Origin of the sequence: Streptomyces sp. NPDC005483 (genome assembly GCF_040606035.1) — a bacterium.
In the GTDB taxonomy this organism is placed as follows: domain Bacteria; phylum Actinomycetota; class Actinomycetes; order Streptomycetales; family Streptomycetaceae; genus Streptomyces.
This window is the reverse complement of sequence record NZ_JBEXEA010000002.1, coordinates 115344-230686: the sequence shown is the minus strand read 5'-3', so window position 1 is coordinate 230686 and position 115343 is coordinate 115344. Positions and strand designations below refer to the sequence as shown.

The 115343-nt window shown below is 70.3% G+C and carries 97 protein-coding genes, 6 pseudogenes and 1 riboswitch (2 of these 104 cut by a window edge); of the genes and pseudogenes, 27 read left to right on the top strand and 76 right to left on the bottom strand.

Annotation, left to right across the window (positions count from 1 at the left end; genetic code table 11):
- From ABZT06_RS04370 to ABZT06_RS04355, 4 genes are all read right to left on the bottom strand, one after another.
- Positions 1–337: the 5' portion of a hypothetical protein gene (locus ABZT06_RS04370; protein ID WP_355734586.1), read on the bottom strand. Its footprint begins 305 nt before the window's first position; the window shows 337 of its 642 coding nt (coding positions 1–337); the start codon lies at positions 335–337; its stop codon lies beyond the left edge, outside the window.
- A 65-nt stretch (positions 338–402) separates the two neighbouring features.
- Positions 403–1116, bottom strand: a complete 714-nt coding sequence (locus ABZT06_RS04365; protein WP_355734583.1) for a YcnI family protein — start codon at positions 1114–1116, stop codon at positions 403–405.
- Between the two features lie 39 nt (positions 1117–1155).
- Positions 1156–1731, bottom strand: a complete 576-nt coding sequence (locus tag ABZT06_RS04360; RefSeq protein ID WP_355734581.1) for a hypothetical protein — start codon at positions 1729–1731, stop codon at positions 1156–1158.
- A gap of 48 nt (positions 1732–1779) precedes the next feature.
- A complete protein-coding gene (locus tag ABZT06_RS04355; protein ID WP_355735523.1) occupies positions 1780–5961 on the bottom strand; it encodes a bifunctional nitrate reductase/sulfite reductase flavoprotein subunit alpha in 4182 nt (1393 codons plus the stop codon).
- 226 nt (positions 5962–6187) lie between these two features.
- Between ABZT06_RS04355 and ABZT06_RS04350 the strand changes: the two genes are divergently transcribed.
- Entirely contained in the window at positions 6188–6634 is a 447-nt protein-coding gene (locus tag ABZT06_RS04350; RefSeq protein ID WP_355734578.1) for a Fur family transcriptional regulator, read from the top strand.
- Between the two features lie 24 nt (positions 6635–6658).
- Positions 6659–8875, top strand: coding sequence for a catalase/peroxidase HPI (gene katG / locus ABZT06_RS04345; RefSeq protein ID WP_355734576.1), 2217 nt, complete (start codon positions 6659–6661; stop codon positions 8873–8875).
- Positions 8876–8927: 52 nt separating this feature from the next.
- Here katG and ABZT06_RS04340 read toward each other — a convergent pair whose 3' ends face one another.
- Positions 8928–10103, bottom strand: coding sequence for a pyridoxal phosphate-dependent aminotransferase (locus ABZT06_RS04340; RefSeq protein ID WP_355734573.1), 1176 nt, complete (start codon positions 10101–10103; stop codon positions 8928–8930).
- 196 nt (positions 10104–10299) lie between these two features.
- Here ABZT06_RS04340 and ABZT06_RS04335 point away from each other — a divergent pair, with 196 nt between their 5' ends.
- Entirely contained in the window at positions 10300–11508 is a 1209-nt protein-coding gene (locus ABZT06_RS04335) for a phospholipase D-like domain-containing protein (protein ID WP_355734570.1), read from the top strand.
- A 26-nt stretch (positions 11509–11534) separates the two neighbouring features.
- Positions 11535–12395, top strand: coding sequence for a YihY/virulence factor BrkB family protein (locus ABZT06_RS04330; RefSeq protein ID WP_355734567.1), 861 nt, complete (start codon positions 11535–11537; stop codon positions 12393–12395).
- Positions 12396–12421: 26 nt separating this feature from the next.
- On the opposite strand, the gene ABZT06_RS04325 is transcribed toward ABZT06_RS04330, so the two are convergent.
- From ABZT06_RS04325 to ABZT06_RS04295, 7 genes are all read right to left on the bottom strand, one after another.
- Positions 12422–13264, bottom strand: a complete 843-nt coding sequence (locus ABZT06_RS04325) for an RNA polymerase sigma factor SigF (protein ID WP_355734564.1) — start codon at positions 13262–13264, stop codon at positions 12422–12424.
- Positions 13265–13368: 104 nt separating this feature from the next.
- The gene (locus ABZT06_RS04320; RefSeq protein WP_355734562.1) at positions 13369–15132 is read right to left on the bottom strand and encodes a thiamine pyrophosphate-dependent enzyme; all 1764 of its coding nucleotides are present in this window, start codon (positions 15130–15132) and stop codon (positions 13369–13371) included.
- Positions 15133–15168: 36 nt separating this feature from the next.
- Entirely contained in the window at positions 15169–16752 is a 1584-nt protein-coding gene (locus ABZT06_RS04315) for an FMN-binding glutamate synthase family protein (RefSeq protein WP_355734560.1), read from the bottom strand.
- A 426-nt stretch (positions 16753–17178) separates the two neighbouring features.
- Positions 17179–18984: a polyprenyl diphosphate synthase gene (gene uppS / locus ABZT06_RS04310; RefSeq protein ID WP_355734559.1), complete on the bottom strand. Its 1806-nt coding sequence runs from the start codon at positions 18982–18984 to the stop codon at positions 17179–17181.
- 16 nt (positions 18985–19000) lie between these two features.
- Entirely contained in the window at positions 19001–19867 is an 867-nt protein-coding gene (locus ABZT06_RS04305) for an ABC transporter permease (RefSeq protein WP_355734558.1), read from the bottom strand.
- Positions 19864–20472 carry an ABC transporter ATP-binding protein gene (locus ABZT06_RS04300; protein WP_355734555.1) on the bottom strand — a complete coding sequence of 203 codons (609 nt, stop codon included), beginning with the start codon at positions 20470–20472 and terminating at the stop codon, positions 19864–19866. Before ABZT06_RS04300 ends, ABZT06_RS04305 begins: the two co-directional genes overlap by 4 nt.
- Positions 20473–20938: 466 nt before the next feature.
- Positions 20939–21592, bottom strand: a complete 654-nt coding sequence (locus ABZT06_RS04295) for a hemolysin III family protein (RefSeq protein WP_355734552.1) — start codon at positions 21590–21592, stop codon at positions 20939–20941.
- A gap of 459 nt (positions 21593–22051) precedes the next feature.
- On the opposite strand from ABZT06_RS04295, the gene ABZT06_RS04290 reads away from it, so the two are divergent.
- Positions 22052–22552 (top strand): hypothetical protein, encoded by a 501-nt coding sequence (locus tag ABZT06_RS04290; protein WP_355734549.1) that lies wholly within the window; start codon positions 22052–22054, stop codon positions 22550–22552.
- 1892 nt (positions 22553–24444) lie between these two features.
- On the opposite strand, the gene ABZT06_RS04285 is transcribed toward ABZT06_RS04290, so the two are convergent.
- The 6 genes from ABZT06_RS04285 to ABZT06_RS04260 form a co-directional block, all read right to left on the bottom strand.
- On the bottom strand, positions 24445–25785 hold the full coding sequence (locus ABZT06_RS04285) for an NtaA/DmoA family FMN-dependent monooxygenase (protein ID WP_355734546.1): 1341 nt from the start codon (positions 25783–25785) through the stop codon (positions 24445–24447).
- Between the two features lie 97 nt (positions 25786–25882).
- Complete coding sequence (locus ABZT06_RS04280; RefSeq protein ID WP_355734543.1) at positions 25883–26668, bottom strand: nitroreductase; 786 nt, start codon at positions 26666–26668, stop codon at positions 25883–25885.
- Between the two features lie 270 nt (positions 26669–26938).
- The gene (locus ABZT06_RS04275; protein WP_355734540.1) at positions 26939–27676 is read right to left on the bottom strand and encodes an NAD(P)-binding domain-containing protein; all 738 of its coding nucleotides are present in this window, start codon (positions 27674–27676) and stop codon (positions 26939–26941) included.
- Between the two features lie 106 nt (positions 27677–27782).
- A complete protein-coding gene (locus ABZT06_RS04270; protein ID WP_355734537.1) occupies positions 27783–28376 on the bottom strand; it encodes a TetR/AcrR family transcriptional regulator in 594 nt (197 codons plus the stop codon).
- 247 nt (positions 28377–28623) lie between these two features.
- Positions 28624–29460 (bottom strand): helix-turn-helix transcriptional regulator, encoded by an 837-nt coding sequence (locus ABZT06_RS04265; protein ID WP_355734534.1) that lies wholly within the window; start codon positions 29458–29460, stop codon positions 28624–28626.
- Positions 29461–29934: 474 nt separating this feature from the next.
- Positions 29935–30684 (bottom strand): SDR family NAD(P)-dependent oxidoreductase, encoded by a 750-nt coding sequence (locus ABZT06_RS04260; protein WP_355734531.1) that lies wholly within the window; start codon positions 30682–30684, stop codon positions 29935–29937.
- Positions 30685–30830: 146 nt separating this feature from the next.
- Here ABZT06_RS04260 and ABZT06_RS04255 point away from each other — a divergent pair.
- From ABZT06_RS04255 to ABZT06_RS04240, 4 genes and pseudogenes are all read left to right on the top strand, one after another.
- A pseudogene (locus ABZT06_RS04255) lies at positions 30831–30962 on the top strand (DUF6233 domain-containing protein); the annotation flags it as partial.
- A gap of 24 nt (positions 30963–30986) precedes the next feature.
- Positions 30987–31121 (top strand): annotated as a pseudogene (locus ABZT06_RS04250) (IS5/IS1182 family transposase); the annotation flags it as partial.
- A gap of 41 nt (positions 31122–31162) precedes the next feature.
- The gene (locus ABZT06_RS04245) at positions 31163–31303 is read left to right on the top strand and encodes a hypothetical protein (protein WP_355734528.1); all 141 of its coding nucleotides are present in this window, start codon (positions 31163–31165) and stop codon (positions 31301–31303) included.
- A 30-nt stretch (positions 31304–31333) separates the two neighbouring features.
- Complete coding sequence (locus ABZT06_RS04240) at positions 31334–31726, top strand: nuclear transport factor 2 family protein (RefSeq protein ID WP_355734525.1); 393 nt, start codon at positions 31334–31336, stop codon at positions 31724–31726.
- Between the two features lie 168 nt (positions 31727–31894).
- Here the strand turns inward: ABZT06_RS04240 and ABZT06_RS04235 are convergent.
- From ABZT06_RS04235 to ABZT06_RS04175, 13 genes and pseudogenes are all read right to left on the bottom strand, one after another.
- A pseudogene (locus ABZT06_RS04235) lies at positions 31895–31963 on the bottom strand (NAD(P)-binding domain-containing protein); the annotation flags it as partial.
- Positions 31964–32178: 215 nt separating this feature from the next.
- The gene (locus ABZT06_RS04230) at positions 32179–32415 is read right to left on the bottom strand and encodes a hypothetical protein (protein WP_355734522.1); all 237 of its coding nucleotides are present in this window, start codon (positions 32413–32415) and stop codon (positions 32179–32181) included.
- Positions 32416–32909: 494 nt separating this feature from the next.
- Positions 32910–33749: a helix-turn-helix transcriptional regulator gene (locus tag ABZT06_RS04225; protein WP_355734518.1), complete on the bottom strand. Its 840-nt coding sequence runs from the start codon at positions 33747–33749 to the stop codon at positions 32910–32912.
- Between the two features lie 516 nt (positions 33750–34265).
- On the bottom strand, positions 34266–35015 hold the full coding sequence (locus ABZT06_RS04220) for an SDR family NAD(P)-dependent oxidoreductase (protein WP_355734515.1): 750 nt from the start codon (positions 35013–35015) through the stop codon (positions 34266–34268).
- 726 nt (positions 35016–35741) lie between these two features.
- Positions 35742–36728 carry an Lrp/AsnC family transcriptional regulator gene (locus tag ABZT06_RS04215; protein ID WP_355734512.1) on the bottom strand — a complete coding sequence of 329 codons (987 nt, stop codon included), beginning with the start codon at positions 36726–36728 and terminating at the stop codon, positions 35742–35744.
- Between the two features lie 202 nt (positions 36729–36930).
- Positions 36931–38568, bottom strand: a complete 1638-nt coding sequence (locus ABZT06_RS04210) for an MFS transporter (RefSeq protein WP_355734509.1) — start codon at positions 38566–38568, stop codon at positions 36931–36933.
- Positions 38569–39046: 478 nt separating this feature from the next.
- A complete protein-coding gene (locus ABZT06_RS04205) occupies positions 39047–40207 on the bottom strand; it encodes an XdhC/CoxI family protein (RefSeq protein ID WP_355734506.1) in 1161 nt (386 codons plus the stop codon).
- A gap of 137 nt (positions 40208–40344) precedes the next feature.
- Complete coding sequence (locus ABZT06_RS04200) at positions 40345–41358, bottom strand: amidohydrolase family protein (RefSeq protein WP_355734503.1); 1014 nt, start codon at positions 41356–41358, stop codon at positions 40345–40347.
- Between the two features lie 227 nt (positions 41359–41585).
- Positions 41586–43760: a xanthine dehydrogenase family protein molybdopterin-binding subunit gene (locus tag ABZT06_RS04195; protein WP_355734501.1), complete on the bottom strand. Its 2175-nt coding sequence runs from the start codon at positions 43758–43760 to the stop codon at positions 41586–41588.
- Positions 43757–44758 carry a xanthine dehydrogenase family protein subunit M gene (locus tag ABZT06_RS04190; RefSeq protein WP_355734498.1) on the bottom strand — a complete coding sequence of 334 codons (1002 nt, stop codon included), beginning with the start codon at positions 44756–44758 and terminating at the stop codon, positions 43757–43759. The genes ABZT06_RS04195 and ABZT06_RS04190 overlap by 4 nt, the downstream gene beginning before the upstream one ends.
- Positions 44759–44761: 3 nt before the next feature.
- Positions 44762–45280 carry a (2Fe-2S)-binding protein gene (locus tag ABZT06_RS04185; protein WP_355734495.1) on the bottom strand — a complete coding sequence of 173 codons (519 nt, stop codon included), beginning with the start codon at positions 45278–45280 and terminating at the stop codon, positions 44762–44764.
- Positions 45281–46291: 1011 nt separating this feature from the next.
- The gene (locus tag ABZT06_RS04180; RefSeq protein WP_355734492.1) at positions 46292–47632 is read right to left on the bottom strand and encodes a cation:dicarboxylase symporter family transporter; all 1341 of its coding nucleotides are present in this window, start codon (positions 47630–47632) and stop codon (positions 46292–46294) included.
- Between the two features lie 180 nt (positions 47633–47812).
- A complete protein-coding gene (locus tag ABZT06_RS04175; protein WP_355734490.1) occupies positions 47813–48979 on the bottom strand; it encodes a mandelate racemase/muconate lactonizing enzyme family protein in 1167 nt (388 codons plus the stop codon).
- A 109-nt stretch (positions 48980–49088) separates the two neighbouring features.
- Between ABZT06_RS04175 and ABZT06_RS04170 the strand changes: the two genes are divergently transcribed.
- Positions 49089–49772, top strand: a complete 684-nt coding sequence (locus ABZT06_RS04170; RefSeq protein ID WP_355734488.1) for a GntR family transcriptional regulator — start codon at positions 49089–49091, stop codon at positions 49770–49772.
- A gap of 33 nt (positions 49773–49805) precedes the next feature.
- Here the strand turns inward: ABZT06_RS04170 and ABZT06_RS04165 are convergent.
- From ABZT06_RS04165 to ABZT06_RS04100, 14 genes and pseudogenes are all read right to left on the bottom strand, one after another.
- Positions 49806–49945 (bottom strand): annotated as a pseudogene (locus ABZT06_RS04165) (IS5/IS1182 family transposase); the annotation flags it as partial.
- An 84-nt stretch (positions 49946–50029) separates the two neighbouring features.
- Positions 50030–50140, bottom strand: coding sequence for a hypothetical protein (locus ABZT06_RS04160; RefSeq protein WP_355735520.1), 111 nt, complete (start codon positions 50138–50140; stop codon positions 50030–50032).
- Between the two features lie 708 nt (positions 50141–50848).
- A pseudogene (locus tag ABZT06_RS04155) lies at positions 50849–51031 on the bottom strand (TIGR02677 family protein); the annotation flags it as partial.
- Between the two features lie 394 nt (positions 51032–51425).
- A complete protein-coding gene (locus ABZT06_RS04150; RefSeq protein ID WP_355735518.1) occupies positions 51426–52586 on the bottom strand; it encodes an MFS transporter in 1161 nt (386 codons plus the stop codon).
- A gap of 283 nt (positions 52587–52869) precedes the next feature.
- Entirely contained in the window at positions 52870–53019 is a 150-nt protein-coding gene (locus ABZT06_RS04145) for a hypothetical protein (protein WP_355734485.1), read from the bottom strand.
- Positions 53020–53423: 404 nt separating this feature from the next.
- Complete coding sequence (locus tag ABZT06_RS04140; RefSeq protein WP_355735515.1) at positions 53424–54059, bottom strand: CoA transferase subunit B; 636 nt, start codon at positions 54057–54059, stop codon at positions 53424–53426.
- A gap of 20 nt (positions 54060–54079) precedes the next feature.
- The gene (locus ABZT06_RS04135) at positions 54080–54862 is read right to left on the bottom strand and encodes a CoA transferase subunit A (RefSeq protein ID WP_355734482.1); all 783 of its coding nucleotides are present in this window, start codon (positions 54860–54862) and stop codon (positions 54080–54082) included.
- 46 nt (positions 54863–54908) lie between these two features.
- Positions 54909–55658: an SDR family oxidoreductase gene (locus tag ABZT06_RS04130; RefSeq protein ID WP_355734479.1), complete on the bottom strand. Its 750-nt coding sequence runs from the start codon at positions 55656–55658 to the stop codon at positions 54909–54911.
- Positions 55655–56626, bottom strand: a complete 972-nt coding sequence (locus ABZT06_RS04125) for a fumarylacetoacetate hydrolase family protein (RefSeq protein WP_355734477.1) — start codon at positions 56624–56626, stop codon at positions 55655–55657. The genes ABZT06_RS04130 and ABZT06_RS04125 overlap by 4 nt, the downstream gene beginning before the upstream one ends.
- 114 nt (positions 56627–56740) lie before the next feature.
- A complete protein-coding gene (locus tag ABZT06_RS04120; protein ID WP_355734474.1) occupies positions 56741–57679 on the bottom strand; it encodes a VOC family protein in 939 nt (312 codons plus the stop codon).
- Between the two features lie 11 nt (positions 57680–57690).
- Positions 57691–58701 (bottom strand): amidohydrolase family protein, encoded by a 1011-nt coding sequence (locus tag ABZT06_RS04115; RefSeq protein WP_355734472.1) that lies wholly within the window; start codon positions 58699–58701, stop codon positions 57691–57693.
- Entirely contained in the window at positions 58698–59873 is a 1176-nt protein-coding gene (locus ABZT06_RS04110; protein ID WP_355734469.1) for an FAD-dependent oxidoreductase, read from the bottom strand. The genes ABZT06_RS04115 and ABZT06_RS04110 overlap by 4 nt, the downstream gene beginning before the upstream one ends.
- 175 nt (positions 59874–60048) lie before the next feature.
- Positions 60049–61047 (bottom strand): cyclase family protein, encoded by a 999-nt coding sequence (locus ABZT06_RS04105; RefSeq protein ID WP_355734466.1) that lies wholly within the window; start codon positions 61045–61047, stop codon positions 60049–60051.
- A complete protein-coding gene (locus ABZT06_RS04100) occupies positions 61044–62027 on the bottom strand; it encodes a fumarylacetoacetate hydrolase family protein (protein ID WP_355734464.1) in 984 nt (327 codons plus the stop codon). The genes ABZT06_RS04105 and ABZT06_RS04100 overlap by 4 nt, the downstream gene beginning before the upstream one ends.
- Positions 62028–62147: 120 nt before the next feature.
- Between ABZT06_RS04100 and ABZT06_RS04095 the strand changes: the two genes are divergently transcribed.
- Entirely contained in the window at positions 62148–63131 is a 984-nt protein-coding gene (locus ABZT06_RS04095) for a LysR family transcriptional regulator (protein ID WP_355734461.1), read from the top strand.
- Positions 63132–63184: 53 nt separating this feature from the next.
- On the opposite strand, the gene ABZT06_RS04090 is transcribed toward ABZT06_RS04095, so the two are convergent.
- Both ABZT06_RS04090 and ABZT06_RS04085 read right to left on the bottom strand, forming a co-directional pair.
- On the bottom strand, positions 63185–64453 hold the full coding sequence (locus tag ABZT06_RS04090; protein WP_355734458.1) for an MFS transporter: 1269 nt from the start codon (positions 64451–64453) through the stop codon (positions 63185–63187).
- 322 nt (positions 64454–64775) lie between these two features.
- Entirely contained in the window at positions 64776–65225 is a 450-nt protein-coding gene (locus ABZT06_RS04085) for a DUF6069 family protein (RefSeq protein ID WP_355734455.1), read from the bottom strand.
- 130 nt (positions 65226–65355) lie between these two features.
- On the opposite strand from ABZT06_RS04085, the gene ABZT06_RS04080 reads away from it, so the two are divergent.
- Together ABZT06_RS04080 and ABZT06_RS04075 are read left to right on the top strand one after the other, a co-directional pair.
- On the top strand, positions 65356–65859 hold the full coding sequence (locus ABZT06_RS04080) for a MarR family transcriptional regulator (protein ID WP_355734452.1): 504 nt from the start codon (positions 65356–65358) through the stop codon (positions 65857–65859).
- A pseudogene (locus ABZT06_RS04075) lies at positions 65849–66259 on the top strand (transposase family protein); the annotation flags it as partial. The gene ABZT06_RS04080 and the pseudogene ABZT06_RS04075, both read left to right, overlap by 11 nt.
- A 318-nt stretch (positions 66260–66577) precedes the next feature.
- Here ABZT06_RS04075 and ABZT06_RS04070 read toward each other — a convergent pair.
- Positions 66578–67906, bottom strand: a complete 1329-nt coding sequence (locus ABZT06_RS04070) for a class I SAM-dependent RNA methyltransferase (protein WP_355734449.1) — start codon at positions 67904–67906, stop codon at positions 66578–66580.
- Positions 67907–67975: 69 nt separating this feature from the next.
- The gene (locus ABZT06_RS04065; RefSeq protein WP_355734446.1) at positions 67976–70024 is read right to left on the bottom strand and encodes an APC family permease; all 2049 of its coding nucleotides are present in this window, start codon (positions 70022–70024) and stop codon (positions 67976–67978) included.
- A gap of 382 nt (positions 70025–70406) precedes the next feature.
- Between ABZT06_RS04065 and ABZT06_RS04060 the strand changes: the two genes are divergently transcribed.
- Positions 70407–71078, top strand: coding sequence for a TrkA family potassium uptake protein (locus ABZT06_RS04060; protein ID WP_007385233.1), 672 nt, complete (start codon positions 70407–70409; stop codon positions 71076–71078).
- Positions 71078–71752: a TrkA family potassium uptake protein gene (locus tag ABZT06_RS04055; protein ID WP_355734442.1), complete on the top strand. Its 675-nt coding sequence runs from the start codon at positions 71078–71080 to the stop codon at positions 71750–71752. The genes ABZT06_RS04060 and ABZT06_RS04055 overlap by 1 nt, the downstream gene beginning before the upstream one ends.
- A 150-nt stretch (positions 71753–71902) precedes the next feature.
- On the opposite strand, the gene ABZT06_RS04050 is transcribed toward ABZT06_RS04055, so the two are convergent.
- The 9 genes from ABZT06_RS04050 to ABZT06_RS04010 form a co-directional block, all read right to left on the bottom strand.
- Positions 71903–72652 carry a DUF3159 domain-containing protein gene (locus tag ABZT06_RS04050; RefSeq protein ID WP_355734439.1) on the bottom strand — a complete coding sequence of 250 codons (750 nt, stop codon included), beginning with the start codon at positions 72650–72652 and terminating at the stop codon, positions 71903–71905.
- A 3-nt stretch (positions 72653–72655) separates the two neighbouring features.
- Positions 72656–73054: an OB-fold nucleic acid binding domain-containing protein gene (locus tag ABZT06_RS04045; RefSeq protein WP_355734436.1), complete on the bottom strand. Its 399-nt coding sequence runs from the start codon at positions 73052–73054 to the stop codon at positions 72656–72658.
- 46 nt (positions 73055–73100) lie between these two features.
- Positions 73101–73784, bottom strand: coding sequence for a response regulator (locus tag ABZT06_RS04040; RefSeq protein ID WP_355734434.1), 684 nt, complete (start codon positions 73782–73784; stop codon positions 73101–73103).
- Positions 73781–76336 carry a sensor histidine kinase KdpD gene (locus ABZT06_RS04035; RefSeq protein WP_355734431.1) on the bottom strand — a complete coding sequence of 852 codons (2556 nt, stop codon included), beginning with the start codon at positions 76334–76336 and terminating at the stop codon, positions 73781–73783. Before ABZT06_RS04035 ends, ABZT06_RS04040 begins: the two co-directional genes overlap by 4 nt.
- Positions 76337–77074: 738 nt before the next feature.
- Entirely contained in the window at positions 77075–77767 is a 693-nt protein-coding gene (locus ABZT06_RS04030) for an ABC transporter ATP-binding protein (RefSeq protein ID WP_355734428.1), read from the bottom strand.
- An 84-nt stretch (positions 77768–77851) separates the two neighbouring features.
- Positions 77852–79018: an alginate lyase family protein gene (locus ABZT06_RS04025; RefSeq protein ID WP_355734425.1), complete on the bottom strand. Its 1167-nt coding sequence runs from the start codon at positions 79016–79018 to the stop codon at positions 77852–77854.
- Between the two features lie 154 nt (positions 79019–79172).
- The gene (locus ABZT06_RS04020) at positions 79173–79931 is read right to left on the bottom strand and encodes a DUF3710 domain-containing protein (RefSeq protein WP_355734422.1); all 759 of its coding nucleotides are present in this window, start codon (positions 79929–79931) and stop codon (positions 79173–79175) included.
- Between the two features lies 1 nt (position 79932).
- Positions 79933–80484, bottom strand: a complete 552-nt coding sequence (dut, locus tag ABZT06_RS04015; RefSeq protein WP_355734419.1) for a dUTP diphosphatase — start codon at positions 80482–80484, stop codon at positions 79933–79935.
- Positions 80481–81065, bottom strand: a complete 585-nt coding sequence (locus tag ABZT06_RS04010) for a PaaI family thioesterase (RefSeq protein WP_355734416.1) — start codon at positions 81063–81065, stop codon at positions 80481–80483. The genes dut and ABZT06_RS04010 overlap by 4 nt, the downstream gene beginning before the upstream one ends.
- Positions 81066–81123: 58 nt before the next feature.
- Here ABZT06_RS04010 and ABZT06_RS04005 point away from each other — a divergent pair, with 58 nt between their 5' ends.
- Positions 81124–81588, top strand: a complete 465-nt coding sequence (locus ABZT06_RS04005) for a DUF3093 domain-containing protein (RefSeq protein WP_355734414.1) — start codon at positions 81124–81126, stop codon at positions 81586–81588.
- 49 nt (positions 81589–81637) lie between these two features.
- Here ABZT06_RS04005 and ABZT06_RS04000 read toward each other — a convergent pair whose 3' ends face one another.
- The 4 genes from ABZT06_RS04000 to ABZT06_RS03985 all read right to left on the bottom strand — a co-directional run bounded on the left by ABZT06_RS04000 (position 81638) and on the right by ABZT06_RS03985 (position 85178).
- On the bottom strand, positions 81638–82570 hold the full coding sequence (locus ABZT06_RS04000) for a hypothetical protein (RefSeq protein WP_355734412.1): 933 nt from the start codon (positions 82568–82570) through the stop codon (positions 81638–81640).
- Positions 82571–82583: 13 nt separating this feature from the next.
- Positions 82584–82880, bottom strand: a complete 297-nt coding sequence (locus ABZT06_RS03995) for a DUF4193 domain-containing protein (RefSeq protein WP_005481602.1) — start codon at positions 82878–82880, stop codon at positions 82584–82586.
- 405 nt (positions 82881–83285) lie between these two features.
- Positions 83286–84521 carry a HAMP domain-containing sensor histidine kinase gene (locus ABZT06_RS03990; RefSeq protein WP_355734408.1) on the bottom strand — a complete coding sequence of 412 codons (1236 nt, stop codon included), beginning with the start codon at positions 84519–84521 and terminating at the stop codon, positions 83286–83288.
- A gap of 3 nt (positions 84522–84524) precedes the next feature.
- Entirely contained in the window at positions 84525–85178 is a 654-nt protein-coding gene (locus ABZT06_RS03985) for a response regulator transcription factor (RefSeq protein WP_009191109.1), read from the bottom strand.
- A gap of 414 nt (positions 85179–85592) precedes the next feature.
- Between ABZT06_RS03985 and ABZT06_RS03980 the strand changes: the two genes are divergently transcribed.
- Positions 85593–85763 (top strand): hypothetical protein, encoded by a 171-nt coding sequence (locus tag ABZT06_RS03980; RefSeq protein ID WP_355734403.1) that lies wholly within the window; start codon positions 85593–85595, stop codon positions 85761–85763.
- A gap of 104 nt (positions 85764–85867) precedes the next feature.
- Here the strand turns inward: ABZT06_RS03980 and ABZT06_RS03975 are convergent, their stop codons facing one another.
- Both ABZT06_RS03975 and ABZT06_RS03970 read right to left on the bottom strand, forming a co-directional pair.
- Positions 85868–86683: an inositol monophosphatase family protein gene (locus ABZT06_RS03975; RefSeq protein WP_355734401.1), complete on the bottom strand. Its 816-nt coding sequence runs from the start codon at positions 86681–86683 to the stop codon at positions 85868–85870.
- An 8-nt stretch (positions 86684–86691) separates the two neighbouring features.
- On the bottom strand, positions 86692–87819 hold the full coding sequence (locus tag ABZT06_RS03970; protein ID WP_355734398.1) for a ferrochelatase: 1128 nt from the start codon (positions 87817–87819) through the stop codon (positions 86692–86694).
- A 170-nt stretch (positions 87820–87989) separates the two neighbouring features.
- Between ABZT06_RS03970 and ABZT06_RS03965 the strand changes: the two genes are divergently transcribed.
- From ABZT06_RS03965 to sepH, 3 genes are all read left to right on the top strand, one after another.
- Positions 87990–89228 (top strand): MFS transporter, encoded by a 1239-nt coding sequence (locus ABZT06_RS03965; protein WP_355734395.1) that lies wholly within the window; start codon positions 87990–87992, stop codon positions 89226–89228.
- On the top strand, positions 89188–90507 hold the full coding sequence (locus ABZT06_RS03960) for a D-arabinono-1,4-lactone oxidase (RefSeq protein WP_355734392.1): 1320 nt from the start codon (positions 89188–89190) through the stop codon (positions 90505–90507). Before ABZT06_RS03965 ends, ABZT06_RS03960 begins: the two co-directional genes overlap by 41 nt.
- Positions 90508–90938: 431 nt before the next feature.
- On the top strand, positions 90939–91976 hold the full coding sequence (gene sepH / locus ABZT06_RS03955) for a septation protein SepH (RefSeq protein WP_355734389.1): 1038 nt from the start codon (positions 90939–90941) through the stop codon (positions 91974–91976).
- Positions 91977–92034: 58 nt separating this feature from the next.
- On the opposite strand, the gene ABZT06_RS03950 is transcribed toward sepH, so the two are convergent.
- Entirely contained in the window at positions 92035–92892 is an 858-nt protein-coding gene (locus ABZT06_RS03950) for a sulfurtransferase (protein ID WP_355734386.1), read from the bottom strand.
- A 297-nt stretch (positions 92893–93189) separates the two neighbouring features.
- Here ABZT06_RS03950 and ABZT06_RS03945 point away from each other — a divergent pair, with 297 nt between their 5' ends.
- Positions 93190–93981: a VOC family protein gene (locus tag ABZT06_RS03945; protein WP_355734383.1), complete on the top strand. Its 792-nt coding sequence runs from the start codon at positions 93190–93192 to the stop codon at positions 93979–93981.
- Between the two features lie 57 nt (positions 93982–94038).
- On the opposite strand, the gene ABZT06_RS03940 is transcribed toward ABZT06_RS03945, so the two are convergent.
- Genes ABZT06_RS03940 through ABZT06_RS03925 form a run of 4 tightly spaced genes read right to left on the bottom strand, consistent with a single transcriptional unit; the run spans position 94039 to position 99424 of the window.
- On the bottom strand, positions 94039–94698 hold the full coding sequence (locus ABZT06_RS03940; protein ID WP_355734381.1) for a thymidine kinase: 660 nt from the start codon (positions 94696–94698) through the stop codon (positions 94039–94041).
- 50 nt (positions 94699–94748) lie between these two features.
- The gene (locus tag ABZT06_RS03935) at positions 94749–95948 is read right to left on the bottom strand and encodes a nucleotide pyrophosphatase/phosphodiesterase family protein (protein ID WP_355734378.1); all 1200 of its coding nucleotides are present in this window, start codon (positions 95946–95948) and stop codon (positions 94749–94751) included.
- A complete protein-coding gene (locus tag ABZT06_RS03930; protein ID WP_355734375.1) occupies positions 95948–96544 on the bottom strand; it encodes a DUF5998 family protein in 597 nt (198 codons plus the stop codon). The genes ABZT06_RS03935 and ABZT06_RS03930 overlap by 1 nt, the downstream gene beginning before the upstream one ends.
- Positions 96545–96586: 42 nt before the next feature.
- Positions 96587–99424 (bottom strand): GNAT family N-acetyltransferase, encoded by a 2838-nt coding sequence (locus tag ABZT06_RS03925; protein WP_355734372.1) that lies wholly within the window; start codon positions 99422–99424, stop codon positions 96587–96589.
- Positions 99425–99621: 197 nt separating this feature from the next.
- On the opposite strand from ABZT06_RS03925, the gene ABZT06_RS03920 reads away from it, so the two are divergent.
- Positions 99622–99903 carry an HPr family phosphocarrier protein gene (locus ABZT06_RS03920; protein WP_019072943.1) on the top strand — a complete coding sequence of 94 codons (282 nt, stop codon included), beginning with the start codon at positions 99622–99624 and terminating at the stop codon, positions 99901–99903.
- 127 nt (positions 99904–100030) lie between these two features.
- Here ABZT06_RS03920 and ABZT06_RS03915 read toward each other — a convergent pair whose 3' ends face one another.
- The 4 genes from ABZT06_RS03915 to ABZT06_RS03900 form a co-directional block, all read right to left on the bottom strand.
- The gene (locus ABZT06_RS03915) at positions 100031–100726 is read right to left on the bottom strand and encodes a GntR family transcriptional regulator (RefSeq protein WP_355734368.1); all 696 of its coding nucleotides are present in this window, start codon (positions 100724–100726) and stop codon (positions 100031–100033) included.
- Positions 100727–100915: 189 nt separating this feature from the next.
- Positions 100916–101668 carry a M23 family metallopeptidase gene (locus ABZT06_RS03910; protein WP_355734365.1) on the bottom strand — a complete coding sequence of 251 codons (753 nt, stop codon included), beginning with the start codon at positions 101666–101668 and terminating at the stop codon, positions 100916–100918.
- A 13-nt stretch (positions 101669–101681) separates the two neighbouring features.
- Positions 101682–101842, bottom strand: a riboswitch (cyclic di-AMP (ydaO/yuaA leader).
- A gap of 211 nt (positions 101843–102053) precedes the next feature.
- Positions 102054–103442, bottom strand: a complete 1389-nt coding sequence (locus tag ABZT06_RS03905; RefSeq protein ID WP_355734363.1) for a pitrilysin family protein — start codon at positions 103440–103442, stop codon at positions 102054–102056.
- Positions 103439–104833 carry a pitrilysin family protein gene (locus ABZT06_RS03900; protein ID WP_355735512.1) on the bottom strand — a complete coding sequence of 465 codons (1395 nt, stop codon included), beginning with the start codon at positions 104831–104833 and terminating at the stop codon, positions 103439–103441. Before ABZT06_RS03900 ends, ABZT06_RS03905 begins: the two co-directional genes overlap by 4 nt.
- 351 nt (positions 104834–105184) lie before the next feature.
- Between ABZT06_RS03900 and ABZT06_RS03895 the strand changes: the two genes are divergently transcribed.
- Positions 105185–107638 (top strand): DNA topoisomerase IV subunit A, encoded by a 2454-nt coding sequence (locus ABZT06_RS03895; RefSeq protein WP_355734360.1) that lies wholly within the window; start codon positions 105185–105187, stop codon positions 107636–107638.
- Here the strand turns inward: ABZT06_RS03895 and ABZT06_RS03890 are convergent.
- Positions 107635–108768 carry a GTP-binding protein gene (locus ABZT06_RS03890; RefSeq protein ID WP_355734357.1) on the bottom strand — a complete coding sequence of 378 codons (1134 nt, stop codon included), beginning with the start codon at positions 108766–108768 and terminating at the stop codon, positions 107635–107637. The two genes, ABZT06_RS03895 and ABZT06_RS03890, sit on opposite strands and share 4 nt — an antisense overlap.
- A gap of 351 nt (positions 108769–109119) precedes the next feature.
- On the opposite strand from ABZT06_RS03890, the gene ABZT06_RS03885 reads away from it, so the two are divergent.
- Positions 109120–109644 carry a DUF6082 family protein gene (locus tag ABZT06_RS03885; protein ID WP_355734355.1) on the top strand — a complete coding sequence of 175 codons (525 nt, stop codon included), beginning with the start codon at positions 109120–109122 and terminating at the stop codon, positions 109642–109644.
- A 93-nt stretch (positions 109645–109737) separates the two neighbouring features.
- Here ABZT06_RS03885 and ABZT06_RS03880 read toward each other — a convergent pair whose 3' ends face one another.
- Positions 109738–109977, bottom strand: coding sequence for a hypothetical protein (locus tag ABZT06_RS03880; protein WP_355734352.1), 240 nt, complete (start codon positions 109975–109977; stop codon positions 109738–109740).
- 274 nt (positions 109978–110251) lie between these two features.
- On the bottom strand, positions 110252–111415 hold the full coding sequence (locus ABZT06_RS03875) for a citrate synthase/methylcitrate synthase (protein WP_355734349.1): 1164 nt from the start codon (positions 111413–111415) through the stop codon (positions 110252–110254).
- Positions 111416–111528: 113 nt separating this feature from the next.
- Here ABZT06_RS03875 and ABZT06_RS03870 point away from each other — a divergent pair, with 113 nt between their 5' ends.
- From ABZT06_RS03870 to ABZT06_RS03860, 3 genes are all read left to right on the top strand, one after another.
- Positions 111529–112785, top strand: coding sequence for a citrate synthase (locus tag ABZT06_RS03870; protein ID WP_355734347.1), 1257 nt, complete (start codon positions 111529–111531; stop codon positions 112783–112785).
- A gap of 58 nt (positions 112786–112843) precedes the next feature.
- Positions 112844–113788, top strand: coding sequence for a sucrase ferredoxin (locus ABZT06_RS03865; protein WP_355734344.1), 945 nt, complete (start codon positions 112844–112846; stop codon positions 113786–113788).
- 90 nt (positions 113789–113878) lie between these two features.
- A protein-coding gene (locus ABZT06_RS03860) for a sensor histidine kinase (RefSeq protein ID WP_355734341.1) crosses the window boundary here: on the top strand, positions 113879–115343 show its 5' portion. Its footprint extends 203 nt past the window's final position; only the first 1465 of its 1668 coding nucleotides appear in the window; its start codon is at positions 113879–113881; its stop codon lies beyond the right edge, outside the window.

The following is a 115343-nucleotide window of genomic DNA, read 5'->3' as shown; positions in this document are numbered from 1 at the left end:
CCATGGGGGCCGCATCGAGGGAGTCCATGCCGCTCATGTGCATGGACTCCATGTGCATCGCGCCCACCTCCTGCGCCGCCGCTGTGGGCTGCGTGAGGGTGAACGCCGTGTGCAGGGCCGTCTGGGCGAGGACCACGACGGCCACGATCAACGGCAGCCCGCGTTCACGGCCGGCCAGACACCAGCCCGCGCACCCGGTCACCGCCAGGCTCGCGGCCAGTGTCCGGCCCGGCACCTGAGCGCCGGACATGAGGACGTGGCCCAGGGCGGCGAGCAGCACACAGACGGCCGCGAACACCGCGGCCCGTACTGTGCGCGAACCCCACCCTGCTGTCATGGCGCTTCATCCTCCCATCCGGGCCCCGTCGTCACCCGTGGGTACGGAAACCCACAGGTTCCAGCTCACCGCGCCCGGCGGCTCCGTACGACGGCGAAGGCGCCGGCCGCCAGCCCCAGGACGCCCACCACCAGCCCGGCGACGCCGAGTCCACGGGCGGTGGAGTCGCTCGCGGAGGTCTTCGACCCCGCGCCCGCGTCGGCGGAGGTCTTCGACGTGGAAGCCGACGTGGCCGTGGCCGCAGTCAGCTTGAGGACCGGCGCCGGGTTCTCCGGCTCGTCGTCGCCCTGGGCGGCCTCCTCGATCCAGCGGACGACCTTTCCGTCGGAGTAGGTCTGGAGGGTCTTGAAGGTCAGCTGGGCGGTGTCGTCGGGCAGTTGGCCGAAGGCGACGTCGAAGTCCTCGTACTGGCCTGGCGCGATCTTCCCGCCGGTCCAGGTGATCTCGGAGACCGCGTCGGTGATCGTGCCGTCGTCCGTCTTGACCGGCGTCTTGAGCTTGGTGTCGGTGACCTTGGCGGTCCAGCCGTCGTGCGGGGAGACCAGCACGCCGAGCAGGGGGTGGTCGGTGGGCAGGAACAGCTGGACCTTGGTGGTGCTCGCGGTGTCGCTCTCGTCGGGCACGCGGAAGGTCAGGGCGCCGTCGGTGGCGCCCTTGGCGTAGCTGTCGGGGTGGACGGTGACATGCGCGGAGGCGACGCCCGCGGCGGTGAGGACGACGGAGGCGGCGAGGGCGGTGCCGAGGCCGGCGCGGCGCAGGGCGGTGCGTGCTGAGGACATGGGTGAGGGATCTCCGTACTGGCGGGAAAGGGTGAGGGGTCAGATCGCGTACGGGATCGTCGTGGGCGGTCCGCGCCGGTGGACCGTGTGGCGGAGCAGGAGGGGGCGGGGGGCATGCGGGCCGTCGGCGGCCGGCCGGCCGGGGTCCGGGGCCGCCGGTTCGCCGTACCCCCGCCACCAGGCCGCGAGGCCGGGGACGAGGGCGACGGCCCGGCGCAGGAGCGACCACAGGGCCGCCTCGCCGCGCCGTAGCCACCACGTCAGCAGGAGGGCGGCCGACACGTGGGCCGCGGCGGCATGCGGGGTGAGGGCGTGGGCGTGCGTGTGGGTCATGCGCATGCCGTGCATGACCATCACGGTGTGCGGGCGCGCCGCCCCGAAAGCCAGGTGCAGTCCGCCCTGGGCGGTGAGGGTCGCCCCGCCGATGGCCCCGAGTGACCGTTCCCGGCCGCCGAGCAGCCAGCCGGCCACGAACACCGGCACGAACCCGGCCGCCTGTGTCCACACCGGCGGCGCCATGCCGGTCGCCAGTGTGTGTCCCCCGGCGGCCAGCAGCACGCAGAGCGCGGCGAACACCGCCGCGCGCAGGCTCCGGACCGCAGGGGACGCCCTCATGGCGACCGATACTCCCACGTGTGGCCGTAGCCCCACCCACGGGTTCGGTCAGTAGATGTCACGCACATAGCGCTTCTCGGTGGCGAGTTGCTTCACATAGGCCGCCGCGCCCGCCTGGTCCAGGCCGCCGTGGAGGACCGCGATGTCCCGGAGCGCCTGGTCGACGTCCTTCGCCATGCGGGAGGCGTCGCCGCACACGTAGAAGTGGGCGCCGTCCTGGAGCCAGGACCACAGCAGCGGGCCGTGTTCGCGCATCCGGTCCTGGACGTAGACCTTGGCGCGCTGGTCGCGGGAGAAGGCGGTGTCCAGCCGGTCGAGGGTGCCGTCCGCCAGGAAGCCGGTCAGCTCGTCCTCGTAGTAGAAGTCGGTCGCCCGGTGCTGTTCGCCGAAGAACAGCCAGTTCGGGCCCCGGTGGCCGAGAGCCCGGCGCTGCTCCAGGAAGCCGACGAAGGGCGCGACACCGGTACCGGGGCCGACCATGACCATGGGCGTGGCGGAGTCGGCCGGCGGGCGGAAGTGCGGGGAGCGCTGGACGTGGACCGGCACCGGGGTGTCCGCGGGGGCGTCGGCGAGGAAGGGTGAGCAGACGCCTTGGCGCACCCTGCCGTGCAGGTTCTCGTAGCGCACGACGGAGACGGTCAGCGAGACCAGGTGCGGGTCGGTCAGCGGGCTGGACGATATGGAGTACAGCCGCGGCTGGAGGCGTCCGAGGACCTGTGCCCACTCCTGCGGGCCGGCCTTCACGGCGTACTCCGTGATCACGTCCACGGCTTGCCTGCCCCAGCCCCACTTGGCGAGCTCGTCCTTGTTGTCCGGGCGCAGGAGCTTCTTCAACTCCCTCGGGTCGCGGGTGTGTTCGGCGACGAACCGGAGCAGGGCGGGGGTGATCCTGGTGATGTCGAGGTGGCGCAGGAACGCCTCACCGACCGCGACCTCGCCCACGCCGTTCACGTCCATCGCGGCCCCGGCGTCCAGGCCGGTGACGGCGAGCCACTCCTCGACCAGGCCGGCCGAGTTGAGCGGCCGGATGCCGAGGGCGTCCCCGGCCTCGTACAGCAGCGGGCTCTCGCTGTCCCGGGTGTCGAAGGTGAACCTGCGGACCTCCTTGCCGGCGCCGGGCAGGCTCAGGAGGCGGTTGCCGGTGAGGCGGGCGAGGACGGGGGCGGGCTTCTTCGAACGGGGCGCGGCGACCGGGACGGCGGGCTGGGCCACGGCGGGAACCGACCGCACCGCAGTCGACGGGACCGGACTCCGCAAGGCCGAGGGCGGCCGGTCCACGCCGGGTGCCGACTCCCCCGTGTCCGACGCCGGCGTGCCGGACAGGGCGGTCAGAACCTGGTCCAGCCACCCGTGCGCCGCGTCCTCGAAGTCCGGCTCGCAGTCCGCGCGGGGGGCCAGTCGCAGCGCGCCCAGTTCGTCGAGGCGCTGGTCGAGTCGTCGGCCGTGTCCGCAGAAGTCGTCGTACGACGAGTCGCCGAAGGCCAGCACCGCGTACCGCCGGCCCTCCAGGCGGGGGGTACCGGGGTCGACCAGGGTCTCCCAGAAGCCGCTGCCGTTGTCGGGGGCGTCGCCGTCGCCGAAGGTACTGGTGATCAGCAACAGGTCGGCGCCGGGCGGCAGTTCACCGAGGTCGGCCTGGTCCATGCCGACCAGGGACGTGCTGTGGCCCACGGTGGTCAGTCGCTCGGCGGTGGCGGCGGCGAACTCCTCGGCGTTGCCGGTCTGCGAGGCCCACAGGATGACGACCTCCCGGCGCAGGAGGCTCACCGAGGACGGTGCGGCCGAGGGTTGTGTGGTCAAGGACTGTGTGCTCGTCGTCCGCGAGTACATCCCGGCGAGTGTGCCGTTCACCCACAGAGCGTGCTCGGGGCTGAACGGCGCGTCGGGCGGCAGCACCGGCACCCCGGGCGCACCGGCGGGGATCCCCGCGAGGAACCCGACCAGGTACTGGCGTTCCTGAGCGGTGAGGACGGGCGGCGGGGCCGGGTCCAGGCCGAAGACGGACGCGGCCGTGGAGGCGGCGGGAGCAAGCTCGGCGGCCTCCTGGGCAGCCGCCGGAACCGGATCCGGAACCGCCGCAGTCCCCGGAGTCCGCAGGGTCACCGGCACGGCCACCTTCGTCAGCGACACCGCGCACACCTTGAACTCCGGCTGGAACGACAGCGGATCGACCGCGTCGTTCGTCACCGCGTTGACGCTCAGATACTCCCCGAACAGGTCGTTCCAGTGGAAGGGCGCGAAGCAGCACCCCGGCCGCACCCGGTCCGTCACCACGGCCGGCAGCACGGCCCGGCCGCGCCGCGAGGCCACCTCGACGGAGTCACCGTCGACCACACCCAGGGCCGACGCGTCCTCAGGGTGCAGCTCCACGAACGGCCCGGGGTTCAGCTTGTGCAGCTTCGCCACCTTCGCCGTCTTGGTCAGCGTGTGCCACTGGTGCTGGAGCCGCCCGGTGTTCAGGACGAAGGGGTAGTCGTCGTCCGGCATCTCGGCCGGCGGGATGTGCGGCCTGGCGTAGAAGATGCCCCGCCCGCTCGCCGTGGGGAACTTCAGCGAACCGTCCTCCCCCACGTACCGGATCGGATTCCGGTCCGGCCCGTCCTCGCTCGCCGCGGGCCACTGCACCGGCGTCGACCGCAGCCGCTCGTACGAGACCCCGCGCAGGTCCCAGCCGGTCTTCGGGTTCCAGGCCCGCTTGATCTCCTCGAAGACGTCCTCGGCGCTGTCGTACGAGAACCCCTTCTCGTACCCCATCTCGCAGGCGACGGCGGCGATGATCCGCCAGTCGGCCATCGCCTCGCCGGGCGGGTCGGCCACCGCCGGTGTCAGCGTGAGGTTGCGCTCGCTGTTGACGAAGACCCCCTCGCCCTCCGTCCACAGCGCGCCCGGGAGCACCACGTCGGCGTAGGCGTTGGTCTCGGTGTCGGCGAAGACGTCCTGGGTGACGACGAACTCGGCGGCCTCCAGGCCCTCGATGACCGTGCGGCGGTTGGCGACGGAGGCGACCGGGTTGGTGCAGACGATCCAGCAGGCCTTGATCTCGCCGTCGGCCATCTTCTGGAACATCTCGACCGTGCCCTTGCCGACGCCGTCGGCGCGCAGGGTGTCCGGGGGCAGCTCCCAGAGGTCCTCGATGAAGGCGCGCTCGTCGTCCACGAGCACGGACCGCTGGCCGGGCAGACCCGGGCCCATGTAGCCCATCTCGCGGCCACCCATGGCGTTGGGCTGCCCGGTGAGGGAGAAGGGGCCGCTTCCGGGGCGGCAGATGGCGCCCGTGGCGAGGTGGAGGTTGACCAGGGCGTTGGTGTTCCAGGTGCCGTGGGTGGACTGGTTGAGGCCCATGGTCCACAGGCTCATCCACTCACCGGCCTCGCCGATCAGCCGCGCCGCCTCCCGGATGTCCTCCTCGGCGAGCCCCGTCATCCCGGCCACCGCGGCGGGCGTGTAGTCGGCGAGGAACTCCGGCATCGCCTCCCAGCCCTCGGTGTGGGCGGCGATGAAGTCGGCGTCGAGGTGGCCCTCTGCGTGCAGCAGGTGCAGCAGGCCGTTGAGGAGCGCGAGGTCGGTGCCCGGCTTGATCTGGAGGAACAGGTCCGCCTTCGCGGCCGTGGCGGTGCGCCGCGGGTCCACGACGATCACCTTGGCGCCCGCCGACTTCACCCGCTCCATCATGCGCAGGAAGAGAATCGGGTGGCAGTCGGCCATGTTGGAGCCGATGACGAAGAACAGGTCGGCGTGCTCGAAGTCCTGGTACGAGCCGGGCGGGCCGTCCGCGCCGAGCGACAGTTTGTAGCCGGTGCCGGCACTGGCCATGCACAGCCGGGAGTTCGACTCGATCTGGTTGGTGCGGACGAACCCCTTGGCGAGTTTGTTCGCCAGGTACTGGGCCTCCAGGCTCATCTGCCCGGACACATAGAGCGAGACGGCGTCAGGGCCGTGCTCGTCGATGATCTCCCGCAGCCGCCGGGCCGTCTCGGTGATCGCCGCGCCGACGGCTTCCGGCACCGGCTCCTCGCCCCGCTCGGGTCGTACCAGGGCCGTGGTCAGCCGTCCGGGCGCGGCGAGCAGGTCGGCGGTGGTCGCGCCCTTGGTGCAGAGCTTGCCGAAGTTGGCGGGGTGCTCCTTGTCGCCGGACGCCTTCAGGACCGTACGCCGTCCGTCCGGGCCGGTGCCGATGTCGAGGACCAGGCCACAGCCCACACCGCAGTACGAGCAGACCGTCCGCACCACGGGCACGCCTCCTGAGCTCAGCCGATTCGATCTCCACCGACCGTACGAAACGCCCATTACACAGATGTCTCCCGAGCCGTTCATCAGGGGTTACACCGCCCGCACACCTGACCGGCGAGTGTTGTGAGCGTCTTCGGGCGGCGGAGGGGCCCCGATCCGACGCGCCACAGATTTGGAACGGTTCCATTTCTTGAACCATTCGTGTTTGTGGGGGTAGGTTGGTCGCATGACCGCCCCCCAGCTTCCGAACACCGCCGATGAGCTGCGCGGTGCCGGCCTGCGGGTGACGGCCGCGCGCGTCGCGCTGCTCGAGACCGTCCGGGCCGGTGACCACCTCGCGGCCGACGCGATCGCCACGGGAGTGCGCGACCGTCTCGGCCACATATCGCTCCAGGCCGTGTACGAGGCCCTGCACTCGCTCACCGCGGCGGGCCTCGTGCGCCGCCTCGAGCCGCCCGGCAGCCCGGCACGGTTCGAGGGGCGGGTCGGAGACAACCACCATCACCTGGTCTGCCGGTCGTGCGGGTCCGTCGTCGACGTCGACTGTGCCGTCGGTCACGCGCCCTGCCTGACGGCTTCCGACGACCGCGGCTTCTCGATCGACGAGGCCGAGGTCATCTACTGGGGCCTGTGCCCCGACTGTTCCGCCCAAAGGCTTATTTCAGCTCCGTGATCCACCCCGTTCGGAAGGACCCCCATGTCTGAGAACCCCGACGCAATCGTCACCGACGCGAAGACCGAGGGCACCGGTGGCTGCCCCGTCGCGCACGGGCGCGCCGCGCACCCCACCCAGGGCGGCGGCAACCGCCAGTGGTGGCCGGAGCGACTGAACCTGAAGATCCTCGCCAAGGACCCGGTCGTGGCGAACCCGCTCGGTGCGGACTTCGACTACGCCGAGGCGTTCCAGGCCCTCGACCTGGACGCCGTGAAGCGGGACATCGCCGAGGTGCTGACCACCTCGCAGGACTGGTGGCCCGCGGACTTCGGCAACTACGGCCCGCTGATGGTCCGGATGGCCTGGCACAGCGCCGGCACCTACCGCATCAGCGACGGCCGTGGCGGTGGCGGCCGCGGTCAGCAGCGCTTCGCGCCGCTGAACAGCTGGCCGGACAACGGCAACCTGGACAAGGCCCGCCGTCTGCTGTGGCCGGTCAAGAAGAAGTACGGCCAGTCCATCTCCTGGGCCGACCTCATGATCCTCACCGGCAACGTCGCGCTGGAGACCATGGGCTTCGAGACCTTCGGCTTCGGCGGCGGCCGTGCCGACGTCTGGGAGGCCGACGAGGACGTGTACTGGGGTCCCGAGACCACCTGGCTCGACGACCAGCGCTACACCGGCGACCGCGAGCTGGAGAACCCGCTCGGCGCCGTCCAGATGGGCCTCATCTACGTCAACCCGGAGGGCCCCAACGGCAACCCGGACCCGCTGGCCGCGGCCCGCGACATCCGTGAGACCTTCCGCCGCATGGCGATGAACGACGAGGAGACCGTCGCCCTCATCGCCGGTGGTCACACCTTCGGCAAGACCCACGGCGCCGGCCCCGCCGACCACGTCGGCAACGACCCCGAGGCCGCCTCCATGGAGGAGCAGGGCCTGGGCTGGAAGTCCACCTACGGCACCGGCAAGGGCGGCGACGCCATCACCTCCGGTCTCGAGGTCACCTGGACCACCAAGCCCACCCAGTGGAGCAACGACTTCTTCGACATCCTCTTCGGCTACGAGTGGGAGCTCACCCAGAGCCCCGCGGGTGCCAACCAGTGGGTGGCCAAGGACTCCGAGGAGATCATCCCGGACGCCCACGACCCGTCGAAGAAGCGTCGGCCCACGATGCTCACCACCGACCTCTCGCTGCGCTTCGACCCGATCTACGGCGAGATCTCCAAGCGCTTCCACGAGAACCCGGACCAGTTCGCGGACGCCTTCGCCCGCGCCTGGTACAAGCTGACCCACCGTGACCTGGGCCCGAAGTCCCTGTACCTCGGCCCGGAGGTCCCGGCGGAGACGCTGCTGTGGCAGGACCCGCTGCCGCAGGCCGAGGGCGAGACCATCGACGCCGCCGACATCGCGACCCTGAAGGCCAAGATCCTGGAGACCGGCCTCACGGTCTCGCAGCTGGTCTCCACCGCGTGGGCCTCGGCGTCCACCTTCCGCGGCAGCGACAAGCGCGGCGGTGCCAACGGCGCCCGCATCCGCCTGGAGCCGCAGCGCGGCTGGGAGGTCAACGACCCCGAGCAGCTCGCGCAGGTGCTGCGCGTCCTGGAGGGTGTCCAGACCGCCTTCAACACCGGTGCCAAGAAGGTCTCCCTGGCCGACCTGATCGTCCTCGCGGGTGCCGCCGCGGTCGAGAAGGCCGCCAAGGACGCCGGCTACGACGTGGAGGTCCCCTTCACGCCGGGCCGCGTGGACGCGACCGAGGAGCACACCGACGTCGAGTCCTTCGCCGCCCTTGAGCCGGTCGCGGACGGCTTCCGCAACTACCTCGGCAAGGGCAACCGCCTGCCGGCCGAGTACCTGCTGCTCGACAAGGCGAACCTGCTCACCCTGAGCGCCCCCGAGCTGACCGTCCTCGTCGGTGGTCTGCGCGTCCTCGGCGCCAACCAGGGCGGCACGACGCACGGCGTCCTCACCGACCGTCCGGGCGTCCTGACCAACGACTTCTTCGTCAACCTGCTCGACCTGGGCACGACGTGGAAGTCCACCTCGGAGGACCAGACGGCGTTCGAGGGCCGTGACGCGGAGACGGGCAAGCTGAAGTGGACCGGCACCCGTGCCGACCTGGTCTTCGGCTCCAACTCCGAGCTGCGCGCGCTCGCCGAGGTCTACGCGAGCGACGACGCGAAGGAGAAGTTCGTGAAGGACTTCGTCGACGCCTGGGTCAAGGTCTCGAACCTGGACCGCTTCGACCTGGTCTGAGCGACTGAACGACACGGGGGCCGATCCGCGAGGACCGGCCCCCGTGCCATGTCTACTTCAGGCCGGCCACGAACTTCCCGAGCCGCGCGATCCCCTCGCGCAGCTCGTCGGCCGAGGCCGCGTAGGACAGCCGGACGTGCGTGTCGGCGGTACCCACCCCGAAGTCCCGCCCCGGCGTGAGCGCGACGTGCGCCTCCCGCAGCGCCCGCCCGCAGAACTCCCACGAGGTGAGCCCGGTGCCGCTGACGTCGAAGTAGACGTAGAACGCCCCGTCGGGCGGCACCGGCACCGGCAGCCCGATCTGCTCGAGCCCGTCGAGCACGAGGGCCCGCCGCCGCCCGAACTCGGCCCGCCGCTCCTCGCACACGGCGAGCGACTCGGGCGTGAAACACGCGAGCGCGGCGTACTGGGCGGGGGTGGAGGCACAGATCATGTAGTTCTGGGCCAGCCGCTCCAGCGCGGGCACCAGCGCCTCGGGCACCACACACCAGCCCAGCCGCCAGCCGGTCATCCCGAAGTACTTCGAGAAGCTGTTGATGACCACGGCTTCCGGGTCGTACGACAGCACACTGCGCGGCGGCCGCCCGTGCTCGTCGTGGTCACCGAGGTCGAGGTAGATCTCGTCGACGATCCGCCAGGCGTCCCGCTGCCGGGCGAGCCCGCAGATGGCGGCCAGCTCGTCGGCCGGGACGGAGGTGCCCGTCGGGTTGGAGGGGCTCGCGACCATGATCCCGCGAGTGCGGTCCGTCCAGTACGACCGCACGGAGGCCGTGTCCAGCTGGTACCGCGACCCGGCGCTGGTGGGCACGAGCGTGACCCGCGCCCCGAAGCTCTCGGCGATCTGCCGGTTGCAGGGGTACGAGGGGTCGGCGATGAGCACCTCGTCCCCGGGATCGACGAGCGCGGCGGCACCGAGCACCAGCGCGGCCGACGCCCCGGCGGTCACGACGACCCGGCCGGGATCGACGTCGACGCCGTGCCGCTCTCCGTAGAACCGCGCTATGGCGAGGCGCAGTTCGGGCAGCCCGAGCGCCCCGGTGTAACTCATGGGCCTGCTGCCCACGACACCGCGCATGGCCTCGATCACGGCCGGCGGCGCCCCGAAGTCCGGTTCCCCCAGGCTGAGTTTGACGACGTGCCGCCCCTCGGCCTCCAGCGCCGCGGCATGCTTGCCGAACTCCATGGCGTAGAACGGCGCGACGGACTGCGCGCGTTGCGAGATCCTCATGAGGCGGGCCTCCCGGAGGCGTGTGATCGAGGGCTCCAGAAGGGCCACGCGAGGGGGTGGTGTGTCAGCGCCATGGTGCCGCAGGAACCCGAAGCCGGGGTAATCGTGTGCCGCGGCGCCGACCGGGAAGGTGGTTGTTCGGGCTCGCCCGGCAGCCCATGACGTTCCCGGTTCATGACCAGTTCGGAGATTCGGCGTGACACTCGGCGGCACACCCGCACCCCCCTCACAGGACGCCGCTCCCGACGCGGCGGCGCGCAAGCAGCGTCTGCGCCGTCGCCTGGAGCGGCTGATCGGTGTGGCCGCCACCGAAGGCAACGACCTGGTCCCCCTGCGCAACGGCGATCAGATCTTCCCCGCGATGCTCGGGGCGATCCGTTCGGCCCGGCACACCATCGACATGATGACGTTCGTGTACTGGCGGGGGCAGATCGCCCACGACTTCGCCGCCGCGCTGGCCGAGCGAGCCCGAGCGGGGGTACGGGTGCGCCTGTTGCTCGACGGCTTCGGCGCCAAGGAGATCGAGCGGGGGTTGCTGGACCTCATGAGCACCGCGGGCGTGCAGGTGGCCTGGTTCCGCAAACCCGCGTGGCTGTCCCCGTTCAAGCAGAACCACCGCTGCCATCGCAAGGCCCTCGTCGTCGACGAGGACACCGCGTTCACCGGCGGCGTCGGCATCGCGGAGGAATGGTGCGGCGACGCGCGCAACCCTGCCGAATGGCGGGACACGCATGTCCAGGTGCGCGGTCCGGCCGTCGACGGCATCGCGGCCGCGTTCGCGCAGAACTGGGCCGAGTGCCACGACGAACTCTTCGACACCCGTGACCGCTTCACGGAACACCCGCAGGCGGGCTCCTCGGTGGTGCAGGTCGTCCGCGGCTCCGCGAGCATCGGCTGGCAGGACATGCAGACCCTCATCCGGATCATGCTCAGCTCCGCCGAGGAACGCTTCCGGCTGGCCACCGCCTACTTCGCCCCGGACGCCTACTTCATCGACCTGCTGTGCGAGACCGCCCGACGGGGCGTGCGCGTCGAGATCCTGCTGCCCGGCCCCCACACCGACCAGCGCGCCTGTCAGTTGGCCGGTCAGCACCACTACACGCGCCTGTTGCGTGCCGGTGTGCGCATCCGTCAGTACCAGCCGACCATGATGCACGCCAAGATCATCACCGTGGACTCGGTGGCCTCCCTGATCGGTTCCACCAACTTCAACCGCCGGTCCATGGACCACGACGAGGAGGTGATGCTTGCCGTCCTGGACGAGGAGTTCACCGCCTGCCTCGACCGGGACTACGAGGCGGACCTCGAACACAGTGTGGACATCGACCTTCACCGGTGGAGACGGCGCGCCGTCCGGCAACGCGTCGGGGAAGCCGCGGTCGGACCGATCCGGCGCTTCCTGTGAAACGCACGAGGCGGCAGAGTCCTGCCGTGGACGACGCAGGCGGTCGCACGGCCCGATGGTGGGCGGCGTTGCGCCGGACCCCGGTGACCGTCTGGAACGACGACGTCACGGACTGGGCCGCGGCGCTGACCTACTACGCGGTGCTGGCCCTGTTCCCGTCGCTGTTGGTGGTCCTCTCGATCCTCGGCCTGGCCCTGCCCACCGCCGAGCCGGCGGTCATCGACCGCATGGTGCAGGCCACTCCGGCCGCGTCCCGTGTTCTGCTGCGCGGCACCCTGCGGCAGATGGCCGAGCAGTCGTCGACGGCCTGGACGCTGATCTTCGTCGGAGGGACGGGTGCCCTGTGGTCGGGGTGCAGCTATCTGAGCGTCTTCCGTCGGGCGCTGTACGCCATGCACCGCATCGACGCGGACCGGCCGGTCTGGCGTACCGCTCCGCGCATCGTCGGCACGGCCCTGGTGCTGCTCGCCCTGCTCCTGGCGTCGACCCTGGCGCTGCTGCTCAGCGGCGGCCTCGTCCGGCGTCTGGCCGGTGCGCTGGATCTCGGCACCGGACCGCAGGCCGCCTGGGACACACTGCGGTGGCCGGTCATCGCCGCGGTCGCCGTCGCCCTGGTACTCGTGCTGTACCGTTCGGGCCCGGCGTGCTCCCGCCCTGTCGGCCGGATGGCGCCCGGAGGCACCTTGGCGGTGGCCCTCTTGCTGGCCGTCTCGCTCGGATTCGCCATGTACACCGCGCATGTCGGCACGTACAACCGTCTGTACGGCTCACTCGCGGGCGTCGTGGTCTTCCTGGTCTGGTTGTGGCTGTCCAACCTGGCACTGCTGTTCGGCGCCCAGTTCAACGCCGAGCTGGCCAGGCCCGGGCACCCCGGTCACGAGGGGTGAGCCGGGCCGGATCGCCCTCCCCGCCGTCAGTGGGTGCTGAGCATGCCTTCGCGCAGACGGGCCAGGAGGCGGGTGATCAGCCGGGAGACGTGCATCTGGGAGATGCCGAGGCGTTCGCCGATCTGGGCCTGGGTGAGTTCGTCGACGAACCGCCAGTGGATGATCTGCCGGTCACGCTCGTCCAGTTCGGCGATCATCGGGGCGAGCGCGTGGAAGTCCTCGACCAGTGCGAGGGCCGCGTCCTCGTCGCCGATGAAGTCCGCCAGCGCGGCCTCGCCGTCCTCGCTTCCGCTGATCGCCGCGTCCAGGGAGGCCGACCTGTATCCGTTGGAGGCGAGCCGGGCCTCGACGACCTCTTCCTCCGGAAGACTCATCAGCTCGGACAGTTCCGCGGTGGTGGGTGTCCGGCCCAGTCGACTGTGCAGTTCCTCGTTGGCGCGCGCGAGCTGGACGCGGGCCTCCTGCAGACGCCGGGGCACGTGGACGGCCCAGGAGGTGTCGCGGAAGAACCGCTTCATCTCGCCGACGATGTAGGGGACGGCGAAGGAGGTGAACTCGACCTCGCGGGTCAGTTCGAACCGGTCGATCGCCTTGATGAGGCCGATCATGCCGACCTGGACGATGTCCTCCATCTCCTCCGGACCGCGGCTGCGGAACCGGCCGGCGGCGTAGCGGACCAGGGACATGTTCATCTCGATCAGCGTGTTGCGTGCGTACTGGTACTCCGGCGTGCCCTCCTCCAGCATCGCGAGCTGGTCGAAGAACAGCCTCGACAACTCCCGCGCGTCCTTCGGCGCGACCTTGGCGGGCTCCGCGATCTCCGGAATGTCCATGGTCCGCTCTGTGGTCTGCACGGTGGTCGTCGTCATGCTGCACCCCTCCCGGCCGATCGGTCTCGTCCTCGCCGGCCCCTGGTCCGGCAGCACGCGCTTACCCCGGTTGCGGGCGCGCACACCGCGAACTCCGGGAACTTTCAGCGCCCGCTCGACTCTCCGTGGCTGCGCACGACCTCCTTCAGCTTGGCCACCGCGAAACCCCAGCCCTGCTCGACCGTCGGCTTGGCGGGAACGGCGACCTCGTCGGGGTTGGTGAGGACGTCGAGGAGGACCGGGCCCTCGGTGCGGAACGCCCGGCGCACGCTGTCCTCGAGTTCGGCGGGATCCGTCACGCGGATGCCGGGGATGCCCATGGCCTGGGCCACGGCGGCGAAGTCGGGATTGTCGAGCACGGTGCCGAACTCCGGCAGCCCGGCCTGTTCCTGTTCCAGTTTCACCATGCCCAGGCGCCGGTTGTCGAAGACGACGAGCTTGACCGGGAGGCGGTACGTCTTCAGGGTCATGAGATCGCCGAGCAACATGCTCAGCCCACCGTCGCCGCAGAAGGCCACCACCTGACGGTCCCGGTCCAGGCACTGGGCGCCCAGGGCGTGCGGCATGGCGTTGGCCATCGATCCGAGGTTGTAGGAGCCGATGAGCCGCCGCTCGCCCCGCATCTCGACGAAGCGCGAGAGCCATACCGTGGCCATGCCGGTGTCGGAGGTGAAGACCGCGTCGTCGGCCGCCACTCGGTCCACGACGGCGGCCAGCGCCTCGGGGCGGATGTCGGTCCCGCGGTTGTCCAGGGCCGAACGGACGCGTCCCACGGGCCCCTTGTCGTGTTGCGGGTCGGCGAGCCGGGCCTGGCCGTGGCGCCACCGGTCGAAGCGTTCACGCGCCTTCTCCAGGTGCGAGCGGTCGCGCGCCCCCTCGGTGCCGGCCGGCGCGGCGGTGAGGTGGCCCAGGAGGTCGCGCACCGTGGCTCCGGTGTCGCCCACGAGTCCGACGTCCACCGGGACCCGGCGTCCGATGTGGGTGGCGTCGGTGTCCACTTGGACGACCGTACGTCCCTCGGGATACCAGTCCCGGTAGGGGAAGTCGGTGCCGAGCAGCAGGAGCGTGTCCGCGTCCTGGAGGGTGGACGCCGCCGCGGGGTTGCCGATCAGCCCCGTCTGCCCCACCTGGAAGGGGTTGGCGTCGCCCTCGAAGCCCGCCTTGGCCTTCAGGGTGAGCACCATCGGCGCGGCCAGCCGGTCGGCGAGGGTGAGGACGTCGTCGCGAGCGGCGCGGGCGCCCTGCCCGACGAGCAGGGTGACGCGTTCGGCACGGTCGAGGAGTTCGGCGGCGCGACGGACGGCACAGTCGTCGGGCCGGCTGACCGGGGCGTTCAGGGAGAACCGGGCCGGCCGGTCGTCGGTGAGCTCCCGGTCGCCCAGGTCGCCCGGCACGGTGAGGACGGCCACGCCCTTGCGGCCCAGCGCGGTGCGGACGGCCGTCTCCAGCATCTGCGGGAGCTGGCCGGGAGAGGTGACGGTCGCGCGGAAGACGGCCACGTCGCTGAAGAGCGCGTCGTTGTCGACCTCCTGGAAGTAGTCGCTGCCGAGTTCGGCGAGCGGCACCTGGCCGGCGATCGCCAGCACCGGGGCGTGCGACTTGGCCGCGTCGTAGAGGCCGTTGAGCAGGTGCACGGAACCCGGTCCGACCGTGCCCATGCACACCCCGAGGGTCCCGGTGAGCTGCGACTGGGCGCTCGCGGCGAACGCGGCCGCCTCCTCGTGCCGGCACCCCACCCATTCGAGGTCCTCCGTGGCGCGGATGGCGTCCGTGACGGGGTTGAGGGCGTCTCCCACGACGCCGAAGACTTGGCGCACGCCGAGTTCGCTCAGGGCGTCCACGATGACTCGGGCAACGGTACGGGCCACTTGCGTCCTCCAGGTCGCGCGGTGCAGCGGTCGGGGTCACACGGTGAAGCGGTCGGGGTCGGCGGCCTGCCAGTCGGCCGCCCACGAGGCGGGCGGCTCGGCGAGCAACTGCCCTGGCGCGAGCCACTCGTACAGCTCCGCGTAGGAACGTTCGGTGCAGGGGTCGACGCGCCGGTGGAGCATGTGCGGACGCAGCTCCGCGGGATCGGTGACGCCCATGGACGCCATGATCTGCAGCGCGCCGGCCACGGTCGCCTCCTGGAAGCGCTGTACCCGCGGCGTCTTGTCCCCGACGTCGAGGGCGCGAGCCCGGCGCGGGTCCTGGGTCGTGACACCGGTGGGGCAGGTGTTGGTGTGGCACCGCTGGGCCTGTATGCAGCCGACGGCGAACATCATCGCCCTGGCCGCGTTGCCGTAGTCGGCACCCTGCACCATGCGTTTGACCAGATCGGTACCGGTGGCGATCTTGCCGCTCGCACCGATCCGCACCCGGTCGCGCAGACCCGCGCCGACGAGGGCGTTGTGCACCGTGAGCAGCCCCTCGGTGAGCGGGGTACCCACGTGGTCCGCGAACTCCAGCGGCGCGGCACCGGTCCCACCCTCGGCTCCGTCGACGACGATGAAGTCGGGTGCCGTCCCCTCCTCCAGCATGGCCTTGCACACGGCGAGGAACTGCCGGCGCGAGCCCACACAGAGTTTGAAGCCCGCGGGCTTGCCTCCGGACAACTCCCGCATGCGGGCGATGAAACGGACGAGTTCACGCGGGGTGGAGAAGACGCGGTGGTACGGCGGTGAGACGACCGTCCGCCCTTCCTGCACGTCCCGGACCCGGGCGATCTCCGCGTTGACCTTGGCTCCCGGCAGCACTCCCCCGATTCCGGGTTTGGCTCCCTGGGAGAGCTTCAGGGACACGCACTTGACGTGATCGTGCGCGGCCTTGTCCGCGAACTCGGCCGCGTCGAAGTCGCCTTTCTCGGTGCGGCAGCCGAAGTACCCGGTGCCGATCTCCCAGACGAGGTCGCCCCCCGGACGCAGGTGGTACTCCGACAGGCCGCCCTCACCGGTGTCATGGGCGAACCCTCCGGCCGCGGCGCCCCCGTTCAGTGCCAGGATCGCGTTGGCCGACAGCGAGCCGAAGCTCATCGCCGACACGTTCAGCAGCGCCATGTCGTAGGGGCGGGCACAGTCGGGACCGCCGATACGCACCCGCGGTGGCGTCTCGGGCACCGCACGAGGTGCCATGGAGGGGACGAGGAACTCGTAACCGGGCTGGTACACGTCCTGCTCGGTGCCGAACGGCTCTTCCGCGTCGGTGCCCTTCGCCCGCTCGTAGACGATGCTGCGCACGTCCCGGTCGAAGGGACGCCCGTCGTAGTTCCGTTCGATGAAGTACTGCTGAAGTTCTGGACGGATCCGCTCCATGAGGTAACGGGCGTGCCCCAGCACCGGATAGTTGCGCAGCACCGAGTGCCGGGGCTGCAGCAGATCCCAGGAACCCAGCAGTGCCAGGAGCGCGAGCGGGATGGCGGCGAACAGCCAGTAGGGCGAGACCCCGATCGAGGCCACGGCCGCCGCGACGGCGGCGAGCCAGGTCAGGACGATGATTCCGACGCGTGTCACTCCTGGCACGTTGCCCGAGGACGGCACTCCATGCGCCGCCCCCTCCCAAGAGCCGTCAAAAGCCCGCGCCCTCTTGGGTGATCCGGAGGTCAGGCACCCTCACTTCTCACGTTCCAAGTCGCCGCGTGCGTGCCGCTGCCCCTGGCGAGGTGTGACAGGAGGGGCAGTTCTCATCGAGGCTGGGGAAGGTCAGCCTGCAGCCGCCGTGGTCGGGGCGCTGGAAGTGCGCGAGGGTGTGGGTTCCGTCCGCACCCAGGCTCACGGGACACACAACGCCGACGCTGCGGCAGGACCGGATCCGCGAAACCAGCCCGATGAGGCGAGCGGCAGCCATCGCCCCGTACGCAGAGGCCTGCGATCCAGTGATCCAGTAGTCGCGTACGAGGTCCTACGGCCTGACATCAAGGAATCCTGGACCCGCGCGCCTCACTGCGCGGCGCCGCCGTGGCGTCGTTGGCGTCGGCTGTATTCGGTGATGGCCTGCCACAGGTCACGCCGGTCGACGTCGGGCCAGTAGTCGGGGGTGAAGTACAACTCGGCATACGTGGAGTGCCAGGGAAGGAAGTTGGAGGTGCGTTGTTCGTTGCCGGTGCGCCACAGCAGGTCGACGTCCGGCATGTCGGGGTGGGGCAGGTGGCGGGCGAAGTCGTCTTCGCCGATGAGGTGGGGGTCCATGTCGCCTGCGTGGGCTGCCTGGGCGAGGGCTGCGGCTGTCCGTGTGATTTCGTCGCGGCCGCCGTAGTTGATGCAGACGGTGAGGGTCAGGCCGGTGCGGTTGCGGGTGCGGTGCTCCTCGCGCAGGAGCGCTTGGACGAGTTCCTCGGGCAGTTGGCCGGGGTGGCCCAACCAGCGCTGGCGTACGTCGAGGTCACGGATGGGCCCGTCGTCGAGGCCCCGTCGGATCGCTTCCAGGATCGCGGTGATCTCCTCGGTGTCGCGTTTCCAGTTCTCGGTGGAGAACGCGTAGACGGTCAGGTGGCGCAGGCCGATCTCCAGGGCGCCGTAGACCATCTCGTGGACGGCGGCGGTGCCGGCGCGGTGGCCTTCCGGGCGGGGCAGGCCGCGCTGCTCGGCCCAGCGGCCGTTGCCGTCCATGATGACCGCCACGTGGGCAGGCATCCGGTCGGCCGCGATCTGCGGGGGCCGGGCGCCGGCGGGGTGCCGTGGCGGGGGCCGAAGGGTGGTGCTCTCGGCTTCAAGGCTCGGACCGCTCACGGTCACCGCGGGTCGCCGGGGTCCGGGCACGGTCAGGTGTGTCAGGCTCCAGGCCAGTTTCGACCGGATGCGGGCAGGGGCGAGGATACGGGTGCGCACCGCGAGAGACGGGCGCGGAGCGTGCCTGAGCAGGGAGTGGCCGGCCGCGTCGACGGCATCGAGCTGGGCGCGCATCAGGCAGGCGGCCGTGTCCAGCACGATGGCAGCGCCCGGGTGCATACCTGTGGTCATCGCGGGCCTGGTCACCCACTGACGGGCCAGAGCCGTCAGCTCCCGGATCAAAGCCGCTGTGGCCGTGCTCCAGTTCCCCTGCCGCAGGGCGTCCTCGGCGCCGGGGAAGGCGTCCAGGGCCTCCTGCGGCAGCAGCAGGTCGCCCCGGGCGAGGTCGGCGCCCAGGTCGGTGAGGACATCGGTGAGCTGGGCGCCGTCGATGAACCACTGGTAGTCCCGCTGCCGGTCCAGCCGGAGCGTCATCGGCGCTCCGGCCCGTTCGAACAGGTGCCGTACCTGGTCGACCCAGGGCACGATTCCCTCGCCGCACCAGGACCGCCACGCGGCCCAGTCGGCGAAGTGCCGACCGCGGGTGTCATCGCGTGTGCTGTTCATGGCGCCTCGCAGGCCGGACAGGTCAAGGCGCCATCGCAGGGCGGTGTCCACCAGGGCGTGCCGGACCGGGTCCCCGCTCGTGCCGGCCGCCAGGTCGCGTTGCAGGGCTCGGGTCCACGCGTCGACGCGGGCCGCGCGTTCGGCCGGCTCCACATCCTGTTGGTCGGCCAGGTCGTCCAGGACGCTCGCTGCCGCCCACAGGGCCCACCCGGCCGGGCGCAGCACGGCCGGCATCAGCTGGATGAGGACGTAGATCCCGGGATCGTGCTGTCGTGCGATGCGTCGGCACAGCCGGTACGCGGCCCGCAGAGACGGGTCTTCGCCGGTGGGCGGGCGGTGGGTGGGTCGCCCTCGTAGTGCCGGCACAGCGGCGTCGAGGTCTGCCGTGGCGGAGTGTGTGGTGGCGCGCATGTCGGGAGCCGGGACCTCAGTGTGCTTCCGTGCCGGACGCCTTGGCCGACGGGCCGGCAGTTTGACGCGGTGCGGGAAGGGCGGCCGTGCTGCTGCCCGGCCCGGGCGGCGCAGCGGAGGCGGTCGGCAGGCAGTTGCGGGTGCTGTGGCGGAAGCCCAGCAGGGCGACAAGGGCGGCCAGCCCGAACCAGGTGAGCTGGAGGGCCAGATGCCCGGGGACCGGGCTGGTGGAGAATCCGGCCGCCGTACTGGCCTGCATGGCCCCGTACGAGGGCAGGTAGCGCATGACCGGGTTGTCAGCCCCGGAACTCGTGATGGGGTTCTGCAGCGCGAGATCGATGATGCTGGTCATCACGATGGCGAACATCCCCTCGACTTCCCGGCGCAGCAGGGACCCGAAGACGACTCCCAGGACGCCGTAAGTGAGTCCGGCGCAGAACAGTGCGGCGGCGAGCAGGAGAGGCTGGCGGGGGGTCCAGGTCAGGCAGATGACCGCGGTGGCATAAGCGGCCACCGCCGCCGAGACCAGAGCCAGAGCGGTGACTTTCGCCAGGACGAGGTGGGCGCGGGGGTAGCCGGCCATCGCCAGGCGGCGGTCGAAGCCGCTGCCGGAGAAGGTGGCGGCGAACATCATGAAACCGGTGATCAGGGTGACGGCGTTGAGCGCTCCGCTGATCGCGGTCAGTTCGTTGCCGTGCGGGGCCAATGCCTCCCCGGTGGCGCGAAGCCGCATCCGGGCCGGGGTGTCGGGCATCGCCAGGTACGCGAGGGAGGTCCACACCGGGACGAACAGGATCACCAGAATCATGGCGAACCGGTTGCGGCCGTGTTCGAGGAGCGTGAACCGGGTCGCGACAGCGAAGCGGGTCAGGTGAAACCTCACGCGGCGGCTCCCTCCTTGTCCGCGCGCAGCGTTCCGCTGTCCAGGCGCCACAGCTCGTCCAGGCGCCCGGTGTCGTACGCCAGGTGGGAGACGACCAGGACCGAGCGTCCCGCGTCCCGCAGCCGCTCGGCCAGATCCCAGAACCGCTGGTAGGTGTCCCAGTCGAAGCCCTGATACGGCTCGTCCAGCAACAGGACCTGCGGATCGTGCATGAGCGCCAGCGTCACGTTCAACTTCTGCCGCGTGCCGCCGCTGAGAACGCCGGCCCGCTCATCGGCGTATCCCGTGAAGCCCAGCACGTCCATGATCTCTTCGGCGTAGCGCACATCGGTGAGGCGGTAGGCCGTCTGGAAGAACTCCAGGTGCTGCCGGACGGTCAGCGCGTCATTGAGGACCACGTGTTGTGGGCAGTAGCCGAACCGGCCGCCATGACGGACCGATCCACGGGTGGGCCGCAGTTCGCCGGACAGAATTTTCAGCAGCGTGGACTTGCCGGCGCCGTTCTCCCCGACGATCCCGCACAGAGTTCCGGCCCGCAGCCGCAGGTCAACGCCCCGCAAGACCACACGCCGACGGTAGGCATGATGCACATCCCTGATCTCCACGCCCGTCTCCTCCCCCCGTAGTCCTGGACCGACCGTGATCGAATGGCCTAACGCTCGCGACGCGTCACAGACACGGGGCCCCTGCCGCCGGGCGTCGGCGCCAGAGGCATACGAAGCACTTCGGACAGCCAAGCCCACGGCTTGCGTCTGGGCGAACCCGTCCACGCCGCTTGCTCAACCGGCGACCGGCGCGCGGGTTGGTCATCCAGGCCACCGGCATCATCCCCGCGGACACCGATGGAAACCTGCTCCTCGGGACGCTCGGCCGTCGGATCCTCACTGGCCTGCTCCCGCCCCGCCGGCAGCGGGTCAGCACCGCAAGGTCAAGTCACCGATGTCCCGCTACAGCGAGCGGCGTGACGACGGTCGGCCCGCCGGCGTGCCCGTGCGCCGGTCCCGCCGCGCGTCCGGGCCGCGGGCGAGGCGGGCAGGCTGACAGTCCGGCAGGCGGGCAGAGATGCGGCGTTCAGTAGGTGGCCAGGGAAATGGCGATGTAGTGCGCGGCGAAGGCTGCCACGGTCAACGCGTGGAACACCTCGTGGAAGCCGAACCAGCGGGGTGAGGGGTCCGGCCGTTGGAGGGCGTAGACGACCGCGCCCGCGCTGTACAGGAGACCGCCGGCCACGATCAGGGTGAGAACAGCTACCCCGCCGGCGTGGAGGAAGTCGGGCAGGTAGCGCACCGGTGCCCAGCCCAGGGCCAGGTAGCACGGGGTGTACAGCCAGCGCGGGGCTCCGACCCACAGGACCCGGAACGCGATGCCGGCCACCGCGCCCGTCCACACGATCCACAGCAGCACGGATCGCTGGTCCTTCGGGAGGAGGAGTACGGCAAGGGGGGTGCAGGTGCCGGCGATGATCAGGAAGATGTTGGCGTGGTCGAGACGTCGCAGAAGGGCCTCGCCGAGCGGCCCCCAGGTGCCGCGGTGGTAGATGGCACTTGTTGCGAACAGCAGCCAGGCGGTGACCGAGTACACGGCGCAGGCCAAGGCCGCCTGCGGGGTACGAGCCAGGCAGATAAGCACGACACCTGCGACCAACGCCGCGGGGACCATCCCGGCATGGAGCCAGCCGCGCAGCCTCGGCTTGAACGGTTCCACCAGATCGGCCGCCCGCTCCACCAGAGCGGCAACCGTGTGGGCGGCCTCTCCCGCACCGTCACTTTGTGGTCCGCAGGGTGGACCGGCTTCGCGCCGCTCTCCACGCTCTGAAGCGACGTGCACACGCTCGATCTCAGCGGTGCCACGCGACATGGTTTCCCGTCCTCCCCCGGACTCCCGGGCGCCCCTGGCAAACATGTGCTCATGCTAGGAGATCTCACAGGACCGCCTTCGAGGGGCTGGTCCGAAACACAGGCGCCGCCTCGGCCGGGCGTGGACTCTCTCACGGCGGACGGACGCGGCTGTGGCTCCCAGGTCCCATCAATTGGGCCGCCCAAAGCCGAGTAGAGCCGCTGGTCCTGGGGAACGATCAGGGCTTCCGAACGGGCATCTCTGCTCGCCTACCCGCAAGGATCGCCGATGCTTCCTGAGGTCCGCCCTCACGTGTCCGCCCCGCTCGTAAACCAGTTGGAACACCAATTGGGCCTCGCTTCCGACCTCGAAGCCCGGCATCTCGATGTGGAGCGCGTCGCCGGCATCGCGGTCGTCGCAGCCGCCCACTCCGGTGCGTACGCGTCCATCGGCCATCTCCTCGGGCTGCTGGCCGCGCTCCCTGCTCCCACCGAGGCAGGCGAACACTTCTGGTCCAACCTGTGGAGGTCCTCGGGCACCGCCTACCTGCTACCCGCCAACATCAAAGCCGAGGTACTGCAAGCCCTGACAGGCGAAGGAACCGCCCTGGCCCGTCAGATCCTCTCGGCTGTCGACGAGATGACCCCGCCCCAACGCGCCGCGGCCGGGGAGGTGATCGGTCAAGCCCTCGCCGAGTCCGACCATCTCCCCGACCTCAAAACACAGGTCATCGGAGAACTGTGGCTCCGCGATCTCGAACTCACCGCCTGGCACGTCCTGCACGCAGACCGCAGGTCGGACGACCCCGCCGGACGGAAAGCCTTCCTCGAAGCCTGGACAAGCGTCTGAACTCTGCTCCTCCAAACCGCACGACAGCCGCACCAGGCATGCGGCGCCCCAGCCGCCACGCCGCGCGCAGCCACGACCTCGCATCCCCTGCTCCTCCGGCCCGGTGCCCCTACCCCTTGCGAGCCAGACCCTGGTCGTCGACGACCAGCACGCCGGCGACCAGGGCCGGAGCGTCGTCGCTTCCAGCCTCGGCTACGGTTGAAACGCCCTCAGTCGACGGCGACATCCAGGCACTCCCGGCCGAGGTGGCGCCGTCCCCGGCTGCACCTCGGGTCACGCAGCCCTGGCCGCGCGATCCTGATCCCGTCCATGGCAGGCCCTCTCCCCACCCGGGAGAGGGGGCCCGCTGTCCGGCCGACAGCACTGCCCGCACGGGCGACGGCAGCTACCGGACGCGGCCAGGTCTCAAGCCGTCCAGTCGATGTACGCCTCCCGCAACATGCGCAAGGCGGAGGTGACCGCCCGTACGGCACCTTCTCGATGCGCTTCCCCTCCAGCTCCATGCCGTGCCGCTTCGCACAATTGACGACCCGCCGCCATTCCGCGATCTCCTCATCATCGGCATGGGCGAAGCGGATGTGCCCTTCAGCGAGGAGCCGTTCGACCAACTCACGAGCTTTCGCCCGCCGTGCGCGGGCAACGGGACGCTCGCCGTACGACGCCGAAGACTCCACGTGCGCGGACGGCTCACCGCGGTCGGCAGACTCCGCGTCGCCAGGATGGCGGCCATGACGGACGTAGAACCGGCCTGCCTCCGTGACCTCGGCACGAGCAGCGCCGCCGCCCTTGTCCACCGTCAAAAGCCCACGGTCACGCAGGGCATACACCGAGCGCCAATCGCCCGGCGTCCAGGCTCCGGACTCCTCACCGGTCGCGAGCCGCTCAAGCAGCTCGCGCTGCCGTTCGTTCGGAGCAGGCCGTCGTTCCACAGCCTCCAGCCCACACCACATAGGCACGCCCTGTATAGACGCGAAAGGGCGGCTCCCTGCCGTGGGAGTCCCCCCTCGGACTGCTCTGGGACTTCCGGCTGCATCCCCGAGAGCGTCACCAGCCCTCAACACCCCACCGACAGTCGCACAGAGCTAGGGTCTGACGTGCCCAAAAGCCGCCTGACACACCATCAGAACGAGCGTCAAATGAGCGTCACGAGCGTCATTTCAGCGTCAAGATATCGCCCGTAACGCCCACACTGCACATAATGCGCACGGAAAAAACCGCAGGTCAGGCTCCCTTTGCGGCGGGTTCAAGGATGGCGACGCACTCCACGTGATGCGCCATGGGAAAGATGTCGGTCTGAGCGGGTCCCAGAAAAGCCCTGGTCAGAGCCGGTTTCTCGGCTCATCGTCCTTCGTGCAGACGCCCAGAGCGTCAAACGAGCGTCAAGGCCGAGAGTCCGTCCTGCTGAGGGCTGAGCAGACTGAGGCAACCAGCTCACCCGGGGATCCGCCCCCGCTCGCTCCGGACGCCGGCTCGCACATCATGACCCCCGCAACGTCTCCGGCGGCGACAATGGAGTCATGCCCTCCAGCCCACAGCACCCCTCACCCACCCGAGGGACGTCTCGGGCGCGGACGCCGAGGACCTCGCGCTGTACCGGGAGAAGTTCCGACGGCGTCTGCCGGAGGCGCTGCTTCTCGATATGTGGCCCGTGCTGCGCATCCTCGTCGGTCGCACCGTGCGCACCGTATGGGAGGACTCCTTCCCGCAGCTCGCCTCCCGCACCCGGGCAGCCGCGTGACGGACATGCCGGAGTCGCACGCACGGCTCCTGACGGACGTGATCGCCCTCTACGGTTCGCCTACTGCGCCAAGGGCGGCACGGAGGCGTGGAACCTGTTCGGGCTGGAGTGGCGGCCGCTCACGAGGCACCCTCTCTGACCTTTCCGGTGGTGGTCATGACCGGGCCGGCTTTACGAGGCGCGGGTCCAGGCCGTACTGCTCATGGGCGCCGAGGTTCTCGCGCAGGGTGGGGCCTTCGTAGTCGTCGTGGAACAGGCCGCGTTCCTGCAGGATCGGGACGACCTGGTCGACGAAGGCGTCGAAGCCGTCGTGGTAGCTGTCGATGGCGATCGAGAAGCCGTCGCAGGCACCTGCCTCGAACCACTGCTGCATGTGGTCGGCGACGTCGGCGGCGGTGCCGGCGACCACCGGGTGGTAGTCGATGACGCCGTGGGCGAGCACGTCGCGCAAAGTCCAGCCTTCCCGGGCCACTTCGAGGGCGCGGGCGGAGCGTGGGTCGTGCGGGCTGGGTATGGCGTCGGCGAGCTGGGGCGCGGTCAAGGGCTCGTCGAGCTGGCCGGGGCCGAGCGGCAGGCCGATCATGGTGCCGAGGTAGCGGACGCGTTGGTTCAGGTCGACGACCTCGTCCAGGAAGCGGCGCCTTTCCAGGGCGGCCTGGCGGGAGGGGGCGATGGTCGGCATGAAGCCGGCGAGCATCTTCACCTCGTCCGGGTCGCGTCCGGCGCGCTCGGCGGCGTCCCGCAGGGCCAGGCGCTGGGCCCGGGCGTCCTCGATGGTGTACGGATTGGCGTAGACGCCGCTGGCGTAACGGCCCGCGAGCTCCAGGCCGTAACTGCCTCCACCCGCCTGGAAGATGACCGGCTGACCCTGCTCGGACGGCGGGATGGGCAGCGGGCCACGGGAGGCGACGTGCTTGCCCTGCAGGTTGACCGGCTGGATCTTGTCCATGTCGGCGAACCGCTTGCCGTCGACGTCGAGCAGCCAGGCGTCCTTCTCCCAGCTGCCCCACAGTGCCTGCACGATCTGGATGACCTCGTGGGCACGCTCGTACTTCTCCGCGCGCGGCGGGATCGTCGCGCCGAAGTTCGCCGCGGCGGCGGGGTCGGAGGTGGTCACCGCGTTCCATCCGGCCCGGCCGTGGCTGATCACGTCCAGGGCCTTGAACTGGCGGGCGAGGTTGTAGGGCTCGGTGAACGTGGTGGAGGCGGTGGTCACCAGGCCGATCCGCTCGGTCTCGCGCGCGAGGACGGTCAGGATCAGCAGCGGGTCGATCATGTGGTGCGGGGAGTGGTGGTCGAGGTCGACGTCCAGGACCGGGGTGTCCGCGATGAACAGCAGCTGGATCTTGCCGCGTTCGGCGGCCTGCGCGTAACGCACGAACTGGTCCATGTCGGTGTAGCTGTTCAGGTTCGCGCCCGGCAGCCGCCAGGCCCCGGGTGCGGCCCCGTATCCGCCGCTGAACTGCATGCCCAGGACCACCTGTCGGCTTGTCACGGTTACTTCTCCAGGATGAGCGATGGAAAGGGGAGAACACCTCCACTTGCTTTCTCGAGCACTTGCTTTCTCGAGGGCGGAGGCATCTTCGGGGTTGTCAAAGGCCGTGCCGTGCCCGGGTTTGGGGCCGAGTGTCGGCCCCAAACCCGGGCACGGCACCGGATGGTTCTGCGGGCGGAGGAGCTACCGGCCTGTCGAGGACTCCGGGTGTGTCGTGGAGGACCACGCTCCGCTGCAGCGGAACCCGCTCCGTGCGGAGCGTGTTCACCGGCGCCGCCGGGTCGGCCATGCCGAAGGAGATGCCGAACAGCAGCTTGAGCTCCGCGGGGACACCCAGGAACTCGCGGACGGTGTCGGCGTAGACGCCGAGTACGGTCTGCGGGATGCCGGCCAGTCCCCGGGCCGCCAGCGAGAGCAGGAAGTTCTGCGCGTACATGCCGATGTCGCCGGCCGTCCGTACCCCGTCGCCGAGTGCCGGCATGAACAGGAAGGCGGCGTGGGGTGCGCCGTAGAACTCCAGGTTCTCGCGGACCGCCGCCCTCCTGCCGTCCGGGTCCGAGCGCTCGACGCCCCGGGCCCGGTAGACACTCGCGCCCAGGGCCCGCGACCGCTCGAGGTAGAGGCCGTCGCCGTAGCCGTCGGTGAAGTCCGGGGAGGTCCGCCCGTCCTCCTCAGCCAGGAGCAGCTCGTTGGCCAGGGCGTCCCGCGCCGCGCCCGAGACGACGTGCACTGACCACGGCTGGGTGTTGCTGTTCGAGGGCGCCGTCTGCGCGTCTTCCAACACGGCGTAGATGTCCGCAGGGGACAGGGTGGTGGGCAGGAACTGCCGGGGAGAGCGTCGAGAGCGTGCGATCTCGGTGAAGGCTGATGTGGTGCCGGGCAAGGCGGTTCCTCTCCATGGCGCGCAGTCGCCGCCACGGCGGCCGCGGCACAGCGCAGTACGGCAGGCCATGCGAGGTGGCAACCGAAGTGAGGGCCGGACGCGAGATGCACTCTTGCGGATACCTGCAGGCTTGCGGATGTTCGCAGGCAGCGGGGTGCCGAGGCTGCAGCGTGGGGGACTGTGCGCTCTTCGTCTTCGTCTTTGTGGGTTCGTGACGCCCAGTGCTGCCGCCCTCGTGCCGTTGGGTGCACGAGTGCCGCGTCGGGTGTCTCAGCGGTGGGCGGCGCGGTTCATCTCGACGACGTCGTCGACGGTGGGGTTGGTACCGAGGGCTGCGATGCGTTCCGGGAGGCTGTCGCGGATGGCCGCATCCTTGGCGCGGTCGGCCGCGGCCAGGGCTGCGGGCAGTTCGTCGAGGGTCAGTTCGGTGCAGTAGGCGGGGCTGTTCGGCTGCTGGCGCCAGGAGTCTGCCAGCGTGCCGGCGTCGTAGGGGTCGAAGCCGGTGTCGTCCACCAGGCTCATGGCCACCTTCCGCGCCTCCTCGGAGTCGCCGGCGACGGGGATGGCGAGGCGGCCGGGCGTTCCGGCCGGAACGCCCTTGGTGCGCTGGGTTTCTGCCAGGGCGGCGTTCCACGCCTTGACCACGGGGCGGCTGAGTAGCTCGGCGGTGTACACGCTCTCCACCTGGCCGTTGTCCACCGCCTCGATCGGCTCGCTGAGCATGCCGGGGTAGTAGTTCGAGGTGTCGATGACCACCGTCTCGTCGGGCACCGACGCGAACAGGTTCGTCAGCTGGCCCGCCACCCCGAACGGGATCGACAGGACGATGACGTCCCGGCCCTGGACGGCGTCGGCGAGGTCCGCCGCGCGGGCTCCGGACTCCAGCACCTCCGCCCGGACGGCCTCGGGGCCGCGGGCGTCGGCCACCTGGACGTCGTGACCGGCCGTTCTGAGCTTGGCAGCGAGGTTCCCGCCGATGGCGCCGGCGCCTATGACAGTAATTTTCATGATTTGTCCCTTCAGAGGTTGCGCTGCCCCTGAGGGCAGCGCGATGTGATGGCCGGGTCGCGGTGCCGCCTGGCGTTGCGGGGGCCGGGGCGGGGTGCCCGGCGGTTTACGCCTGGGTGTCCTGTTGGCGGTAGCCGCTCGCGATGAGCGTGCGGAGCCGGTCGAGCGACTCCTTTTCGGCGCCGTTGCCTTTGATCCAGGCGATGGAGCAGGAGGCGAGGAATAGGTCGTTACCCCGCACCGACGCGCGCACGCGCCCCGCGAGCTGCGCGGCTCGCACGTACTGGTCGGTGGCGGAGATGAGGATGTCGCAGGGAATCGTCAGCGGGTTGTCTGGCTCCTGCGCCCGGGCCGCGGCCATGAGCGGGTCCGGCAGCCCGCTGAAGGCGCTGAAGTACTCCTCCATCGCCCGCAGCCACTGCTCCAGCGCCTCGGCCGGGTCGCCGAGCCGATCGATGTCCGCCTGGCGGGCCACCAGCTCCTCGGAGCGCGTCTGCAACACGGCCGCCAGCAGCGCCTCCCGGGTCGGGAAGTGCCGGTACAGGGTGCCGGGCCCGACGCCCGCCTCCTTGGCCACCGCCTCCAGGGAAGTGCCGACCCCGTACTGCAGGAAGTGACGCTGCGCGGTCTCCAGGAGGGCCGTGCGGTTGCGCTGGACGTCCGCGCGGGGCTTACGCCCCCGCTGCTCACCGGCACTCATGCACCCTCCTGCCTGTCCTGATCCTGCGGCCGCATCAAAACGGATGCTGCCTCCGTACTTAGTCGAGAGTAAAACGGAGGCAGCGTCCGGTCAAACCGGCGGCCTGGGCGCGGAGCCCGGACATCGCAGGGTGCCAACATATTTGGCCGTAGATCGCAGGACAGAAGGGGTGCGGGCTGCACCGTTCCAGCGTGCCCTTGTCCGGCCCCTCCCGCGCCGAGCCCGGCCCGGTACCCGGTCCAGGACGTCAGGGGGTGAGCTGCTGGTGTCCGATGACGGAGAGCAGTTCGAGTTTGCTGTGGCTCTCGGTGCCGGGGCGGGTGGTCAGCACCACCAGGGTCTGGGCGCGGTTCTCGGTGTAAAGGAGCTGGGCGTCGACGTCGATGCGGCCGAGTTCGGGATGCAGGATGGTCTTGCAGTCGCCGTAGCGGGCGACCTCCTGAAGTTCCCACATGCGGACGAACTCGGGGCTGTGCTCCTGGAGTTCGGCGAGGATCCGGGCGGCTCGGGGGGTGTCGCTGCCCGCTGTCAGCGCGGCCCGCAGACGTGCCGCCTGGGCACGGCCGTGGCTTTCGTGGGTCTCCTCGGGATACACCAGACGTTCGGCCGGGTCCATGAACCAGCGGTAGTAGCCGCTACTGGCAAGCCCGGTGTGGCGGGTCTGGTCGCCGAGCAGTGCCACGGCCAAGGGGTTCATGGCGAGGGTGTCGACCAGGTCGGTCGTTACCAGGGCCGGGGTGTCGTCCAGGCGGTCCAGGACCCGCATCAGCGTCGGGCTGACATGCTCCGAGCGCAGGAAGCGGGCCGGGGCGTTGTGGCCGAGGAGGACGAAGAGATGGTCGCGTTCGTCCAGGGTCAGCCGCAGCGCCCGGGCGAGAGCCGCGGTGATCTGGACAGAGGGCTGCGGAGCACGCTGCTGCTCCAGCCGGGCGTAGTAGTCGGTGGACATGCCGGCGAGCTGGGCGACCTCCTCGCGGCGCAGTCCCTGGGTACGCCGGCGCGGCCCCTCGACCAGCCCGACGTCGCGGGGCCGCAGCGCCTCACGCTTGTGGCGCAGGAATTCCGCCAGTTCCTTCTTGTCCATGCCGCCCATCCTCGCCGCAACCCGCCCGGCTATCCAGAGACCACCGATCCATGGCTGAGCCCACCTCTCCCACCCGCGCGAAGCCGCTCGTATGGCTGACTGGCCGACGCGAGGGCGCGCGGCGAGACGACCCGATGATCAGCTACCCCTGCATGACCCGCTGGGCGATTCGCCGGCTGTCGGCGCTGCGCCGCTTTGGACCCAACGCTTTGACCGGCCCCTGCCCCGGGCCTCGTCGCCCGGCCCGTCTGACACGACGATGTTCGCCGTGTCAGACGGGCTCTCGCGTGCCCCTCGGCTCAGGACGCAGCCGGTCGTCTCCGTTGCGACGACCGGGGCGGAGCCGAAGGCGCTTCCTTACCGCTCCGCGTCTTCGGCGAGGAGCTCCCAGAGGCGGTCCAGCTCGCGTTCGTCCATGATGCGGCCCGACAGGACCCGCCCGCGTGCTGTTGTTCCGCGCCTGCCACAGGTCGGTCAGCTGCCGCTGATCATGGCGAGGACGTCGTCGTAGGAGCCGTTGGCCTGCGCGTCGCGGATGAACCTGGCGCGCTCGACGACAATCTCCTTCGCGTCGGGCTTCTCGCGCAGCAGGTCGAGAGCCTCGGTGAGGAAGTCGTCCAACGGCATGGACTGATCGTTGTCCTGCTGGCCCATCAGGGTCGTGCGTACAGCCGGCGGGACCACCTCGATCACCTGGACGCCGGAGTCAGCACCGGCGAGCTGGATGCGGAGGCTCTCGGAGAAGGAGTGCAGCGCGGCCTTGGTCGCGCTGTAGGTCGGTGTGAACGGGAGCGGTACGAACGCCAGCGCGGAGGTGACGTTCATGACGACCGCGTCGTCCTTGCCCACCAGCAGCGGCAGGAAGGCGTACGTCATCCGGATCGTGCCGAGCAGATTGGTCGCGATGTGATCCTCGGCGGCCTGGAGTCCGGCCGGGTCGAGGACGCTCTCCAGCAGCTGAATGCCGGCGTTGTTGACCAGGACGTTCAGCCCTGGGTGGCTCGCCGCCACGGTCTCGCGGGCCCGGGCGATCGAGTCGGGGTCGGCGACGTCGAGGACGAGCGCGTCGATGCCCGGGTGCTCGGCCGTGATCTCGTCGAGGAGTTCCTTGCGCCGTCCGGCGACGATCACCTTGTTGCCGGCCTCGTGCAGCCGCAGGGCCAGACCGAGGCCGATGCCCGAGGTTCCGCCGGTGATCAGGATCGTGTTGCCGGTGATCTTCATGGGGTCTTGCTCCTTCGGTACGGCGGGCCGGTGAGCGCCCGCAGCCTCGACCGTAGGAGCGTCCGCGCAGGGGCGGGAGAGGAAGGTTTGTCCATGGATCGGCGGTCTCTGCCTCGTGAACCGAACGCCGCCCGTCGGGCTGGGTCCTGCAGAAGCCGACGGCGGGCCGCGGTCCCGGCCGAGGCGTCGTCCACGCCGCCGCCTGCGCGCAAGCACTCGCCGGGGCATCGCTGCTGACGCTGGATCAGGCGCTGGACGCCGCGGAGCATCCCGGTACCCCGCTGTGCTCCGCGGCGTCCAGCGCCTGCGCCACCGTCCGCATCCCTTACTACGGCCACCGTGAACTTCCGGAGCGCTACCAGCGATACAACCGCGACCACGCCCGTCTCCGCGCTCCAGGCGAAGGCGCCTTCGCCCGCCTCAAGTCCTGGCGACTCGATGGTGGCCGTGCTGGGGAGGATCGTCGGTCCATGGATATGTGATCCTCTCCCGCCCCCGCCGATACACCCCCATAGTCGAGACTGCCGGGCGCCCGGCCTCTGCGGCGAAGGAGGGAATCGCCGAGGTCAACGGCGCCTACGACCAGGTGCTGGCCATGCTGAGCGGCGCCAAGACCTGATCCAGCAACGCACAACATGGAGAGCCGAACGTGAAACCCACGACTGAAGACACCGTCGAAATCAGCAGGGCCCTGGCGCTGTGGGCGCACATCATGGACGACCACGCACTGGACCGTCTCGGCGAATGCCTCACCGAAGACGCGGTGTGGGACGGCAGCGTCTTCGGCGGCGACCCGGTCGTCGGGCTGGACGCGATCGCGGCCTTCATGAACGCCCCCGGACACGCGAAAGCCCACCACACGACGAACATCGTCGTGTCGGAGGGCCCGGGCGACGAGGTGCGGGCCCGATCCAAAGGTCTGAGCCTGCTGGAGGGCGGCGGTGTCGCCAGCGTCGTCTACGACGACGACCTGCGACGCACCGATGACGGCTGGCGCATTTCCCGGCGGGTCATCCATCTCACGTGGCCACGTCGCCGCTAGGAGGCCGCTGATATCGCCGTTCCCGGGGCTGGACTTGAGGCCGTCGGCGGGGTGCTCGGGCGTTGAGGACAGCCGGAGCGTCGTGCAGGGCAACACCCTGCTGGAGTGGAATTCGCCCCACGCCTCGATCGTCTCCGGGCCGCGCGAATTAGCCGCCTTTACCTCGTGCCCGGCCGCGCTCAACCGCCTGGTCAACGTCTTGCCGATGTTCCCGGTGCCGAGAATGCCGATCTTCATGGTGAAACTCCTTGTCCGAAACGGAACCCCGGTTTCGGTGACCGGGGTTCCCGGACTTGGTCCCTGCGGCGCGACCGGGGCTGCGGCCGACCGCAGATGGGTGATGACGGCCTTGCCGAAGTGAGCGCCGCTCTTCGTGTTCGCCGTGTGTGTTCGCGGCGTGCCGGCGCTGCCGCCCTCGTGCCATTGGGTGCACGAGTGCCGCGTCGGGTGTCTCAGCGGTGGGCGGCGCGGTCCATCTCGACGACGTCGTCGACGGTGGGGTTGGCCGGGAGGGCGGCGAAGCGTTCCGGAAGGCTGTCGCGGACGGCCGCGTCCTTGGCCAGGGCCGAAGGCAGCTCGTCGAGGGTCAGTTCGGTGCAGTAGACGGGGCTGTTCGGCTGCTGGCGCCAGGAATCTGCCAGCGTGCCGGCGTCGTAGGGATCGAAGCCGGTGTCGTCCACCAGGCTCATGGCCACCTTCCGCGCCTCCTCGGAGTCGCCGGCGACGGGGATGACGAGGCGGCCGGGCGTTCCCGCCGGAACGCCCCAGGTGCGCTCAGGAGGGCCGCGCGGTTGCGCTGGACGTCCGCGCGGGCTTGCGTCTCCGCTGTTCACCAGCGCTCATGCGCCCTCCTGCCTGCAGCGATCCTGCGGTCGCATCAAAACGGATGGTGCCTCCGTATACCTGAGAGAGTAAAACGGAGGCGGCATCCGGTCAAACCGGCGGCCCGACCACGGAGCAAGACAGCCCAGGGAGCCCACCGGTCTGGTCGCAGGGCGCAGGACAAGAGCCGTGCGGAAGTGGTTGTGCGGGGTGCCGTGCCGCCGGTGCCGACGACTTCCGGTGTCGCTGGACCGTGACCCGCATGCATCACCAGCGCCCCTGACCGGATTCGGCACATAGGTCTCCGACTTGTCCGGCCCCTCCAGCGCCGAGCCCGGCCCAAGTCCCCCGGCCCAGAACGTCAGGAAGTGAGCTGCTGGTGCCCTATGACGGAGAGCAGTTCGAGTTTGCTGTGGCTCTCGGTGCCGGGGCGAGTGGTCAGCACCACCAGGCTCTGGGCACGGTTCTCGGTGAACAGGACCTGAGCGTCGACGTCGATGCGGCCGAGTTCGGGATGAAGGATGGTCTTGCAGTCGTCGTAGCTCTGTGCGACCTCCTGAAGTTCCCACATGCGGACGAACTCGGGGCTGTGTTCCTGGAGTTCGGCGAGGATCCGGGCAGCTCGGGGGGTGTCGCTGCCGGCTGTCAGCGCGGCCCGCAGCCGTGCCGCCTGGGCACGGCCGTGGCGTTCGTGGGTCTTTTCGGGAACCATCAAACGTTCGGCCGGGTCCATGAACCAGCGGTAGTACCCGCTGCGGGCCAGACCGATGTGGCGGGTCTGGTCGCCAAGCAGCGCCACGGCCAAGGGGTTCATCGCGAGAGTGTCGAACAGATCGGTCTGCACCATGGCCGGGGAGTCGTCCAGACGGTCCAGGACCCGCATCAGCGTCGGGCTGACATGTTCGGAGCGATGGAAGCGAGCCGGGGCGTTGTGGCCGATGAGGACGAAGAGATGATCGCGCTCGTCCAGGGACAGCCGCAGCGCCCGGGCGAGAGCCGCGGTGATCTGGACGGACGGCTGCGGAGCACGCTGCTGTTCCAGCCGGGCGTAGTAGTCGGTGGACATGCCGGCGAGCTGCGCGACCTCCTCGCGGCGCAGTCCCTGGGTACGCCTGCGCGGCCCCTCGACCAGTCCGACGTCGCGGGGCCGCAGCGTCTCACGCCGGTGGCGCAGAAATTCCGCCAGTTCCTTCTTGTCCATACCCCCATCCTCGCCGTATCCCGGCCGCCTATCCAGAGACCGCCAATCCATGGCTGAGCACTCCTCTCCCACCCGCGCCAAGCCGCCCATGAGTGAGGCCGATGCCGAGGCCGCTCGCGGCAGGAAGACCCGATGAGCCCTTGACCTGCATGACCCGCTGGGAAATGCGCTGGCCGTCGGCGGCACGCCGCAGGCCACCGGTATGGAAGGCGGCCTGCGGCGACGGTCCCCCGTCGACGGCGCCCGACGCTTTGGGAACGGCCGCGGACCTCGCGGCCGGGCTGGCGGACGACGATGTGCGCCGTGTCGGCCAGGCGCTCGCATTCCCGACGGCACTCAGGACGGAGCCGGGGCGCCGGCCGTGCGACGAGTGTGGCGACGCCGAAGACGCTTCCTCACCGTTCTGCGCCTTCGGTGAGGCCCTCCCCCGGGGCGTTCCAGCTCGCGTTCGTCCATGATGTGGCCCAACAGGACCTGCCCGCTTGCTGTTGTTCCGCGTCGGTCACTACAGGTCGGTCAGCTGCTGGCGATCATGGCGAGGACATCGTCGTAGGAGCCGGTGGCCACCGCGTCGCGGATGAACCTCGCGCGCTCGACGACGATCTCCTTCGCGTCGGGGTTCTCGCGCAGCAGGTCGAGAGCCTCGGTGAGGAAGTCGTCCAACGGCATGGCGTGTTCGCTGTCCTGCTGGCCCAGCAGGGTCGTGCGCACGCCCGGCGGGACCACCTCGATCACCTGGACGCCGGAGTCAGCACCGGCGAGCTGGATGCGGAGGCTCTCGGAGAAGGAGTGCAGCGCGGCCTTCGTCGCGCCGTAGGTCGGGGTGCTCTGATACGGGACGAACGCCAGCGCCGAGGTGACGTTCATGACGACCGCGTCGTCCTTGCCCACCAGCAGCGGCAGGAAGGCGTACGTCATCCGGATCGTGCCGAGCAGGTTGACGGTGACGTGGTCCTCGGCGACCGGGAGTCCGGCCGGGTCGAGGAGGTTCTCCCGCAGCATGATGCCGGCGTTGTTGACCAGGACGTTCAGCCCTGGGTGGCTCGCCGCCACGGTCTCACGGGCCCGGGCGATCGAATCGGGGTCCGCCACATCGAGGACGAGCGCGTCGATGCCCGGGTGCTCGGCCGTGATCTCGTCGAGGAGTTCCTTGCGCCGGCCGGCGACGATCACCTTGTTGCCGGCCTCGTGCAGCCGCAGGGCCAGACCGAGGCCGATGCCCGAGGTTCCGCCGGTGATCAGGATCGTGTTGCCGGTGATCTTCATGGGGGTCTTGCTCCTTCGGTACGGCGGGCCGGTGAGCGCCCGCAGCCTCGACCGTAGGGGCGCCCGCGCAGGGGCGGGAGAGGACGGCTTGTCCATGGATCGGCGGTCCCTGGCTGAGCCGTGGAAGGCGCCCCTGCCGGTCAGCTCCCCCAGACCGGGCGCAGGGAGCCGCCGGTCGGAGACCCCGGTGGCCAGGATCACAGTCTGTGCGGTAACGGCGGATCCGTCGTTGGACCGCAGCACCCGCGCGGGACATGGCCGGCTCCAGCGTCCGCGAGCCTGCGCGGCAGCACCGGATACGAACTCGTCACTCGCATCCATGCAGGTCAGCGGCATCTTTCTGTCGTCGGGACGCCAGCTCACCCAATCCCGCTGAACAGCCGGGGTCGGCCCAGGGAGCGGGCAATCACGGACGGTCCTGTGGTCTTCCCTGCGGCCCGATGCTGGTGGTGGTCGGACGACGGTCTGCACCGTGCTCCGGTTCTGGACCTCGCTGCGCGGCATACGGGCATGAGCATCGTGTGGTCGCCGATGAGAAAGCGGTTGGGGCTGCTGGACAGCAACGCGGGCTGCCGGGCCGCCTGCCCCGTACCCAGCGTCGGCGAGACGAAGAGGTGACGAGCGCGTCCGCCGACGGTGCAGCACCCGACCACCGTCGCTCCGTACGCGAGGGTCCATGCGCGATCTCGGTCGCCTGGTGACCGTTCGGCGGTGAGCGGTCAGTGGTCAGCGGTCAGCGGCTCGGCTCGGCTCGTAGGTGAGTTGCTTGACATGGCGCAGGGTCAAGGCGGTTTCCACGGCCTGCACGCCGTCGAGGCCGCCGATCTTCTCGCTGAGGTAGGTGTAGAGCTCGCTGGTGCTCGAGGTGGCGACGGTGGCGACGAGGTTGGCCTGGCCAGTGGTGGCGCCGGCGAAGCGGACCTCGTGGTGTTCTGCCAGTTTCCGTCCGGCGGCGTCGAGTGCGGAGGGGGCGACGGTGAGCCAGAGCATCGCGCTGATGCCGTGTCCGAGGGATTCGCGGTCATGCTGCACTTTGAAGTAGAGGATGCCCGTGGAGCGCAGACGCTCCAGGCGCCGCTTGACAGCGGACTCCGACAGGCCGGTGCTGGTCTGCAGTTCGCTGAAGGTTGCCCGGCCGTCGCGCCGTAGCACGGCGAGCAGCGCCTCGTCCGCTCCTTCGAGAGCGATGGGGGCGGCTACCGGTTCGCTGTACGGGAGACGCAGTGCCGCCTGCTGGTCGGGTTCGAGGGCTTGGGTCTTGTCGAGCCAGCCGAGGGGACCGCCGTAGAAGGTGTGCAGCAGGCAGTGGGCGCTGACCGAAATGATCTGAGGCGTGCGTTGCAGGCGGTCGAAGAGCAGTTCGTCGCGGTCCTGGCGGCTGCGGGCTCCCATGGCACACAGCACTTCGGTGCCGCCGGAGATGAGATCGACGTGTGAGGTGTCGGGGCGCCGGGCCAGGGCGTTGGCGAGTTGTTCGGCCACGTCGGGAGTACAGCGCAGCCGGACGATCCAGCTCTGGCGGCCCAGCAGGCTCTCGTCGGTCATGCCGACGATCCTGAGTCCGGCGGTGGTGCGCAGTTTGCGGAAGCGGCGGGCGATGGTCTGGTCGGACACTCCGAGGATCTCGGCGATACGGCTGAACGGCGCCCGCCCGTCCACCTGGAGCGCGTGCAGCAGCTTCAGATCAAGCGCGTCCGGCGAAGGGGACTGCATCGATGGCTCCTGTTTCGAGCGGGTTTTGTTCACGTCATGTCGTACGACAGCACTGTGTGGCCTGGGACCGGAAAGGTCCGGTCCCAGGCCACTGAGCGGCGCCGTGCCCGTCCCCACGGTCGGCGCCTGTACCGGCTGCAGCGGCTGTCCGCTCCTGCGCCGTGCCGGTACGTCTGGTGTCACCTCGGTGCGGGGCCGGCGCTCAGGAGGGGCGGCTGCCTGTGGCCGGTAGCGTCCCAGTGTCGGCGGTGGGCAGGTCGGGGGTGCGGGGCCCTTGGACGGAGGCAGCCGAACCTGTGGCTGATGGGGCGTCCTGCTGCGGCCGGCGCAGCAGGATGAATCCCACCGCGGCTGCCAGCAGGGTCAGGGCAGCCGAGGCGATCAGACAGAGCTGAAGACCGTCGATGAACGCCTGCGACAGGGCGCCGAGGACGTGCGGGGTGTCCGCGCCCAGGCGAAGCCTGCCGACCGCACTCAGCCCGTCGGCGTCGGCGGTCGCGGTGACGCGCCGGACCGTCGCCCCACTCAGCCCGGCGGCGGTGAGATGTCCGGGCAGAGCGTCCACGGCCCGCGAGGACAGCAGCGCGCCCAGGACAGCGGGTCCGAGAGCGGCGCCGAGCTGACGGAAGGCGTTGTTGGCGGCAGCGGCCATACCGGCCTGGTGGAACGGCACCGAACTGACGGCGGTCGCGGTCATCGGGGTCATGACGAACGACAAGCCCAGGCCGAGCAGGGCCAGCCGCCAGGCCACTGAACCGAACGAGGTGCCGACGTCGATCGTGGTCAGGGACAGCAGTGCGACCGCCGCGCCCAGCAGGCCGCCGGGGATCAGCACCCGAGGAGACACCCGGTGCACCAGGCGCCCCATGGGGACGCCGAGGACCATCGGCACTATGCACACCATCAGCAGCCGCCAGGCCGATTCGAGGGTGCTGAGCTGCTGGACCATGCCGAAGTAGAGGCTGAGGGCGAAGAAGAACCCGATGAGCCCGAGGAAACTGATCATGGCGATCAGTGCGGTGGCGGTGAAGGAGGGGCTGCGGAACAGTGTCAGGTCCAGCATCGGGCTGGAGCTGCGCCGCTCCACCAGGACGAAAGCGACCGATGCGACAGCGGCAGCGAACAGGGCGAGCATCACCTTGGTGTCGGTGAAGGAGTCGGCGCCGGCCTCGATGATCCCGTAGACCAGTGCGGTGATGGCCAGGGCAGAGGTGAACTGGCCGGGCCAGTCCAGTCGGCGTGCTCCCGGGGCACGGGAGTCGGTGAGCAGCTTCGTCGAGACGACCAGCGCGATCAGCGAGGCGGGGACGGGCAGCAGGTAGAGCCAGCGCCACGCGAAGTGGTCGAGGACCACGCCCGCGATGACGGGGCCGAATGCGAGGGCGGCCATCAGGAAGGTCGCCCACACGCCGATGAACTTCCCGCGCTCGCGCGGATCGGGAACGGCGTGGCTGATCAGGGCGAGGGTCGAGGGCAGCAGCGCGGCCGCGCCCAGACCGGCGAAGACCTGCCCGGCCCAGACGACCTCGATCGACTGGGCGCACAGGGCGATCAGGGCACCCAGACCGCTGAAGGCCAGGCCCGCCTGGAAGACCTTCTTGCGGCCGTGCACATCACCGAAGACGCCCGCGGTGAGGATGAGCGCGGCCATGGGCAGCACGAACGCGACACTCACCCAGGACAGCTGAGCGGTCGATGCGTCCAGCGCCTGCTGAATGGCGGGCAGGCTCGCCGAGACGGTGGTCACCGGCAGATAGGCGACGAACACGCCGACGCAGGCCATGACGAGTGTGGGCACCCGCCGGTCCTGCGGCGCATTCGCCGTGGTCGTGACGTTCACGAAAGACTCTCTCCCTCAGGCGCCAGGCGCTGTGATCGGCCGGCTTCCGCCGCAACGTTCCGCCCCGCCGGGGAGCCGAAGCCAGCCATGACCGCCGGATCCCGGAAAACCGACATCCGGGCCTTCGGTCCGGAGAAAGTCCGACAGCCGGATCGGCGTCGACGGTGAGGAACACCGGTTCGGGAACGGGGCTCCTCCTGGGCAGCCGTCACAGGGTGGGCTCGTCGAGGTGGCACCAGCGCCGGTCCTCGGCATACGCGAAGGACCGGATCACCGGATGGACGGTCCCGCTGAAGGGAACCGTGGCGGGTTTGCCGGGTGAGCAGTCGCATCGTCCGACGTGTCCGGAGGTCTGCCAGAGCCGCGGGGCAGCCGTCCCAGCCGCGCTGGAATGCGGGCCCGGGGACGGCGAGGGCGAAGGTCGTCATGATCAGCCTTGTGTGCGAGGGGGCGGTGGCGTCTCGAAGAGGGTGCCGGGTCAGGGCGTCAGTAGCGGGCGTTGGGAAAGACATTCATCGACGGCCTGGGGACCCGGCCGGTGGATCGGGCCCGTGCCGAGAGTCAGAGACAGGCCCGTGCCCTGGTGGGCGTGGGCGATGATCTCCGCGGTGATGGAGATCGCCGTCTCCTCAGGCGTGCGCGCACCGAGGTCGAGGCCGATCGGGGAGCGCAGCCGAGCCAATTGGTCCTGTGCGACGCCCGCCTCGCGCAGCAGGTGCAGGCGGGCGTCGTGAGTTCGACGGGATCCCATCGCGCCCACGTAACCGACGGGCAGCTCGAGTGCCAGCCGCAGCAGGGGGATGTCGAACTTCGGGTCGTGGGTGAGGACGCAGACGGCGGTACGTCCGTCCACCTCGGTGCGCTCCAGATAGCGGTGCGGCCAGTCGACCACGACCTCGTCCGCGTGCGGGAAGCGTGCCGCGGTGGCGAAGACGGGGCGGGCGTCGCACACGGTGACCCGGTAGCCGAGGAAGCTGCCGGCCTGGCTGAGCGCGGTGGCGAAGTCGACCGCGCCGAAGATCAGCATGCGGGGGCGGGTCGCGGCCACGTGGACGAGGACGGAGAGCCGGTCGGGGCAGGTGTCCGCGTCCCCGCCGAGCGGGATGAGCGCGGTGCGTCCCGCCCGCAGCTGGGCTGTGGCCCGGTCCGCCACCGCCTTGCCCGTTGGGCCTGCGGCCAGCGTCCCGTCGGCGATCCATCTGTCGCCGAGAACGCTCAGGGTGGCGCCAATCAGTCTTTCGGGCCCGTCGACGATCTGTGCCACGGCGGCGGGTCGGTCCCCGGCGACCTCGGCGAGGGCCGCGCCGAGATGCGACCCGGTCGCGGGATCGACGCGCTGGACGAGGACGTCGAGTTCGCCGCCGCAGGTCAGGCCCACGGCGAAGGCGTCCTCATCGGAATAGCCGAACCAGGCGCGCCGGGGAGGGCCCTGGTTGTGGAGCACCTCACGGCACAGTTCGTAGACGGCTCCCTCGACGCAGCCGCCGGAGATGCTGCCGACGGCGTTGCCGTCCTCGTCCACCGCGACCGACGTACCGACGGGGAGGGGTGCGCTGCCGGTGACGTCGACGACGGTGGCCAGGGCGAAGGGGCGTGCCTCGCGGCACCAGCGGTGCAGTGTGTCCGCGATGTTCAGCATGGGTCGTTCTCCGGGATCTCCGTGGGGAGGGAAGGCGGGTGGCCGCCCGCGCGGACGCGGGGCGACCCTGGTAAGAGGTCCGGCGGCCGGACCCTTGCGAGTTGACGCCTACATCACGTGTGAGAGAGCGCGAACGATCAGGCTCCTGACAAGCCAAGGAGCGCGTCGGCGTTGCCATGGGCGATCCGCGCCCGATCGGCGGGAGAAACCGGCAAGCTGTTGAGGAACGCCGTGGCCTCGTCATTGGGGCTGTACGGATAATCGACCGAGAAAAGGATGCGATCCGCACCGAAAGCGGTCAGGGCGGCAAGAAACGCGGATTGGTCGAAGAAACCACTGGTCGTGATCCATACCTGATCCAAGATGGTCCGCGATACGTCCCGCTTCAGCCCGATCGCCGTTCCCGGTCCGAACATCGCATCGACGCGCTGGAGCATCATCGGCAGCAGCTCGCCCATATGGCCGATGATCAGCTGCAGATTCGGATTTCGGTCGAGTGCACCCGACACGGCCAGGCGCAGAATGTGAAGCCCCGTTTCCGCATGCCAGCCGAAACCGGCATTGGACAAGATGAACGCGGTAAAGTCCGGCAGTCCCTGGAAATAGATGTCGCGCACCGCACGTGGCGCGGGTCCGGGATGAATATAGAGGGGGGCGCCGATGGCCTCGGCACGCGACAGGATCGGAGCGAAGCGCGGGTGGTCGAGGAACAGTCCGTCGGTGGTCCCGTTGATCGAGGCGCCGCGGAAGCCCAATCGGGTCACGCACCGTTCCAGTTCGTCCGCGGCCGCCTCGGGATCCTTCATGGGGAGGTGCGCGAACGCCGCGAACCGATCCGGACGCCGTTCGGCGACCTGGGCCAGTCGGTCGTTGTAGTCGCGCGCAAGGCTCACACCCTCCTCGCCGGCCAGCATCTCGGCGCCCGGGCCCACGGCCGACAGCACCTGCATGGTAATTCCGGCTTCGTCCATCGAGCCGATGCGTTCCTGCTGCGTATCGTCCAGGGCCCGGTCGAGCGCACTCGGTGCCTCGTCTGCATCAGAGGGCGCCCACCCGGCCGGCACCCATCCGGATGCAGCGACGTCCGCAGCGGAAATCCTCTGCGTCAGATCAGTGAAAAGGACATGTTCCTCTAGAGCAACGATGCGCATGATCTTGTTCTCCGTCCAATTGGAATGTGAGTACGACACAAGGGGGGCGGCGCTCATGAGCAGCCCCCGGTCCAGCCCCGGATGTGCAGGGGTGCGGTGAGGCTGAACTTCCAGTGATCCCGGTCGGCTCGGCTTACGTCGCCAACGAGCCTTTGTCGCTTGGGTGGTGCGAGCCGGTCGCACCCCCCAGGCACTCCGGCCCGGAGTGATCCTGACGAGTTGACGGCCTACATCACGTGCTCGATCCGGATGGGCAGCCGGTTCTGTCGCTGTCCGGTGGCGTGGAAGACCGCGTTCGCGACAGCGGCTGCCACGCCGATCATCGTGACCTCGCCGAGGCCCTTCACCCCGAGGTCGTTGAGGAGCAGGTCGGGCTCGTCGATGAAGTCGAAGTCGATCTCCTGTATGTCGGCGTTGACCGCGACCGGGTACTCCTCCAGCGTGGTGTTGAGGAATCCGCCGAAGCGCGGGTCGACCTCGCTCGACTCCCGGAGGGCCTGGCTGATGCCCCAGATCATGCCCCCGCGGACCTGACTGGCCGCGGTGACCGGGCTGGCGACCCGTCCGCAGTCGGCCACGCAGAGCGCCCTGGGCACACTGATGCGCCGTGTCGTGGCCTCGATGCGGACCTCGACGAAGTGAGCGGCCCAGCTGAAGGCGGTGAAGTCCGGGAAGACCGGACCCGCGGCGGAGAACAGGCCGGCCCGTGAACGGTCGAGCATCTCGGAGGGCTGGCCCTGTCCCAGGGAGGTCACCTCCACCTCCTGCGACCCGCCTCCGGTGGCTCGGACCGCAGCTGCCACATCCACGGTCCCGGTGTCGCTGGCGCCGAGTTGCTTGCGCAGCTCGCCAAGTGCCTTGTGCACCGCGGGCAAAGCGGTCGCGGTGCCCCACGCACCGGCGGTGAGATGCTGAGGCGCGAAGCGCGTGTCACCGACCCGTACGACGACGTCCCGCACGGGGACACCGAGGTTCTCCGCGACCAGGAGAGCGATGGCCGAGCGGATGCCCTGCCCCATCTCGTGGCCGTCGACGCCGACGGTCACCCGGCCGTCGGCCGCTGCGGACATCCGGGCCACGGCCGGAGCGACCAGGACCGGGTGGGCGCCGACAGCGACGCCCAGGCCCACGAACGATCCGTCAGCGGCACGCATCGACCCCGGCCGCGGATCGCGTCTGTCCCATCCGAACCGCTTCGCACCCCGCGTCAGACACTGCGCCAGGTGGCGGGAGGAGAAGGGCAGACCGGTGACCGGGTCCGTGGCGGTGTCGTTGGCCAACCGCAGCTCGACGGGGTCCTGGCCGGTGGCGTAGGCCAGTGCGTCGATGGCCGACTCGAACGCGAAGCCGGCCGGGCCCTCCATCGGGGCCCTCATGAATCCCGGCGTCTGGATGTCGTTCTGAACCAGGCGCTGGCGTCCCCCGAAGTTGGGTACGCCGTACAGTCTCGACGTCATCTCCGTGTACATGGCGGGGTACAGGTCGTGGCGGGACGTCTGGTGCTCCGCGTCGTGGAGGGCGGCCAGGAGCCGTCCCGACGGGTCGGCGCCGAGCCGGACGCGATGACGGCTGACCGGCCGGAAGCTGCCGGTGTGGAACGTCTGCGGGCGCGGAATGACCAGCTTGACCGGACGCATCAGCCGTCGTGCGGCGAGCGCCAGTGGCCCGATGTGCGGCTGCAGTGCGTTGCGAGATCCGAAGCCGCCACCGACGTAGGGCGAGATGACTTCGACGTCGGCCGGATCGAGGTTCAGTTGCGTGGCCACTCCGTGGCGGAGTGCGCCGGCGTTCTGGGTGCTCTCGTGCACTACGAGCCTGTCGCCCCGCCATTCCACGACCGAGCTCATCAGTTCCATCGGGACCTGGTGCTGGGCCGCGTGCAGGTAGGTCTCGTCGATCTGCACCGGGCTCGCCGCGTACGCGCTCTCGGCGTCGCCCACCTTGATGTCGGGAAACCAGGGCAGGGCTTCTTCCTGGATGACGGACGTGGCGCCTTCGTCGTCGATTCCGACGGTGAACGGCTCGGTCTCGTAGCGTGCCCGGACGAGTTCCGCCGCCTCGGTGGCGGCGACCAGGGTGTCGGCGACGATCAACGCGATCGGCTGTCCGCGGTAGGCGACGACATCGCTCAGGAGCGGCTGCAGGCTCTGGAAGGCGAAGCCTCCGCCCATCAGGAACCCGGCGCCACGCAGTTCGTCCTCGTTGAACCGGGTCAGGACCAGACGGACACCGGGGACCGCCTCGGCCGCGGCGGTGTCGATGGCCACGGTGCGGCCCTTGCCGATCGTGGCCAATGCGAACGTGGCATACGCCAGGTCGTCCGGGACGCGGTCGGCGCCGTAGCGTGCGGTGCCCGTGACCTTTTCGTGGGCGTCGACGCGGCGCAGGTCTGGGGTCTTCATCGGGCGGCTCGCTTCCCGGCGGTGAGCAGTGCGTCGGTGACGGTGCGGATGCCCAGTTCGACTCGGAACGCGCCGGTGCGAGGAGGGCGGGCGTCGGCGAAGGCGACTTCCCCCGCGTGGCGGGCGGTTTCCATGGTGAGTTGTCCGCCGATCAGTGAGCGTTCCGCTGCCGTCGCTCGCCAGGGGCGCGTGGCGACCCCTCCCAAACCGATCCGGCAGTCCGTGACCATTCCCTGTGCGTCCAGCGTCACGGCGGTGGCGGCCGAGGCGAGGGCGAAGGCGTAGGACTCCCGGTCACGGATCTTGTGGTAGGTGGAGCCGCGTCCGGCGGGTGTCGCGGGAACGCGGATCCGCAGGATCAACTCATCGGGAGCCAGGGTGTGTTCGAGCAGGGGGTCGTCTCCCGGTTCGACGTGCAGTTCGCCGAGCGGCAGCGTCCGCTCGCCTTGCGGGCCGACCACGTCGAGTTCGGCGTCGAACGCGATCAGGGCTACGGCCCAGTCACCCGGGTAGGTGGCGATGCAGGTGTCGCTGGTGCCCAGCAGCGCATGGGTGCGGTCGAGTCCCTCGAGAGCCGCACAGCCGCTGCCGGGATTCCTCTTGTTGCAGGGGAACTCCGCTCCGCCGCGGAAGTAGCCGCATCGCGTGCGCTGCAGCAGGTTCCCGCCGACCGTCGCCATGTTGCGCAGTTGCTGGGACGCCGCCCGCCACAAGGACTCCGACAGCGCCGGATAGTCGCGGCGTACGACCGGATGGTCGGCGACCTCGGCCATCTTCACTCCCGCACCGAACGACAGTTCGTCCTCACCCGTTCTGATCTCGGTCAGCTCGGTGAGACGGTGAATGTCGATGACGGCCGGCGGAGCCTCGATGCCGAGCTTCATCAGGTCGTACAGGGTCGTGCCACCGGCCAGGACCTTGGTGCCCGGCACGGCAGCGGCCAGGGCATCGACGGCCCCGGCGACGCTGTCGGGCACAACGTAGGCGAATGAGCGCACCGTCTACACCTCGCTCTGCTGGGCCTGGTCGGCCACCCGACGGATGGCGGCGGTGATGCCGACATACGCGCCGCATCGGCACAGGTTGCCGCTCATGTACTCACGGATGTCGCCGTCGGTCTCGGTGTGGCCTTCGGCCAGGCAGGCCAGGCCGGACATCACCTGCCCAGGCGTGCAGTAGCCGCACTGCAGGGCGTCGCAGTCGACGAACGCCTGCTGCAACGGGTGCAGTGTGCCGTCGGGGGCCGCGACGCCCTCGATGGTCGTCACGTCCTGGCCCGCGACCTGGACCGCCGGGGTCAGACAGGACAGGACGCGACGGCCGTCGATGTGCACCGTGCAGGCGCCGCACTGCCCCTGATCGCACCCCTTCTTGGTTCCGGTCAGGACGAGACGCTCGCGCAGCACGTCGAGCAAAGACTCGCGAGGATCCAAAGCGAGGCGCACCTCGTCGCCGTTGACGGCGAAGGCCGTCTCGACAAGGTCAGTCGGCGGTCTGGTGGTCGTCGATGTCTTCATCATGGCTTCGCAATCCTTTGCGACAGGGCCCCGACGAGGGGGAACGGGAGGGACTGGCAACCGCTTTCGCGGCCGATCGCCAGCGACGGCAATTCCCAAAACCGTGCGCTGCGCGGGGCCGGCTTATAAGAAGCCACTGCGGTGTGGCCGGCGGGTACGTCGTCCGTATCCAGGACGCTCGTGGCAGTTCTCGAAGCAGCGACTTCGATTTTGTCGAACTGAGGTGAGCGGGTGGCCGGCACACTCTTCTCGCTGACGGCGGCCAATATGTGACGGACCGGACAGGACCGGGCGCGAGCTGCTGCTCCCATCCCCCGGTACTCAGCTGAAGCTCGGGCAGGACCACCCTCACGCCGACGTTGTCGAACAGAGGATGCAGCGGGCCGAAAGACTGGCCAGGTCGAGGCGGCTCACACGGCCGGAGGTGTTGCCCGTCGGGCAGTGATCGTGTCAGCGACCGGCTCACCGGCATTCGGATCGCGCACGGCGAGCGTGATTGACGCGGCCACGGTCGCCCGCACTCGGGCGATCTCACTTCCGATGCGCGAGGAACCCTTCGTCATCATTGCTCGCCGGCCGGAAAGGGCGATGTCGGCGATCAACTCAGCGGCTGCGGCTTCGAAGCCCCGCCTGGCGCCGGTCGGAGCCCGATGTCCGAGGTTCCGCCGGTGATCAGGATCGTATTGCCGGTCATCTTCATGGGGGTCTCGCTCCTTCGTTGCGGCGGGCCGGTGAGCGCCTGCGGACCCGACCGTAGGGGCGCCCGCGCAGGGGCGGGAGAGGAAGGTTTATCCATGGATCGGCGGTCTCTGCCTGGTGGAGTGATCCCACCAGCGGGTCCGGTGTCGCTTCGGCGTCGCGGCATCCGAGGCCGGCCCTGGACGCGCCCGCACTGGCTTCCCCCTCTGACACAGGGAACAGAACGGTCCAACCGCCCCCGCGGTAAACCCCTCAGACAACCCGCACAGGGGCACATCCGCCAACAGCGCTGGTGACTGCACTCGAGAGGCACGGCTATGTGTCGGCGCCGACCTTGGCGGTCTCCACCCCGGCCTGCGGCGGCGAGGTGGTGCGGGAGTTCAGGACCTTGTGGGCCTGTTCGGTGTCGAAGTCGTTCTCCCACTTGCCGATGACGATCGTGGCGACGGCGTTGCCGAGGACGTTGATGAAGACGCGGCCCTCGTTGAGGATGCGGTCGATGCCGACGATCAGGGAGAGGGCGGCGAGCGGGATGTGGCCGACCGCGGTGACGGTGCTGGCGAGGACGATGAACGCGCCGCCCGCAATCCCGGCGGTGCCCTTGCTGGTGAGCATCATGACGCCGACCATGATCAACTGCTGCTGCCAGGACAGGTCGATGCCCATGGCCTGGGCCAGGAAGAGGGAGGCCATCGTGAGGTAGACCGCGGAGCCGTCCAGGTTGAAGGAGAACCCGGAGGGGATGACGATGCCGACCACGGGCCGGCCGATGCCGAGGATCTCCAGTTTGCGTACCAGCTGGGGCAGGACGGCCTCGCTGGCACAGGTGCTGAGGGCGACGAGCAGTTCGGCCTTGAGGAAGCGGATGAGGCCGAACAGGCTCAGGCGGCAGGCCCGCATGATGGCGCCGAGGACGACCAGGACGTAGACGATGCAGGTCGCGGTGAACAGGATGATGAGGTAGCCGAGCTGCTTGAGGCTCTCGGCGCCGTAGGTGGCGACCACGGTGGCCAGGGCGCCGAAGGTGCCCAAGGGCGCGAGCCGCATCACCCAGCCCACGATGCGGAAGACGACGTCCGACAGCGCCTTGATGCCGCGGGTCAGCGGTGCCCCGTCTTCGCCGGCCATGTTCAGGGCCACACCGAAGACGATCGAGACCATCAGCGCGGACAGGATCGTGTCCCCGGTGATCGCGCCCAGCAGGGAGGCGGGGATGAGGGAGGAGACGAAGCCGGTGAAGGTGGCGTGCTCAGTGGCGGTCTTCGGCACGTCGTCGGCGTTCAGTGACGAGGGGTCGACGTGCAGGCCGGAGCCGGGCTGGAAGATGTTGGCGACGACCAGCCCGATCAGCATGGACACCAGGGACAGCACCAGGAAGTAGCCGATCGCCTTCACACCGATCCGGCCGGCCTTGCGCAGGTTGTCCATGGAGGCGATGCCGGTGGTGACCACGCAGAAGACGACCGGGATCACGATCATCTTGACCAGCGCGATGAACCAGTCGTTGAGCGGCTTCAGGTCCTCACCCAGCCCGGGCGCGAGGATGCCGACGGCGATGCCGAGGACGGCGGCCAGTACGACCTGGAACCACAGCTCACGTATGAGACGGCTCAGCCGTGACCGCTGCGGGCGGCCGGCGGTGGTGGTGCTTGTCATCGTTGGTGCTCCCTTGCACGACGATCGTGTGTAGCCCTGTCCCGTGGGGGGGGGTGATGCGCAGGAACGCGATGCGGCTCGCGCCCTCGATCTCGTGTGTGGCGCCCCGGTCGGCCCTGTCCGGTGGCGTCGGCCGACGGCGCCCGCTCGGTGGCGGGCGCGTCCGTGGTGGGGTGGCGGTCAGCTGTGCAGGGCGCGCAGCACCTTGTGGAAGGCGGCCTTGCTCTCGAAGCCGATGCCGGGGGTGTCGGTCAGGCCGACGCGGCTCTTGTCGACGACGGCGTCGTCGGCGAAGCCGCCGGTGGGCTGGAACTCGCCCGGGTAGGACTCGTTGCCGCCGAGCTTGAGGGCGGCTGCGATGTGCAGGGAGAACTGGTGCCCGCCGTGCGGGATGCAGCGCCTCGATGACCAGCCGTGCTGGTGGAGCATGTCCTGGATGCGCAGGTACTCCACCAGACCGTAGGAGAGCGCGGGGTCGACCTGGATGGTGTCGCGGTCGGGGCGCAGGCCGCCGTAGCGGATCAGGTTGCGGGCGTCCTGGAGGGAGAAGAGGTTCTCGCCGGTGGCGATGGAGCCGGTGTAGTGCTCGGCGACGGTGGCGTTGAGGTGGTAGTCGAGCGGGTCGCCGATCTCCTCGTACCAGAACAGCCCGTAGGGCTCGATGGCCCGCCCGTACTCCAGGGCCGTGTTGAGGTCGAAGCGGCCGTTGACGTCGACGGCCAGCCGGGAGCCGTCGCCGTCCAGGACGTCGATGACGGCCTCGATACGGCGCAGGTCCTCCGCCAGGTCGGCGCCGCCGATCTTCATCTTGACGACGTCGTAGCCCAGGTCGAGGAAGCCGCGCATCTCGTCCTGAAGGTCGGTGAGGGTCTTGCCGGGGGCGTAGTAGCCGCCGGCGGCGTAGACGAAGACGGAGTCGTCGGGCTGCCCGTCGCCGTAGCGCTCGGACAGGTACCGGTACAGCGGCTTGCCCTCGATCTTGGAGGCCAGGTCGAACAGGGCCATGTCCACCACACCGACCGCGACCGAGCGCTCGCCGTGCCCGCCGGGCTTCTCGTTGTTCATCATCACGTCCCACGCCTTGGCGTGGTCCAGGCCGCCCCGCTCGTCGAGCAGGCTGTCGGGCTCGGCCTCGAGGAGGCGGGGCAGGACCCGGCGGCGCAGGATCTCTCCGGCGCTGTAGCGGCCGTTGGAGTTGAAGCCGTAGCCCACCACGGGCTTGCCGTCGACGATGACGTCGCTCTCGATCGCCACGATCGAACAGTCCATGGAGCTGAAATCGATCCAGGCGTTGCGGATGGAGGAGCTGATCGGAACGACACCCTCGTAGACGTTGGTGATCTTCACTGCGGAGCCTTTCTAATATCTTATAAGATGCAACGCCTGTTAGACTGGGCCGGTCCGCCGCGCGATGTCAAGGGGTGGGGAACCTCCGGAAGGGAACGGTCAGGGGGCTATGGCAGGGCAGAACCTGTTTTTCAGCAAGAGTGACCTCGCCTACGCAGAACTCCGCGATCGGATCCTCTCCGGCACTCTCCCTGCCGGGTCACGGCTGGCCCAGTACGACCTCGCCGAGTCCCTCAACATGAGCATCACGCCCCTGCGCGAGGCCATCCGCCGCCTCAGCAGCGAGGGACTCGTCACCGTCGAGACCCACCGCGATGTCCGGGTCTCCGTCATGAACTCGAACGAGGCGCGTCAGCTTTTCGAGGTCCGCCTGTCCCTGGACCCGACCGCCGCCGAACTCGCCGCCCAGCGACGCACCGACGACGACATCGCCACCATGCAGGCCGCCGTCGACAAGCTCCTCCCCGTCACCCGCCAATGGGGGGAAGAGGCACTCACGGCCCACCGCGCCTTCCACCAGGCGCTGTACCGGGCCTCGCATAACGATGTCCTCATCCGTCTCCTGGACGACCTGTGGGACAAGTCCGACCGCTACCGGCGCCTCGGCCTCGAACTCCCGCCCGGTGACGAACCCCGCACCAGGGACCTACAGGAACACCACCAGCTTGTCTCCCTCATCGTGGACGGCCGTGCCGCCGAAGCCGCCCAGCTGATGCGAGGCCACGTCACCCACAGCCTCACCGCCACCGCCATCAGCGCCCTCGAAGACCGCGAGGGCATTCGCGTGACGTGACGCGCGGCGACCGGCGCCGTCGTGATCATGGCTGTCGCTGACGAGATGGACCTTCGTACTCAGGCCGCCGCGGGAACGTCCGAGCGCGCGGTCATCGGGCTCAGCCCGAAATGGCGCCCCTTTTTCCTGGCTCCGGCGGCGTGCTGGTGAGCCCGGCAGACGGTGGAGTTCACCGACACAGTCCAACCGATGTCGTCAGCACCATCGGCCGCTGCCAGGAGCGCAGCGTTCATTCCAGACCGCTCACAAATGGCTGCTCAGGTGGGCTGTGGACGGCAAGGCGAGCCGGTGCGGTACTTCCACGCGATGGCCTCCAGGGTTCGACGATGGTCGGCCCATCGCCGACCACGGACCGGATCGGCCGGCATCAACGGCTCGATCCGGTCCAACATCGCATCAGTGATCACCCACCGGACAGACACATCCGATCAACCGACGAGCAGATCAAGGAGACACGCTGGTCACCGGCCTCGGAGACGTCTTCTGACCGCTTGGTCCTACTGGCCCTGCGCCTCAACCGCGCGTCGGAAACCGCCGAGACCGACACCGCGAACGCCGGACAGGACCTTCGCGGGCTTGACAGCCAATCGAACGAGCGCCGTGACGCCCCATCAGAAGCAGCGTCGAACGAGCGTCAAGACATGTCCCCCACCGCCCCTCACGAAGACGGGGCAGAACGCTCATCGCCCGCACCCCGCTGTTCGAAGCAGCAGGTGAGGCATGTGACACGGGCCTGCGACGCACTCCACGCGATGGACTGAGGGAAACAGGTCGGGCACGCCTCGACGCAGCTGAGCAGTCCAAGAAAACCGCAGGTCAGAGCGCCTTTGAAGCCGGTTCGAGAATCGCCACGCACTCCACGTGCGACGTCATCGGAAAGGCGTCGACTTGAACGCGCTACAGGAACCACCAGGTCAGCGCCGGTTTCTGGGCCAACCGACCGGCGTGCGGACGTCCGGAGCGTCAAACGAGCGTCATGACGGACAGGCCGTCCGTCCACTTCACCAACGCAGCCAGGCCACCGAGCAGGGCTACGAGGTGCGCCAGGTTGGACCGGACTGCCCCGACGGCCGGTCCAGGGCCTCCAGATGCCCCTCCAGCTCCCGCAGTGTGCTGAAGATCCAGCGATCGGCCGAGGCGGGTTCGCCGGACGGCAGGCACAGCTCGTCCAGCCGGTCGGCGTTCGCCTCCAGCACAGCCGTCTGCAGCGCCCCCGTGGAGGCGAGAACCTCAAGCGCGCACCGCACCAACGACTCGCTGAGACTCCCAGCAGTCCGCCGGGCGTGGAACCCTCGTTCCGCCTGGCCGCCCACAGCAGGGCGCCCAGGTGCGACGAGGTTCCAGGACGAGGGTCATGAACTTCAGTCCATCGCTCGGCCTCGGAACAGAACAGGCTGCCTGGCGCCCCCCGCACAAGCCCCGGCGCCCCCGCAGAGGGACCTCGCGGGAGCGGACGCCGAGGACCTCTCGCTGTACCGGGAAGAGTTTCGGCGGCGCCTGCCGGAGTCGCTGCACGAGTGGCGGGGCCCTGCTCACGGGGTCGTCGAGCCTCCGTGCGATGGAGGCCACGGACAGAGATGCGGTGTCGGCGCGCGCACCGACCCGGACCGTGGCCGGGGCGACCGACTGCCGGCCCTCAACTCGGCTGTCGAGTCACGCCCGAACGGCCTTCTGTGAAGTCGGCGTCCGTCGCAGGAGAGGCAGCAGTCCGATCGCCACGACCGCCGAGGCGAAGCCGAGGCTGCTCACGGCGGTGGTGCGGAGACCGGTGGCGGACTCCATCGCCATCAGGGTGAACGGGCAGAGGAACTGGCCGAGGAAGAACGACGCGATCCACAAGCCGGTGACGCGGCCACGGTTGGCGTACTCCAGCTTGGACTTCGCCCAGGTGAGCAGTGAGGGCAACAAGAAACCGGTGCCGATGCAGTTGAGGAACGTGCCGAAGATCAGGACCGCCACGTTGTGGGCCAAGCCGATCACGACAAACCCCGCCCCGCACACGACGAAGATCGCGGGCAGCCTGCGCTCCGGCCTGCCGATCATGGAGGCGAAGATGACACTCCCGCAGACGGTACCCGCGCTTGCGATCGCCGTGACCATGCCGATGAGGCCGCTTGACTCTATGCCCAGGCCGTTCATCAGATACGCCGTTTCCACCGGGACGGTATAGAACACGATGCCGCCGAAAACCGAGAGCACGCAGACGCCCGCCAGCCGGAGGGACGAGGCCGACCGCCGCGCGACGTCGAGCGCCTCCTCCACGGCACCATGCGATCTGGCGGCCTTCGACCCGGACTTGGGCAGGAACGCAGCCATCGCGGGGGCGAGGAGCAGCCCGACGGCGTAGAGCCGGAACGGGCCATGCCAGTCCGAGGCACCCATGGTGCCGCCGAGGATGATGAATGCGGTGGCCGAGACAGTGGCACACACGGTCTGCAGGGCCAGGTACTGGTCGCGCGCTCGGCCTTGGTAGAAATCGCCGATCATCGTCGTGCAAGCGGTCATGATGAATGCCTCCGTGACACCGAGCAGGGCTCGGCTGGCCACAACGGCATGAAGCGAGTCCAGCCACAGGGGGGCGGTGCCGAACAGCGCGTACAGAAGCGTCGCGACCACCAACAGGCGTTTGCGCCCGAAGCGGTCGATCATGACACCCGCGAGGGGAGCGAACAGGGCGAGCGTGAGGGCGGGGAGCGTGAGGATCATCGGGACCAGCGCGTCCGCGTGGGGTACCGAACCGAACCTCGCCTGCAGCTTCGACAGCATCGGCGCGAGCAGCACCGCGCCGAGGACCGGCAGACAGCTGCCGACCATCAGGAGCGTCAAGCGCACACGGCTCCCGGCTTCAGGCACGGGCTCGGTGCTCTGCACGATGAGAACGTCGGCGGGTACGGGCGGCGGAGCGAATCCAGGCATGCGAGGTCTCCACGAAGGCGGTCACCAAGGCGCGCAGTGGGGTACCGCCGTGGCCGTGCCAAGAAAAGGGATATCAGGGCTTGCATGACTATGGGTCAAAATGAACCTCACGCCTACCCCTTGACCCATTTGGCTCACCCATATCGGACATCCACCTCGTGAATTTCTCGACGCCCGCACCTCAGACCCCACCTCCCCCGGCAGCCCGGCGATACTCCAGGGCGAGCCTGCTTGGCAGGTGCAGGGTGTTCTTGAGGTACTCCAGCGAGTACGTCGTCCCCATGCGGCAGCGGGCGCTGTTCGAGGCCCGCAGGAAGGTCAGCCGGACCACGTGGCTCCGGTGCGGACGGTCGCCGGGGTCGGTCGGTCGTCGCCTTGCGGCGCAGCACGTAGCCGACGACGGCGAGGCAGGGTCACCGTGATGAGGACCTGCCCAGCCGACGAGCCCATGTGCGCCACGGCCCCGTACAGCGCGCGACGGGAGCCGGTCCCCCACGCCGGCCAAGACGAGTCGAGGACATCGCACCGTACGAGCCGAAGTCGAACCACTCCCACGCGGTGCCGAGGTCGGGGCACCCGTCCCGGCGGCCATGGGAGCCTCCCGCGAAGCGGCACGCGCCGGGCGCGCCGACGGCACCTCCGGCGACAAAGGCCGCGGCTCACGAGGTGCACCGTGCCCACCGACGCCCGGACGGGCGGTAACCATGGTCCCTAGCCGCCCGACGCGTCCATGGTTCACGACTTCCGGATCAGAGGTGCATCGGTGCGGGCGGCGATGTCCTCGGCGGTGACATCCGGCGCGCATTCCACGAGAGCGAGGCCCTCGGGTGTGACGTCGAGGACGCCGAGGTCGGTGATGATGCGGTGGACGCACTGTTCGCCGGTGAGCGGCAGGGTGCATTCGGTGAGGATCTTCGGGCTGCCGTCCTTGGCGGTGTGTTCCATCAGGACAATGACGCGGCGGGCGCCGTGGACGAGGTCCATCGCGCCGCCCATGCCCTTGACCATCTTGCCCGGGATCATCCAGTTGGCCAGGTCGCCTGAGGCGGAGACCTGCATCGCGCCGAGCACGGCAGTGTCGATGTGGCCGCCCCGGATCATGCCGAAGGACAGGGCCGAGTCGAAGAAGGAGGCCCCGGGCAGCACCGTGACGGTCTCCTTGCCCGCGTTGATCAGGTCGGGGTCGACCTCGGCCTCGGTCGGGTACGGGCCTGTGCCCAGGATGCCGTTCTCGGAGTGCAGGATCACATGGACGTCCGGGGGCAGGTGGCCGGGTATGAGGGTGGGCAGGCCGATGCCGAGGTTGACGTAGGAGCCGTCGGTGAGTTCGGCGGCGGCGCGGGCGGCCATCTGGTCCCGGGTCCAGCCCAGCCGCGTTCCGAGGGTGGTGCTCATGCGCGTACGGCTCCTCGTGTCGAAGACGCGGAAAGGGAAAGGTGCTCGATCTGCTTGTCGGCGGCCTCGGTCGGGGTGAGGACCACGATCCGCTGGACGAAGATGCCCGGCAGGTGGATTTCGTCCGGGCTCAGCGCGCCCGGCTCGACGAGCTCCTCCACCTCGGCGACGGTGATGCTGCCCGCCATCGCGGCCAGCGGGTTGAAGTTGGCGGCGGCCTTACGGAAGACCAGGTTCCCGTGGCGGTCGCCGCGCCAGGCCCGTACGAGGGCGAAGTCGGTGGTGATGCCGTGCTCCAGGACGTACGCACGGCCCGCGAAGTCGCGGGTCTCCTTGGGCGGGGAGGCCACCGCGACCGTGCCGTCGGGCCGGTAACGCCAGGGCAGCCCTCCCCTGGCCACCTGGGTGCCCACCCCTGCCGGGGTGTAGAAGGCGGGGATGCCCGCTCCCCCGGCGCGCAGCCGTTCGGCCAGCGTGCCCTGCGGCACCAGCTCCACCTCCAGCTCGCCCGACAGGTACTGACGGGCGAACTCCTTGTTCTCGCCCACGTAACTGCCCGTGACACGGGCGATCCGGCCGTCGGCCAGCAGGACTCCCAGTCCGCGTCCGTCCACACCGCAGTTGTTCGACACGACCTCCAGGCCGGTGGTGCCCTGGGCGTGGAGTGCCTGGATGAGCACGCCGGGGATGCCGCTGAGGCCGAAGCCGCCGACGGCCAGCGACGCACCGTCGGGGATGTCGACGACCGCCTCGGCGGCGCTCGCGCGGACCTTGTCCATGAGAGAGAGGGCCTTTCTGTCGTGGCTGTCCTGCGTGGTCGCCGGTTCAGGCGTCCGCGCGCAGGGCGTCGGAGATCGACTTGACGCCGCCATGCGCGGTGAGTCCGCCGTCGACCGGTATCTCGGCCCCCGTGATGAAGGACGCCTCGTCGGAGAGAAGGAAGACGACGAGCGGGGTGATCTCGTCGACGGTTCCGGTCCGGCCGAGCGGTGTCTCGCGGACGTTCGCCTCTCGGAAGCCGGGCGCCGCGGAGGCGGTCATGTCCGTTTCTATGAAGCCGGGGTGGACGATGTTCACGCGGATGCCGACGGGCCCCAGTTCCATGGCGGCGGTCCGCGACAGGCCGCGCAGCGCCCACTTGCTGGCCGTGTAGGCGACCGGGTAGTGGCCGGTGAGCGCCGCGGACGAGCCGACGTTCACGATCGAGGAGCCGGGTGGCATCAGCGGGGCAAGGTGCTGGATGCCCAGCAGCGGGCCGGTGACGTTGACCGCGTGGACGTGGGCCATGTCCTCGGGGCGTACGGCGTCGAGGCGGGCTCGCCAGGTGATGCCGGCGTTGTTGACCAGGCCGTGCACCTGCCCGTACGCCTCACGCAGGTCGGCGGCGAGTTCCGCCCAGTCCTTCTCGTTCGTGACGTCGAGACGGCGGCAGCCGGGTGACTCCGAGACGTCGGTGGCGATCACCCGGGCGCCCTCGCGGGTCAGCGCCTCGGCCTCGGCGGCGCCCTGGCCGCGGGCGGCGCCGGTGACCACGACGACCTTGCCGAGCAGCCGCTTGGGGTGGAGGTCGGTCACGGCCGCTCCCGGGAGCGGCGTCGGGCGACGGGAACGGTCATGGGGTCCGGGCCGGCCACCACGGTGTTGGAGACGGAGCCGATGCCCTCGACGGTGAGGGTGACCGTGTCGCCGGGCTTCAGGGGAGGCGGGGACTGTTCACCCCGTACACCCCACAGCTCGGCGAGGCAGCCGCCGTTTCCGCAGGTCCCGGAACCGAGGACGTCGCCGGGGCGGACGACGGTGCCGCGTGAGGCGTAGGCGGCCATCTCCTCGAAGGTCCAGCTCATGTTGGACAGCAGATCCTTGCCCACGACCTCGCCGTTGATCTCGGCGGTGAGCGCCAGGCGCAGGAAGCCGTCCGCGTCGCGGTACTTGGCCAGCTCGTCGGCGGTGACCAGGTAAGGTCCCAGCGTGGTGGCGGTGTCCTTGCCCTTGCAGGGGCCGAGGCCGACCTTCATCTCGGCGGACTGCAGGTCCCGTGCCGACCAGTCGTTGAAGACGGTGTAGCCGGCGATGTGGTCGCGGGCCTGCTCGGGCGTGAGGTCGCGGCCCTCCTTGCCGATCACGGCGGCCACTTCGAGTTCGAAGTCGAGCACGGTCGAGCCGGGCGGCATGGGGATGTCGTCGTGCGGCCCGTACATGGCGTAGGGGTTGCCGAAGTAGAACGTCGGCGCCGCGTACCACCGCTCCGGTACCCCGGCAGCCCCGTCCACGGACCGCCGTACGCCCTCGACGTGTTCCTCGAAGGTGACGAAGTCCCGCACGGTGGGCGGCTGGAGCGGCGCCAGCAGTCGTACGTCGGAGACGTGGGGGCCGGCCGGGACGTCGACGGTCGCGGAGCCCGCGTCGAGCAGTTCGGGCAGGCCGCCGCCCTCGGCGAGCAGGCCGGTCAGTGAGCTGACGCCGGGCAGGGGGTGGAGCGTGCCGTCCTCTGAGACGACGGCCACGTGGCGTCGGTTGCGGTACTCGTACGCGGCGAAGCGCATGGCGGTTTCCTGTCGGCTGTCGGCGTGAGAGGTGGGTGCGGAGGCCGGGGGCGCGGCGTGGGAGTCAGGGCTTGACAGGGCCACCGCGCCCCCGGGGACTGAATGCTCCGCCGATCAGACCGGCGGAGCGACGAAGACGCCGCGGTCGACGTCGTTGAAGGACTCCTTGGTGACCAGTTCGTTCATGGGGTTGGCGGTGCCCCACTGGTCGGTGACCTCGGGCTGGGAGAAGTCGTAGACGTGCGGGTGCCAGGTGTCCTCGTGCAGCAGCTCCAACTCCGTCGTGTACTCCACCGTGTTGCCGTGCGGGTCGAGGAAGTAGGTGAAGGTGTTGTCGCCCGCCATGTGCCGGCCCGGCCCCCAGATCTTGCGGGCGCCGGAACGGATGACACGGCCGGAGCCGCGCATGTACTCGTCGATTCCGCGCATCTCGAAGGAGATGTGGTGCAGCGAGGTGTGCGGGGCCTTGGCGATGGCCATGGAGTGGTGCTGGTTGCTGATCCGCATGAAGTGCATGACGTCGCCGATGTGCGGATGGCCGAGCGTGTCGGACAGCCGGAAGCCGAGGTGCTCCTCGTACCACGCCTTGGTCTTGTCCAGATCCGGCGAGTTGAGCACGACGTGCGACAGCTTGACCGGGATCGACTCCTTCTCCTCGATCTTGCGGTGCTGCCGCACCTCGACGTCGGCCGACACCTCGATAGTGCGCCCGTCGACGTCGAAGAAGCGGAAGCCGTAACCGCCGCCGGGCGTCTCGACCTTGCCCGGCTGGGAGATCAACTGCACCCCTCCCGCGAGGAGTCGCTCGGCGAGCGTGTCCACGTCGGCGGCGCTCGCGGCACCGTAGGACACGAGGTCGAGACGCTTCTCCTCGGCCTTGCGCAGCCGGACGACGTACTGCTCCGGGCTGCCCTCGGCGGCCAGGAAGGAGATGCCGGAGTCCTCGGCGACCTTGGTCAGGCCCCAGACTCCGGCGTAGAAGTCGAGTTGCTTGTCGTAGTCCGGCACGGCGAGGTCGACGTGGCGGAGGTGGGTGAGCAGGCGGTTGTTCATGGGGGGGCTCCTCAAACGAGGTCGAGCAGAGCGGCGGCGTTTCCGCCGCGGACGGAGTGGAAGTCGGTGTCAGGCAGGTCCGCGGCGCGCAGCGCGCCGAGCGGGTCGTCGGTGCCCATGTCGAAGGGGAAATCGGAGCCGAGCAGGACTCGTTCCGCGCCGACCGCTCGCAGCAACTCCCGCAGCACCTGAGGGTCGTGGACCAGGGAGTCGAAGTACAGCTGCTTCAGATAGCTGCTCGGTTCCCGCTCACAGTCCCGCGCGTCGGGACGGGCCCGCCAGGCGTGGTCGGAGCGGCCGATGTGTGTGGGCAGGTAGCCGCCGCCGTGCGCGGCTATCAGCTTCAGGCCCGGGTGCCGGTCCAGGACACCGGAGAAGATCAGATGGGAGAGGGCGACCGCGTTCTCGGCGGGCTGGCCGACGGTGTTGGACAGGTACCACTGGTCCAGGCGCCCGTCGAGGGAGCAGCCGAACGGATGCAGGAAGACCAGGGCGCCTGTCTCCTCCGCACGGGACCAGAAGGCTTCGTACGCCGGGTCCGACAGTTCGTGGCCAGGCGCGTGCGAGGAGATCTCCACGCCCCTCAGCCCCTGGTCCAGGGCGTGGTCGAGCAGGCCGACCACGAGGTCGGCATGCTGGAGCGGGACTAGGCCCAGGCCGTGCAGTCGGTCGGGAGCCTTCGCACAGTGTGCGGCGGTGCCCTCGTTGGCCAGTCGGCAGACCTTCTCGGCCAGTTGGGGCTCGGCCCAGTAGTGGTAGTGGGAGGGCGAGGGGCTGACCAGCTGGATGTCCACGCCCTGCGCGTCCATGGCCGTCAGGCGCACCGCGGCGTCCGTCAGCTTCGGCACCCGCGCGCCGACCATCGGACCGTTCACTGCCAGGGCCGCCGCGCCGTTGCGGCGCGCGTCGAGGGCGCGGGCCTCGGCGCGACCGGGATGACCGGCGACGGCCTCCTCGACCTCCGGGAGCAGGAGGTGGGCGTGGACGTCGATGGTCGGCGCGGAGGATGCGGTGGTGGTCACGGGCGCTCCTTGAGGAGGTTCATGGTGCGGCCGACCAGCCCGGCCATGTCGGCGTCGCGCACACCGTCCAGCTGCCACTGGCCGATCTGCATGGACGCCTCGACAACGGTGCACACCCGGGGAATGCGGCGGTCGTGGTAGACCTGGAGCAGCTCGTCGTCCCAGTCCCGGCCGTCGGCCACAGCCCCGCTGAGCAGCTCGGCGAGGACGAGGGCGTCCTCCAGGGACATGGCCGCGCCCTGGGCCATGGTGGGCGGGCAGCAGTGGGCGGCGTCGCCGATGAGCACGACCCGGCCCCGGTGCCAGGAGTCCTCGACCAGCAGGCGGTCGAACCAGGTGTAGTTGACCTTCTTCGGGTCGGTGATGTGCTCGGTGATCTCTGGCCAGACCCCGCCGTAGCTCTGCGCCAGGCGGCGCATCTCGTCGGCGTAGGTGGCCGGGTCGATGGAGGCGCGGTCGCGACACCCTTCGACGACGTACGCGTAGATGGTGTTTTCGCTGGTGGGGCAGTAGCCGGCGATGTAGGCGGGGCCGCCGTAGGCGAGGTCGGTGCGCGTCACCCTCTCGGGCCGCGGGGCGGCGATGCGCCAGATGGCCATGCCGGTCGGCTCGGGTTTGTCCGTGATGCCGATCGCGGCGCGGGTGGCGGAGTTGACTCCGTCGGCGCCGATCACCAGGTCGTAGCGGCCCTCGCTGCCGTCGCTGAAGCGCACCGACACGCCGTCGGCGTCCTGCTCCAGCGCTTCGGCGGTGATGCCGAGGCGAACGCCGGCGCCGGAGGCGCGGACCGCGTCGATGAGGATCTGCTGCAGCTGGGGGCGCTGCATGCCGAGGGTGGCGGGCAGGTCCTCGCCGCCGGTCTGGATGTCCTCGGCGACGAACAGGACGGTGCCGTCGGGGGTGGTCACGCCCAGCGAGCCGAAGGCGTATCCGGAGGCTTTCACCCGTTCCCACACGCCCAGTTCGCGCAGGACCCGCAAGGCGTTGCCCTGGAGGGTGATGCCGGAGCCGGTGGTGGCGTTCCAGTCCGGCTTGGCCTCGATCAGGTCGACGGCGATGCCGGCGCGGCGCAGCAGGATGGTGACGGCGTTGCCTGAGGCGCCCCCGCCGATGACCAGGACGGTGGGTGTGCCCCCGGCCGGAGGCTGGGAGAGAGTGCGGCTGTCAGCCATGTCGGGGATTCCTCCCGGGGTTGGGCCGCGCGACTTCGGGCGGCGGGGGCTGCGGCTCGCCCGCTGTGAGTGCGGGCCAGAGGTGGGGACGGATAACCCGGCGAAGCGGGTGGGGCGGTGGGGGCCGGATGCGCCGCTGCTGTCCGGGGAACGGCGCATCCGGCAGTGGTGCGGGTTACTTGACGGCGATCGGGTTGACCGGGGAGCCGACGGCTCCGGTGATGGGGAGGGGAGCGGCGGTGAGCCAGAACTCGTACACGCCGTCGTCGGCGCAGTCGGCGGCGAGTGTGTCGAGGTCCCACATCTCGCCGATCAGCAGGCCCATGTTGGGGATGACGACCTGGTGCAGTGGCTGGAAGGCGCCCTCGAACTCGTTGGGGCGGACCTCGAAACCCCAGGTGTCGGTGGCGATGGCGGCTATCTCGGTGCGGTGCAGCCAGCCGGCCGTGGTGAAGGAGAGGCCGGGCGCGGGGCCGCCCGCGTAGTCGCCCCAGCCGTCGCGCCTTGCGCGGGCGAGGTGTCCGGTGCGGACGAGCACGATGTCGCCGCGGCCGACGGTCACCCCGTGGGCCTCGGCGGCCCGGGTGAGGTGCTCCTCGGTGACGGCGAACCCGTCGGGCAGCTCTCCCCCACTCTCGGCTCCGCTCGAGCGGGAGGTGCCCCCACCCGTGCCGACAACCTGGCCGACGTCGAGGAGCACGCCGCGTCCGGCGACGTACGGCGCCATGTGCTCGATGCCGGTGACGAGGTCGCCGTCCGAGGTGACCACCTGCTCGGCGGCCCGTCCGTTCCACGCCTTGCCGTGGTCGAAGATGTGCCCGAGGCCGTCCCACTGGGTGGAGCACTGGAGCGGCATCGCGATCACGTCGTCGGCGCCGCCGATGCCGTGCGGGAAGCCCTGGTTGCCCAATGCCGCGTCGGTCCCCGTGTCGAGCATGGTGTGCACCGGGTTGGTCCGTCGGCGCCAGCCCTTCTGCGGGCCATTCATGTCGAACCGCTGCGAGAGCGAGAAGCTGACGCCCCGCCGGACGAGGGCCGCGCCCTCGCGCCGCTTGGCCTCGTCGAGGAAGTTCAGTGTGCCGAGCACATCGTCCTCACCCCAGCGCCCCCAGTTGGAGTACGCCTTGGCGGCCTCGGCTATCGCGCCCTCCGGGTCGCTGCGGTCCAGGCTCATGCCGTGCCCTCCGCGACACAGCGGGTGCGCTGCACACCCAGACCGGTGATGGAACCCTCCATGACGTCGCCGTCGCGCAGCAGCCGTCCCCAGTGCATCCCGTTGCCGGCCGGGCTGCCGGTGAGCACCAGGTCGCCGGGTAGAAGCCGGGAGGTCTGGGAGATGTACGACACCAGCCGCGCGATACCGAAGAGCATGTCCTTGGTGGACTCGTCCTGCATGGTCTCGCCGTTCAGCTTGAGCGTGACCCGCAGATCACCGGGGTCCGCGATCGATTCCGCAGGGACGAGCCACGGGCCGAGCGGCGTGAAATCGGGAGCGTTCTTGCAGCGCAGCCAGTCGGTGCCGATGGCCTTCATGTCCCGGCGGAACACGGTGGCGCGGTCGGTGAGGTCGTTGGCGATGGTGTACCCGGCGACGTACTCCAGCGCCTCCTCGACCGTCACCCGGTAGGCGGGCCTGGCGATGACCGCCGCCAACTCCAGCTCCCAGTCGGGTTGTTCGGCCCAGGCGGGCAGGACCACGTCGTCGTAGGGGCCCGTGATCGAGCCGGGCAGGCCGATGAACACGTACGGCAGGTCCTCGGCGGCCCGGCGGTCCATGACCGCGGCGACCTCCGCTCGTGCCTCCTCGACGGTGCGGGGGTCGTCGGGGGAACGGTGGGCGACCTCCAGATCGATCACGTGTTGCCGGTAGTTGGCGCCGGACTGAAAGATCTGCCGCGGTTCCACGGGGGCGTGCACCCGCAGGCCCTCCAGTGGCAGCCGGTCGAGGGAGTCGTCGTCCGCCAGGGTGCGCAGGACGGGGAGGGCCTCCTCCCACCGCTCCAGGACCGCGCGCAGATCCGACGGCGCCCAGCCCAGGGCGCTGCGCAGATCGAGTACGCGGTCATCGGCCAGGAGGCCGGGAAACGACTCCCCGTCCTGAGCGGAGAACGTGCCGAGTGCGAACGGACCGGCTGGTTGCGCGAACATTGCCATCAGATTTCCTTCTGCGGGGTTGGCGTCTACTCTGACCCTGATCGGCCAATCACGGAAATTAATCCTGTGGATGTGCCAAATCCACGTCATGGATGACTCTCGTTGCAAGGTGGTTTGCCGGTGAACCTGTCCCGACTCGACCTCAATCTGGTCCTCGCCCTTCGCGCGCTGCTGGAGGAGCGCAACGTCACCCGGGCCGGCGAGCGCATCGGCCTCAGTCAGCCGGCCATGAGCGCCGCGCTGTCCCGGCTGCGCCGCCATTTCGACGACGAATTGCTCGCCCGCACCGGCAACACGTACGAGCTGACTCCGCTCGGCGCCGCCCTGCGCGAGCGCAGCGCCACCGCGTGCGACCTGCTGGAGCGGGTCTTCTCCAGCCAGGCCGACTTCGACCCGGCGGCGGAGTCACGTGAATTCACCCTGCTCGCCTCCGACTACGGGGCGGCCGTGTTCGGTGCCGCACTCGCCCGCACCCTGCACGAGGAGGCGCCCGGCATCCGGCTCACCTTCCAGCACCCGGCACCGTCCGTCGTGGAGAACACCGCCGCGGTACTGAGCACCGTCGACGGACTGCTGATGCCGCACGGCGTCATCGACGGTTTGCCCGCCGTCGACCTCCACCAGGACCGCTGGCTGTTCCTGGTCGCCGACGATCACCCCGAGATCGGTGACGCACTCTCCCTGGACCAGCTGGGGCGTCTGCCCTGGGCCGTCTACCAGCGTCCCTACGACGCCCCGGCCGCCCGCCAGCTCAGCATGATAGGGATCAGTCCCCAGGTGGAGGTGTCCGTGCAGACCTTCCAGCTGCTGCCCCTCATGGTCGAGGGCACCCGCCGGATCGCGATGATCCAGGAGCGCCTGGCGCGCAAGGCGGTCCGATCGGCCGCGGTGCGCGTCCTGCCCTGCCCCTTCGAGGCGGTACCGGTGCGGGAGGCGATGTGGTGGCACCCGGTGCACGCTCAGGACGCGGGCCACATCTGGCTGCGGCAGAAAGCCGCGGAAGTGGGCGCGACACTGGCGGGCAACGGCTACAGCTATGGCAAGGGCCCAGGGAAGGCCGTGCCCGTCGACCAGAGCGCGGGGGTGCTGCCGGGCCAGCTCTGACCGGGCCCGGCAGCCCGTGATCGACGCGCTCTCAGTGGTCTTCCCGCACGCCCTCAGGCCAACTGCTCCGGCAACGGCCGCGGATCGACGGCGCCTACCCGGCGGCGGGCCGCCCACAGCCCCGCCGCGACGAGGGCGGCGGCCAGCCCCAGCACGCCCACCGCACCGGCGAGACTGCCGGTCGCGGACTCCCCGGCGAGCAGCACCAGCGGGCAGATGAACTCACCACCGAAGAAGGCCGCCGTCCACAGCCCCGTCCCGCGGCCTCGGTCCTCGAACGCCAGGCGGGACATGGCACTGGTGAGAAGGGCGGGCAGCAGCATGCCGGTGCCCACACAGTTGACGACCGCCCCGATGACCAGCAGCGGGGCACTGCCCGCGAGGAACATCACCCCGAAGCCGACCGCGCAGACCGCGAAGACGGCGGGCAGCATCGGGTCGGGAGAACGCTTGAGCCGGGCGAAGGTGACCGCCCCGCCCACTGTCGCGGCACTGGCGATCGCGGTGGCCAGTCCGATCACGGCGGTGTTCGCCACCCCGAGGTCGTCGAGCAGGTACGACATCTCCACCGGGACGGTGTAGAAGACCATCGCCCCGAAGAAGGTGAGGGCACAGATGCCGCCCAACTGCCGCCAGGGGAACGAGCGGCGGGCCTCCGTCTCGGCCGGAGTCTCCTCGCCGTCCGCACGGGCCGCCGGGCTGGGCAGGGCGGTTGCCATCAGCGGGGCGAGCACCAGGCTCACGGCGTAGACCCAGAAGGGCACGCGCCAGCCCGCCGATCCGGCGGCGCCGCCGAGCACGAAGAAGACGGTGGCCGACGCGGAGGCGCACATGGTCTGCAGGGCGAGGTACTTCACCCGCCGCCGGCCGGTGTAGTAGTCGCCGATCAGAGTCGTGCAGCAGGTCATGATCGCGGCCTCGGCGACTCCGACCAGGGCGCGGCTGGCGATGATGCCGCCCAGCGAGTCCAACCACAGCGGTGCCGTGCCGAACAGCGCGTACAGGACGGTCGCCACGACCAGCAGGCGCTTGCGGCCCACCCGGTCCACGATCACCCCGGCGAACGGGGCCAGCAGCGCCAGTGCCAGCGCCGGGACGGTCAGCGCGAGGGGCACCAGCGCCTTGGCCCCCGGGACCGACGCGAAGTGGTCCTGCATCTTCGGCAGTACCGGGGCGATCAGCACCGCCCCCAGGATCGGCAGACAGCTGCCCGCCATCAGAAGGGTCACCCGCAGCAGATGCGCCGGGCCCGAGACGGCGACGGCTGACGGAGTGGTGGCATCGACCGCCGCAGGAGGCGGCGGGGGCACGGAACCGGGCATGGCGACTCCACGGGGCGGTGTAAGGGAGTGGGCATGCCTCAAGGGCGCCGACGGCGCACGGCATGCTGGGAAGCTCGCACGCCGGCGCCATCCGGACAGCGGCGTGCGGTAGCGACGACTATGGGGGCGCCGAAGCGCCGGTGCCATCCCCTGCGCGATCCGAATCCCGTATCCGGGTTATCCACGCTGTGGATGGGACGGCCAACCGTCACGCAGACGGAAGACGTGCACGACCGTTCCTGCGCAGCGGTGTCCCGAAGCTCGGTCGTCCCGGCCTCCGGGACACCGCCGACAGCCGACACGTCGCGCACGCCGGGCAGCGTCAGCGGACAGGCAGCGGCAGGACGCGCCGATAGGCGGCGACGGCGACGACCGCAACCACCACATGCATCCCCATCAGCGCGGCGACGGCCAGCGGCCCACTGCCGGGCGTACCGCCACCGAGCAGGGACAGGTCGGGCCCGAACGACACGACCACGAGCACGGGCACCAGCCACCGCAGCAGCCCCGCCGGGTTCTTGGCGACACGACGGACGACCGCCCAGCCTATGGCGCCGAGGACGACGCCGAACACCGTCAGCGGCCCGTACGCGGAGGGGTGCAGCGGAGCGAAATCGCCCGACGCCCCCGCCGCGCGGGCGAGCAACGCGACCACCACGTCTCCGAGGACGGCCACGACAGCCGCCGCGAGAAGCCCCGCGACCACGGTCAGGCCGCGGGAGCGCGGCGCGGGCGGGGCGGACGATACGGCTTCGGGAACGGAACCGGGCATGGGGACCTCCTGCGGAGAGCTCAAGAACGACAGGCGCAGCGCCGAAATGGCAGGCGTTTGATTCCTCAAACATGTGGGACGCTACTCCGAAGTGTTTGATCAGGCAAACATCTCGGTTAGAGTGGCCGGCATGACATCCCCCCGTTGGCTCACTCCCGAGGAGCTGCGAGCCTGGATCAACTTCCTCGACTGCTCGACGCTGCTGAGCGACTACCTCGATCAGCAGTTGCGGCGCGAGGCGGCCATGACACACGCGGACTACAGCCTCCTGGCCCGCCTGTCCGTGGCACCCGACCGCGCCCTGGGGATGTCCTTGCTCGCCGAGCAGTTGAAGTTCACCCGCAGCCGCCTCACGCGCGCGGTGATCCGCCTGGAGGAGTCGGGCTACGTGCGGCGCCGGGAGGACCCGGCCGACGGCCGCGGACAGCTGGCCGAACTCACCGATGTCGGCATGGAGTTGATGAACAAGGCCGCTCCCGGCCACGTTGCTGCCGTACGCCGCGTGGTGTTCGACGCCCTCAGCCCCGAACAGGTGGAGCAACTCGCCACCATCACCGCCACCGTGGTCGCCTCCCTCAAGCAGGCCGGCGAGGAGGACGCCTACCCGGCGGCCCTGCCGTGGCATCGCCGCTGACTTTCGAGAACCTGCCCCGTTCACCGGGCTGAGCCCGCGTCAGTTCGGCAAGCAGATCACCGCGTTGCGGCGCGAGGGTGCGGATCCGGTGCGCAAGGGCCGGCCGTGGCGCCTGCCGCTCGAGGGCCGCGTGCTGCTGGTCGCCGCGTACTGGCGGACTGACCTGACCCTGCACCAGCCGGCACCGCTGCTCGGGGTGTCCAAGTCCGCAGCCGACTGCATCATCGACCACCTCGGACCTGCGCTCGCCGCTCAGCGACGCAAGCGGTTCCGCAAGGACACCGTGCTGGTCGTGGACGGCACCCTGGTCCCCACGGTCGATCACAACGTTGCCGAGCAGCCGGAGAGTTACCGGTACCCGACCAACCACCCGGTCGTGATCGATGCCGACACCCGGCTCGCCCGGGCGGCCGGATCCCGCGGCTGAAGTCGGGCGTTCTCAAGGCGGCCCGGTGGGGCATCGCCCGACCTTCGGCATGCCGAAGCACAAGCACCGCCTGGCCACCGCGCCTGACCGGGCCGGTGTAAGGGCCGCTTTCATTCCGAGCGTCATCCGAGCGTCGAGGATCCCGCAAGAGCCACTTGAAGGCATCGCCCTTGCAAGCGCCTCGCTCACGAATTCGCAGCTCAGAGAGCTCTCAAAGATCGATCCGTCCGCTCGACCCGCTGCACGGAGGGAAACAGGTCGAGCAACCCACCGGGGCAACAAAACCGCAGGTCAAGAGCCCTTCGCAACCGGCTCAAGGATTGCCACGCACTCCACATGGTGCGTCATCGGGAACAGATCGAACACCCGAAGCGTCCGCACCCGGTACCCCCCGTCCCGGAAGTACCCCAGGTCCCGTGCCAGCGCGGCCGGGTCGCAGGCGACGTACGCGATGCGCCGCGCGCCCAGGGACGCCATGTGCTCCACCGTCTTGCGCCCCGCTCCCGCCCGCGGCGGGTCGAGGACGATCAGGTCGACCTCGGTGATGCCGGTGCGCGGCAGGACCGACTCCACCTTGCCCTGCTCGATGCGGACCCGGTCGAAGGCGGCCAGGTTGTGCCGGGCGTCCTCGACCGCGCGCTTGCCGGACTCGATGCCGAGGACCGCGCCCTTGTCGCCGAGGCGGTCGGCCAGCGCGCCCGCGAACAACCCGACACCGCAGTACAGGTCGAGCGCCATGTCACCCTTGCGCGGCAGCAGGCCCTGCATGACCGCCTTCACCAGGGTGTCGGCCGCCTGCGGGTGGACCTGCCAGAAGCCGCCGCTGCCCACCCGGTGGGTGCGGCCGTCGGCGCGCTCGCGCACGAAGGCACGGCCGTGGACGCGGTGGATGCCGCCGTCCTTCTCCTCGACGCGCATCACGGAGACGGGCTTGTCGAGTTCGACGAGGGGCAGGCGGGCGCCCGGCCTGGGCTCCAGGATGACCATGCGGTCCTGGGAGCCGGTCGCGGCGATCGCCTCGACCGACGCCATCCCGGACCAGTCGCGGTCCTCGATGCCCAGCTCGCTGACGCCCGGCGCGGCGATCATGCAGTGCTCGATCGGCTCGACCTCGTGCGAACGGTGGCGGCGCAGTCCGGCGTTGCCGTCGGCGTCCACCGCGTACTGCACGCGGGTGCGCCAGGCGGGCACCTCGCCCGCCGGCAGCTTGTCGCCCTCGGCAGGCATCACCGTGCCGTCCCAGCCGGCCTCCTCGGGGGTGAGACCGGCGAGCCGCTTCAGCTGCTCGGCGACGACCTCGCCCTTGAGGCGCCGCTGCGCGCCCGGCTTCGCGTGCTGCCAGTCGCAGCCGCCGCAGCGGCCGGGACCGGCGTACGGGCAGGGCGCCTCGATGCGGTCCTTGGACGCCTCCAGGACGGACACCGCGTCCGCGCGCAGGAACCGCGCGCCCTCCTCGCCCTCGGTGACCCGGGCCACGACCCGCTCACCGGGCAGCGTGTGCCGGACGAACAGCACCTGGCCGTCCTCCGTGCGGGCGATGCAGTGCCCGCCGTGGGCGACGGGGCCGACCTCGACCTCGAACTCCAGCCCCACCAGCGATTTCTTCGGTTCTGCCTGCATGGCGGGGTGACTCCACAACGTCAAGGGAAGCGGCGGGACGACAACCCACCAGGACAACAGCCCACCAGTCTACTTCGGCGCCGAGGGCTCCTTCGCCCGCTGCTCGGCCGGCCCGCGCCGCACCGCACCCGGCGCGTTCCACTCCTGCCGCCTGCGGGCGCGCTTCTTCGCCACCTCCGAGGACTGGAGCTGGTAGGGCACCGAGGTGACCATGACCCCCGGCGTGAACAGCAGCCGGCCCTTGAGCCGGAGCGCGCTCTGGTTGTGCAGCAGGTGCTCGTACCAGTGACCGACCACGTACTCGGGGATGATCACGGACACCGCGTCGCGCGGCGACTCCTTCCTGAGCCCCTTGACGTAGTCGATGATCGGTCGCGTGATCTCGCGGTACGGCGAGTCCAGCACCTTCAGCGGTACGTCGATCCCGCGCCGCTCCCACTCGGCGCGCAGTGCCTTGGTCTCGGCCGGGTCGACGTTGACGCTCAGGGCCTCGAGCGAGTCCGAGCGCATCAGCTTGGCGTAGGCCAGCGCGCGCAGGGCCGGGCGGTGGATCTTGGAGATCAGGACGACGGAGTGGACGCGGGAGGGGCGCAGGCTGTCGTCGCTGGGGCCCTCGGGGGCGGCGAGCTCCTCGGCGACCCGGTCGTAGTGCTTACGGATCGCGGTCATCGTCGCGTAGAAGATGCACATCCCGAGCAGCGCCACCCAGGCGCCGTGGGTGAACTTGGTGACGAGGACGACGACCAGGACGAGCCCGGTGAAGAAGGCGCCGAAGGCGTTGATCGCGCGGGAGCGGACCATGTGGCTGCGCTTCGCGGCGTCCTTCTCGGTGGCCAGGTGGCGGTTCCAGTGCCGGACCATGCCGGTCTGGCTGAGCGTGAAGGACACGAACACGCCGACGATGTAGAGCTGGATCAGCCGGGTGGAGTCGGCGCCGTAGATCCACACCAGCATGCCGGCCGCACCGGCCAGCAGCACGATGCCGTTGGAGAAGGCGAGGCGGTCGCCGCGGGTGTGCAGCTGGCGCGGCAGGTAGCGGTCCTGGGCGAGGATGGAGCCGAGCAGCGGGAAGCCGTTGTAGGCGGTGTTCGCGGCGAGGAACAGCACCAGCGCGGTGGCCGCGGCCAGCACGATGAACAGGAAGCTGCCCTTGCCGAAGACGGCCTCGGCGACCTGGGAGATCACCGGGTTCTGGACGTAGTCCGAACCGAGGGGGACGCCGTTGTGGATCAGGTCGACGGCCGGGTTCTCGGCCATGCGGACCTTGGTGTCCATGGCCAGCGCGATGATCCCGCAGAACATGGTGACGGCGAGCAGGCCCATCATCGCGAGCGTGGTCGCCGCGTTCTTCGACTTGGGCTTGCGGAAGGCCGGCACGCCGTTGGAGATGGCCTCGACACCGGTGAGCGCGGCACAGCCGGAGGAGAAGGCGCGCAGCAGCAGGAAGACCAGGGCGAATCCGGCCAGACCCTGGTGCTCGGCCTTGATGTGGTAGTCCGCTGTCGGTGCTCGCATGGTGTCGTCCAGGACCAGCCCGCGGAACGCACCCCACGCGATCATGATGAAGACGCCGGTGACGAAGACGTACGTCGGAATCGCGAACAGGGAGCCGGACTCCTTCATGCCGCGCAGGTTCATCAGCGTCAGCAGGATGATCACGGCGATCGCGCAGAGCACCTTGTGCTCGACGACGAACGGGATCGCGGAGCCGAGGTTCTCGATGCCGGAGGCGATGGAGACGGCGACCGTGAGGACGTAGTCGACGAGGAGGGCGCTGGCGACCGTGAGGCCTGCCTTGGGGCCGAGGTTGGTGTTGGCCACCTCGTAGTCGCCGCCGCCGCTCGGGTACGCGTGCACGTTCTGCCGGTAGGAGGCGACCACCGTGAACATCAGCACGACGACCGCGACGGCGATCCAGGGGCTGAAGTGGTAGGCCGACACACCCGCGATGGACAGGACCAGCAGCACCTCGCCAGGCGCGTACGCCACGGAGGACAACGGGTCGGAGGCGAACACCGGCAGGGCGATGCGCTTCGGCAGGAGCGTTTCCCCGAGGCGGTCACTGCGCAGTGCGCGCCCGATCAGGATCCGTTTGGGCACGTCGGTCAGTTTGGACACAACAGAGAAGCGTAGGCGTTCGAACGGGCGGGCAACCACCCGGCACCCCGCATCTGCTCTCCGGGTGAAATCCGGATGCGCTGCGGCTACGGATTCCGCAGGTGGGCGAAGCGGCATGCCTATATGACAGGACCCCGTCCCGCACTGCCCTCGGAGGTTCCATGCACACGACCGCAGAGCTCATCGGCGCGGCGACCGCCCTCGTCGGCCTCGGAATCCTGACGCTCGCGAGCGTCCGCAGCATCGGCCGCCGCTGACGGACTCCAAGTCGACGGCAACCGTGCACAGGGGTGCCGTCGTCCTACCGCGCGTGTGTAGCTTGGGCGTCGGTCTGAGACCCTGATGTGGCTGAGCAGTACTTATTGACACCGGAAGGACGGTCGTGCACATCGTCATCATGGGCTGCGGGAGAGTGGGTTCCGCTCTCGCCCAGACCCTGGAGCAACAGGGGCACACGGTCGCCGTGATCGACCAGGACCCCACCGCCTTCCGACGACTGGGCTCCGGTTTCGGCGGTCGTCGTGTCACCGGAGTCGGCTTCGACCAGGACACCCTGCGCGAGGCGGGCATCGAGGAGGCGGGCGCCTTCGCCGCGGTCTCCAGCGGCGACAACTCCAACATCATCGCCGCGCGCGTGGCCCGCGAGATGTTCGGCATCGAGAACGTCGCAGCCCGGATCTACGACCCCCGGCGCGCCGAGGTCTACCAGCGCCTGGGCATCCCGACGGTGGCCACCGTGCGCTGGACGGCCGACCAGATGCTGCGCCGGCTGCTGCCGTCCGGCGCGGAGCCGTTGTGGCGTGATCCCACCGGCGGGGTCCAGCTGGCCGAGGTGCACGCCTCGACCGCCTGGGTCGGCCACAAGATCAGCAAGATGCAGGAGGAGACGGGCGTCCGCGTGGCGTTCCTGACCCGCCTCGGCGAGGCGATCCTGCCCACCTCGCAGACGGTGCTGCAGGAGGGCGACCTGGTCCACGTGATGATGCGCACGGACGACATCGAGAAGGTCGAGGCGTCCTTCGCCGAGGGCCCCGAAGAGGAGGGCGGTCACTGATGAGGGTCGCCATTGCCGGTGCCGGTGCGGTCGGCCGCTCGATCGCGGGCGAACTGCTGGAGAACGGCCACGAGGTCCTTCTCATCGACAAGGCGCCGACCGCCATCTCGGTCGAGCGCGTCCCGCAGGCGGAGTGGCTGCTCGCCGACGCCTGCGAGATCACCTCCCTGGACGAGGCCGCGCTCCAGCGCTGCAACGTCGTGATCGCCGCGACCGGCGACGACAAGGTCAACCTGGTCGTCTCCCTGCTGGCGAAGACGGAGTACGGCGTCCCGCGGGTCGTCGCCCGCGTGAACAACCCGAAGAACGAGTGGCTGTTCAACGAGTCCTGGGGCGTCGACGTCGCCGTCTCCACCCCGCGTCTGATGTCCGCCCTGGTCGAGGAGGCGGTCAGCGTCGGCGACCTGGTCCGCCTGCTCCGCTTCAGCCACGGCGACGCAAACCTGGTCGAGCTGACCCTGCCCGAGGAGTCGGCCCTGGCCGGCACGACGGTCGGCGACGTGGAGTGGCCTGAGGACACCTCCCTGGTCACCATCATCCGCGGCAACCGCGTCCTGACCCCGTCCCAGGAGGACTCGCTGGAGGCCGGCGACGAACTCCTGTTCGTGGCCGCCCAGGCCCGCGAGGAACAGCTGGAGGACCTGCTGTCGGTGCGCCGGGAAGAAGCCTCTTAGGCGGTACGACGCCGGAGGGCGCCCTGAGATTCTCAGGGCGCCCTTTCCGACTCAGCCCGTCCGGCGCTTGAGGACGAGGCCCCTTCAGGGCCGAAGCGGGGGTCCGGGGGCGGCAGCCCCTGGCGACGCCCACGCCGGCTCCGGGTACTGCTAGGCCTCCCGGCGGTGTCGGCCTCCCGCGGTCTCCTCGCGTTCAGCGCGCCGGCGTTCGTCCTCGGCCTTCTCCTCGGCCTCCATCTCCGCGAACACGTCGATCGGCGCCGGCGCCTTCGCGAGGAAGACCCAGGTCAGCCACACGGCCAGCAGGAACGGCGGGATCTTCAGAGCGACCAGGACCCAGCCCAACTGCGCCGGGTCGGCCCAGAAGTACAGCGGGAAGAGAATCGCGCACTTGGCCAGCAGGATGCCGCCCCAGGCGAAACTGGCCTTGGCGTACGCCTCCTTGCGGCCTGGGTTGCGGGTCCGCCAGGAGAGGTTCTCCTTGAAGACCGGGCCGAGGATGAGCCCCATCAGCGGCACGCCGGCGAGCGTGGTGATGACGTACGCCAGGCCCAGGCCCAGCGTGTACAGCATGCCTGGCAGATAGAAGTTCTTGGCGTTGCCCGTCATCATCGCGAAGACGACACCGAAGGCGACGCCGAAGACTCCGCTGAAGGCGTGCTTGACGGTGTCCCGCATGACCAGACGGACCACGACCAGCAGCAGCGACACCGCGAGCGCGGCGATCGCCGACAGGTGCAGGTTTTTGTTGATCGTGAAGATCGTGACGAAGAGCAGGCCCGGCAGAACCGTCTCGACCATGCCCCGGACGCCGCCGAAGGCCTCGAACAGGGCGGCCTCGGTCACCGCCCGTGCGTCGTCGGCCTCAGTGTCTTCGGTCGGCTTGTCGAGAGACGTCACCGGCTACTCCCGTCCCACGGGTCGGAGTTCGTATTTCGGATTGAACAGCACCCGGCGGCCCCGGCTCATCGAGATCCGGCCCGATGCGATCAGCTTGCGCCCCGGTTCTATCCCGACTATGGAGCGCCTGCCGAGCCACACCACGTCCAGGGCGGCGGAGCCATCGAACAGCTCGGCCTCCAGGGCCGGGACGCCCGCGCGCGGCCGCAGGGTGACCGTGCGCAAGGTACCAGTAACAGTCACGATCTGGCGGTCGTGACAGTCGCCGATCCGGGTGCAACCGGCGGTCTCGGTGTCCTCCCGCAGCTCCTCGGACTCCAGGTCCTCCTGCGACGAGGACAGCCGGCCGAGCATGCGCCGGAACCGGCCCACCGGCTTCTCGGAACGAGGAACAGCACTCATATCCGAAAGCGTACCGGGGTGCGCCGACAGCGTTGTACCCACAGCACTAGCGTTCGAACCGGTATCCCATGCCCGGTTCCGTGACGAAGTGCTTGGGATGCGAGGGATCCGCCTCCAGCTTCCGCCGCAGCTGGGCCATGTAGACCCGCAGGTAGTTCGTCTCCGTCCCGTACGACGGCCCCCAGACCTCCTGGAGGAGCTGCTTCTGGCCGACCAGCCGGCCGGAGTTGCGGACCAGCACCTCCAGCAGGTGCCACTCGGTGGGCGTGAGACGTACGTCCCTGCCGTGCTTCTGGACCTTCTTGGCGGCCAGGTCGACGGTGAACTCGTCGGTCTCCACCAGGACGTCGTCCTCGCCGCCCCCGGTGGGCTCGGCGCGGCGCACGGCGGCCCGCAGGCGGGCGAGCAGTTCGTCCATGCCGAAGGGCTTGGTGACGTAGTCGTCGGCGCCCGCGTCCAGCGCCTCGACCTTCTCGTCGGAGGAGTGCCGGGCGGACAGCACGAGGATCGGCACCCGGGTCCAGCCGCGCAGCCCCCTGATCACCTCGACGCCGTCCATGTCGGGCAGCCCCAGGTCGAGGACGACCACGTCGGGGTGGCGGGCGGCGGCGAGCCGGAGCGCGGTGGCGCCGTCGTGCGCCGCGTCGACCTCGTACTTGCGCGCCTTGAGGTTGATCACGAGGGCGCGCACGATCTGCGGCTCGTCGTCGATGACCAACACCCTGGTCATGTGGCCTGCCTTTCGGGTTCCGCCTCCGCGAAGGGTTCTTCGAGGAGCTCCACGCGCGTGTGTGCCGCGCGGAGTGTCAGCACCATGGTGAGGCCACCGCCGGGCGTGTCCTCGGCGTTGAGGGTGCCGTTCATGGCCTCCGCGAAACCCCGGGCCACCGCGAGTCCGAGCCCCACTCCGGCGCCGCGCGGGGCGTCGCCGTAGCGCTGGAAGGGCGCGAAGATGCGCTCCTTGGCCTCGTCGGGGACGCCCGGGCCGCGGTCGACCACCCGTACCTCGACCCGGTCGGCGATGGCGCTGGCGGAGACCCGGACGGGGTCGCCGGGCGGGCTGTACTTGACGGCGTTCTCGACCAGGTTGGCCACCGACCGCTCCAGGAGCCCGGGGTCGACGGCGACCATCGGCAGCGACTCCGGGACGTCCAGCTCGACGCTCCCGTCGGGCACCCCGCCGAGCGCCATCGGCACCACCTCGTCGAGGTCGATCTCGCGGATGATCGCGGTGACCGTTCCGGTCTGCAGGCGGGACATGTCCAGCAGGTTGCCCACGAGGTGGTCGAGCCGGTCGGCGCCCTCCTCGATGCCCTCCAGGAGCTCGGCCTGGTCCTCCTCGGACCAGGCGACGTCGTCGGACCTGAGCGAGGAGACGGCGGCCTTGATCCCGGCGAGCGGGGTCCGCAGATCATGCGAGACGGCCGCCAGGAGCGCCGTACGGATGCGGTTGCCCTCGGCCAGCGTGCGGGCCTGGTCGGCCTCCTCCTGGAGCCTGCGGCGGTCCAGGACGACGGCGGCCTGGGCGGCGAAGGCGGCGAGCACCCGGCGGTCCTCGGCGGGCAGCACCCGGCCGGTGAGCGCGAGTGCCATGTGGTCCCCCACCGGCATGTCGACGTCGGCGTCCTCCGGCCGCTCCACGGGCGGTCCGAGTCCCGCCCGGCCCGCGCAGGTCCACGGCTCGACGTCACTCGCCCGTTCCAGCAGGGCCGCCGACTCCATGCCGAAGGTCTCCCGGACGCGCTCCAGGAGCTCCTCCAGACGGGTCTCGCCGCGCAGCACGTTCCCGGCGAGGAAGGACAGGATCTCCGACTCCGCGCGCAGCCGGGCGGCCTGGTGGGTGCGACGGGCGGCGAGATCGACCACGGAGGCCACGGAGATGCCGACGCCCACGAAGATCACGATGGCGACGATGTTCTTCGGGTCGGCGATGGTCCAGCGGTGCAGGGGTGGTGTGTAGAAGTAGTTCAGCAGCAGCGAGCCGACCGCGGCCGACCCGAGCGCGGGGAAGAGTCCGCCGAGCAGGGCCGCGGCCACCACGACCGCCAGGAACAGCAGCATGTCGTTGGCGAGGCCGAGGTCGACTGTGGTGAGGAGGATCGTCAGGAACGCCGGGCCGGCCAGACCGACCAGCCAGCCCCACAGGATCCGGGCCCGCCCCAGCCGCGCACTGCGCGCGACGGGCAGTCCGCGCCCCTTGGCGACCTCTTCGTGGGTGACGATGTGCACGTCCAGGTCGGGCCCGGACTCGCGGGCCACGGTCGCGCCGACGCCGGGGCCGAAGACGTACTGCCAGGTCTTGCGGCGGGAGGAACCGAGGACGATCTGGGTGGCGTTGACCCCGCGCGCGAAGTCGAGCAGCGCGGCCGGTATGTCGTCGCCGACCACATGGTGAAAGGTTCCTCCCAGGTCCTCGACGAGGGTCCTCTGGACGGTGAGCTCCTTCGGCGAGGCAGAGGTCAGACCGTCACTGCGGGCTATGTAGACGGCGAGCACCTCGCCGCCGGCGCCCTTCTCGGCCAGCCGCGCGGCCCGCCGGATCAGCGTCCGCCCCTCCGGCCCCCCGGTCAGCCCGACCACGATCCGCTCCCTGGACCCCCAGATCTTCGAGACCCGGTGCTCGCTGCGGTACTGCTGGAGGTACTCGTCGACCCGGTCGGCCACCCACAGCAGCGCGAGTTCCCGCAGGGCGGTGAGGTTGCCGGGCCGGAAGTAGTTCGACAGGGCCGCGTCCACCTTGTCGGGCTGGTAGATGTTGCCGTGCGCCATCCGCCGCCGCAGCGCCTGGGGCGACATGTCGACCAGCTCGATCTGGTCGGCTCGCCGTACGACTTCGTCGGGCACGGTCTCCCGCTGCCGCACCCCGGTGATCGCCTCGACGACGTCACCGAGCGACTCCAGATGCTGGATGTTCACGGTCGAGACCACGTCGATCCCGGCCGCGAGCAGTTCCTCCACGTCCTGCCAGCGCTTGGCGTTGCGCGAGCCGGGGATGTTGGTGTGGGCGAGTTCGTCCACCAGGGCGACGGCGGGGGCCCGTCGCAGCACCGCGTCGACGTCCATCTCGGTGAAGAGCGAGTCCCGGTACTCCACCTCCCGGCGCGGGATCTCCTCGAGCCCGTGCAGCATCACCTCGGTACGCGGCCTCCCGTGGTGCTCCACGAAGCCCACGACACAGTCCTTGCCCCGCTCGATCCTGCGGTGCGCCTCGGACAGCATCGCGTACGTCTTGCCGACGCCCGGTGCCGCACCGAGGTAGATCCGAAGCTTGCCGCGTCCCATGAGCCCATTGTCTTCCGGTCACTGCTGCCTACGCAGCGTCGACCTTACGGCCGAGGATCCCGGCGAAGGGGCCCGGGACCAGCCCGGGGGCCGTCTTTGACGCAACTCTGACGCGACGGCCGGGCACCCCCGCCCCGGCCCCTTCCAGACGGCTCCGGCTGGGCAGCCCCCTCCGTGCGCGAGACCCGCGCCCTATGCCACGGCGCCGAACTCCGCCCGGCGCATCACGCCGGCACCGCACACACCGGCACTCTCCCGCACGACCCCGACAACGGAGCCACCCCGACGCCCAGCCCGCTCAAGGCACGACACCCGCAGCCCAAGCGACCCCGACCGGACACGCACACCGACACCGAGCCCCCCGGGCTCACCCCACGGCCCCGACAACACCTGGGCCACCGCCACAGCACCCCACTCGACGCAGGAAACCCGCAACCCAAGCGACCCCACCCGACACAGCACACCCGCCACCGAGCCCCGGCTCACCCCCCGACAGCCCCGACAACACCCGGGCCACCCCCACAGCACCCCGCCACCAAGCTCGGCGCCCGCAGCCCACGCCACTACGGCAACCCCTGCCACGCCCCCAGAACCACCCCGGCGATCACGCCGCCGCCGCGCGTCCCGGACCACCCGCTCGGCGTCACCAGAACGCACCGGTTCTCCCCGCGGACCCGCCGACCCGGCGTTCAGGCTCCCGCCGCCACGAAACGCGGTCGGCTCGGCACGAGACGCCGCTCAGTCCCCCACGATCTCCCCGTCCCCCAGCTCCAGCACGCGGTCCGCCAGGTCCAGGAGGGTCGTGTCGTGGGTGGCCACCAGGGCGGTGACGTTCTCGCTGCGTACGACGGCCCGCAGCAGCTCCATGACGGCGTGACCGGTCTCCGCGTCCAGTTGCCCGGTCGGCTCGTCGGCGACGAGGAGGGCGGGGTTGTTGGCGAGGGCGCGGGCAATGGCGACCCGTTGCTGCTGGCCGCCGGAGAGCTCACCCGGCCGCTGCTTGGCGTGGTCCGCGAGGCCGACCAGGGCCAGCAGCAACTCGACGCGCTCCTCGCGCGCGCGTGGGTCCATCCTGCGCAGCCGCATCGGCACGCCGACGTTCTCGGCGGCGGTGAGGATCGGGATGAGCCCGAAGGACTGGAACACGAAGCCGATACGGTCCCGGCGCAGGGCCAGCAGCCCGTCCTCGTCCAACCCGGCGAGGTCCACCCCGTCGAGCACGACCCGCCCCTGGTCGGGCCGGTCGAGTCCGCCGACGACGTTGAGGAGCGTGGTCTTCCCTGAACCGGAGCGCCCCTTGAGGGCGACGAGTTCACCGCGCGGCACCTCGAAGGAGACGCCGCGCAGCGCGTGCACGGCGGCGGCCCCCTCACCGAACGACCTGTGGATGTCCTCGACCCGCACCATGGTCTCGGTGACCACCTGAGTCATGCGTCCTCCCCCGTGAAACCGCGAAACCGCGCACCGTGAAACCGGGCGCCAGTATCACCGCCCGGCGCCCGGCCTACAACGCTTTCAGTTCGGGTTGTCCCCGTGGGTGAGAGTCTCCCAGGCCACGAAGAGGTTGTTGCTGCCCGCCGGACGGTTCCGCTCGGTCAGCGTCTGCGTGTTGGTCATGCCCATGCCAAGCCGATGGTGCAGTGCGTTGTACCCGACCTCGGTGACCGGCCCGAGCCCCAGCTTCAGCGACCCGCCGCACAGCCAGCTCGGCACGGCCGTCCCGAGTTCGTACTTGGCCTGGAACCCCAGCGCCTGCCGCAGCCGCTCACCCACGTCCGTGCCGTACAGGTCCTGCCCCTGGATCCGGCTCGTCTCGGCGACGTGCGAGATCGCGGAGATCCCGTACCCGGTGTGCGTGAGGTCCCGGCAGGTCTCCTGCGTGAGCCCGGTGACGAAGGAGGACTGCCCCTGCCAGTAACCGACGATCTTGTCCCGGGTGTTGAGGTTCTGGCTCGGCACGGTCTTCGGCAACTCACCGTCGGAGGCGAGGTACACATAGGCCGCGGTACGGGTGCGGAACTTCGCCATGGCCTTGTCGTACGACGCCTTGTCCTCCAGGAAGACGGAGATGCCGACGGCCGCCTCCATCATCGACAGCTCCCAGTTGCCGTTGGAGTTCGAGCCGTTGACGATCTCGGGCAGATAGACGTTCCGCAGCATGGTCGCGAAGCGTCCGGAGTTCGCCCAGCTCCCGGTGTACGTGTACTTGATGATCTCGGCGGCCCTGGGCCACGAGGAGCCGGCCCAGCCGGTCTGGAGGGGCGCGTTGCTGTTGGTGTGGTCCGTGATCACCGCCGACCAGGCGTCCATGAGCTGGATGGACTTCTTGGCGTACCGCTCGTCCCGGGTGATGTACCAGGCGAGGGCGTCGGTGTAGGCGGCGATCGCGTCCTCGCGCTCGTCGGTGCAGCCGTAGTTGGGGTTCGAGTACGACCCGCACTCGACGACCGCGCGCGGCTTGGGCGTGCGGTTCAGATCGGCGTACTTGCTCGCCAGCATCTGATCGAAGGCGCTCTTCCAGGGCTGGGCACCCGCGTCGACCTTGCCGCGAGCGAAGTCCAACTGCGCCCGGGAGACGGTGACTCCGGGGTGGGCGAAGGTGGCGGGCGCGGCCTCGGCGGGCCAGGAGAGGGCGCCGGCGACCAGGGCGACGGCGGCGGTGAGGAGTGCGGTTCTGCGCATGCGTGGGGGGCCTTTCGTTCTCGTATATGAACGGAAAGCGCCTTTATGAACAGAGGCGTTGAGCGGAGAAGGTAGGTACAGACCAATCAACCGTCAAGGGTCCACGCACGACAAAGGGCCGCACCCCAGGGGGTACGGCCCTCGACTCCTGCGACTACCGGACCTCGGTGATCTCCGGTCCGCGCTGGAGCTGACCCATGCCACCGGAGAAGCGGGAGCCCTCGTCCTGCTGCTGAACGCCCTCGGGGACCATCTGGGCGTCGTTCGGCAGCTTGAGGACGATCGGGTCGCGGGGCGCCATCGGGCCCTCGCCGCGCACCACGACCGTGTCCCGGAAGATCTGCTCCAGGAGCCCGGCCGCCTGCGGCTGCACCGCGCCCTGTCCCGAGATCACACCGCGCAGGAACCAGCGCGGGCCGTCCACACCCACGAACCGCACGACCTGGAAACCACCCGTGCCGTCCGGCAGCTGTACCGGCACCTGAGCACGCAGCTCCCAGCCCAGCGGACCCTCGACCTCGTCGACGATGCCGCCCTGCTGGGTGATGCCGGAGCCGATCTCCTCGCGCACCTCACCCCAGATGCCCTCGCGCTTGGGAGCGGCGAAGGCCTGGAGCTGGATGGCGCTGTCACGCAGGACGACGGTCGCCGCGACGATCGCGTCACCGGCGACCTCGACCCGCAGCTCCATGCCGTCGACACCCGGTACGAACAGACCACCCAGGTCCACGCGGCCCTCGGCGGGGTCGCGGACCTCGGTGTCGTCCCAGGGCCCGTCGGGCCGCGGCTCCGGCTCCAGCCGTACGCGCTCGCGCTCTACGTCGTCCGCCTCAGTGTCGACGCTGTCGACGACCTGCTCGGCCTCGCCGGCCGCGTCCTCGGCGGCACCCTTCTTGTTGCGACGTCCGAACACGTCACTGTCCTTCCCGGTCGGATACGACCGATGCGTATCGATTCCCACCCGTTGTGCCGCCCACGGCGGCCTCAGCGCTTGTATCGCCCCCGTCGCCCACGGCGGCGTGACCGCCGGTGGACCCGAAGCCCCCCTCGGCCCGCGCCGACTCGGGAAGCTCCGCGACCTCCTGGAAGCGGACCCTCTCGACCTGCTGGACGACGAGTTGGGCGATCCGGTCGAAACGCTCGAACCGCACCGACTCGTGCGGGTCGAGGTTCACCACGATCACCTTGATCTCCCCACGGTACCCGGCATCAACCGTCCCCGGGGCATTCACGAGAGCGACACCGCAGCGGGCGGCGAGACCGGATCGTGGGTGCACGAAGGCCGCGTACCCCTCCGGCAGCGCCACAGACACCCCTGTCGGCAGCACGGCCCGCTCTCCGGGCTTCAGTTCACGGCTCTCGGTGGTCCGCAGGTCGGCTCCCGCGTCACCGGGCTGCGCGTACGACGGAAGCGGTACGTCGGGGTCGACGCGCCGGATCAGCACGCTCAGGGCGTCACGGCTCACGGGTTCACCTCGAAGGCACGGGCACGCCGGACCTGGTCCGGGTCGTCCATGGCGGCCCGGATCTCCTCCGGGCGGCCGTTGTCGATGAAGTGGTCGACCTCGACCTCGACGAACAGGGCGTCCGCGCGGACCGCGACGGGCCCCTGCGGGCCGCCGATCCGGCCGGTCGCGGTCGAGTAGATCTTCCGCCCGGCGATCGCGGTCACCTCGGCCTCCAGATACAGCACCGTGCCGACGGGCACCGGCCGTACGAAGTCGGTCTCCAGGCGTCCGGTCACGGCGATCGTGCGCAGCAGCCAGTTGAGCGAGCCAAGGGTCTCGTCGAGGGCGGTCGCGAGCACACCGCCGTGCGCGAGTCCGGGAGCGCCCTGATGGGCGGGGCGCACGGTGAACTCGGCGGTGACCGAGACCCCCTCGCCGGCCCGCGCCTCCAGGTGCAGCCCGTGGGGCTGCTCGCCGCCACAGCCGAAACACTGGCCGTAGTGCGCGCCGAGCGGCTCACCGGACGCGGGAGCGTCCGGGTGGCGCACAGGTCGCGCCGCGTCGGCGGGAGGCTTGAGAGCCGGGGAAGTACCACTCACAGGCGCAGACCTTACCCGCGCGTCGGCTCTGTCAGGACACCGTGCCAAGCTTGGTTCCATGCAGCCCTCCGCCGCCCCGTACGACGAACGCCTCACCGCCCCCCGCTCCTGGTGGCTGATCTCCTTCCTGGTCGGGGTCGCCTTCGCACTGATCATGCTCCCGTTCGGGACGCTTCCGCTGCTCGGCGGCCTGGTCGGCGGCACCGCCGCGGCGGCGGTCATGGCCAGCTCCTACGGCTCGCTGCGCATCCGGATCGTGGGCGACTCGCTGATCGCGGGCGAGGCGAAGATCCCAGTGTCGGCGCTGGGCGAGGCGGAGATCCTGGACCCGGAGGAGGCCCGCGCCTGGCGGACCTACAAGGCCGACACCCGCGCCTTCCTGCTGCTGCGCTCCTACATCCCGAGGGCGCTGAAGGTGGAGGTCGTCGACCCGGACGACCCGACGCCGTATCTGTATTTGTCGACGCGCGAGCCGGAGCGGCTGGCCGAGGCGCTCAAGACAGCCCGCACGGCCGCCGCCTAGAACGTTCGCGCAGGGCTTCACCCGTGAGGCCCGAAGTCACACGGAAGTCTTACCCCTCCAGCTCCAGCGGGTCCGTCGGCGTCTCCAGGGTGGGGAGTTCGGACAACGCCTCCCACGGCACCTGGATCCTCCGCAGGTCCTTGCGGATGTGCTCGGCGAGTCTCCTGGTGTCGCGGCGGTTCATGACCGCTCCCACGGCCGCGCCCACCATGAACGGCATCAGGTTCGGCAGGTCGCGGATCATCCGCTTCATGATCTGCTGCCGCAGCTGCTGTTTCATCGGGCCGTTGAGCGCGCCGCTCACCGTCGACGGCTTCTTCACGTCGATCCCGCGCTCCCCCGACCAGGAGTTCAGGTACGCGGTGCTGCGCTGTTTGAGATTTCCGGGCGGCCGTACGCCGTAGACCTCGTGGAGTTCGGCGATCAGCTTCAGCTCGATCGCGGCCACGCCGGTGATCTCGGCGGCCAGTTCGGTCGGCATCGCCGGCGGCACGGGAAGCATCGCCGCCGCCCCGACCCCCGCTCCGACGGTGGCCGTGGCGCTCGCGGCGCCGGTGACGAGCTTGTCCGCGAGCGCCTCGGGCCCAAGACCGGGGAACTGGCGGCGGAGGGTCGCGAGGTCCCGTACGGGGACACGCGGGGCGTTCTCGATGATGCGGTCGGTGAGGTACGCCAGGCCCGCCCTGGCCCGGCTGCCGCCCTTGCGGGCCCCTTCCCGGGCCTTGTCCCGGATCGCCGACACCCTCCCCCACTCTCGACTTCGCTCGAGCGGGGGGACCCCCAGTCCGGCGACGGGTGCGGGCGTCCTGGTCGAATCAGCCGGCGCCGGGAGGTCAGTCCGGTCGGCCACCGGTTCGAGCGAGGCTCCCGGATGGGCAGAGCCCCGCTCGTCGTCACGCACGCGCTGGGGGCCGTCGGACGGCCCCTGGTCCGCTCCCTGCCGGGGAGAGCGGCGCTTCCAAGGTGGGGTCGAGCCAGTCATGCCCGACCCGCCCTCAGTCGCAGTCGCGGCAGATCGGCTGGCCGTTCTTCTCCCGGGCCAGCTGGCTGCGGTGGTGCACCAGGAAGCAGCTCATGCAGGTGAACTCGTCCTGCTGCTTGGGCAGCACCCGGACGGCCAGCTCCTCGTTCGAGAGGTCCGCTCCGGGCAGTTCCAGGCCTTCGGCGGCCTCGAACTCGTCGACGTCCACTGCGGAGGTCGACTTGTCGTTCCTACGCGCCTTGAGCTCTTCAAGGCTGTCCGAGTCGACGTCGTCGTCGGTCTTGCGTGGGGTGTCGTAATCCGTTGCCATGTCGCTCTCCCCCTCTGGGTGTCTGCGGTGTCTCCAGCGCACGTAACGCGTGAGAGGCCGGACTTGTGCCCGACCCGAGGCGGAGATTTTGCCTCACATCAAGGTCTGTTACTCAATCGACACCCAACCGGACTCCTCTTGAGTGATCGGGTTGGATGGCGATCGGGACCGTACACGGTCCGAATCCCGCACTTCAAAGGCGTCTCACCGTGTACTTCCCGTGATCAGGACCCCTGAAAACCCGGATTATCCCGGCTTTCCGACAGGGTGCATGATCACCGACAGTAGATGGCGGGAAATTCTCCCTTGTGATCGATCACACACGCGATGGTCCACCCAATGCCCAGAAAATTCCGCGCAAAGCGAACATCCCCGTGCGTCGATCTCAGTGCGGGGGCCATGATCTCAGACCGGCAGGGTGACTCGCATCATCAGCCCACCCCCTTCGCGGGGCTGCGCCGTGATGTGCCCGCCGTGCGCCCGGGCCACGGACCGCACGATGGACAGGCCCAGCCCGACGCCCTTGTCGCTGCCGGTGCGGTCCGCGCCGCGCAGCCGCTTGAAGGGCTCGAAGAGATTGTCGACCTCGTAGGCCGGGACGACCGGGCCCGTGTTCGAGACGGTGAGGACCGCGTGGCCGTGCTCGACCTCCGTGGTCACCTCGACCCAGCCGCCCTCCGGCACGTTGTAGCGCACGGCGTTCTGCACGAGGTTCAGGGCGATGCGCTCCAGCAGGACGCCGTTGCCCTGGACGACCGCCGACTTCTGCTCGCCACGGATCGCCACGCCCTTGGCCGCCGCCTCGCCGAGCACCTGGTCGACCGCCTGCTCGGCGACCTCGGCGAGGTCCACGGGCTTGCGCTCGACGATCTGGTTGTCGCTGCGGGCGAGCAGCAGCAGGCCCTCCACGAGCTGTTCACTGCGCTCGTTGGTGGCCAGCAGTGTCTTGCCCAGCTGCTGGAGCTCCACCGGCGCGCCCGGATCGGACAGGTGCACCTCCAGGAGCGTGCGGTTGATCGCCAGCGGTGTCCGCAGTTCGTGCGAGGCGTTGCCGACGAAGCGCTGCTGGGCCGTGAAGGCCCGCTCCAGGCGCTCCAGCATGTCGTCGAAGGTGTCGGCCAGTTCCTTGAGCTCGTCGTCCGGGCCGTCCAGCTCGATACGGCGGGAGAGGTCGGAGCCGGCCACCGCGCGGGCGGTGCGCAGGATCCGGCCGAGCGGCGACAGGACCCGTCCCGCCATCGCGTATCCGAAGGCGAAGGCGATGATCGCGAGGCCGAGCAGGGCCAGCAGTGAACGGCTGAGGAGGTTGTCCAGGGCGTGCTGGCGCTGGTCGTTGACGCAGCTGTCCATGGCCTTATTCATGACGTCGGGCGAGACGCCCGAGGGCAGGTTGCAGATGTCGCTGGCGACGCTGCCCGTGGTGATCTTGAAGGGGAGTTCGCTGCCGATGTTCAGCGCCTGGGCGGCGATCAGGTAGATGATCGACAGCAGCAGGATGCCGGCGATCAGGAACATGCCGCCGTACAGCAGCGTGAGCCTTATGCGGATGGTCGGGCGCAGCCAGGGCAGCGGCGGCGCCGGCCTCCTGGGGTCCCAGGTGGGCTTCGGGGGCGCCTGGGGAGGCGCGGGAGTCGAGGCCACGGGTCAGATCCGGTAGCCCGAGCCGGGGACGGTGACGATCACCGGGGGTTCGCCCAGCTTGCGGCGCAGCGTCATGACGGTCACCCGCACGACGTTGGTGAAGGGGTCGGTGTTCTCGTCCCATGCCTTCTCCAGGAGCTGCTCCGCGGAGACGACGGCGCCCTCGGAACGCATCAGCACCTCCAGGACGGCGAACTCCTTGGGGGCGAGCTGGACTTCCTTGCCGTCGCGGAAGACCTCGCGGCGGTTGGGGTCGAGCTTGATCCCGGCGCGCTCCAGGACCGGCGGCAGCGGCACGCTGGTGCGCCGGCCGAGGGCACGCACGCGTGCCGTCAGCTCGCTGAACGCGAAGGGCTTGGGCAGATAGTCGTCGGCGCCGATCTCCAGGCCCTCGACGCGGTCGCTCACGTCGCCGGACGCCGTCAGCATCAGCACGCGTGTGGGCATGCCGAGTTCGACGATCCTGCGGCAGACGTCGTCGCCGTGGACCAGCGGGAGGTCGCGGTCGAGGACGACCACGTCGTAGTCGTTGACGCCGATGCGTTCCAGGGCCGCCGCACCGTCGTACACGACGTCGACGGCCATGGCCTCCCGGCGCAGTCCGGTGGCCACCGCATCGGCGAGCAGCTGCTCGTCCTCGACGACGAGTACGCGCACGTCGCTTGTCCTTCCTGTGTCCACCCGCGTAGCGCGCTTCGGGCACGCACGGGCAGGGATCCGGGTGAGTGTGAGCCTCCATCCTGCCCTTTTCGGCCATAAGTCGGCTGTAAGACGGGTGAGGGGCAGCTGAAAGACGGGTGTGAGAGCGGGAATGCGGGATTTTCTCGCGCGGTTGAGGTTTCCGTCGAAGGGAGCGGGGGGAGGACGGCTTTACACCCCGCGATCACGCTCTGCATGTGCCGTACCACCATGCGGCACGGCTCTGTCCGCTTCCGCAGAGCGGGCGTGGGTGTCCGGCACCGTCGCCGCCCGGCCTGGGCAGCGCTGGGCACCTGCAGGAGACGTGATCGCCCCTTCCTAACGGCACACCCCCGTGCCACCGACCCACGACCCAGGACGAGGGGGCGCAGCATGGACGCATTCACCGCAGGACTTCTGCAGCGCATAAGGGCGACCGAGACCGACCTGACGCGGGCTCGCGACGAGGGCGACGACTTCCTCGTGGAGGTGGAGCAGGGCGAGCTCGACGACCTGCGCCGCCTCGCCGCCGAACACGGTGTGGAGGTAAGCGTCAGCGTCTGATCGGCTACGCGGCACGACAGCGGGCCCCCGGCGAATCCAGCGCCGGGGGCCCGCTGCGTCGGTGTACGGGGCTGTTCACGTCGTGTTCGCCCGCAGTCGGCCTGTCAGTCGTGCCAGGCGCCGAAGTCCTCCAGGAGCTGCTGGAGGGGCTCGAAGACTCCCGGGGTACCGGCGACGGTGAGGGCGGGGTTCGGGCGCTCTCCGGGGCGCCCACCGGTCAGGGCGCCCGCTTCCCGGGCGATGAGGTCGCCCGCCCCGTAGTCCCAGGCGTTCAGGCCCCGCTCGTAGTAGCCGTCCAGGCGGCCCGCGGCCAGGTCGCACAGGTCGACCGCCGCCGAGCCGCCGCGGCGGATGTCGCGCAGGAGGGGGATCAGCTTCTGCGCCACCTCGGCCTGGTGGGTGCGGACCCCGGTGACGTAGTTGAAGCCCGTCGACACCAGGGCCTGCTCCAGGGGCGCCGCCGGGCGGCACTCCAGCCTGCGCTCGCCCTCCCACGCGCCCGTGGCCCAGGCGCCCTGGCCGACAACCGCGTGGTAGGTCTCCCCGCGCATGGGCGCCGCGACGACCCCGACGACGGTCTCGCCGTCCTGCTCGGCCGCGATGGAGACCGACCAAGTCGGCAGCCCGTAGAGGTAGTTCACCGTGCCGTCGAGCGGGTCGATGACCCAGCGAACGCCGCTGGTGCCCTCGGTGGCGGCGCCCTCCTCACCGAGGAAGCCGTCGTCCGGGCGGTGCTCGGAGATCAGGTCGGTGATCAGCTTCTCCGCCGCGATGTCCATCTCGGTCACCACGTCGATGGGGCTGGACTTGGTCCTGGCGACGGCGAGGTCGGCCGGGCGGCCGTCGCGCAGCAGAGTACCGGCGCGACGGGCGGCCTCCTGGGCCAGCCGCAGCAGTTCCGCGTGCAGGGGGTCGGTCACGGGGCTCCTCACGCGTACGGGCTGTCGACGCCCGCGGCGGCGGGCTTGGCGGCGCGGGCCGGGCAGCAGCCGACCGGGCAGACGTTGTGGCCGGCCCCGAGCGCGCCGAGGGCGCAGGGCGTGACCTCCTGTCCGCGCTCCACGGCGGCACGCTCCAGGACCAGCTCACGGACGGCGGCGGCGAAGCGCGGGTCGTCACCGACGGTCGCCGAACGGCGCATCGGCAGGCCCAGCTCCTCGGCCTTGGCCTTGGCCTCCGTGTCGAGGTCGTAGAGGACCTCCATGTGGTCGGAGACGAAACCGATGGGCGCGATCACCACGGCCGGGACGCCGGACCCGTGGCGCTCCTCCAGGTGGTCGCAGATGTCGGGCTCCAGCCACGGGATGTGCGGGGCTCCGGAGCGTGACTGGTACACGAGCTGCCAGGGGTGGTCGACGCCGGTGCGCTCACGGACGGCGTCCGCGACCAGCCGCGCGACCGCCAGGTGCTGGGCGACGTACGCGCCGCCCTCGCCGTGGCCCTCGACCGGACCGGAGGTGTCCGCGGACGCGGTCGGGATCGAGTGGGTCGAGAAGGCGATGTGGGCGCCGTCGCGGACGTCCTCGGGGAGCTCGGCGAGGGACTCGATCACCCCGTCGATCATGGGCTCCAGGAAGCCGGGGTGGTTGAAGTAGTGCCGCAGTTTGTCGATCTTCGGCAGCTCCAGGCCCTCGGCCTCCAGAGCGGCCAGTGACTCGGCGAGGTTCTCGCGGTACTGGCGGCAGCCCGAGTAGGAGGCGTAGGCGCTGGTCGCGAGGACCAGGATGCGGCGGTGGCCGTCGGCGACCATCTCGCGCAGGGTGTCCGTGAGGTAGGGCGCCCAGTTGCGGTTGCCCCAGTGGATCGGCAGGTCCAGGCCGTGGTCCGCGAAGTCCTTGCGCAGGGCGTCCAGCAGGGCGCGGTTCTGGTCGTTGATGGGGCTGACCCCGCCGAACAGGAAGTAGTGCCGGCCCACTTCCTTCAGGCGTTCCTTGGGGATGCCACGCCCGCGCGTCACGTTCTCCAGGAACGGGACCACGTCGTCCGGGCCCTCCGGGCCTCCGAACGAGAGCAGGAGCAGGGCGTCGTAGGGGGTGGCGTCGAGCGCGTCTCGCATGGGTCGATCCTGTCATCCGGTACTGACAGCCGGGAAACGGCGGGGTGACCGGCCGGGTTCCCCGGCCGACCGAACGGGTGCGCCGGAGTCACCCACCCGTAAGCTGTATGAGGCGCATTCGCGCCTTACGGCTACACGAGCCGCCGTTCACCGCCCGACCGGAGACCCTTGTGCCCAGCCCTTACCGCGCGCTGTTCGCCGCCCCCGGCTCCAGAGGGTTCTCCGTCGCGGGCTTCGTCGGCCGGATGCCGCTGTCGATGATGGGCATCGGCGTGGTCACGATGATCTCCCAGCTCACCGGCAGGTACGGCCTCGCGGGTTCGCTGTCGGCCACCATCGCGCTGGCCGCCGCGGCGATCGGCCCGCAGGTCTCCCGGCTGGTGGACCTGCACGGCCAGCGGCGGGTGCTGCGCCCGGCGACACTCGTCGCGCTGGTGGCGTCCGCCGGGATGCTGCTCGCCGCGCACTTCGGCTGGCCGGACTGGGTGCTCTTCGTGTGCGCCGTCGGCATCGGCTCGGTGCCCAGCCTCGGCGCGATGATCCGCGCGCGGTGGGCGGCCCTGTACCGCGGCACCCCGCAGCTGCACACCGCGTACTCCTTCGAGTCCGTGGTCGACGAGGTCTGCTTCATCTTCGGGCCGATCATCTCCATCGGCTTGTCCACGGCCTGGTTCCCGGAGGCGGGTCCGCTGCTCGCCGCCTGTTTCCTCGCGGTCGGCGTGTTCTGGCTGACCGCGCAGCGGGCCACCGAGCCGGCCCCGCACCCGCGCGAGCAGGACGGCGGCCGTACGGCACTGCGCGCGCCGGGCCTGCAGGTCCTGGTGGCCACCTTCGTGGCGACCGGGGCGATCTTCGGGGCGGTGGACGTGGTCACCGTGGCCTTCGCCGACGAGCAGGGCCACAAGGCCGCTGCCAGCCTCGTGCTCGCCCTCTACGCGGCGGGCTCGTGCGTCGCGGGTCTGGTGTTCGGGCTGTTGCACTTCAGGGGACGGCCCGAACCTCGCTGGCTGCTGGGCATATGCGCCATGGCCGTGAGTATGATCCCCCTCCTACTGGTCGGAAACTTGCCGTTTCTGGCCGTGGCGCTGTTCGTAGCGGGCCTGTCCATCGCTCCCACGATGATCACGACGATGTCCCTGATCGAGCAGCACGTACCACGCGCGCAACTGACCGAGGGCATGACCTGGATCAGTACCGGGCTCGCGGTCGGGGTCGCGCTCGGCTCCTCCGTGGCCGGCTGGGTGATCGACGCGGCCGGTGCGCGCGCCGGGTACGGGGTTCCGGCGGTGGCCGGGGCCGTCGCGGTCGCGGTCGGTTTCCTGGGGTACCGCCGGCTCAAGAGGCCGGCTCCACGTCGGGGAGGCAGCGTTGAGCACGGCAGCGAGCGCGAAGAACGGCACGTGGCGTAACTGGGGCGGCAATGTGTCCGCGCGCCCCGCGCGGGAGGTCACGCCCGCCTCGGTCGATGAGCTGGCGGCTGCCGTGCGGAAGGCCGCCGAGGACGGTCTGAAGGTGAAGGCCGTCGGCACCGGGCACTCCTTCACGTCGATCGCCGCGACCGACGGTGTGTTGATCCGCCCTCAACTGTTGACCGGTATCCGCAACATCGACCGGGACGCCATGACGGTCACAGTGGAGGCCGGTACCCCGCTCAAGAGGCTCAACGTGGCTCTCGCGCGTGAGGGCCTGTCGCTCACCAACATGGGCGACATCATGGAGCAGACGGTCTCCGGAGCCACCAGCACCGGAACCCACGGCACGGGCCGCGAGTCGGCCTCGATAGCCGCCCAGATTACGGGGCTCGAACTGGTCACGGCCGACGGCTCGGTGCTCAGCTGCTCCGAGAAGGAGAACCCCGAGGTCTTCGCGGCCGCCCGGATCGGCCTGGGCGCGCTCGGCATCGTCACCGCGATCACCTTCGCCGTCGAGCCGGTCTTCCTGCTCACGGCCCGCGAGGAGCCCATGAGCTTCGACAAGGTCACCAGCGCCTTCGACGAACTCTGGGCCGAGAACGAACACTTCGAGTTCTACTGGTTCCCCCACACCGGCAGCACCAACACCAAGCGCAACAACCGCAGCGCGGGCCCGGAGAGGCCGGTGCCGCAGCTCCAGGGCTGGTTCGAGGACGAGTTCCTCTCCAACGGCGTCTTCCAGGTGGCCCAGTGGGTCGGCCGGGCGGCGCCGGGCACGATTCCTTCTATCGCGCGGATCTCCAGCAAGGCCCTGTCCGCGCGGACGTACACCGACATCCCGTACAAGGTCTTCACGTCGCCCCGCCGGGTGCGGTTCGTGGAGATGGAGTACGCCGTCCCGCGTGAGGCCGTCGTCGAGACGCTGCGCGAACTGAGGACGGCGGTCGAGCGTTCCGGGCTGAGGGTCAGCTTCCCCGTGGAGGTGCGCACCGCTCCCGCCGACGACATCACGCTGTCCACCGCCTCGGGCCGCGACAGCGCGTACATCGCCGTCCACATGGCCAGGGGGACGCCGTACCAGGCGTATTTCACGGCCGCGGAGCGGATCTTCACGGCGCACGAGGGGCGCCCGCACTGGGGCAAGGTGCACACGCGCGACGCCGAGTACTTCGACGGCGTCTACCCGCGCTTCGGCGAGTTCACCGCGCTCCGGGACCGTCTCGATCCCGACCGCCGGTTCCAGAACGACTACTTGCGACGGGTCCTGGGGGCATAACAGGGCGGTCACCGGACATACGCACGAAGCCAATAGCTCCGTTTCTGGTGATTCCGTGAACTACACCACCTCCAAGATCCCCAAAACCCCTCAACGAACGGCCGGACAGCGTTTCTTGAACGAAGTTGAGTGGCGCGCCAATCCACGCACGTGGCCCAAATGGAGTACTGTTGCGAGCCCTGGGTCCGGTCTCCCGCCAGGGCGTCCGTGGCCTTCAAGGGCGGTCGGGAGGGGGCCAGTTGCACAGGGTGACGGAGTTGGTCACTTAGCGTTGCGAATAGGTAACCGTGCCATAACGGCGTTCCAGGGCCCATGCCCGACACGCCGGGCAACTCGGCAAGGTTGTGGCAGGCTGCACCCGGGCAGGCCACACTCGACTAGCGGAAGCAGCGACGCACGTGACGTCGGCAGGCACCACCCGGGAGGTTCCCATGCCCGAACTGCGTGTCGTGGCCGTCTCCAATGACGGCACACGGCTGGTGCTGAAGGCTGCCGACTCAACGGAGTACACGCTTCCGATCGACGAGCGGCTGCGCGCAGCGGTGCGCGGCGACCGTCCGCGCCTCGGCCAGATCGAGATCGAGGTCGAAAGCCATCTCCGTCCCCGCGACATCCAGGCGCGTATACGCGCGGGTGCCACCGCGGAAGAGGTAGCCCAGCTCGCAGGTATCCCCGTAGACCGTGTACGGCGCTTCGAGGGCCCCGTGCTCGCCGAGCGCGCCTTCATGGCCGAACGAGCCCGCAAGACCCCGGTCCGCCGGCCCGGCGAGAACGCCGGACCGCAGCTCGGCGAGGCCGTGCAGGAGCGGCTGTTGCTGCGCGGCGCCGAGAAGGACACCGTCCAGTGGGACTCGTGGCGTCGTGACGACGGCACGTGGGAAGTGCTGCTGGTCTACTGCGTCGCGGGCGAACCGCACTCGGCGAGCTGGACCTACGACCCGCCCCGGCGGCTCGTCCAGGCCGTCGACGAGGAGGCACGCTCGCTGATCGGCGAGTCCGAGGACCTCGGCGCGCCGGAGCCCAGCTTTCCGTTCGTGCCGCGTATCGCACGGCTGCCGCGCGACCGTCCGCTGGACCGCGCCCTCGACCGGCCGAGCCTGCCCCCGGCCGAGCCCGTCGTCGAGGAGGTCGTCGGTGAACGGGACTCGCTGACCAGCCTGTTGGAGGCCGTGCCGAGTTTCCGGGGCGACATGGTCGTACCGGAGCGGCCGTCCGAGACGGCGAGCATCGAGGAACCTGCCGCCCTCGAGGAGGAGTCCGAGGTCGAGGAGCCGCCGGCTCCCGCGGCCTCGGCCGGTTCCGCCTACGCGGACGTCCTCATGCCGCGTTCGGTGGCCAGCCACCGCGACCGCCTGATCGGGGCGACCGACCGCCAGGCCGAGGCGGACGGCGTCCGCCCGGGCCGCAGAGCGGCCGTGCCGAGCTGGGACGAGATCGTGTTCGGCACACGGCGCAAGAAGCAGGAGTAGTCGGTTCTACGGCTGTGAGGGCCCGCCTCTGACGGAGGCGGGCCCTTTCGCCGTGGGCCTACTGGGGATCCGGGCCCACCGCGACCGGTCGCTCCGGATCCGAGGACCACTCGGACCAGGAACCGACGTACAGCGCGGCCGGGACGCCCGCGACCGCCAGCGCCAGTACCTCGTGGGCGCCGGAGACTCCGGAGCCGCAGTAGACACCGACCTGGGTGCCGTCGGTGGCGCCGAGGGACTTGAAGCGGGCGTGCAGCTCCTCCGCGGGCAGGAAGCGGCCGTCGGGGCCGACGTTGTCCGTGGTGGGCGCGGAGCGTGCGCCCGGGATGTGGCCGCCGACGCGGTCGATCGGCTCCACCTCGCCGCGGTACCGCTCCCCCGCGCGCGCGTCCAGCAGCACCCCCGCGCGGGCCAGCGCGGCGGCCTCGTCGGCGTCGAGCAGACCGGCCTCCGCGGGCACCGGCTGGAAGTCGCCCTCGACGCGGGCGGGTCCCGGCAGGGAGGACTGCAGCGGCCCCTCCCAGGACGTCAACCCGCCGTCGAGGACTCGCACGTCCGGGTGACCTGTCCAGCGCAGCAGCCACCACGCGCGGGCGGCCGCCCAGCCCTGTCCGCCGTCGTACACGACCACCGGCCGCGCCGAGGAGACACCCGCCCGGCGCATCGCGGCACCGAACTCCGCGAGGTCGGGCAGCGGGTGCCGGCCGCCGGTGCCGGCCGGTCCGGCCAACTCCCGGTCCAGGTCGACGTAGACCGCGCCCGGGAGGTGCCCGGCCGCGTACTCGGCCCGGCCGTCGAAGGGCGGCTCGCCGGCCGCCTTGGCCACGCTCAGCTGCCAGCGGACGTCGAGCAGGACGGGCGGGTTCGGGCCGGCGAGGTCGCTCGCGAGTTGGGATGCGGAGATGATGGCGTTCATGGCCACCATCCTCGCGCACGGGGTGGCCGCGTCGTCCAGGTCCGGCTACTCTGCTCCGCCGGACAGGCCCGGTCACGCGGCGTACGGGAACGGGCACATGCTGTACAGCGGATCGACATCCGTCGGCCATCGCGTGGCAAGGGTCAGCCAGCCGCGCGGCAGGCACCCTCCCGGCACGGGAGACCTCGCGGCGGCGCGCCCGGAGCGCGCGGCGCCGCGGCTGGTGCGAGCATCGGCACGGAGGTCCGGACAGCGAACACGACACGGCCACCGCGAGGGGCCGAGGAGAGAGTGACGATGACCGAGGCAAGGGGGTCGGCCGCCCCGCCCGCTCGGCACACGCCCGGTACACCCTGCTGGGTGAGTCTGATGGTGCACGGGATGGCCGCGACCCAGGAGTTCTACGGATCGCTCTTCGGCTGGGAGTTCGTGCCGGGCCCGCAGCAGCTCGGGCCCTATGTCCGGGCCCTGCTGGGCGGCCAGGAGGTCGCCGGGATCGGCCAGCTGCCGCCGGACCGCCATCTGCCGATCGCCTGGACGCCCTACCTCGCCTCGGACGACATCGACCTGACGGCCGAGTCGGTACGGTTGTGCGGCGGCACGGTGGGGGTGGGTCCGCTGGACGCCGGGGACGCCGGACGGCTGGTGATCGGCTCGGACCCGTCCGGCGCCGTCTTCGGCGTGTGGCAGGCGGCGGCGCACCTGGGCACCTCCGTCGCGGGCGTACCGGGCACTCCCGCCTGGCACGAGCTGCTCACCCTCGAGACGGTAGGCGTCACCAAGTTCTACGAGACGGTGTTCGGTTACGAGGGGGAGCCGGTGGTCTCCGCCGACTTCGACTACGTCACCCTCCACGCCGGGGGCCGCCCCGTGGCCGGCCTCCACGGTGTCGGGCACGCCCTCCCCCGCGACCGGGGGCCGCACTGGATGACGTACTTCGAGGTGGCCGACGCGACCGCCGCCGCCCGCCTCCTCACCGACCTGGGAGGCCATGTGCTGCGCCCGCCGCACGACAGCCCGCACGGCAGGGTGGCGACGGTGGCGGATCCGGAGGGGGCGCGTTTCTCCCTGATCGAGAACCCGCACTGAGGTCCTCTGGGCTCGAGAACCCGCGCTGAGGCCCTTCGGGCCGCCGACGGCCTCGGGTCAGAAGCCCGCGCCGGCCGACGGGACCGGCAGGACGTCCGGGGACAGTGCGGCCGCGCGTGCCGTGCCCGCGGTCATACGGCGGCGGTGGTGGCGGCGGCACAGGACCTCGTAGCCGATGTCGTCGGCCTGGTTGACGTCGCCGACGACCACCTGGGCGCCCTCGACGACCATCTCACCGCCCACCGTACGGGCGTTGTGCGTGGCCCGGGCGCCGCACCAGCACAGGGCCTCGACCTGGAGGACCTCGACCCGGTCGGCCAGTTCCACCAGGCGCTGGGAGCCGGGGAACAGCTTGGAGCGGAAGTCCGTGGTGATGCCGAAGGCGTAGACGTCGAGGTCCAGGTCGTCGACGACGCGGGCGAGTTGGTCGATCTGCTCCGGCACCAGGAACTGCGCCTCGTCCGCGATCACGTAGTCCGCGCGGCCGCCCTGGGAAAGGTGGTCGACGAGGTAGGCGTACAGGTCCTGGCCGTCCTCGACCTCGACCGCGTCCGTGACCAGACCGAGGCGCGAGGACAGCTTGCCCTCGCCGGCCCGGTCGTCCCGGGTGAAGATGATGCCCGTCAGGCCACGCGCCGAACGGTTGTGCTCGATCTGGAGAGCCAGCGTGGACTTCCCGCAGTCCATGGTTCCGGAGAAGAACACCAGCTCGGGCATGGGTGGTCGAGCACCTTTCGGTTTCTGCGGCGGAAGGGGCCGGATCGGCTTCAGGAGCGTACTTCGAGCAGCGGGACGAGCTGCTCGGCGGGGGTCATCGAACCGTGGTTGCCGACCATCGCCGACTCCTTCGGCTCCCGCTCGGAGGCGATGAGCAGTACGTCGTCACGGGCGGCGGCGACCACGTCGCCGATCCGGTCGTACACCCGCTCGTCGAACTGGTCCGGCGGCCCGAACCAGCCCGCCGCGATGGCCTCGTCCCGGGAGGCGACCCAGAACTGCTCGCCGAGGACTTCGCGCCAGCAGGTCAGCACATCGCCTGCGGCGCCGGGTACCGCGTAGACATGGCGAGCCCGGCCCTCGCCGCCCAGCAGGGCGACCCCGGCGCGCAGTTCCCAGTCCTCGTCGAAGTCGATGCGGTGCTGTTCGTCGAAGGGGATGTCGACCATGCCGTGGTCGGCGGTGACGTACAGCGCGCTGTTCGGGGGCAGTTGCTCGGCGAGGCGCTGAACGAGGCGGTCGACGTACATCAGCTGGCCGCGCCAGGTGTCGGAGTCGACGCCGAAGCGGTGTCCCGCGCCGTCCACCTCGGCGTAGTACGTGTAGACCAACGAGCGGTCTCCGGCGGCGAGTTGCTCGGCCGCGAGGTCCATTCGCTCCTCGCCGGACAGCCTCCCGTGGAACGTGCCGCCGCTGAGCGCGACCTTGGTCAGCGGGGTGTTCTGGAAGGTGGGCGAGGAGACCTGGGCGGCGTGCACCCCGGCCCGGTCGGCGAGTTGGAAGACGGTGGGGTACGGCTGCCACGCCTGCGGCTTGGTCCACGGCTGCCAGCGCAGCTGGTTCATCAGCTCGCCGGTGGCCGGGTTGCGCACGGTGTAGCCGGGCAGGCCGTGGGCGCCGGGCGGGCGGCCGGTGCCGACGGAGGCGAGGGAGGTCGCGGTGGTCGCTGGGTAGCCGGTGGTCAGGGGGCGGCCGGTGCCGCCGCGCGAGCTGGCCAGCAGGGAGGTCATGAAGGGTGCCTCGTCCGGGTGCGCCCTCAGCTGCTCCCAGCCGAGGCCGTCGATCAGGAACACGCAGTTCCGGTCGGCGGGGGTGAGCTCCTGGATCGCGGCGGTCGTACCGGGTACGGCCATGCCTGCGGCCAGGGTCGGCAGCAGGTCGGCGAGGGACCCGGTGCCGTACTCGGGGACGGGGGCGGTGTCGAGGGCCAGGGGTTCCGGGTGGTCCCAGGCGGAGGGGGGCTGCACCATCAGCGGGTGACGTCCGCGGTCGCTTCGGAGATGGCCTGCGCGAAGGCGAGCGTCTGGCGCACGGTGTCCGGGCCGTCCCCTGCCTCGCTGACGCGCAGGCTGAGGTCGTCCGCCGTGGAGCTGCCGGTGTAGCCGTGGTCCGCCTCGCAGTTGGGGTCGCCGCAGGCGGCGGGCTCCAGGTCGATGCGGGAGACGGCGCCCCAGCCGATGGTCAGCACGACCTCGCGGGGCAGGGTGCCCGGCTGGTACTGCTCCGGGTTCGCGACGACCCTGCTGACCACGACCGACGAGATCCGGCCGAGCTTCACGGACTCGGTGGAGGTGGTGGCGTACGGCGTCGGCGACGTGCTGTCCGCGGCCTGCTCGTCGGTGTGGCTGACGATGAAGCGGTTCTCGGTGAGGACGAGCACGGTCACGTGCCGCCGCACCTCGTTCTGGTCGAACGTCGTCTCCTGGTGGACCAGGTACGACCGGATGGGCTCGCCGCCCACAGCGGCCTCCACCGCCTCGGCCACGAGGGCCGGGTAGTAGCCGCTGCGCTCGATCGCCGCACGCAGCCCCTGGGTCGTCGTACTGGTCTTGGCCATGACGTCCATCCTACGGTGGACCACTGACTGCGAGGCACCGCTCGCCCCCGCTCAGTACGCGGGAAGTGTCCGCGGGCCGAGGTCGTCGCGGGCGGGCGGCGGCGCGAGCCGTACGGAGGCGCCGAGGACGCTCAGGCCGCGCGGGGCGACGACGACCGGCTCCAGGGTGACCGCGACGACCTCGGGATGGTCGTCGACCAGCCGGGACACCCGCAGCAGGAGTTCCTCCAGTGCCGGTGTGTCGACCGGGGTGGAACCGCGCCAGCCGAAGAGGAGCGGCGCGGTCCGGATGGAGCGGACGAGGCTCGTCGCCTCCCGGTCGGTGACCGGAATGAGCCGGTGCGCGGTGTCCCCGAGCAGCTGCGAGGCTGCCCCGGCGAGCCCGAAGGACAGCACGGCCCCGGCGGCGGGGTCGATGACGGCCCGGATCACGGTGTCCACCCCGCGCGGGGCCATCCTCTGCACCACGGGACGCAGTTCGTCGGGTGTGCCGAACAGCTCGGTCAGCTCCGAGTACGCCCGCCGCAGCTGCTCCTCGTCCGCGAGATCGAGGCGTACGCCGCCGAGGTCTGCGCGGTGGCGCAGGTGCGGGGCGGTGGCCTTGAGGGCGACCGGGTAGCCGAGGGCGGCGGCTGCCTGGACGGCCGCGTCGGCGGAGGCGGCGGGCAGGGCGCGGTGGGCCTCGATGCCGTACGTGGCTAGCAGCTCGCAGGTCTCCTCGGTGCCGAGGGTGAGGCCCTGCCCGCGCGTGAGCAGTGCGTCGATCAGGGCGGCGGCGCCCTTCTGGTCGACGTTCTCGTACTCGGGCACCTTGCCGGGTTCGACGGCCTCCCGGCGCCACTGGGCGTACTGCACGGCATCGGCCAGGGCCCGCACCGCACGCTCGGCGGCGGGATAGGCGGGGATGAGGCGGTCGCTGCTCCCGGGAGCGGGCGGTTCTGCGGGGCCCGGCGTGGCGCGCAGCCGGTCCAGGGCACGGAAGGGGTGGTCGGCGCGGATCTTCGGCGGGCCCGCGGCCGCCTGGGGTGCGGTGCTGGTCGCCGCCGACAGGGCCTCCGCGAGGCCGCCGAGCTCGACGTGGACCACGAGGACCGGCTTGCCCGGGACCTGCTCCGCCGCGGACCTGAGTGCCTCGGCGAGGGCGGCGTCGCCGGCGGACCCCTCGCCGACGGCCGGGATGGCCGTCACGATCACCGCGTCGTACGCGTCGTCGGCCAACGCGCGCGCGAGGGCCGCGTGGAAGTCCTCCGGCGCGGCCGCCGTGGTCAGGTCCAGCGGGGTCGACGGCCGCAGGCCCTCGGCCACGCACGCGTCGTAGGTGAGCAGGCCGAGCGATTCGGAGTTGCCGAGGATCGCCACCCTGGGTCCGGTGGGCAGCGGCTGGCGGGCCAGCAGGAGGCCGGTGTCCACGAGTTCGGTGATGGTGTCCACGCGGATCACCCCGGCCTGCCTGAGCAGCGCGGACACCGTCGCGTGCGGCAGGCGCGTGGCGCGGACGGCGTGGCCCTGCGGGGCGGTGCCCGAACCCTGTACGACGACCAGGGGCTTCGCCGCCGCCGTACGCCTGGCGAGGCGGGTGAACTTGCGGGGGTTGCCGATGGACTCCAGGTACATGAGGACGACGTCGGTGTCCGGGTCGTCGTACCAGTACTGAAGGACGTCGTTGCCGGAGACGTCCGCGCGGTTGCCGGAGGAGACGAAGGTGGAGACGCCGGTCACGCCGGTGACGCCGCCGCCGCGCCGGTGCAGCCGGGAGAGCAGGGCGATGCCGATGGCCCCGGACTGGGCGAACAGGCCGATCCGGCCGGGGCGGGGCGCCTCGGGGGCCAGCGAGGCGTTGAGTCGGACGTCCGGGGAGGTGTTGATGACGCCGAAGGCGTTCGGGCCGATGATCCGCATGCCGTATGCGCGCGCGTGGCGCACGAGTTCACGCTGGCGCTCGCGTCCTTCGGGGCCGCTCTCGGCGTACCCGGCGGAGAGCACGACGAGTCCCTGCACGCCATGGGCACCGCACTCGGCGACGACCTCGGGGACGTGCTCGGCCGGTACGGCGACGACCGCGAGGTCGACGGGGCCGTCGATGTCCCGCACCGAGCGGTGTGCCGGGATCCCGTCGAGCTCCTTCTGCTCTTCGGGGAACGCCTTGTTCACGGCGTACAGGCGGCCGTTGAAGCCGTGGTCCCGGATGTTGGCGAGCACGCTGCGGCCCACACCGCCGGGGCTGCGGCCGACGCCCACGACGGCGACGGAACCGGGGGTGAGCAGCCGCTGTACGGACCGCGACTCGGCGCGCTGCTCGCGCGCGTACTGCACGGCGAGCGAGCGGTCGGTGGGCTCCAGGTCGAACTCCAGGCGTACGACGCCGTCCTCGAAGCTGCGCTTCTGGGTGTACCCGGCGTCGGTGAACACCTTGATCATCTTGACGTTGGCGGGCAGCACCTCGGCGGCGAAGCGCCGGATGCCGCGCTCGCGGGCGACGGCCCCGATGTGCTCGAGAAGGGCGGAGGCCACGCCGCGCCCCTGGTGGGCGTCCTGGACGAGGAAGGCGACCTCGGCCTCGTCGGCGGGGGCGGAGGCGGCCATCCCGTCGGCTCCGATGCGGTCGTAGCGTACGGTGGCGATGAACTCGCCGCCGACCGTGGCGGCGAGCCCCACCCGGTCCACAAAGTCGTGGTGCGTGAAGCGGTGGACGTCCTTGGCGGACAGGCGAGGGTAGGGCGCGAAGAAGCGGTAGTACTTCGACTCGTCCGAGACCTGCTCGTAGAAGCTGACCAGGCGATCGGCGTCGTCGACGGTGATGGGCCTGATGCGCGCGGTGCCGCCGTCGCGCAGCACCACGTCGGCCTCCCAGTGGGCGGGGTACTCGTGCCGGTCCGACGCGCTCTGCATGGGCCCCAGAGTACGGCTCGCGTACGACAACGGCGCGAGGCAGTCTGTGGAGAACGCGCGAGAACGCGCAAGGACGGAAGTCGGGCCGAGGCCGCGGTCCGACGTCTCACCCCGGAGGGACTCCAGGTCCGTTCCGGAGACGCTTCACGTGTGGGAAACTGGTCTAGACAACCCTGAACACCGAAGGGCAGCATCACATGGCTGAGCGCCGCGTCAACGTCGGCTGGGCCGAGGGCCTCCACGCCCGCCCCGCTTCCATCTTCGTCCGGGCCACCACGGCCGCAGGTATCCCGGTGACGATCGCCAAGGCCGACGGCAACCCCGTCAACGCGGCCTCCATGCTGGCCGTTCTCGGCCTGGGCGCGCAGGGCGGCGAGGAGATCGTCCTCGCCTCCGACGCCGAGGGCGCGGACGCGGCCCTCGACCGGCTCGCGAAGCTGGTCGCCGAGGGTCTCGAGGAGCTTCCCGAGACCGTCTGAGCAAAGGTGCCCTGAAAAGCATCGAAGGGCTCGTCCGAATTATCGGGCGGGCCCTTCGCATTTCCCTTCCGCGGGCAGCAGAAATAGTCCCCCGCGAATTACTCCCTCTTTGTATACGGTGCCCGTGTTAATGCCGCACACCCGTCACGTTTACAGGATGTTGCGAGGTCCTCACACGGTCCGCGCGGTCCTGCCCGGAAACGAACCGCAGCCGGTGCACCGCGCCCGAGCGCTCGGTGTGCAGCGCCGTGATCGCCCGCGCGCGCTCGCCGTCCCCGCGTGCCACCGCGTCCACGATCGCGCCGTGCTCGACCCAGGACTCCACGGGGTCGGCGGGCGCGTCCACGACGTACATCCACGCGATCTTGTGCCGCAGCTGGGTCAGCATCGAGGTCAGCGCCGGGCTGCCGGAGGCTTGCGCGAGCGTCTCGTGGAACCAGCCCCCCAAGGAGCGCAGATCGTCGCTGTTGCCCCGCCTGGCACGCTCCTGGCCCAGCCTGACCAGGCCGCGCAGCACCTTCAGATGGGCCTCGGTGCGCCGCTGGGCGGCCCGGGAGGCGCCGAGCGGTTCCAGGAGCATGCGCATCTCCAGGAGGTCGGCGCCCTCCTGCTCGGTCGGTTCGGCCACGCACGCGCCCGCGTGCCGCCGCGTCACCACGAAGCCCTCGGCCTCCAGGGTGCGCAGGGCCTCGCGGACCGGGACGCGGGAGACCCCGTAGCGGCGGGCGAGCAGTTCCTCGGTGAGCCGGCTCCCGCGCTCGTGGACACCGGCGACGATGTCGTCGCGGATCGCCGTGCATACCGAGTGCGCCGGAATACGCATGTCCGACCTCCGTCTTAATCCCCGTGAAACGTCGCCGATTGACGTGTGTTCAGTGACTCTATTGCAATGAGCGGGAATTTCCGACGGCGGACCGGAATCCAGGGATATTTTTTGGACAACGGGGCGCTGGAAACGACGAAACCCCGGCTCGGAAGAGCCGGGGCCTCGCCAGGATCGCGCGGTGGGTCGTCAGACGTTCACGCCGTGCGAGCGCAGGTACGCGACGGGGTCGATGTCCGAGCCGTACTCGGGGGTGGTGCGCGCCTCGAAGTGCAGGTGCGGCCCGGTGGTGTTGCCGGTCGCGCCGGACAGCCCGATCTGCTGGCCGGGGGTGACCGACTGGCCGACCGAGACGCCGATGGACGACAGGTGGCCGTACTGGGTGTACGTGCCGTCGGCCATCCTGATCACGATGTTGTTGCCGTACGCCCCGCCCCAGCCGGCCTCGACGACGGTGCCGCGGCCGACCGCGTGCACGGAGGTGCCGCTGGCGGCGTGGAAGTCGACACCGGTGTGGCTGCCGGACGACCACAGGGAGCCGCCGCTCTTGTAGCCGGTGGAGATGTAGGAGCCGGAGATCGGGGCGACGAAGGCGTTGAGGCGCTTGCGCTCGGCCTCGCGGGCGGCGCGCTCCTTGGCCTCGCGTATCTCCTTGGCGCGCGCCTCGGCCTTGCGCTTGGCCTCCGCCGCCGCCTTCTTCTGCGCGGCGGCCTGCGCCTGGGCCTCGGCCTGGGCGTCGAGCTGGTCCGCGAGGGAGTCGCCGACGCTGACGACCGGCATCAGGCCGGTCTGCTCGACGGAGTTGTCGGCGGCGAGCGCCGGGGCGGCGAGGGTGCCGATGACGCCGGTGGTGGCGAGGGCCGCGACGCCTGCCGCGCGGGCGGTGGTGCGCTTGATGCGGCTGGGACGACGGTGCTTCCCGGTGGCGCAGGTGAACGCCATGTGGTGGCTGGTCCTTTCCTTCCTTCTCGCCTACCGGGTTAGCTGACGGGTTCGGAGCAGGAAGGTCTCCTACGGACCCCCTCGCGGTGCGCGGGCGTCCGATTCACCCCAGGGACTTGGTGGGTCCCCGGCTCCCCTGGCTCGCGCCATGCGGGGACTCGGCGATGACTGTCCGGTGCCGCGGGCGCGGCTCGGTGCCTGACGGACAGCCCAGAGGACGCTAAGCGGGGCCACTTTCAATCCCCAAACCGATCGGGGTGTTTGTAGCGCATCCCACAGGGCAGACAGGCAACCTCCTGCCCAATTCGGACATCTAAGAGATCTGGGTGTCGAAGGGGCCCTGGCGACACTCGTGTCACCAGGGCCCCTTCGAGTCAGGGTTCGTCTACTCGGCCGTCACGACCTTGACTTCGCCGATGCCGAGGGCCTCGACGGGCTCCTTGATGGCGGCCGCGTCACCGACCAGGATCGTCACCAGCCGGTCCACCGGGAAGGCGTTCACGACCGCGGCGGTGGCCTCGACGGTGCCGGTCGCGGCGAGTTGCTGGTACAGGGTCGCCTGGTAGTCGTCGGGCAGGTGCTGCTCGACCTGGTCGGCCAGTGTGCTCGCGACGGCCGCCGCGGTCTCGTACTTGAGCGGCGCCACACCGACGAGGTTCTGTACGGCGACGTCCCGTTCGGCGTCGGTGAGTCCGCCCTCGGCGAGCGTGCGCAGCACCTTCCACAGGTCGTCCAGCGCGGGACCGGTGTTCGGGGTGTCGACCGAGCCGCTGATGGCGAGCATCGCGGCGCCCGAGCCGTCCGGGGCGGACCTGAGGACCTGGCCGAACGACCGTACGCCGTAGGTGTAGCCCTTCTCCTCGCGCAGGACGCGGTCCAGGCGGGAGGTGAGGGTGCCGCCGAGGCAGTACGTGCCGAGCACCTGCGCGGGCCACACGCGTGCGTGCCGGTCGGCGCCGACGCGGCCGATCAGCAGCTGCGTCTGGACGGCGCCGGGGCGGTCCACGATGACGACCCGGCCGGTGTCGTCGGCGGTCACCGGCGGTACCGGGCGCGGCTGAGCCGTGGAGCCGGTCCAGGAGCCCAGGGTGTCGGCGAGCAGCGCGTCCAGGTCGATGTCGGTGAGGTCGCCGACGACCACGGCGGTCGCGGTGGCGGGCCGCACGTGCTTCTCGTAGAAGGCGCGTACGGCCGCGGAGTCGATGTTCTCGACGGTCTCCCCGGTGCCCTGGCGCGGGCGCGACATGCGCGAGTCCGCCGGGAACAGCTCCCGGGAGAGCTCCTTGGCGGCGCGGCGGGACGGGTTGGCCAGCTCGTGCGGGATCTCGTCGAGGCGGTTGCGGACGAGCCGCTCGACCTCGCTGTCCGCGAACGCGGGTGCCCTGAGCGCGTCGGCGAGCAGTCCGAGCGCCTTGGCGAGGCGGGAGGCGGGCACTTCGAGGCTGAGGCGGACGCCAGGGTGGTCGGCGTGCGCGTCGAGGGTGGCGCCGCAGCGCTCCAGCTCGGCGGCGAACTCCTCGGCGGAGTGCTTGTCGGTGCCCTCGGAGAACGCGCGCGCCATGATCGTGGCGACACCGTCCAGGCCGGCCGGCTCGGCGTCCAGGGGCGCGTCCAGGAGCACCTCGACGGCGACGACCTGCTGGCCGGGGCGGTGGCAGCGCAGCAGGGTGAGGCCGTTGTCCAGCGTCCCGCGCTCGGGGGCGGGGAAGGCCCAGACCTTGGGCTCGCCCGCCTGCGGCTGCGGGTGGAATTCCATCGCGGCGAGCTCGGTCACTTGGCCGCCTCCTCGTTGTCGTCGCTGGCTTCTACGGTCGCCGCGGCTTGCGGGTCCTCGGCGGCTTCCTCGGCGCTGTCGGCGATCTCGGCCGGGGCGGTGGGCTCGTAGACGAGCACCGCGCGGTTGTCGGGGCGCAGCTTGGCCTTGGCGACCTCCCGCACCTCCTCGGCGCTCACCTCCAGGACGCGTTGTACGGCGGTCAGGGCGAGCTGCGGGTCGCCGAACAGGACGGCGAAACGGCACAGTTCGTCGGCGCGGCCCGCGACGGTGCCGAGCCGGTCCAGCCACTCGCGCTCCAACTGGGCCTGGGCGCGCTCCATCTCCTCGGCCGTGGGGCCCTCCTCGGCGAACCGCGCGAGCTCCTCGTCGATGGCGGTCTCGATGACCGGCACCTCGACATCGCCGGAGGTCTTCACGTCGAGCCAGCCCAGCGAGGGCGCACCGGCCAGGCGCAGCAGGCCGAAGCCGGCCGCGACGGCCGTACGGTCGCGCCGTACGAGCCGGTTGTAGAGGCGGGAGGACTCGCCGCCGCCGAGAACGGTCAGGGCGAGGTCGGCCGCGTCCGCCTCGCGGGTCCCGTCGTGCGGCAGCCGGTAGGCGGCCATCAAGGCGCGCGCGGGGACCTCCTCCTCGACGACCTCGCGCAACTGCTCACCGATGATCTCGGGCAGGGAGCCGTCGCGGGGCGCGGGCTTGCCGTCGTGCGAGGGGATGGAGCCGAAGTACCTCTCGATCCAGGCGAGCGTCTGCTCCGGGTCGATGTCGCCGACGACCGACAGGACGGCGTTGTTGGGGGCGTAGTACGTGCGGAAGAACGCGCGCGCGTCCTCCAGCGTGGCCGCGTCCAGATCGGCCATCGAGCCGATCGGGGTGTGGTGGTAGGGGTGGCCCTCCGGGTAGGCGAGCGCGGTCAGCTTCTCGAACGCGGTGCCGTAGGGGACGTTGTCGTAGCGCTGCCTGCGCTCGTTCTTGACGACGTCGCGCTGGTTCTCCATCGACTCGTCGTCGAGGGCGGCCAGGAGCGAGCCCATGCGGTCGGCCTCCAGCCAGAGCGCGAGCTCCAGCTGGTGGGTCGGCATGGTCTCGAAGTAGTTGGTGCGCTCGAAGCTGGTGGTGCCGTTGAGCGAGCCGCCCGCGCCCTGGACGAGCTCGAAGTGCCCGTTGCCGTGCACCTGCTTCGAGCCCTGGAACATCAGGTGCTCGAAAAGGTGAGCAAGGCCGGTACGCCCCTTGACCTCGTGGCGCGAGCCGACGTCGTACCAGAGGCACACCGCCGCGACCGGGGTCAGGTGGTCCTCGGAGAGCACCACGCGCAGGCCGTTGGCCAGGCGGTGCTCGGTCGCTGTCAGGCCCCCGGTGCCTGCCTGGTCTGTGGCCGTGTGACCCATGGGCATGTACGTCCCTTCGATCGCGGTCGCGGTCGTGGAAACCGCGGTTTTCCTGCCGGTCCTGCCACTGTATGCAAGCGTGCGGACCCTCGGTGAAGTTCCCGGGGCGCGTACGCCCACAGCGGATCGCGTAGCCTGCGGGCAACCGTGAGCGGGGCGCTGTGCGATCGCCGGGCCGGGTGGCTCGGTGGCCGCCGGGCAGGGCGGCTCAGCCGGGCCCTGGCCCGGACTGTCAGTGCCGCGGTCCACAATGGTCCGCGTCAGATCCCGTTCACGCTTCAGCAAGAGTGAGCCAAAGGGTCGACGTGAGCGACCCGTAGGCGAGCGACCAGGAAAGAGGAGCCGGCAGCGATGGCCCGCCGCAGCACGAAGACCCCGCCGCCCGACGACTCGTACGAGGAGCGGATCCTCGACATCGACGTCGTGGACGAGATGAAGGGCTCGTACCTCGAGTACGCGTACTCGGTCATCTACTCCCGCGCGCTCCCCGACGCCCGCGACGGCCTCAAGCCGGTGCACCGACGCATCGTCTACCAGATGAACGAGATGGGCCTGCGCCCCGACCGCGGCTATGTGAAGTGCGCCCGCGTGGTCGGCGAGGTCATGGGTAAGTTGCACCCGCACGGCGACGCGTCAATCTACGACGCCCTCGTGCGCATGGCCCAGCCCTTCTCGATGAGCGTGCCGCTGGTCGACGGCCACGGCAACTTCGGTTCGCTGGGCAACGACGACCCGCCGGCCGCCATGCGGTACACCGAGTGCCGCGCGGCCGAGGCCGCGAGCCTGATGACGGAGTCCATCGACGAGGACACCGTCGACTTCGCGCCGAACTACGACGGCCAGGAGCAGGAGCCGGGCGCGCTGCCCGCCGCCTTCCCCAACCTTCTGGTGAACGGCTCCTCGGGCATCGCGGTCGGCATGGCCACCAACATGGCGCCGCACAACCTCACCGAGGTCATCGCGGCCGCCCGCCACCTGATCCGCTACCCGAACGCGGATCTGGACGCCCTGATGAAGCACATCCCGGGCCCCGACCTGCCCACCGGCGGCCGGATCGTCGGTCTCTCCGGCATCCGGGACGCCTACGAGACGGGCCGCGGCACCTTCAAGATCCGCGCGACGGTCTCGGTGGAGACGGTGACGGCCCGCCGCAAGGGCCTGGTCGTCACCGAGCTGCCGTTCACGGTCGGCCCGGAGAAGGTGATCGCCAAGATCAAGGACCTGGTCGGCTCGAAGAAGCTCCAGGGCATCGCCGACGTCAAGGACCTCACCGACCGCGCGCACGGCCTGCGTCTGGTCATCGAGATCAAGAACGGCTTCGTGCCGGAGGCGGTCCTCGAGCAGCTCTACAAGCTGACGCCGATGGAGGAGTCCTTCGGCGTCAACAACGTCGCGCTGGTGGACGGGCAGCCCCTCACCCTGGGCCTCAAGGAGCTCCTGGAGGTCTACCTCGACCACCGCTTCGAAGTGGTGCGCCGCCGCAGCGAGTTCCGTCGCACCAAGCGGCGCGACCGGCTGCACCTGGTCGAGGGCCTGCTCACCGCCCTGGTCGACATCGACGAGGTCATCCGCATCATCCGCTCCAGCGACAACTCCGCGCAGGCGAAGGAGCGCCTGATCGAGCGCTTCTCGCTGAGCGAGATCCAGACGCAGTACATCCTGGACACGCCCCTGCGGCGCCTGACCAGGTTCGACCGCATCGAGCTGGAGTCGGAGAAGGAGCGGCTCGAAGCGGAGATCGCGGAGCTGACCCGGATCCTGGAGTCGGACGCCGAGCTGCGCAAGCTGGTCTCCGCCGAGCTGGCCGCTGTCGCCAAGAAGTACGGCACCGAGCGGCGTACGGTCCTGCTGGAGGCCGGAGCGACGGCCCCCGTGGCCGCGGTGCCGCTCCAGGTGGCGGACGACCCGTGCCGGGTGCTGCTGTCCTCGACGGGGCTGCTGGCCCGTACGGCGAACGGCGAGCCGTTCCCGGAGGAGGCCGGCGGCAAGCGCGCCACGCACGACGTGATCGTCTCCGCGGTGCCGGCCACCGCGCGGGGCGAGATCGGCGCGGTGACGTCGTCCGGCCGCCTTCTCCGCCTGAACGTCATCGACCTGCCGCAGCTCCCCGAGTCGGCCTCGAACCTCTCGGGCGGCGCCCCGCTGACGGAGTTCCTCTCCCTGGAGGACGACGAGACGCTGGTCTGCCTCACCACACTGGACGAGTCCTCGCCCGGTCTGGCACTCGGCACCGAACAGGGCGTCGTCAAGCGCGTGGTCCCCGACTACCCGTCCAACAAGGACGAGTTGGAGGTCATCACGCTCAAGGAGGGCGACCGGATCGTCGGCGCGGTGGAACTGCGCACCGGCGACGAGGACCTGGTCTTCATCACCGACGACGCCCAACTGCTGCGCTACCAGGCCGCTCAGGTCCGCCCGCAGGGCCGTCCGGCGGGCGGTATGACGGGCATCAAGCTCACCGAGGGCGCGAAGGTCATCTCCTTCACCGCGGTCGACCCGGCGGTGGACGCGGTCGTCTTCACGGTCGCCGGCTCGCGCGGCACGCTGGACGACTCGGTCCAGACGACGGCCAAGCTCACCCCGTTCGACCAGTACCCGCGCAAGGGCCGCGCCACGGGCGGCGTCCGCTGCCAGCGGTTCCTGAAGGGCGAGGACTGCCTGTCCCTGGCCTGGGCGGGCGCAGTCCCAACCCGAGCCGCACAGAAGAACGGCACTCCGGTCGACCTCCCGGAGATCGACCCGCGCCGTGACGGCTCGGGCGTGTCGCTGGCGAAGACGGTGTCGGTGGTGGCGGGGCCGGTCTAGGCCGGTTCCTCGGGGTCCTCCTCGGTGCCCTGTACGTAACGCAGGACGCCCCACATGCCGGCCTCGTCGGCGTGCGGGGCGTTTCGCTGATCCGCCTTGCACGCCTCCAGCTCCTTGCCGAGGGCGGGGGTGTCGATGCCGGAGCCGATGAGGACGAGCTGGGTGCGACGGGGGTCGCCGGGCGGCCACGCCTCCGGGTAGAACCGCAGAAACCGCCCCACGGCATGTACGGCGTAACGGTTGCGGACGTCGTACGGCCCGAAGTCGAGGTATCCCTTGATCCGGTAGAGCCCCTCGGGTCGGCTGTCCAGCAGGCCCACGAGCCGACGTGGGTCGAGGGGCGTGTCCGAGATGAAGGACAGGCTGTCGTAGGCGGAGTGCAGATGCCCGCCGTGGTCGTGGTCGCGGCCGTCGTGATCGTTCTGGCCGCGGTCGTCGTGGTCGTGCAGGTCGTCGAAGGAGAGCTGTCCGACGCGCTCCTCGCTGGGGCGGCAGTCGAAGAGGAACTCGGGGTCGATGCGGCCATAGGTGGCGGGGACGACGGCGGCGCGGTCGACGAGAGATCGGACGACCGCCAGGACGCGCTCGGCGTCCTGGGGAGCCGCCCGGTCGAGCTTGTTGACCACGACGAGGTCGGCGAGGCCGACATGCCGGCCGAGCTCGGGGTGTCTGGCGCGGGTGTCGTCGAACTCGGCGGCGTCGACGACCTCGACGAGGCCGCCGTAGACGATGCGGGGTTGCTCGCTGGCGAGCACCATGCGGACGAGTTCCTGCGGCTCGGCGAGTCCGCTGGCCTCGATGACGATGACGTCGATGCGGGTGTCGGGCTGGGCGAGCCGCGCGAGATAGCCGTCGAGCTCACTGACGTCGACGGCACAGCACAGGCAGCCGTTGCCGAGGGAGACGGTGGAGTCGCCGAGCGCGCCCGCCACGGCCATCGCGTCGATCTCGATCGCCCCGAAGTCGTTGACGATGGCTCCGATACGGCTGCCGCCGCTGCGGTGGAGGAGATGATTGAGGAGCGTGGTCTTGCCGGATCCGAGGAAGCCGGCCAGGACGACGACCGGGATCTGCTGCAGGCCGGAACTCGCCCCTGAGCTGGTGCTCGGATTCGGGCTCGGTTGGCTCAACGTGCGACCTCTCTCACGCCGACGCGTGCGCCGGCTCACGGAAGCGGTGCACGAACGAAGATTGAATGCCGCCCCAGGATACGAGCCGCAGGAATCGCGCCGAAGTGAACGATTGTTAGCAGCACTTGCGGGGCAGACGTTGGGCATGACGCCGGAGTGTGCGACCCTCGCTTCCCTCCGTGCGCCTCCTCTCCGCCTCCCCGCCGACCAGAGCCGCTCGGCACTCTGGGAGACGGCAAGCGCCGCCCACCGCTCGCCGGTCCCCGACAGTCGACCCGCACCCCGACGACCGGCGGACGGCCGCCTGATTCGGGGGTTGACATGGCCACACGGAGTTTTGGGATACGCGGATTGCGCTCCGCCGCCACGGCCGGCCTGGGCATGGTGACAGGCGCTCTCGTCGCCATGGCGGCGCAGCGACAGGCGCTCGAGGCGATGCAGGAACGTCTGGAGCATCTGGAACGGCAGGCACGGAGGCAGCAGCACGCCAACCTGGCCCGGCAGCAGCGCCAGCACTGGGAGCTGTTGAGCAAGGCGATCGACGATTCCGAACTCGCCGAAGTGCTGGACATCTTCGAGCGGCCCGTCACTCCTGAGAGGCGTCGGCAGTACCTCTTCGCCAATGCCCTGTACACGAACCTGCTCTGCTACTACCGCATCGGCAACATGGGCAGGGAGGAGTTCTTCAAGCACGTCCGGGGCATATTTCAGAACCCGATCATGAGGGAGTACTGGTACGCGACACAGCAGCAGCGCGCGAGCCTGACGGGCACCGAGGAGGCCGAACTCGGCAAACTGGTCGACGACCTGCTCCTGCAACTCGAGGAAGCGGACACCGACGAGTGGTGGGTGGTCGGTGAGCCGCCCCCCGAGTAAGCGGAAGGCCAGGCAGGAGCGGTGCCGACCTCGATGGGCCGCCCCTGCCGGCTGCAGGACAACGCGTTCATATGGGATAACGAAAAACGGACCTCAGGCGTCCGGGATATCCGACTTCGCCCTGACCAGGGTTTCCCGAGTGATCACAACAATGCGCTCATAGTCGGCACGCGCGGCGTCGGCAGGAAGTTGATCATCAAGGGAATCGGTCGCGTCGGTGCCGATGACGGCGAAATTTCCATCTGCCAACTCGAAGATGTCGGGACATGTCCCGCCACCGGTGCTACCTCGAAAGCGCGGAGCGACGCCAAGGCGGCGGATGATCTGACTCACTGTTGAATTCCCTCTGTTCTCAAGGCGCAAGCGGGCCCACGCCCGCTGCCGCGCGACGCGCAAGATCAAGATGGCATTATCCAGGCCCACCGCCCGGCCACCGCCCGCCACACACGTCGCCGAACGGCCCGCACCCCAACGGACGCAACCACGCTCGCGGGCCTTTTTACCACTCGACGGAGTGAGGCCACCCAAGCCCCGAGGAAACATCCGCAAGAGTGACAGATCGAAACGAAGAATCGACGATCAGCCCCGTATAGGGCAATTGTGACGTTCAGTCGACGGGAACCGCCTCCGGCGCGAGAGGCCCCACATACCGCGCCACCGGCCGGATGATCTTCGAGTCCAACGCCTGCTCAAGAATGTTGGCGCTCCACCCCACCACCCGCGCCGCCGCGAACGTAGGCGTGAACATCTCGCGCGGCAGTCCGCACAGCTCCATGACCACGCCCGCGTAGTACTCGACGTTGGTGTGCAGTTCCCGCCCCGGCTTCAGCTCGGTGAGGATCGCCTCGACATGGCGCTCCACCTCGACGGCGAAGTCCACTCGGGGCCCGCCGAACCGTTGGGCGACCTCCCGGAGCATCCGGGAACGCGGATCCTCCGTGCGGTAGATCGCGTGGCCGAAGCCCATGATCCGCTCGCCGGCGAGCACACGCTCACGGATCCAGGGGTCGATACGGTCGGGCGTGCCGATCGCGTCCAGGGTGTCCAGAGCCCGGCTTGGCGCCCCACCGTGCAGCGGCCCCGACAGAGCCCCTACGGCCCCCACAAGACACGCCACCACATCCGCCCCCGTCGACGCGATGACCCGTGCCGTAAAGGTTGATGCATTGAAGCCGTGATCAATGGTTGAGATCAAGTACTGCTCGACCGCGCGGGCCCGCTGCGGCTCCGGCTCCGCACCCGTCAGCATGTAGAGGTAGTTCGCCGCGTACGAGAGATCCTCACGCGGCTCCACCGGATCGAGCCCCTTGCCCAGTCGGTGCAGCGCGGTGAGCAGTGTCGGCACCGCCGCGGCGGCCACGAGCGTGTCCCTCCGCCGCTGGTCCGGGTCGATGTCGTACACCGGCCGGAACCCCTTCGCCGCACCGAGCAGCGACAACGCGGTGCGCATACCGGCCAGTGGCCCCGACCGCCCGCTCGCCGCCGCGATCGCCGGCAGCGCCGCCCGCACCTCGTCCGGCAGCCGCCGCGACGCCGCGGTCTCGGCGCGGAAGGCCACGACCTGCGCGGCGTCCGGCAGTTCGCCGTGCACCAGGAGATGCCAGACGTCCTCGAAGCCGCGGGTCTGCGCGAGCTCGACGGCCGAGTACTGGCGGTAGTGATAGAACCCCTCCCGCCCCCGGACGTCCCCGATCTCGGTGTCGGTGACGACGACTCCGGCGAGTCCTCGCGGTACGTCGACGAGTGTGGTTGCGGACCTGTTGACCGACATGATTCCTCCCTGGACTTGATTCGACTGTCCATGGTTGACTCCATTCGCTGTCAATATTGATTGAATCAACATGCAACGATCAACCCACCCGGCTGCGGATACGGTGACCTCTTATGCGCGATCAAGACCCCCTCCCGGGCCCCGCCGAACACCGGCTCAGCACCAAGGAGGCCGCCGAACTGCTGGGCGTGAAGCCCGAGACCGTCTACGCCTATGTGAGCCGCGGCCAGCTCAGCAGCCGACGCGTCCCCGGCGGCCGGGGCAGCACCTTCGACGCCAAGGAGGTGGAGACCCTGTCCCGGCGCAACCGCCGGGAGAGCGGCGGGAGTCCAGGCTCCGGCGGCGAACTGTCCGTACGGACCCGCATCACGTTCATCGACCGTGACCGCTACTACTTCCGGGGCGTCGACGCGACCGAACTCGCCGCGCGCCACTCCTACGAAGAGATCGCGGAGTGGCTCTGGACCGGCCACATGCAGGCCGGCATCACCTTCACCGCACCCGACGCCACGGTCGACACGGCCCGCCGCGCGGTGGACGCACTGCCCGAACACACCGGCCCCACCGACCGGTTGCGCGTCGCCGCGATCGCCGCCGCGGCGGCCGACCCACTGCGTTTCGACCTCTCCGAAGAAGCCGTGCTCGGCACCGCACGGACCCTCATCCCCACCCTCGTCGCCGCTCTCCCGCCGGTGGTGCGCGACCGCCGCCGCGACGACGGCCCGCTGGCCCACCGGCTGTGGACGCGCCTCAGTGGCCGCAAGCCCGACGAGGCGTCCGTGCGCGCGCTGGACAGCGCGCTCGGCCTGCTCGTCGACCACGACCTCGCCGCCTCGACCCTCGCGGTACGCGTCGCCGCCTCGGCCCACGCGCACGCCTACGCGGCCGTCTCCGCCGGACTCGGTGTCCTGGAGGGCCCCTTGCACGGCGCGGCCAGCGGGCTCGCCCACAGGCTGCTGCTCGACGTCCTCGACCGTGGCGACGCGGCCCCCGTCATCGCGGAGGAACTGCGGGCCGGCCGTCGCATCCCAGGCCTCGGTCACCGGCTCTACACCGGCGAGGACCCACGCGCGCGTGCCCTGTTCGCCCTCCTGGAGGAGATCCCCCGCGCCGAGCCCGCCCTCCTCGCGGCCCGCGACATCGTGGCGACCACCGCCCGCCACGCCCCCCTGCACGCCAACGTGGACCTGGCCCTCGCCGTACTCACCGCCTCCTCAGGGATGCCGGCCACGGCGGGCGAGACGATCTTCGCCGTCGCCCGTACGGCGGGCTGGATCGCCCACGCGCTGGAGGAGTACGGGGAACGCCCGCTGCGCATGCGCCCGAGCGGCACCTACGTGGGCCCGAAGCCACCGCAACCGCTGCCGTAGCACTGACGCGGACACGGCGGGAAGTCACCGCGCTCCAAGTCAGGTTAGGCTCACCTCTGTGAGTACCTGCTCAACGGTCTCGCAGGACCTCGCCGAGCCCGTTTCCGGAACCGCGGCCACCGCGCGGACCTGGCTGCTGCTGGAGCAGCCCGGCCCCTGGGGCGCCAAGGCGCTCACGTCGAGCCACCTGGACCCCGCGCTGGGCCGCGCCCTGGAGGCCGCGGCGAAGGACACGGGCGTGCGCATCGCGCTCATCCGCCGCCCCGGACGGCACGCCGACAGCGGAGCGCCCACCATCCGGCAGGTGTACGCCGCCCACACGGTGCCCGGCAGCGTGTGGCTGCACAGTGCGACGACCCGCGATCCGAGGGACCTGCTCGGCCTGGACCTGGCCGCACTCGGCAGGGGCGACCACAGCAGCTTCGACGCAGCGCTCGGTGGGCACCCGCACACCGGCGATCCGCTCGCGCTCGTCTGCACCAACGGCAAGCGGGACCGCTGCTGCGCGCTCCTCGGCCGGCCCCTCGCCGCGGAACTGGCCGCCTCGGGCGTCGACGGCGCCTGGGAGGTCACCCATCTGGGTGGTCACCGGTTCTCCCCGACACTGCTCGTCCTGCCGTACGGCTACGCCTACGGCCGCTCGGGGGCCCATGCCGTCAAGGAAGTCCTCCACAGCGTCCAGGAGGGCCGGATCGTGGTCGAGGGGTGCCGCGGCAACTCCGCCTGGGAGCGTCCCGGCCAGGCGGCCGAGCTGGCCGTCCGCAAGGCGGTGCGCGAATACGCGGCCGAGGCCCTGACAGTCGTCCGCACGGACGGTGCGGCCCCGCACTGGGAGGTGACCGTCGCGCACGCGGACGGCCGTCACTGGCGCGTCCTCGTGGCCCAGACCGCGTCCCTGCCACCCCGTCCGGAGAGCTGCGGGGCGTCGGTGCTCGGCTCACCCGCGCGGATGGACGTGGTGGCGGTGCGCGAGCTGAGGGCATCGACGGCATTGGCGGGCTGACCGGAACGGCGGGTCCGTCAACGTATTGATCAAGAGATCCATGCCACACCCCCTGCGGCGGATCCGGTGCCTCCCCGTACCGTCATGGGTATGAGCCGCACTCCCCCCGCCCGCCGCCTGCGCCTCGGACTGCCCCGCCGGGTGTTCTCGCAGGTGCTTCTGATGCAGTTGGCGATCGCCGCGGGAGTCGCGGTACTGGCAACCGGTCTGTTCCTCGCGCCTCTGAGCAACCAGCTCGACGACCAGGCGATGCGCCGTGCGCTGGCCATCGCCCAGACCACCGCCGCGGAGTCGCGGATCGCCGAGCAGGTCAAGGACACGCCCCCGCTGCCCGACGGACCCGTCCAGCAGGAGGCCGAGCGGATCCGCAGGGCGACCGGGGCCCAGTACGTCGTCGTGATGGACTGGCGAGGCGTCCGCTGGTCGCACCCCACCCGCAGCGAGGTGGGCAGGCCCGTCTCGACCGACCCGGGCCAGGCCCTGGCCGGCAAGGAGATCATGCAGATCGACAGCGGCACCCTGGGCCGCACCGCCCGCGGCAAGGTGCCGCTGTACGACAGCGAGCACGACATCGTCGGGGCGGTCTCCGTAGGCATCGCCTACGACAGCGTGCGCGCCCGGCTGATCCACGCGATCCCGGGGCTGTTCGCCTACGCCGGCGGGGCTCTCGCCGTCGGCGCGCTGGCAGCCTGGCTCATCTCCCGGAGAGTCCAGCGGCAGACCCGCGACCTGGCCTTCTCCGACATCTCCGCCCTCCTCGCCGAACGCGAGGCCATGCTGCACGGCATACGGGAAGGCGTCGTCGCCCTGGATCCCGCCGGACGCATCCGCCTGCTCAACGACGAGGCCAGGCGTCTGCTGGGCATCGGCGAGGAGGCCGTCGGCCGCTCCCCCGACCGGGCGCTCGGAGACGGCCGTACGGCAGACGTCCTGGCCGGACGGGTGACAGGCACCGATCTGGTCACCGTCCGCGGCCAGCGGGTGCTGGTCGCCAACCGCATGCCCACCGACGACGGCGGTGCCGTCGCCACCCTGCGCGACCGCACCGAGCTGGAGCAGCTCGGCCGGGAGCTCGACTCGACCCACGGTCTCATCGACGCCCTGCGCGCCCAGGACCACGAGCACGCCAACCGTATGCACACGCTTCTGGGGCTGCTGGAGCTGGAGATGTACGACGACGCCGTGGAGTTCGTCGGAGAGGTCGTCGGCGACCACCGGGCCACCGCGGAGCAGGTCACCGAGAAGATCGAGGACCCGCTGCTCGCCGCCCTGTTGGTGGGCAAGGCGACCGTCGCCGCCGAGCGCGGCGTCGCCCTGTGGGTCTCCGACCGGACCCAGCTGCCGGACCGGCTGGTCGATCCGAGCGGCCTGGTCACGATCGTCGGCAACCTCGTGGACAACGCCCTGGACGCCGTCGCCGGCGCACCGCACGCGCGCGTGGAGGTCGAGCTGCGCACGGAGGGCCGTACCGCCGTCCTCAGGGTGCGGGACACCGGACCCGGAATCCCGGTGGAACAGCGGGAACTGGTCTTCACCGAGGGGTGGTCGACCAAGG

What these genes read in the sequence shown, in the direction of transcription:
- ABZT06_RS03915 (WP_355734368.1), bottom strand. Translation starts at nt 100,726, where the DNA reads ATGCGTATTCCGGCGCACTCGGTATGCACGGCGATCCGCGACGACATC.
- katG (WP_355734576.1), top strand. Translation starts at nt 6,659, where the DNA reads ATGTCTGAGAACCCCGACGCAATCGTCACCGACGCGAAGACCGAGGGC.
- ABZT06_RS04205 (WP_355734506.1), bottom strand. Translation starts at nt 40,207, where the DNA reads ATGCTGAACATCGCGGACACACTGCACCGCTGGTGCCGCGAGGCACGC.
- ABZT06_RS04170 (WP_355734488.1), top strand. Translation starts at nt 49,089, where the DNA reads ATGGCAGGGCAGAACCTGTTTTTCAGCAAGAGTGACCTCGCCTACGCA.
- ABZT06_RS04365 (WP_355734583.1), bottom strand. Translation starts at nt 1,116, where the DNA reads ATGTCCTCAGCACGCACCGCCCTGCGCCGCGCCGGCCTCGGCACCGCC.
- ABZT06_RS04090 (WP_355734458.1), bottom strand. Translation starts at nt 64,453, where the DNA reads ATGCCCGGTTCCGTGCCCCCGCCGCCTCCTGCGGCGGTCGATGCCACC.
- ABZT06_RS04215 (WP_355734512.1), bottom strand. Translation starts at nt 36,728, where the DNA reads ATGCAGTCCCCTTCGCCGGACGCGCTTGATCTGAAGCTGCTGCACGCG.
- ABZT06_RS04085 (WP_355734455.1), bottom strand. Translation starts at nt 65,225, where the DNA reads ATGCCCGGTTCCGTTCCCGAAGCCGTATCGTCCGCCCCGCCCGCGCCG.
- ABZT06_RS04275 (WP_355734540.1), bottom strand. Translation starts at nt 27,676, where the DNA reads ATGAAAATTACTGTCATAGGCGCCGGCGCCATCGGCGGGAACCTCGCT.
- ABZT06_RS04025 (WP_355734425.1), bottom strand. Translation starts at nt 79,018, where the DNA reads ATGCGCAGAACCGCACTCCTCACCGCCGCCGTCGCCCTGGTCGCCGGC.
- ABZT06_RS04150 (WP_355735518.1), bottom strand. Translation starts at nt 52,586, where the DNA reads ATGGTCGGCAGCTGTCTGCCGGTCCTCGGCGCGGTGCTGCTCGCGCCG.
- ABZT06_RS03910 (WP_355734365.1), bottom strand. Translation starts at nt 101,668, where the DNA reads ATGGCGTTCACCTGCGCCACCGGGAAGCACCGTCGTCCCAGCCGCATC.
- ABZT06_RS04105 (WP_355734466.1), bottom strand. Translation starts at nt 61,047, where the DNA reads ATGAGCCTGGACCGCAGCGACCCGGAGGGCGCGATAGCCGAGGCCGCC.
- ABZT06_RS03995 (WP_005481602.1), bottom strand. Translation starts at nt 82,880, where the DNA reads ATGGCAACGGATTACGACACCCCACGCAAGACCGACGACGACGTCGAC.
- ABZT06_RS04350 (WP_355734578.1), top strand. Translation starts at nt 6,188, where the DNA reads ATGACCGCCCCCCAGCTTCCGAACACCGCCGATGAGCTGCGCGGTGCC.
- ABZT06_RS04325 (WP_355734564.1), bottom strand. Translation starts at nt 13,264, where the DNA reads ATGACGACGACCACCGTGCAGACCACAGAGCGGACCATGGACATTCCG.
- ABZT06_RS03935 (WP_355734378.1), bottom strand. Translation starts at nt 95,948, where the DNA reads ATGGTGCAGCCCCCCTCCGCCTGGGACCACCCGGAACCCCTGGCCCTC.
- ABZT06_RS04360 (WP_355734581.1), bottom strand. Translation starts at nt 1,731, where the DNA reads ATGAGGGCGTCCCCTGCGGTCCGGAGCCTGCGCGCGGCGGTGTTCGCC.
- ABZT06_RS04230 (WP_355734522.1), bottom strand. Translation starts at nt 32,415, where the DNA reads ATGAGCCTGGTGGACGACACCGGCTTCGATCCCTACGACGCCGGCACG.
- ABZT06_RS03930 (WP_355734375.1), bottom strand. Translation starts at nt 96,544, where the DNA reads ATGGACGTCATGGCCAAGACCAGTACGACGACCCAGGGGCTGCGTGCG.
- ABZT06_RS03895 (WP_355734360.1), top strand. Translation starts at nt 105,185, where the DNA reads ATGGCCCGCCGCAGCACGAAGACCCCGCCGCCCGACGACTCGTACGAG.
- ABZT06_RS04195 (WP_355734501.1), bottom strand. Translation starts at nt 43,760, where the DNA reads ATGAAGACCCCAGACCTGCGCCGCGTCGACGCCCACGAAAAGGTCACG.
- ABZT06_RS04000 (WP_355734412.1), bottom strand. Translation starts at nt 82,570, where the DNA reads ATGACTGGCTCGACCCCACCTTGGAAGCGCCGCTCTCCCCGGCAGGGA.
- ABZT06_RS03870 (WP_355734347.1), top strand. Translation starts at nt 111,529, where the DNA reads ATGCGCGATCAAGACCCCCTCCCGGGCCCCGCCGAACACCGGCTCAGC.
- ABZT06_RS04135 (WP_355734482.1), bottom strand. Translation starts at nt 54,862, where the DNA reads ATGGACAAGGTCCGCGCGAGCGCCGCCGAGGCGGTCGTCGACATCCCC.
- ABZT06_RS04340 (WP_355734573.1), bottom strand. Translation starts at nt 10,103, where the DNA reads ATGAGGATCTCGCAACGCGCGCAGTCCGTCGCGCCGTTCTACGCCATG.
- ABZT06_RS04055 (WP_355734442.1), top strand. Translation starts at nt 71,078, where the DNA reads ATGAGGGTCGCCATTGCCGGTGCCGGTGCGGTCGGCCGCTCGATCGCG.
- ABZT06_RS04045 (WP_355734436.1), bottom strand. Translation starts at nt 73,054, where the DNA reads ATGAGTGCTGTTCCTCGTTCCGAGAAGCCGGTGGGCCGGTTCCGGCGC.
- ABZT06_RS03940 (WP_355734381.1), bottom strand. Translation starts at nt 94,698, where the DNA reads ATGCCCGAGCTGGTGTTCTTCTCCGGAACCATGGACTGCGGGAAGTCC.
- ABZT06_RS04070 (WP_355734449.1), bottom strand. Translation starts at nt 67,906, where the DNA reads ATGCAGGCAGAACCGAAGAAATCGCTGGTGGGGCTGGAGTTCGAGGTC.
- ABZT06_RS04180 (WP_355734492.1), bottom strand. Translation starts at nt 47,632, where the DNA reads ATGACAAGCACCACCACCGCCGGCCGCCCGCAGCGGTCACGGCTGAGC.
- ABZT06_RS04080 (WP_355734452.1), top strand. Translation starts at nt 65,356, where the DNA reads ATGACATCCCCCCGTTGGCTCACTCCCGAGGAGCTGCGAGCCTGGATC.
- ABZT06_RS04260 (WP_355734531.1), bottom strand. Translation starts at nt 30,684, where the DNA reads ATGAAGATCACCGGCAACACGATCCTGATCACCGGCGGAACCTCGGGC.
- ABZT06_RS03875 (WP_355734349.1), bottom strand. Translation starts at nt 111,415, where the DNA reads ATGTCGGTCAACAGGTCCGCAACCACACTCGTCGACGTACCGCGAGGA.
- ABZT06_RS03970 (WP_355734398.1), bottom strand. Translation starts at nt 87,819, where the DNA reads ATGCGAGACGCGCTCGACGCCACCCCCTACGACGCCCTGCTCCTGCTC.
- ABZT06_RS04040 (WP_355734434.1), bottom strand. Translation starts at nt 73,784, where the DNA reads ATGACCAGGGTGTTGGTCATCGACGACGAGCCGCAGATCGTGCGCGCC.
- ABZT06_RS04120 (WP_355734474.1), bottom strand. Translation starts at nt 57,679, where the DNA reads ATGAACAACCGCCTGCTCACCCACCTCCGCCACGTCGACCTCGCCGTG.
- ABZT06_RS04030 (WP_355734428.1), bottom strand. Translation starts at nt 77,767, where the DNA reads ATGACTCAGGTGGTCACCGAGACCATGGTGCGGGTCGAGGACATCCAC.
- sepH (WP_355734389.1), top strand. Translation starts at nt 90,939, where the DNA reads ATGCCCGAACTGCGTGTCGTGGCCGTCTCCAATGACGGCACACGGCTG.
- ABZT06_RS03980 (WP_355734403.1), top strand. Translation starts at nt 85,593, where the DNA reads ATGGACGCATTCACCGCAGGACTTCTGCAGCGCATAAGGGCGACCGAG.
- ABZT06_RS03925 (WP_355734372.1), bottom strand. Translation starts at nt 99,424, where the DNA reads ATGCAGAGCGCGTCGGACCGGCACGAGTACCCCGCCCACTGGGAGGCC.
- ABZT06_RS04185 (WP_355734495.1), bottom strand. Translation starts at nt 45,280, where the DNA reads ATGATGAAGACATCGACGACCACCAGACCGCCGACTGACCTTGTCGAG.
- ABZT06_RS04005 (WP_355734414.1), top strand. Translation starts at nt 81,124, where the DNA reads ATGCAGCCCTCCGCCGCCCCGTACGACGAACGCCTCACCGCCCCCCGC.
- ABZT06_RS04265 (WP_355734534.1), bottom strand. Translation starts at nt 29,460, where the DNA reads ATGGACAAGAAGGAACTGGCGGAATTCCTGCGCCACAAGCGTGAGGCG.
- ABZT06_RS03945 (WP_355734383.1), top strand. Translation starts at nt 93,190, where the DNA reads ATGACCGAGGCAAGGGGGTCGGCCGCCCCGCCCGCTCGGCACACGCCC.
- uppS (WP_355734559.1), bottom strand. Translation starts at nt 18,984, where the DNA reads ATGCGCGCCACCACACACTCCGCCACGGCAGACCTCGACGCCGCTGTG.
- ABZT06_RS04110 (WP_355734469.1), bottom strand. Translation starts at nt 59,873, where the DNA reads ATGGCTGACAGCCGCACTCTCTCCCAGCCTCCGGCCGGGGGCACACCC.
- ABZT06_RS03900 (WP_355735512.1), bottom strand. Translation starts at nt 104,833, where the DNA reads ATGGGTCACACGGCCACAGACCAGGCAGGCACCGGGGGCCTGACAGCG.
- ABZT06_RS04225 (WP_355734518.1), bottom strand. Translation starts at nt 33,749, where the DNA reads ATGGACAAGAAGGAACTGGCGGAATTTCTGCGCCACCGGCGTGAGACG.
- ABZT06_RS03920 (WP_019072943.1), top strand. Translation starts at nt 99,622, where the DNA reads ATGGCTGAGCGCCGCGTCAACGTCGGCTGGGCCGAGGGCCTCCACGCC.
- ABZT06_RS04160 (WP_355735520.1), bottom strand. Translation starts at nt 50,140, where the DNA reads ATGCCGGCCGATCCGGTCCGTGGTCGGCGATGGGCCGACCATCGTCGA.
- ABZT06_RS04035 (WP_355734431.1), bottom strand. Translation starts at nt 76,336, where the DNA reads ATGGGACGCGGCAAGCTTCGGATCTACCTCGGTGCGGCACCGGGCGTC.
- ABZT06_RS04270 (WP_355734537.1), bottom strand. Translation starts at nt 28,376, where the DNA reads ATGAGTGCCGGTGAGCAGCGGGGGCGTAAGCCCCGCGCGGACGTCCAG.
- ABZT06_RS04100 (WP_355734464.1), bottom strand. Translation starts at nt 62,027, where the DNA reads ATGGCAATGTTCGCGCAACCAGCCGGTCCGTTCGCACTCGGCACGTTC.
- ABZT06_RS04220 (WP_355734515.1), bottom strand. Translation starts at nt 35,015, where the DNA reads ATGAAGATCACCGGCAACACGATCCTGATCACCGGCGGAACCTCGGGC.
- ABZT06_RS04200 (WP_355734503.1), bottom strand. Translation starts at nt 41,358, where the DNA reads ATGCGCATCGTTGCTCTAGAGGAACATGTCCTTTTCACTGATCTGACG.
- ABZT06_RS04125 (WP_355734477.1), bottom strand. Translation starts at nt 56,626, where the DNA reads ATGCGCTTCGCCGCGTACGAGTACCGCAACCGACGCCACGTGGCCGTC.
- ABZT06_RS03950 (WP_355734386.1), bottom strand. Translation starts at nt 92,892, where the DNA reads ATGAACGCCATCATCTCCGCATCCCAACTCGCGAGCGACCTCGCCGGC.